Origin of the sequence: Paraburkholderia sp. EB58 (assembly GCF_050436665.1) — a bacterium.
Classification (GTDB): Bacteria; Pseudomonadota; Gammaproteobacteria; order Burkholderiales; family Burkholderiaceae; genus Paraburkholderia.
Window position 1 is genome coordinate 115,344 of the sequence record NZ_JBNDMQ010000013.1, and the last position, 109,093, is coordinate 224,436.

Sequence of the window (109,093 nt, forward strand, 5' to 3'; positions counted from 1 at the left end):
TTCAGGAAATCACTCACGCATCGATTGTCTTTCACGGTAGTGACGATATTGCCATTAGCCCGATGTGTGGTGAATCGCTCGCGGCCGGCCTGCCGAACTGCAAGGGCTTCGTCCTCATCGACAAGGCTGGCCACACACCGAATATGACGCACGCTGAGCTTGTCAACCCGGCGCTGCGGGATTTCCTCATGCGCTACGCGCGGTAACTCGGCTTTGGCGGTCCGGCACGCGGAAGTGCCGGTCTACATTCCAGGGTACTTTTGTGGGCTACTCTGAGCGAGCGAGTGATGCAATCCATGGTGAAAATAAAATAATTAGCATGACGAATTATATGCCAATGAATCTATGGGATTTAGTAAAAACGGAGACTAGGGATGTACAAGAAAATCATCGCTGTTTTAGCCATTTCCATCGCAATGAGCGAAGCTCAGGCGCAATCCAGTGTCACGCTGAGCGGGATCATCGATGGTGGACTCAGTTTCACGAACGGCGTCGGTGCACCCGATAAGAACCAGTGGGCCTACGGTCAGGCGAATCTGATTGTCAGCCGGCTGATCTTTTCGGGGGTGGAGGACCTGGGAGGAGGGGCACAGGCGCTGTTCAGACTCGAGTCAGGTTTTCTGTCCGGTAGTGGAAAAATGACGAACTCGGGCGCGCCCACGTCGCAGGGAAGCTACTTGTTCGATCGTGGCGCGTGGGCGGGACTGAAGAAGGACAACCTCGGCACACTGTCGTTTGGTCGACACTACACCCCGTTTATCGAAGTGCTGTATCACACAGATGCCAGTGGTTTCGAGAATTTCGGCTCAGTGGCAAACACGGTTTTTCAGACCCGTACCGGCTTTAATGGATTCCAATACACATGGGCCAACAACTCGGTCAAATATCAGACGCCAACCGTCTACGGCCTTAGCGGCAGCGTACTGAATAGCTTTGGCGGAACCGCGGGTGATTTCCAGAACGAGCGGGAGGTATCTGCTGCGCTGTACTACACGTTAGGACCTGTATCCCTGAACGCGGGCTATATCGACGGTAATGATCCGACCGGCGTGACCAATGGTACGGTGGCACGGGCGTACACCGTTTTTCTCGCCTATACCGGCGACCGCTTCAAGGCCAGTCTGAATCTTCAGAACTTCAAGGATCCCGCCACCGGAAGCAATCAGTTTTACTATTCGGCAGGCGGACGATACGACATTACTCCGGCGTTCAGGCTTGTTTCGGACTACACATATCTCTCCGACAGAGTGAACAACGAGCGCAATGGCTGCTTCTTCAAGCTTGGCGTTCATTATCTGCTTTCGAAATCTACGGACGTGTACACCGAGGCGGGTTTGTCGAGAAATAACGCGAAAGGTACGCTGGGCATCTCAAGCACGTCGCCAACCAGCCCAGGCGTCAACCAGCGCTCGATCGTTACGGGTGTCATTCACTTCTTCTAGACGGAGTGCAAAGCGGAAATGCCGGGTTGGTCGGCCCGGGCGGTGGACGATGCCTGGTGCTATAGGCGAGCGCGCTGAGCGGTAGGCGCGACATTAAACCAAACTCCGCCACGAGGCCGGCTAGTGCCGCGTTTATATATTGTCCGGAATGCTGCAACGTCTCTGCAAATACAGCGCCCAGAAGTGCCGGGCACAGTCCGGCGGAAGCCTGCTGCACTGTGCTCGGCATGGCGCTGCCTACGCGACTGACGGTGTTTGTCACAGCATGTCCCTTTAGCCGCGGCCGAGGTTGCACTCTTAAAAGTAATGTTGGATGCCAACCGAGACGCCGGTAACAGAACGGCCGGATGCCACGCCTGCGCCCGTGAGCGACGCGACACTATGGGCGCCGGATGCGTGTTGGTAAGTCACCTGCTGGTAGACAGTAGTTCTCTTCGAGAATAGGTAAGAGTTCGAGAAGGTAAAGGTCTTCCAGTTTCCGCCGTCGAGATTTTCCACCCATCCGCCAATTGCGAGGACATCATCGGGCTTGATGGTCCAGTTCGCACCCGCGTCAACTGTGTTGGCGTTGCCCTGGCCAGTCGCCAGTGTGATGCGCGATTGCGTAAACGTGGTGTGCAGAAGCAGATTTTTGAATTGATACGATGCCCCGAGCCCCCAGTTGACGAGCTTATTGGCAACAACGCCTTCGGCCTGAGGAAGTGCGGTGCCGAACAGCGACGGAAGGCCAATAAAGCTGGAGAGTTCCAGAAAACGGTTGTTCTCGTTCGCATACGTGGCGGCTAGACTCAGAGGTCCTCCCTTGTACTGGACAAAGAAAGAGTAATCTCTGCTTTCGCCGAAATTGCCGGCCACATTTCCGAATGCAAATTCTGCCCCCGAGGAGAAGCCGCCAATGGTCGGGCTGACATATTTCACCGCATTGTTGAACTGGTAGAAGTTCGCAACCTCATCCAGGTTGCCCTCGTGAAGCGAGAGAATGTTGCCGAGGACGAACGGCGTTTGATAATTGGACAGAACGTCGTACATGAAGCTGGGTTGGTGACCAAGCGTCAACGTGCCATAGGTATCCGACTGCAGTCCGACATACGACTTTCTGTTGAATAGGGTGCCCGGAACAAGTGCCTGACCATTGTTTAGCAAGTATTCGTTCTGAAGGTCGAAGACGGTGCGTAGCCCACCACCGAGATCCTCAACGCCCTTGATGCCGAAGATGTCAGGTGCGTGCGTGTTTCCCTCCTGGAATAGGGCGTGTCCTCCGACATTGCTAACGTACTGTATTGCGGTGTCCGCAATGCCGTACAAGGTGACGCTGGATTGCGCGTAGGCGGCACTGGTCACGGAAAGTGCCACGATCGCGCTTGCCACCGTACGTCTAAAAATTGCCATGCCCTGTCTCCAATCCGGTTGTGACTCTTCCGAAGAAGTTTTATGAGTAAAAGGAAAGACAAAAAATGTTTGTAGTACTAATGATATGGAACGCTAGAGATTCAGACTTTTGTTCCGGTTGTTCGCTTGTCCCCGATCTCCTCCAGGCTTGCTGGTGTTGCATTCAACAATAATGAATGACATAATGTATGTTGAACACTATAGGGGCCGCCCCTAGAGGTGTCAACATGGGGACCGTCCGTGGAAACCCGCGGCGGCGATTTTTTGTGACTTCCATATGGCCCAAAAATGAACGATGTGACTACGAGGCGTGGCATTCAGTCTGTTGAGATTGCATTCCGAATCCTTTCGTCGTTGCAGACGAGCGTGCGAGCACTGCCTCTCAAGGAGATTGCTGCGTTGTCCGAACTGTCTCCGAGCGCGACAAGTAACTACATGATCAGTCTGGTGCGGACCGGGCTTGTGTCTCCGGACGAAAAGCCGGGGTGCTACAAGCTCGGGCCGGCGTCGCTTGCTTTGGGTATGAGCGCAATCAACCAGCTGGACGGGTTCGATATCGTTCGTCGCGAGGTGATCGCGTTGCGGGAAGCAACCCTGAGTGGCGCAGCCGTAACCGCATGGACCGAAGATGGACCGGTCAGTCTCTTCAAGCAGGAGGGGCAGACGCGCAGTATTCTCGAGCTGAGAACAGGCCTGATTCCGCTGGTCACCACTGCTGCGGGAAAGCTGTTCATTGCTTGCCTTCAACCCGCGCGCACTGACGCTCTCATCAGCCGCGAACTGTCTGCGGGAGAGGAGTGGAGTCCGGCGTCCTTGCGGGAAGAGGCGATCACTGAACTGCGCAACTGTGGCTTCACAACGGTTCATCGTGGGGACATGGGTTACGTGTCTATCGCAGCCCCTATCTGGGACAGAGACGGAGATCTCCGCTTTGCGATCAGTCTCATCGGATCGCCTGCAACACTGAACACGGAGATTGAAGGTAACGCGGTCAAGGCGCTGCTCGATAGCGCGGTTCGGGCTACGGTTGCACTGGGCGGAAAGGTCCCCCTCAAAATCGGCTAGAAACCGGGCTCTGATGTCAGTCTGTCCCGGCTGCGGCAGCTGCCAGCACGATGGAATTGAACGCCTCCGGCGCCTCAAGCTTCGGCATGTGGCCGATTTCCTCGAGCACGCTGAGTGTCGAATGGCGAGCAGCCTCGTGAATGGGCCGAGCATGGTCCTCAACTGGAGCGAGCCGGTCCAGGGTGCCGACAATGACGGAGATCGGCACCTGGATCGAAGCGACGACGGATGGCGTGTGCGTGGAGAAGAGCATGTCCACGGCGTGTTCCCAGCCTGTCGGGGTCACCGCGTCTCTCAGCCGGGATACGAGCGTGCGAACCTGGGCACTAGCGCTCGGAGCGAGCAGAGCGTTGACCACGGCGGCGCGCGCCTCAGGCGATTGCGCCGCTGCGTTTCGCATCAGGGCTTCTCGCGCCGCGTCGCGCTCCGCGCCGGATAGATGCCCTCGTGCGACATTGGGCGCGCTCAATACGAGAGCGCGCGTAGCCAGCGGGTACCGTGCCGCAAACGTTGTGGCGATGACACTACCCCATGAACTGCCTACGACGGTTGCACGCGCTATGCCGAGCGCAGACATCAGGTCCGCGAGCGCGTCTGCATAATCCGTGGCAGCCGGAGCGTTGATGGCAAAGGGACTGCTTTGCCCGTAGCCGGGGGCGTCCCAGGCAATCACTCGATGGTTCTTGCTCAGTGCGGCGAGCTGCGCGCGATATCCCGCCGAGCTCGAACCCATGCCATGCAACAGTACGATGGCAGGCGCGTGTTTGTCGCCGGACGCCCGATAGGCGATGACCCGTTCGTCTCCGAATGTGGGGAGACGCGATTGCACGTGTTCGATCACGGGTAACGAGGATTCAAGGAGTTGGCTATCTGTTTCAGTCATGATTGGACCTTGGCCGATATATCAGTCGCTTTAAGGTAGCTAAATGCCAATTCACGCTTCTCTCAATGCAGCGGAGATTTCATGCGCGGCGGCCTTCAAGGCTTCCGCACAAGGGCCGTCCGGCGCGGCATCGAAATTCTCTGCAGGGCCGATGGCCGTCAGGGCCAGCACGGCCAGTCCGCTGGGGGAAAGAATGGGCACGCTGATGGCGTTGGCGAGCACCCGGTCGTCATAAAACGGCCCGGGGCGCCTCGTTGCGACATGAGAAGTCCTTACGGAGTCGAGTACGCTTGCGAGTGATTTCGCGGTGAGGGGCGCTTCGCCAGACGCTTGTCGGCCGTTGTCACGCAGCTCCGCCGTCACGAATCGATCGACGGCTTCGGGCGGAAGAAACGCCGCGAGAGCCAACCCTGACGCGGAGGATGTCACCGGTAGCACAAGCCCCAGCGGCAGATCGGCGACCACGGGCGTGGTTGCGGCTTGCCACGCGATCACCGTGGGACCGTGATTGCCCCACGCCACCAGCGCGAGTGTCTTGTCCAGTGTGCGTGCGAGCCGCAACATCGCGCGGCTGGCCAGCCGGACAGCATGGGGCTGCGATTTCATCGCACCCTCCGTTCCGACTGGCGCAATGCCGAGGTCGTGCGGGTCGGCGACCAGATACTGTCCACCACCAAATACCAACGGACGTCGTGTGTTCTGGCGAATGCAATCCACCGACCCGACATAAATCACATGGTCTCCGCCTGGATAGCGGGAGACCACTTTGCACTCCAGCCATGCGCTGCAATCGCGCAATAGCGGCAGGCCGTCGACACCAAGGTCATAGTCGATGCCGGAGAATTTGTCCGGCGAACGGGTCGCAAAGTGGTTGGCGAGGGCGTGCTGGTGCTCAGCCAGGATGTTGATGGTGAATCTCCCAGCATCCTTGAACGCCGAATGGCTTCCCGCGGATGTTGCCTGGCTCCATAAAACGAGAGGCGGGTCCAGTGATACTGAGGAAAACGAATTGGCGGTGAGGCCGTGCATTTTTCCCTCGGCATCGAGCGTGGTGATCACGGTGACACCGGTCACGAAGGACCCCAGTACATCTCTCAGCTGACGTTTGTCGAACGTCCTGATTGCAGAACGTTCTTCGTCTAACGAAGTACTTCCGCTCATGACAGAACCTTTTGCGACTCGCTGAACGCCGGCATGACGGACTCGTGAAACAGGCCGATAGACGTCTTTGCCTCGGAGACGGACATGTCCCCGAACATGAACGTTCCGATGAGATAGTTGAAAGCGCCATCGTGCGCCTGCTGCAGCAGCTTCTCACGAACGGTTTCCGGCCGGCCCACTACGGCGAGGCCCGATTCCACGAGCGGCTCAATCGTCGGCGGAAGCTTTTGGTTGACCGGTTGCGTTCCGTGCTTCTTCCAGAGCTTGAAAAAGTTCGGATAGAAGACCGACCATGCGCGCGAGGCAATTTCCATGGCCTCCTGGTCCGTTTCCGCAACAACGATATAGCGATTCACGCCGATGAGCGGCTCAGTGGTGGCTGGATGCCGTTTTGCGAATTCTTCGCGATATCGATCGGTGATTGCTCTAACTCGCTGTACCGGGCCGCCGCACACGATGTTCATTTTCTCTTGCGCGGGCCATACCGTTGACTCGGGCGACGCCAGCGCGTACCAGGTCGGAGGCGGCGTCTGCAGCGGCTTGAGCTCGATCGGCATGTCGTTGAATTGCCAGAACGTCCCCTGATAGTTGAGGGTTTTCGAGCTCAAATACCGCTTGATGATTTCATACGACTCGACGTATCTGGCCTGAGCCGTGGACGGATCGATACCGAGCGCCTCGATTTCGTGGGGCGACGCGCCTCGGCCCACGCCATACTCCAGACGGCCGCCGCTCAGATTGTCGAGCATGCAGATTTCTTCAGCAAGACGCACGGGGTGGTGGATCGGGAGAATGTAGACCAGCGGCGACAAGCGCAGTTGTTTGGTGCGCTGCGCGGCAGCGGCAAGAAACACGCTTTGCGACGGGCAAGCGCTCAGCGTGGTCGCATGGTGTTCCGACATGTGATAGCAATGGAAGCCGAGCCTGTCGTAAAGCTCGATGATCTGCATTCTATCTTCGTACTGCTTATGAATAGGCAGGCCATTGCGATCATTTTGGTCAAATATACCGAATTTCATCGACTTTCCAGTAAGGTGCGAAATGAGTGAGCTTCTGACTTAGCGAGCCGAAGATTTGCTGAATACCTGGAAGATGTTCTTTTCCGGATCCTTGTATGTGGCGACAACGCCGTGCGTGCCCATGTCTCGCTGCGCGAGGAGCTGGCCGCCTGCGGACACGATTTTCTGCCGGACCTCGTCCCGAGCTTCCCCGGCAACCTGGAAGACGGGGACGGCCCCGACGGCTCCTTGTGCCGCTTCCTCTGCCGAGCTCAGTGCAAATGCGCTACGCTGCAGGCGGAATTGAGTCCACTTGTTGTCGTCGCGGAACTGGACGGGCATCCCCAGCGCCGATGCATAGAAATCTTCCAACCTGGCCATATCCTTCGCGACGAAATAGACGGTCTGTATGTCAACTTCTGCCATGTCAGCACTCCGTTGAGTTGTGGCAATGCAATTGGTTTGGGGTCCTAAACGCGAGGTATCACGCTGTGTGTTGTTCGTTCAGTCCAAGCTCGTCGCTCATGATCTTGCGGATCAGGTACTTCTGGATTTTTCCCGTCACGGTGGTCGGAAACGAGTCGACAAAGCGGATGTATTTGGGGACTTTGTAATGGGCTATTCGGCCCTTGCAATAGTCGCGGACTGCAGCGTCATCCAGAGCCGTTCCCTCCCTGGCGACGATCCATGCGCAAAGTTCTTCGCCGAAATGCTTGTCCGGCACACCGACCACCTGTACGTCGAGAACCCCCGGGCAGGTGTACAGAAACTCTTCGATCTCACGCGGATAGAGGTTTTCACCGCCGCGAATGACCATATCCTTGATGCGCCCGACGATATTGATGTAGCCGTCCGAACCCATCGTGGCGAGATCGCCCGAGTGCATCCAGCCTTCCGCGTCGATTGCGTCGCGCGTCCGGTCAGGCTGTTTCCAGTAGCCGAGCATGACCGAGTAGCCGCGGGTACAGAGTTCACCGGGCTGACCACGCTCTACGGTCTGGCCGCTCAGCGGGTCGACAATCTTGATCTCGAGGTGAGGCAACACCTGACCGACCGTGGATACCCGCTTCTCGACCGGGGTGTCCGTCACGCTTTGACAGCTTACCGGACTCGTTTCCGTCATGCCGTAAGCGATCGTGATCTCGGACAGATGCATTTCGCCGACAACCCGCTTCATGATCTCGATCGGGCAAGGCGAACCGGCCATGATGCCGGTGCGCAGGCTGCTCATATTGAACTCCGCAAAGCGCGGGTGATTGAGTGCAGCGATGAACATGGTTGGCACCCCGTATAGCGCCGTGCATTTTTCCGCCTGTACGGTTTCCAGAACGGCTTCGGCATCAAAGCGCTCCGCGGGGTAGACAATTGTCGAACCGTGGGTCAGGCAGGCCAGATTGCCCATCACCATGCCGAAGCAGTGGTACATCGGGACCGGGACGCATACGCGATCCACGTGGGTGAGCTTCATGCACTCGCCCACGAAGAAACCGTTGTTGAGGATGTTGCGATGACTCAGCGTAGCGGCCTTGGGAAGCCCGGTCGTCCCACTGGTGAACTGGATGTTGACGGCGTCGTCAGGGCGCACGGTACGGCGTGCGTCCTGAAGCGATGCACTGTCTGCAGCGCCAAAGCGCAGCAACTCGGAGAAGCGTTGCGCGCCAGCTTCGTCCGGGCAGTCGGCCTCATCTATCCACCAGATCGCCTGGAGGGTCGGCAGGCGGGTCTTTCCCAGCTCCCGCAACATGTTCAGATACTCGCTCGACTTGTATCGGACCATTGTCACGATGGCCTTGCACTCTACCAGGTTGAGTGCATGCTCCAGCTCCGAGGTCCGATAAGCCGGGTTGATGTTGACGAGTATCAAGCCGGCCTTTGCAGTAGCTAACTGCGACAGCAGCCAGGCAATGTTCGTGTGGGACCAGATTCCGATCCGGTCGCCCGGCTTGAGCCCTGAGTCGAGCAACGCAGCCGCGAGCCGGTCCGACTTTTCGCGAAGTTCGTTGTAGCTTAGCCGGACGCCTTCATGGCGGCTGACTACCGCGACGTGGTCGCCCATTTTGCTGGCGACTTCGTCGAATGCATCGCCAATGGTTTTGTCGATCAGCTCTGGGGAACGTGTTCCGCGTTCATGGGAAAGCGTCTTCATCAATATCTTCCGTGCAATGGGCTTGCCTGTGGGCTCACTTGCCGAGAAAAACGACCGGAGCCGGTTCCTCGCCGCGAATGACGGCTTCTGCACGGGCCGTTCGACCTTTCCTGGCGTCTTCCGTAGTGTGCAGCCCCATGGTGAGGTCGAGGATCAGCGCGTCGGCGCCGGCCACGCCTCCGCTCGACCATGCCTTGAGGAGGGCGCGAATGGCGCCATACGAGCGCGTAGGGCCGCTGGCAAGCTTGATGGCGAGATCTTCAGCGACCTTTTCGACCTGGTCTTCGCTGACGACGAAGGCGGCAACACCGAGTTGGCCGGCGGTCGTGCCGGACATGGGCTCGCTTAGCATCACGTAACGTGCTGCATACGCACGCCCTGCTTTTTCCGCGAGACGCTGCACGCCGCCCGCGACGGGCGCCGTGCCAACGGAGGCTTCAATGCACCGGAAGGTGGCGTTCTCCGCTGCGACGATGAAGTCGCAAGCGAGTGCCAGCTCGAATGCGCCACCGAACGCCGCGCCGCGCACCGCGGTAATCGTCGGGATCTGGAGGGCTTCGATTGAGCGATAGGTGTAGTGCATCTGCGATATGAATGTCCGCCAATCATCGAGACCTTTGTCGATGAAATCGAGGATGTCGCCGCCGCGGCTGAAATTAGGGCCCTCCGCACGGATCAGGAGCGAGCGGATATCGGCACTGCTGGCTTCCCGGACGGCCGTCTCGAGGCTGTCAGCGAAATCAGCCGCGATGAGATTCGCGGGAGGATTGGCCAATACGATGTGGCCTACGTTCTGACGACGTTCAAAGTAGATGCTTTTCATTGAAAGGAATCCTTAATAAATGATGGCGATCCTGAAAGCCTTGATGTCTCCTGCCAGGCTCTTGCGTCTGCATTCAACAATAATGAATGCGTACAGCATAGTTGTATATTAGGATGTCGGCAGCGGCGTGTCAACCAGTTTGCCGCGGCCAGGAAATACCCTGAAAACGATCAAGGCGGTCCCAACGTGGCGAATGAATTCCTGGGCTGTGCCGACGGATGAGGCGCCTGCCTACGGTTGCGGACCGGAAGGGTTCATCGAGTTCGTGACAGGCCCAGCAAAGCGTCTGGGATGGGCGGACAGCGACATGCTTCATGAGCACGGGATTGAAATTCCGCGCTCATGGGCACAGGGGGAGTGGTAAGTGTGTGACGCGCGTCGTGGCGAGGACGCGTGAGCACCGCGACCTTTACCTTACGGACGAGAAGAAGGTACCGAACGATCGGTATATGCCCTGCTGTTCGAGGTCGCTGAGTCAGGCGCCAGGTGTTTGCTGCGGGACCTTTGATCCGCCGGCAGTGTGATGTGATTAACGACTGTCGCGGGATGGCCGACGCGTCGCTTTGGCTCGAGGCTTCGAGTCAATGCTTTCGGTGTCTTCGATTGCCGGGACGTTCAATTCTTCTATCAGGGCCAAGGTACGCAAACAGAACTCTGTACCACTGGACCGCTCGGCTTCCGTAAAGTGCGTCATCGCAGGTGCGATCGAAGACTCTTCAGCAAGCTTCACAATGGCCTTTTCGACCACGTCGAGGCCCTTCCTCGTCAGAAGAACGATCGAGCCGCCGCCGTGACTGGGATCGGACTGGCGTTCGACCATGCCAAGGCTAGCAAGCCGATCGATCTTTTTGGTGATTGCGCCCGAAGTAACGAGTAGAGAGCGATACAGATCGGTCGGTCGCTTTGCATACGGGTGGCCGCTGCGACGCAGCGCCAACAGGACGCGCATGTCCGATCCGCTGATGCCCCAAAGTTCCTGGCACATCTTGTCAAACGCGAGTTCGACGAGCGTACCGAGTCGCATAAAATAGATTGCCAGCAAGAAGTTCGACAGATCCAGACTGCTGTATTCGCGCTGCCATTGCAGGTTGATGAATTCGACGAGGCTGCTACCCGGAGTAGGTGTCTTCGCTGCAGCTTCGGCGTGGCGAGCCTCGGCCCGGTTCGATACGGTCTTCTTGCGGCTTCGGGCGGACGTGGCTTGCTTGGTGGCGGCTGGGCTCATCTTTGCGGCTTCCTGGGAAGATCGTACAGTCGCGACCGATTGTAACTCAGCGACAGAAATCGTCCGCGGTGACGAGGGGATCCGTTCTTGAGATGAAGGCATTCCGGTCTCACGGTGTCGGCGTTGCCGAAGGGGCGAAGCTTACGTGAGGAATGGCGGCGAGGACGTGAGTGCCACCATCGACAGCGACGATTTCGCCCGTCATATGGGCGCTTAGGTCCGAGACCAGAAATAAGAGGTGGCCAGCAATCTCTGCCGGCGTGGCCGCTCGTCCGATTGGAATGGCTTCGCCGATGGCGGCCCAGGTTGCTGCGTCCAGGCGCTGGTTCAGGCGAGGCGTGCGGACAAAGCCCGGCGCCACGGCATTGATACGCACGTTGTCCTGAGCGTATTCGGCCGCTGCGCAGCGTACGAGGTGGTGCAATGCCGCCTTTGACGAAGCGTAGGCCACCTCGTTTGGCACTGCCCGATCTCCGGCTAGTGAGCCAACAAACGCCATAGTCCCACCGCCATCTGCCTTCATCACTTCGCCGCCTATCTGGATTGCCAGATAGGCGTGGCGCAACACAATGTCGAATTGCCTCGCCCAGGAGGCGTCATCTACCGCGGCAAGCGGCTTGATTCCTGCCACGCCGATAATGTCGACAATTCCATGCGCGCGGCCGAACTCGTGGCGTGCCTTGCCGAACACACGCTCCATGTCTGGGCGTGATGCCGCATCTGCCGCGCAAGGGATGCCGCCTGCCTGGTCAGCTATGTCGCGAGCAAGCCTTTCGTCCTGGTCCACGCACAGGACTCGTGCCCCGGCCTGAGCAAGTGCGTGGACGGTCTGCGCGCCAATGCCCTGGCCGGCACCGAGTACCACGAAGCCTCGACCATCGAGTCGCAGGAGCGATAAGTAGTCCGGAACGTTGCTGTTAGTGCTATCGGCGGGCATGCGTACCTCCTAGGCTTCGACGGTTTGGCGATGGGACGGTAGCAGGTCTTGCCATGCCGCTCCGTCTTCGAGTTGCGCGTCACAGGCGCTCACACCGCGCAGATCGAGCCCGAGCGCAGCAGGCTGCTTGTTTTCCATCACGCGTTTAACAGACTCCATCAGCACGCGGCGAACGCGCACGACAGCCTGGTCGGCAGGCACAAGATGCTCGCGGGATCGGTCATAAAGCGGTCCCTGGGAAAGCCCGATCGTTGCGTCTTCCACCTCGACCCCGCGTAAGCCGGTCCAATTCTCTTTCATCAGCTCGCGGTTCTGGCCGAATACGTCCGCCCAGCTAGCCGTGAAGGCGCAGTTTTTGCGGTCGTAGTAGCGAGGATCATTCAGTCCCAGCAGTTCAATGATTTTCTCTTCTGTTATGGCGGTCTCTCCGTGGACGACGATATAGGTACTCGTGTGCGTGTCATCCTCGGGAACCTCGAGGACGGTGAACAGGAACGCCGGGGCTGGGATGATTCGGCCATACGGCACGATGAACGGTACGACACGTGCGTTGCGCACGCCCGGCTGTTGGGTCTTACGTAGTGCGACGTACTGGAATCCGAACGAGGTTTCTTCGATTTTCAGTGCCGGCTCCAGGTCATTGGAGGCGAGTGCCGCAGGGTTGACCACGTCCGGATTGGGTGTGAAATCGTTGTCTTTCCAGCCAGGCCGTGCCATGTTGGTATGCAGTACGCCTACGTGCGAGCTGTCCTCCCCGCCCTCCACCAACTGCAGGTAGTTGCAGGCAACATTGATACGCAGGACTACTCGGTGGCTGGGTGCTGCGTCCATGAATGCGTAGCGCGAAAACGCCGGAAGGAGGTCGGGCGGGCCCACATAGGCCCAAACGATGCCGCCTGCTTCCCGCACAGGAAACGCCGGCGCCTTCATACGTGTTGCGTACTTGGGGTCTGCGTTGTTGGGTGTCTCGAGTACGGAACCTGACGCACTGAATTTCCACCCGTGGTAGAGGCAGCGGATTCCGCCTTCCTCGACTCTTCCGAGCGCTAGCGACGCCCCCCGGTGCATACAAAGTTCTTCGAGGAATCCTACCTGACCTGCCGTGTCGCGAAACGCAACGTAGTTTTCGCCGAGCAGACGCACGCGTAGGGGGGCGCAGTCGGGCTGTGGTAGCTGCGCGGACGTGCAAACGGGGTGCCAGAAACGTCGCATCAGAGTGCCTCCCGGCGTACCGGGGCCGACGCGGCAAAGGACGTCGTTATCTTCGCGGCTCAACATATTCGAACTCCTATCGTAGCTGTGTTATTCACTGCGCTCGACGCGCGCTGCTGCAGATGAAAGGATCCGGTGATGGGGCACCAGGATGCGCCAGTCGTCTTCAAGGCCGATTTCACCGGACACACCGATCGCACTGCCGGCGTCCGCTCGCAGTGCGGCTATCTCCTTCTGGTCGCGGGCGGCTCGGGCGTAGGTGAGCAGGCAGCGTTGAAGGCGACTGATAGCGATGTCCGCTGTTGACAGCAGCTCCTGCGAGCGGTCGCGGATTGCGCCGCTCGATACGCTGCAGGCCGCGTCCTCTTGCGTGATGCTGTCGAAGCCGGTGAAGTGACCGCTTCGCTGCCGAGGCCGGTCCTGGCGATAGCCGTTCGCGACAGACATCGCTGAGGGGGAGTCGCAGGTGTCGGCCGTCATTCCGTATTTGCGAAGCGTTGGGTCGTCCAACCCAACAAATGTAAGCTGCTCGCTGCGCAAAGGTTCCACGCCAATGCGCTTTTCGGCATCCCACCAGACGTGATAAAGGTTGCAGCGCTCGTCGTTGACAGGCACGATCGCAAGCCAGACATCCCCGTTCGCGTTGGCGATGAAGCAAGGGGCGATGAACGACGTGACTCGCGCGATACGCTTTCCGTCGGTCTGACGAATTGCCACGTAATGGAAACCAAAGTCGGTCTCGTCCGCCTCGATCCTGGGGGCGGCGTCGAATTGCATGTGAGACGTCTTTTTCGCGTAGTCGAGGTCCGAGTCGTTAGTCCTCGCCAGCGCAGAACTATGGAGCACCGTCAGGTGTGATGAGTCGACGAGACCCTCCATGACCTGAACATAGTTGGCGTTGACAACCGCGCAGGCATTGATGCGGTGGAGCTCCGGCTGGTCCATGAATGCCCAGTGTGGGAGCGGCGGCTCTTCACCTTGCGGCCCCAGGTAACCCCAGAGGATACCGCCTGCTTCCCGCACGAGATAGGTTCGCCCCTTGATGCGCTGTTTGAATCTTGGATCCTCGACGTTGGGCGTCTCCAGCACAGTTCCGTCCACCGCAAACTTCCAGCCGTGGTAAATGCAGCGCAAGCCGTCGCCCTCGGCGCGTGCCAATTGCATTGAAGCGCCCCGATGCAGACAGCCCTCCGCATAGAGACCCGGACGCCCCTGTTGATCACGCCACACCACAAACCGCTCGCCCAGCAGCTCAATCGTCTTCGGTTCACCATTCGGCGCCGGCATGCCCGACGATTGAATCACCGGGATCCAAAAGCGACGCATCGCGTTGCCCATCGCGGTACCAGCGTTGGTACGGCACATCAATTCGTTATCCTGCCTGGTCAACATGTCGATTCCCTCGGATCAGTTCTGGGTAGAGAGTGAGTGCCGCCCTCAAAGATCGAGGACCAGCCTTGAGGTCTTTGCGCGCGAACAGCACGGCATGAAGCAATCGTTGCGGGTCTGCTCTTCATCGGTTAGGTAGAGGTCGCGATGATCTGGCAGGCCAGCCAGTACATCAGTCCTGCAGGTGCCGCACACCCCCTGCTCGCAGGAGAGCGGAAGACTGAACCCGGCATCGAGCAATGCATGCGCCGCGCTTTGGTCTGCGGCGACCACAATGACTTCGCCACTGCGGTGGATCTCAATCTCAAATGGTCCGTCCCCGGCGGTTTCGATCGGTGCTGCACCGAAATACTCGCGATGCAGGTGTCCTTCGTCCCACCCCAGTTCCCGCGCAGTCTGCAGGATGTGACTCAGGAAGCCGTTGGGGCCGCACACATAGAGATGTTTATCGGAGGACGGCGCGCCAATTGCTGAACGGGCATCGAGTTGCTGCTCAGGGACACCGTCGTCCGCATGCACATGTACTTGCGACTCTTCCCCGAAGTGGGCGGTCTGCAGGCGCTCGACGAAGGCCATGCGCGATAGCGAGCGGCCGCAATAGTGCAACTCGAAAGCGCTTCCCGCACGGGCCAACTGTTGCGCCATGCAAAGGATGGGCGTGATGCCAATACCACCTGCGAACAGGATCGACTGGTCACTTTGACCGCTGTGCAGCGCAAAGTGGTTGCGAGGGGTGCTTATGGTGAGTACGTCGCCGGCGTGCACGCTATCAACGAGCTTCACAGATCCCCCACGGGACTGGGGATCGCGCAGCACACCAATTCTGTACGACGATTGCAGACCGGCTGGATCGTACAGGGAGTACTGACGCACCAGATCGCCGGGCACGTGCACGTCGATATGTGCGCCCGCTTCGAACGTAGGTAGCTCGTCACCCGACAACGGCACAAGCTCGAAGCCGGCGATGTCATCGGCCAACCATGTCTTGGCTGCGATTTGGACCTGCAGCAATGCGTTCGTTGATATCGGATTGTTTTCCATGGCATAGGGGGTAATGAGAGAACGATCAAGCGGCAATTTGACGACGCCAAATGACCACGGGGGCGGCGCCAAGCTGCCGTTGAATTAACCAACGCGCGAGTCCTTGGTCCATCACGCGTACGTGCTCGGCGAACCAATCCGCCAATGCACGCGCAAAAGAGCGAACGACTTCGGTTTGTCCCTGTGTCAACAGGGCGCGTACCTCGTCGAGTGATCGGAGCACGGCTGCGTGCTCGTCGATATGGCAACCCGCAGACTCGTATGCCGTTTCGCGCATCGCGGCGTCCTCTTCGCTGAAGTGGCGATATGCATGGTCAGCAAAGGCTTCGAGCGCGTTTGCGAGGTGGTGGTCTTCCGTGGTCAGCAGCGTCTGTACGCATTTCACAAACTCATGGTGCGTCTCATCCATGGTCTGATGACCAAGCGCGTAGTCATCGCGCCAGGTGAAGCTATGCGAAAGGCTAACTTGATCTTTTGTCTCATCCATCGTTCACCCGAACCGTGAAATTTGCGACCGTGCCGTACCGGAAAAGGGAGATGCCCGGCGGCCATATAGGGTTGTCATCTTTCAACGTGCTCCTGGCTAGTCACACATGTGAATAAAAACATCTTCCATGGAAGATAATATCGGGCGATAGAGTTGTCGAGGTAGGGCAAACGCGGATAGCGATGGGTTGGCATTCGTCGACACGCTATCCAGGGTAACTACCGGTGGCAAATCAGGTTGACGTCCGCGGCGGGTGAAATGTATCTTCCATGGAAGATGATTTAAAACGCGTACTCCGTGACCCATTGAACGCGACTTGGCGGATCTCTCACGGAAAGTCGTGGTCGTTGAATGTGCGGTGTTTTTTCTTTAAGTGTTCACCAAATACTTTGGAATGCGAAATGTAATAGAAGGTTGTCTGAAAATACGTCAAAGCCGAGCTATCGGAGGAGATTGCAGATGGTTGAGAAAAGGCGCTTCGCCCCCCGGAAAATGTTGCCTGGGGTCATCACGATGCTATTCGTAAGCTCAGCACACTCGCAGAGTGGTGTGACGTTGTACGGCATAGTCGACGCGGGTTTGCTATATACCAGTAAAACCTTGAATAGCGCGAATGGACAGAATTCTGGCAAGCAATTCTCTCTTATCGATTCCGGATTCACGCCGTCGAATTTTGGCTTGAAGGGCGTCGAGGACCTCGGGGGCGGACTGAAGGCAGAGTTCAGGCTCGAGAGCGGTATTAGCGTCGCCAACGGGGGCGTGGGCATTTCAAACGGGAACCTGTTTGGTCGCCAGGCGTGGGTTGGCATCAAGAGCGACAATTTGGGCGAAGTTAAGGCAGGTCTGCAGTTTTCACCTTTCTTTTTCGCGTTGACCAGACTTGATCCACGCGGTACTGCAACCTTCGCGAGCGGTGCCCTTCCTTACGTTGATGCCGTGTCCGCGACAGGCGTATTCGCGTCTAACGCGGTGTCCTATACAAGTCCGGTCATTGGCGGGTTTCAGGGCAGTGTGCTTTATGCGCTCGGTGGCGAGGCCGGCGATTTTGCAGCCGGACGGCAGTATTCTGCGGACCTGAAATACGACAACGGAAGCCTGTTGGTTGAAGCCGCTTTCTACAACGGAAACCCAGGTGGAAACGGACAGACACCGATACCCACCACTATCGAATTCTTTGGTCGCACGCTGGGCGTTTCCTATAAGTTTTCCTCATTGACGGTCAAGGCATCTTTCTCCAGCTACAAGGTGGCAGGGTCGTTCAGTAACGATGTGTATGGTGGGGGATTTGACTACTACGTGTTGCCGTCGCTAGATGTTAACAGTGGAGTTTGGTTCACAACAGACCGGAACAACACGTCGAATCACTCAATTCTGGGCGCGGTTGGGATAGAGTATTTCCTGTCGAAAAGAACGTCGCTGTACGGGCAGGTAGGCGTGGTGAATAATCACGGCGCGATGAATACCGGTTTGTCAATTGATGGCGCGCTGTTCGGGGTCGCTGGAACCACTGTAGGCACGGTGGTGGGGATCAGGCATCTGTTTTAGCCGGAGGCAAGACCAAAGCACCTTTGTTTGCTCACGGCGCGATTCATGGGATCGCGCCGTTTAAGACCGCCCCCGTGGCATTGAAAGCGGATGTCGCTTTATCAACGGGGGGCTTTCGGCGGTCAGGCAATGTGAACTTTTGAGGGCGAAGAGGAAGGGACACTCACCTCGCCGCCGACCTTCGTCTGCCCACTTCCAGCAATGGCCATGGCGGTCAGATATCCGAACGTCAACGCGGGTCCGAGGGTAATGCCGGCACCAATGTAGTGTCCGCCCACCGGCGAGTTCATATCGTTGCCGCAGGCGTAGAGTCCAGAAATTGGTCGGTTTTCGTGATCAAGAACTTCGCCGCGACTTCCGGTCACGAGACCGCGGCTGGTACCGAAATCGCCCGGCATCAGCTTGACAGCGTAAAACGGCCCCCGCTCGATGGGCCCAAGGCAGGGGTTGGGTGAGTGTGTCGGGTCGCCCTTGTAAATGTTGTACGCGGACGATCCCTTGCCGAAATCCGCGTCCACGCCGGTGACTGCAAACTGGTTGTTGCGCGCGACGCTGCGTTCCAGTCCGCTCGGGTCGACGCCGATCTTGCCGGCAAGTTCAGCCAGCGTTCGGCCGCTGAAGAGGTATCCCGCCTTCTCATAGCGCCGCAGCGACAGACTGCCGGGAAGGATGACACCAATGCCGTACTTTTTGACCGCCGCCGCGTCGGCGATGAGATAGGCGGGGATGGCGCCGGCATCGAACATTCCGAGCGTGAACGCGTGGTACGAGGCCGCCTCGTTGGTGAAGCGGTTGCCGTCCTTGCCCACTGCAATGAACCCGGGCTTGGGACGGTCAAGCATGAAGTGCCCCCACAACACCTTGTCGCCCGTCTCGCTCGAAAGCACTGAGGTAGGCACATAGAACCCCGTGTCCTCGGCGTTGTGGTCAAGCCGCCCTCCGGCCGATACACCGAGACGAATCCCCTCGCCAACATTGTCAGGCAGTCCGAGCGTCAGCTCGACTGTGGGCTTGCGTGAGTTTTCCTGGCGCATTTCCCGGCTGCCGGGATACCCGCCAGTCGCAATGACCACGCCTCGACGAGCGCGGACGCGAATGGTGCGGCTGTCCCGAACCACTTCTGCGCCTATGACGGTACCGTCATCGACGATTAGCCTGGTGGCCGACGACCTCAGCCAGATTTCGATTTGCCGATCGAGGATGGTTTTGTACAGGCGAGCAATGAGAGCGTTTCCGCCCACGAGCCGGGTGCCACGGTGATAGCTCAGCCGATCCACGCCATAGCGCAAAAAGCGTTTCATTACGTGGACGAACGACCGGGCTGATTTCGTGAAGGAGAGGAAATGGAGCAAGTCGACAAGGTCAAGCATCATTCCACCGAACGGTGCAAACGCCGGCAGCGGAGCACGTAAAGTCTTGAAGTGCGGGCCGAGCTTGCGAGCGTCGAATTCCAGCGGAGCATGAGCGCGACCGAACATGCCTCCCTCCAACTCGGGGTGATAGTCCGGGTAATCGACCGCCACGACCTCCAGCTCGGAGTTGCGCAACATATAGTTGAGGGCTTCTCGGCCTTCGCGGATGTAGGCTTCCTGCAGTGAGGCGTCGACACTCGTACCAACGGTCCCGGCAAAGTATTTCCGCGCCTTGTCAAAGGAATCTTTGAAGCCAGCGGCCTGCATGGGCGCACTGTCGACGAACCACATCATGCCCACCGACCACGCGGAAGTGCCGCCGACCTGGTCGGTCTTCTCGAGAACGAGCGGTACGAGCCCCTCGTTCTTCGACACGATCGCCGCGGTCATGCCAGCGGCGCCTGCACCCATGATGATGACGTCGACCTCGCGGTCCCAGTTCTCCGTCGCTGCGGTGCTCATGGCGTTTGTCCTGTGTTTAAGCGTTGCTGACAGATCTATCCGAAAATCGGTGTGCACGCACGGCCTGGCAAGCGGTCGCACCACACTAGCTTAGTACTCGTCGTGCTCCAGTCAAATCGTTCGACATAGCATCATACGCATCGTAATCGATTTATATCGAATGATGCGTTTCGGGGTGAACGATGTCAAGAATTCCAGGGAATCCCCTGGCAAATCTGCCTGGTTTCTCTTGCTGCAACTGCACATGAGTCCCGCCGGAGGGTTGCCAGATTTTCTTGACATAGATTCTTCCATGAAGGATCATTCGATATAAATCTATATTGCAGATTGAAGGTCGACAGAGGAGGAACAATGAGCAAGCTTCAGTTGTCCATCGCCGTAGGCAACTACGACCGGATCAGGCCGTTGGTCGACGGTGAGGTTCAAATCGAGGGTGTGGATCCGGTCTTCATGCTGCAGGATCCCGAGGAGATCTTCTTTCGCGCTTTCAGGCACGCGGACTTTGATATCTGCGAACTCTCACTCAGCAGCTACTCAGTGAAGACGGCTGCAGGGACCTCACCCTACGTCGCGGTGCCGGTCTTTCCGTCGAGAGCCTTTCGACACACGTCGATTTATGTGCGCGCGGATAGGGGCATCAACAGCCCGGAAGATCTGAAGGGCAAGCGCATCGGGGTGCCGGAATATCAGCTAACGGCAAACGTCTGGGTACGTCTTCTTCTCGAGGAGGAGTACGGTGTAAAGCCTTCGGATGTGACGTGGGTGCGCGGTGGATATGAAGATCCGACAAGGGTCGAGAAAATCACGCTGAACTTGCCTGCGGATGTGAAGCTGGAGAACGCGCCCGAAGGCAAGACGATCTCGAACCTGCTGGCGGACGGTGAAATCGATGCCGTCATTGGACCGCGAGCGCCTTCATGCTTTGACCGTGGGCATCCTCAGGTCAAGTATTTATTCGACGATCCGCACAAGGCCGCAGCGGACTGGTACACGCGTACGAAGCTGTTTCCGATCATGCACACGCTTGGCGTCAGGAGGACGCTGGCAGAGAGCCATCCCTGGCTACCGGGTGCGTTGCTCAAGGCATTTGAGAAGTCTAAAGCCCTCGCATTGACACGTTTGAGCGATACGGCGGCCACGAAAGTGACCCTGCCGTTCGTCGAAGACCAACTGCGTGCCGCTCGCAAACTGATGGGAACGGACTTCTGGTCATACGGCTTTTCGGCCAATGAGCATGCCATTGAGCGCTTTCTCGCGCGTCACTATGCAGAAGGGCTGTCAAGCCGACGGCTTGAACCGCGCGAGCTGTTCCATCCGGCAAGCCTTGAGAGCTTTGCGATCTGAAGGAGTGCCGCAAGGATATACGGCGGCAAATGGAGCCCTTAAGCGGGCTGCTGGCCGAAAGTACGGCCCACGGCCTGCTCTTGATTCACCCGTGGAGGATCAAATGCGATACGCGGGTGCGCCCTGTGGGGCACGAGACGCGCCACCATCGATAACGATTTCCGCCGCCTGCATGGCACTTGAATGGTCCGAAGCGAGGAAAAGCGCGGCTTGAGCCACCTCCTCGGCATCATTGAGACGGCCAATCGGAATACTTCTGATCAGGCTTTTCTCTTGCTCGCGGCATATGCCCCGAATCCCGCAATTCCCATTGTTGCTACAACGGATCCGATCAGGATAACTGATGATCCAGTGCGTAAATATGGCAGCGCCGCCTGCACCGTATAGAAGCTCCCCGCGACGTTGATCCTCAGTATGCGTTCGAAGAGCTCACTGGATGCGCCTTCCAAAGGCGTGGGAGATACAACGCCGGCACTTGCGAACAGAACATCGATACGACCGAACTGGCGCCCAACTTCTGCGAAGGCGGCGCCAAGGGCTTTGGTATCCGTGACATCAGCCTCAATCGTCACAACCTTGGCGCCCAGCTGACTGCGAGCGATGCCAAGCGTTTCCGGATTGTTGCTCATGAGGACGACATCTGCGCCCGCTTCGAGAAACAGTCGCGCCGAAGCGAATCCGATTCCACTGTCTCCACCAGTGATAACCGCCACCTTGTCTTTCAGCTCCATGTGTGTGTTCCCTTCGAGTGTCAGAATGTGGACAGGACATCAACACAACAGCGTGCCAAGATTGACGCTCCCGATGCGCTCTCTTGTGGCGATGATTTTTTCATTGCCGTCTTTGCGGACCCGCAGTTCGATTGTCGAGGTTTGCTCAGTCAAACCCGAGAACCGGAAATCCCCGAAATGGTCCGTCGTTGTCGTGCGTTCATCCCCGCCGGCGGAGTCGTGCAGCACAACTTCAACACCCTCCAGGTTTTGCAGGCGACCGTCGCCAGTGGCTTCGCAGACGTTACCTGCTACCAGATGGCTTAGCGCGTCATCCAGATTGCGGTAGAAGACACGAGGCCTTGTGCCAAACTCCGGGTGAATGACGGCCAGGTGTTCCGTCCTTACCATTTCTTGCAGTTCACTGTCCGGCACATTTAGCGCACGTAGCGCCTTGGTCGGGCATGCTTGTGCGCAACGCGGTTCTTTCCATCCGGCGTCAAGCAGGTGCGCGTCAAAATTCCAGTTCTGCGGCACCTGTTCCTGTTCGTTCCATTCAATCATGCCGTAGGGGCACGTCTTTACCAGATCCCGTCTGCCGCGTGACTTCTCGGGGTCAATGACCACGACGCCGTCGGGGCGTTTATAGATTGCCCCATCGGCCGCTGCCTTAACGCATGGAGCGTTGTCGCAGTGATTGCACATCTTCGGAATATAAGTCACGTCCACCAGCGACCCCTCTCCTCGGACGTGGCGTTCGACACGAATCGTTTCGAGCCCCTCCGGAGGATGCGGTGCGGAATAGCCGGGGAACGCGTTTCCGGTGTACTCGTCTTTTGTCGAGAGCACGCAGTTTCTGCAGTTGATGCAGAGGGAAACGTCCACTACCAGCGCCCAGCTGTTCATGCTGCCTTCTCCAGTGTTGTGTCCCATTTCTCTACCTCCACCCAGCAACTATTGGGAATAATCCCGTCTGCGGTCGTGCTCATCTTTCGCCCTGGCGTCAGCAGGTTGAGACAACCGCCGCGATCAACCGTACCTACCGAGGTCTGGATCAGATCGAGTTCGCCGCAGGATTCGTTGCCGCGTGCAACGCCATCCTTGACGAGTTGCGAAACGTCTATTGCGCAGATGACCGATGCCTGGGCGTTGTAGACCCGGACCAGATCGCCCGCGCGCAGGCCGCGCGCCAAGGCATCTTTCAGGCCGATTCGCAGGACCCAGTATCGATAGCCTCCCACGTTCATCCGGTGCTCATTGATCGTGCTGATGTGGCTATTCTTCCCATCGGCCTGGGTATGGAAACTGTAGACCGGGTGATTGGTCACGAGTTGTAGCGGGAACCGTTGCTTCACGCCGCTCTGACTGTTGATATATCGGTTGACCGCCGGTCGCGCGGGATCGATCTGCTCGATACGACGCAGGCTGGACGGAACAAACTCGAACTTGCCCGATTGCGTGGGAAGTCCCTGGCTGAATCCAGTCGAATACACGCCGGGAAGGGGATTCGCCTCGGGTAAGTCTTTGGTGCGACCCTCTGCGAACCAGCGCATGTCCACCGGCTGCTTGTCGTCGTCCTTGGGAGGCGGCACGACGTGATAGCCCTTTTGCAGGAATTTCTTCCAGCTGGTCTGCTTGGGCAGGTCGGTGGAGTTGAATATCCGCTCGCACCAGCTCAGTTCCGATCCACCGCCTTCCGAGTACATGCCGCCATAGCCGAGTCGCGTCAGGATATCGAGGAAAATCTGATAGTCCGATTTGGATTCGCCGAGAGGTTCGATGCATTTGTGCTGCATGATCATCATGCGGTGATTGAGTTGGCTCTGGGCATGTTGAATGTAGCCGCCGCAGTTTGCCCACTCGGATATATCGTCACGCTCGAGGGCAGTGCACGCTGGCAGGATGATGTCCGCAAACTGCGCTTCGTTCTCCATCCATACCGATTGATTGACGACGAACTCGAGGGATGAATGGCGATACGCTTCGACAAGTCTGTTCGATCCCGGGACCGTGCCGAAAGAAGATGATCCGTAGCGGTACAGCATGTGAACCCGCGAATGACCTAGCTTGGGATACGAGTATTGGCCAAATTGTCCTTCAGCGGAGAAGCCGTCCCAGAAGTAGCCTTCCGCGGTTCCTTGCGTGATCGCCTCGGCAAACCGTTGGCGCGGGATAGACTGCTTCACCGGATTGATCGTGATGATGTGAGGCATGCGGCAATAATTATTGGCCGCGCTCGCGGTGTAATTCAGGTCACCGGAGATTCCGCCCTCGGCGTAGCCAGGAAAGTAAAAGTTCAGGTCCTGAGGGGCGCCGATCTGTAAATTGCCAAAGTTGATCCCGGGCTTCCCCCATCCCTGCATGGCCATCATCATGACTAGACTGCGCGTCCATTGGGCGCCTGCCTCGGTGCGGCATGCTCCGCCAAAGCCTGCGCCGAGGCCTCCTGCAGCGAGGTAGGTTTTCTTTGACGACCACAGGGTCGCGAGACTGCGGACGTCTTTCGCGGGAATGCCGGTTTCAGCTTCCTGCCACTCCGGCGTCTTCGGCGTGCCGTCCTCTTCGCCGAGAACATAGGCACGCCATTCGTCGAAGCCCGTTGTTTTAGACGATATGTATTCCTTATCGTAACTGCCGCTGATCATCCACTCGTGCATGATGGCGATTGCGAGTGCTGAATCGGTGCCGGGCTTGATCGGTAGCCATTTTCCTCCGAGGAACTGGGCGGACTGAGTCAGATAGGGGTCGATGTGAACGAACTGTATACCGAGCTGCTTGGCCCACAAGCGGCGCTCAGTGCCCTCGAATCCGGCGTATACGCCATTGGTCGATTCGGGATCGCTCGACCAGAAGACGATCACCTCTGCGTGTTCGAGACAGTCCTGCGTCGTGCCGTAAAAGCTCGGCGTGCCCAGACGCAAGCTGTTGCCGTAGTGATGCATGGCACCCCAGTACCAGCCTTCCCAGCTAATCGGGCTCATTTCCACGCGGGTGTACCCAATCAGGTTACCGAAGCGTTGCATGGCGCTCAGGTAGTAATTGACGTTGCCCCACTGATGGTGCGCACCCGTGGCCATCGCGATAGCCCCGGGACCATGCTCCTGCTTCATGCGGCGAATTTCGCCGGCGACAATGTCGAGCGCTTCGTTCCAACTGATCCGCTCGTAGCCCGAGATGCCCCGGTTCTGAAGATTGCGTTCTCCGTTAGGGTCAAAATCGACCCGCTTCATCGGATAAAGAAGCCGCTTGTCGGAATAGACGAGGGATTTGAGTGAGAGCGCGTGCGGGCTGACGGTTGCACGTCGTGCAGGCGAAAACTGGTGGCCTCGTGCGGCGATGGTCCAGCTGGGTCCGTCCTCCTCCGCCAGATCAATGGGCGTTGTCCGGATGATCTTTCCGTCCTTGACGAAGACAAAGACCGGTCCGCCATTGGTGAGCGTGACATAACGGGTGGTCCCATCCTTCATCCGGGTGCCCGTGCGCCAGGAGGCCGTCTTCATCGTGTTCACCAGTTGGCCGAACCAGACGAGGGCCTCGTCACTGCCGCCCTGCGTGATCTTGAAGTTCTTGAGCGCATCGATCAGAAACGCATGATCGGTGGTGGGCGCCAGCATCTTGCGTGCTGTGGCTACATCCATGAAGACTAGCTCGGCGTCGGGCTTGGTGTTGACGCCCCAGCGCGCGGTGACGGTGCCGTTTCCGAAATGAAGCTGCCTCGCGAGACTGTTGTCTCGTAGCCGAAGCTGGATGACCCAGTGTCCTGCCCCGAGATGTTCACGCACGGATGGAAACTTCCGCGCCGCCATCCGTAGAGCGAACGGCATCAGCCAAAGTATGAGAACGAGAATGTTTCTTTGCATGGGAGTCTCTCCTGAGCTCACATGCGCCCGTGCAGGGCGCGATAACGGATCCGGGACGTTGATGCTGACGGGATGATGTTTACCAACCCGCCGAACTGCTGATCCCGGCTCATGGCTCGTGTTTGCTGTACCGCACCATAAAGAGACTCCGCAGATTCAGACGAACACATCGACACCTGTTGTATGATCTTTCTCGCGACGGATTATCTGCACAAAGACGATTCCATCCCAGATCGATTTATATCGAATGATGTGATTTGGAACGAACAAAGTCAAGGGCCCCAGGGAATCTCCTGGCAAGTTGGCCGTATTAGTCATATTTTTTGTCAATCGGCTCCGCGCCCGACTGGCCACCCTTATGCGAAGGAATGAGCGAATGCCCAAGTCAAACTCCAGTGCGGCCAAAGCAACTGTGAAGGTTGCTGCGCGACCGGGTCCGGAACCGGAAGCAAAAGAATCTTCTGACGTATTTGATGACCGCGGCAGGACTGTGCCGTGGATGGCGCGAACGGTGCACCGGCTCTACGACGCACAAGCGCAGAAGATTCTTGACAGGGAGAACCTCGCAATCGCGTACTGGTACTACCTTCGTGTCCTGGCAGCGCGCGGTGAACTGAACCAGTTGGAGCTCAGCAAGCGTGTTGGTATTGCCTCCACCACCGCGGTACCTGCGCTGGATAACCTCGAAAAGCGCGGCCTTGTCCAACGAACCCGGGACCCAAACGACAGACGAAAGTACTTTGTCAGTCTGAAGCCTGAGGGCCAACGGCTGGTAGATGAAATGCTGCCCGAGCTGACCGAGATGATTTCGGCCTCACTCGAGGGGATCTCTCAGAAGGATATGCGTACTTTCTGGAAAGTGATGCATCAGATCGAAACAAACCTGAACCAGGCGTCCCAAAGCGACACGGTCGTGGATTGAACTGGCCTTAGCGTTTGAGGTTTTAAGCGGTGTGCCATTCTTTCATGTGCGGGTCTGCGAAAGCGCGCAGACTTTCCAATGCCATGGCCACCGCCGCGCGATTGACGTTCTCGGCGTGCCAGTAGGCCGAGACTGAGCCGAAGCCTTCGAGTTGAATCGGCAGAATGCCCAGCGCCTTCAGTTGCTCGAAGCGAAGCGCGGCCCGATGCGAGGCAACGCCTACCAGATCGGTGTTGTTCAGCAGCGTGAGATTGAGAATCGACGAGTTCGATTCGACACAGTGATCGGGCAGCGTGCGTCCCGCGGCCGCGAGCGCGGTCTCTAGCGCGTTGCGCACCGGCGTGCCCTGCGGCCAGACGATCCACGAATACGCGAGCACATCGTCCCAGCCGAGTTTGGCCTTTTCCGTAAGCGGATGATCAGGCCGTGCAACGAAATTGATCGGCTCCGTATACAGCGGCTCGGTCTGCAACTGCGGATCGTCGTACTGCTGACCCGAACGGCCGACGACGATATCCAGCTCCGCTCGCGCAAGCTGCGGCATCAACAGGTTCATCGTGCCTTCGACGAGCCGCACCTGCGCGCGCGGCATACGGTCGAGAAGCCGCGCCACGGCGAGCGGCACCGTGTCCGCCGCCGATACACCCGACGTCCCGATACTAACCAGACCGCTGCCGCCCGCGCGCAGCGCCTGCATGTCATCACGCGCAATGTCGAGATGCGCTTCGATCCGGCGCGCGTGCTCGATCAGCGCCTCGCCATATGACGTGGGCCGCAGACCGCGCGCGTGCCGCTCGAAGAGGGGCAGGCCGACGTCTTCCTCAAGTTCCTTAAGCCATTTCGATAGCGCCGGCTGCGTCGAGTTGAGCACCGCTGCCGACTGGCTGAGGTTGCCCGTGCTCGCGAGGCTCAACAACACCTGCAGATGCCTCAGGCGCAAGCGGTAAGTCCAGTCCATGGCGCGGCCCTCTAGTCACGATTCTCGTAAATCCCGCGCTACGGGTATATCCGAAACCGTATGGGTTAGATGATTTCACCATTTTGCTGGGCATGGCACTGTCGCATATAAATGATTGTGCGGGATCCATCAAGGCGACGCGATCAGCTAGTTAGCGCGTCTGACCCGCGAGACACCACACAGGAGACTCGAATGTCCAATAACCATCCGGGCGGATCGCGCGCGGCTTATTACGAGCAGATTGCCCAGCAGCGTATGGCTCCGCTTTGGGAATCGCTACACAACCTCGTGCCGAAAGCGCCGCAACCGAAAGCACAGCCCGCAATCTGGAAGTACGCGCAGGTGCGCGACCTGGTGATGCAGGCCGGTTCCGTGATCAGCGCGGAAGAAGCTGTGCGCCGCGTGCTGGTGCTCGAAAACCCCGGCCTGCCCGGCAAGTCGAGCATGACGCCGAATCTGTATGCCGGGCTCCAACTCATCCTTCCCGGTGAAATCGCACCGAGCCACCGTCATACGCAATCGGCGCTGCGCTTCATTGTCGAAGGCAAGGGCGCGTGGACGGCCGTCAACGGCGAACGCACGACAATGCATCCGGGCGACTTCATCATCACGCCGTCGTGGACATGGCATGACCACGGCAATCCTGCCGTGGAAGAGGGTGGAGAGCCTGTCGTGTGGCTCGATGGCCTTGATATTCCGCTCGTCGCGCAGATGGACGCCGGTTTCGCCGAGAACTACCCCGAGCAGACGCAGCCGGTGGCGCGCCCCGAGGGCGACAGCTTCGCGCGTTTCGGCCACAACATGGTGCCCGTGCGGCATCGCGTGTCCGATCCCACTTCGCCGATTTTCAGCTATCCGTACGAACGCAGCCGCGAAGCGCTCGACGCGCTGTACCGCAATGGCGAACTCGACGAATGGGACGGCGTGAAGCTGCGCTACGTGAATCCGGCCACGGGCGGCTGGCCGATGCCGACCATTGCGACCTTCATGCAATACCTGCCCGCGGGCTTCAAGGGCCGCACGTATCGCAGCACCGATTCAACGGTGTACTGCGTCGTCGAAGGCAAGGGCACGGTCAAGATCGGCAACGACGAATTCACATTCGAGCCGCACGACGTGTTCGTCGCACCGTCGTGGGCGCCCGTGCAACTGGCGGCATCGGCGCAAAGCGTGTTGTTCAGCTATTCGGATCGTCCCGTGCTATCCGCGCTCAATCTGCTGCGTGAAGAGCGCAGCTAGACGTATCCCTCCTGTTCCATGCGCCGCATCGGCGGCGCGTGACTAGACCTTTATCTGTCGAGTCGAACTCATCATGACTTTTGTTTTCCCGCCTGAAGCGCCCGTCACTGTGCCCGTCGCCGGTAGCGACGCTCAATTCGCGGTGCGCCGCGTCTATTGCGTGGGCCGCAACTACGCGGCGCATGCGCGCGAAATGGGCTTCGATCCCGATCGCGAGCCGCCTTTCTTTTTCTGCAAACCCGCCGATGCCGTCGTGCCCGTCGCCTACGGTGAAACGCTCGAACTGGCTTACCCGTCGCAGACGACCAACTACCACTATGAAGCCGAGCTCGTTGCGGTAATCGGCAAGGGCGGCTCGGATATCGCCGTCGAACAGGCGCTCGATCACGTATGGGGCTACGCGGTCGGCCTCGACATGACGCGCCGCGATCTGCAGATGAAGATGCGCGAGATGGGCCGTCCGTGGGAGATTGGCAAGTCGTTTGACCGATCGGCGCCGATCGGGCCGATTCATCCGGCCAACGAGATCGGTCACTTCGAGAATGCCGGCCTGTGGCTCACGGTCAACGGCGAGACCAAACAGAAGAGTGACGTGTCGCATCTGATCTGGTCGGTCGCAGAGACGGTTGCGTATCTGTCGCAATTCTTCCGCCTCGAACCGGGTGACGTGATTTTCACGGGCACGCCCGAAGGCGTCGGACCGGTGAAGAAGGGCGACACGATGAAGGTCGGCGTCGAGCGTCTTGGCGAAGTCACGGTGTGCGTGGCTTGAGATACGTCACCTGCATGGTTCGGAGGTCTACTCATGCAACTCTATAGCTTCTTCAACAGCTCGACGTCGTACCGCGTACGCATTGCGCTCGCGCTCAAGGGACTCGCGTATGAGACGCTGCCCGTCAACATCCGTGTCGGCGAACATCGCGCAGTGGACTATGTGGCGAACGTAAATCCGTCCGCGACGGTGCCCGCGCTAGTCGATGGCGATTTCAAACTCGGCCAGTCGCTCGCGATCATCGATTACCTCGACGGTAAGCACCCCGAGCCGCGTTTGATTCCGCTCGAACCGGTACTGCGTGCGCGCGTGCTCGAATTCGCTTCGCTGATTTCTTGCGACATCCATCCCGTCAATAACCTGCGGGTATTGCGCTATCTGGAAACGCAATTGAAGGTCACGCCGCAGCAGAAGAGCGCGTGGTATCGGCACTGGATCGCAGAGGGCATGGCCGGCGTCGAACGCATGCTCGAACGCAGCAACGCAGGTCCGTGGTGCTTTGGTGCGCAACCGACGCTCGCCGACCTGTGTCTGGTGCCGCAGGTCGCAAACGCGCTGCGCATGGACTGCGATCTGAGTCCGTATCCGCGCAGTCTCGCTGTCTATGAATACGCATCGAAACACCCGGCATTCGACGTTGCACAGCCGCAGCGCCAGCCCGATTACATTGCCTGATTGCAGTATTGGAGATTGGAGACAGCCATGAGTGAGACAAACAACAAAGGCCGGTGCGTGCTCGTGATCGGCGGCGGCATTGGCGGCCTCGCCACCGCGCTGGCGCTCGCGCGTCAAGGCATTCGCGTGCAACTGCTCGAGCAGGCGCCTGAGATCCAGGAAATCGGCGCGGGAATCCAGTTGGCCGCAAACGCGTTTAACGCACTCGATGCGCTGGGCGTTGGTGAGGCAGCGCGCAGCCGCGCCGTATTCACGGACTACCTGAAACTGATGGATGCGCTTGACGCAAAGGAAGTGATGCGGATCGACGTCGGCGCCCCGTATCGTGCGCGCTTTGGCAATCCGTATGCGGTGATTCATCGTGCCGACATTCATCTGTCGATTCTCGAAGCCGTGAAGGATCATCCGTTGATCCAGTTCCGCACCAATACGCAGGTCTGCGAACTCGAGCAGAATGCCGACGGCGTGACTGTCATTGATCAGAACGGCGAGCGGTACCACGCGGATGCCGTGATCGGCTGCGATGGGGTGAAGTCGGCGATACGCAAGGCGTTGATCGGCGACGAGCATCGCGTGACAGGGCATGTCGTGTATCGCGCCGTCGTTGACGTCGAAAACATGCCGGAGGATTTGCAGATCAATGCGCCTGTGGTGTGGGCCGGTCCACATTGCCACCTCGTGCACTATCCGCTGCGCGGTGGTCGCCAATACAACCTGGTCGTTACGTTCCACAGTCGCGAGAAAGAGGAATGGGGTGTGCGTGAAGGCAGCAAGCAGGAAGTGCTGTCCTACTTCGAAGGCATTCATCCGTTGCCGCATCAGATGCTCGACCGGCCGACTTCATGGAAGCGCTGGGCCACGGCGGACCGGGACCCCGTTGAGCACTGGAGCTTTGGACGCGCGACGGTGCTCGGTGATGCCGCGCATCCGATGACGCAATACCTGGCGCAAGGCGCCTGCCAGGCGCTCGAAGATGCCGTCACGCTGGGCGCCGCCGTCGCTGCGACGGATGGCGATTTCGAAGCGGCGTTCAAGCTGTACGAGACCGCACGTATTCCACGCACGGCGCGCGTGCTGTATTCGGCGCGTGAGATGGGCAGGATCTATCACGCGAAGGGCGTCGAGCGACAGGTTCGGAATTCCCTTTGGATCGGCCGCACGCAGGAGCAGTTCTATGACGCACTGCAATGGATGCATGGCTGGCGCGCGGAAGAGTGCCTGAAGGGCGTTATCTGAGGCGCAACGGCCTTCCGTTCGGAGCGATACGTTCAGAAGGCTGGTTTAACGAAGGACGCGTCCTCTAAGGCGGTATTTACACCGCCCCGAGGACGCCCGGACTAAAGTACCTGTACTCCGTCAGGCCATCGGTTAGAACATATGCATGATGCCAAAGTAGCCGCCTTGCTGATTGTGGCCAGGCAGCGGTTGGGAATCGGCCGTCTCAACAGGGAAAGCGGAGTTTTTGCCGTTGAACATCGCTCCGACGGTCAGGTAGACGAATGTCCGTTTTGACAAGTTGTAGGTCGTGGCGAGGGCGGCGAGATTTCCCTCTCCGCCACCATGATTCACGTTACCGTGATACCAGGCGGCCTGGACCGCAAGGGCAGCGGTAACCTGATACGAGGTGCCTACCCATTCCTGCTGGCTGCGAGTGGCGGCGAAGGGATTAAACGCAGTGGCGACTGTGTCCTGCCCGGATGAAACCAGTTGTTGATAACCAGTGTAGAACTTGAGTCCACCAAACTGGTAGGTGGCGCCGGCCATGTACTCGCGTGAGGCCGCGTACAGGTCTGAAAACTTTCCATTGGCGTCGTGGATCTCTTCATAAACTCCGTACGCGGCGAAGCTGGTCAGCGTGTACTGTGCGCTCACACTGAACTGGCGTCCGCCACGGAAGTTGCCAGCCTCGTTGCCAAAACCGTCTTGCACCCGGAAGGAGAAGCCAGCCCAGGTGGGCGAATTGTAGGTGACGACATTCGATCGGGGACCCCAGGCTCGCCCGAAGGCGAAGTTACCCACGCCTATGCCTACCTGTTCCGCCAGCGGGTCAATGTACCAACCGGTTTCATCCGTCAGGCTCATGGCCTCCCCGAACCAGATGCTTCCGTATTTATCGGCGGCCAAACCCACATACGCGTCGCGGGTGAAGATCGTGTTGGGTGGAATCTGGCCGTTTCCGGAAGTAAACAGGCTTTCCAGTTTGAAGACAGCGTGCAGGCCTCCTCCGAGGTCTTCAGTGCCTTGCAGACCAAACCAGCTGTATCCGTACTGGTCGCTGCCGAACCTGTAGTTGTTTTTCGACTGACCGCTGGGCGTAGCGACGTTTGTGACGAAATCCAGACCCGATGCAACGCGGCCGTACAGGGTCACAGAGCTCTGCGCGTAGGTGTTGCAGACGCCACACGCCATCAACGCTGCACATAAGATTATCTTTCTCATTTCGTTATCCTCAATATAGAAAAGAATCTCCGGAAATTGCTTTATGACCTCTTGCGGGTCTATGCAATCAGTCTTCCAAGTCGCGTTTGCCCGGAAGAGACCCGCGCAAACCCTAGCTACTACTTTCCACTACGAGCTTTTGCGAAGCGTCCTTAGCGCCGTTGGCAGGTGGCGAACGGTGGTTGCGAGCAGAATCGCGCACGCCTGCACTAACAACTGAACGGCGGGCCCCGCACCCAATGCCAGCACGAGTTGACCAAGCTGCGCCATGAACAGCGCCGCGACCGCGCTGGCGATCACGCTACCTTTGCCGCCGGTGAATGGCGTGCCGCCAACAACGACAGCTGCGATCGCGGGAAGCAGATAGTCGTCGCCCGACGTCTGCGACGCGCTACCAATGAATCCGGCGAGCAGCATTCCAGCGGCAGAGAAGCACACCGCCGATGCGACATAAGCGCCAATCCTGTACTTGAGGACCCTCACTCCGGCAGTTTCCGCCGCGCGCGGATTGACACCCACAGCGACAAACCGGCGTCCTATCGCAGTTTTACGGGTGATGAACCACGCCGTGACCACGAAAGCGAAGGCGAACAGCACATTGGCGGGCAATCCAATGAGCTGGGCGTGTGAGATTGTCTGCATGATGGTCGGGACGTTGACTGGAACATTGCCGGTCAACGAGCGCACGCCCCCAATGAGAAGCGCATTGACAGCCAACGTCGCGACCAAGGGGGTAATGGCGAACTTCGAAACCAGGGTTCCATTGACGATTCCAACCATCGCGCCCACGCACACGGTGACGATCACCCCAAGGACAATGGAATCAAGACCGAATCCGCTGCGGGCCATCACCACGCCGGCAAGCGAGACCATGCCAATGGCAGACATGTCGAGCCCCCGCTGCTGGATGACCAGGGTCTGTCCGGTGGCTACGATTGCGAGGATGCCTGCGAACGGAAGCATGGCCAGAATCGAACCGCGGGTGATAGTGCCTGGCGCGACGACTGAGCTGACGGAGAAAAGAACTATCAATCCGACCCAGATCCACGAGAACTCACTGAATGCTGGTATCCGAACTGACTTCGACCTCGCGGAAAGTGACCGTGCCAGATCTGAAACTACGTCTGCGTGATTGCTCATGACCTTTCTCATTTCGCCACCGCCATTTCTCTGCTCTTGGAATAAAGGGCGACAGATGCCAGGATCATCCCGCCCAACAGATAGGACTGCCATGAATCTCCGATGTCCAAAAATGACGTGACCACATTGACCTGGATGATGAGAAGGGCACCAAGCAGGGAGCCGACAAAGGACCCGCGTCCACCAAACAGGCTTGCCCCGCCGATGACAACGGCTGCGATACTGGCCAGCGTGTAGTTAATGCCTGCGCTCGGGTCGCCGGAGCCTACCTGGGCCATCATCGGCACGGCGGCGATGCCAGCCAGGAGCGAGCAGCCCACATACCCAGCTAGCAGCGTGAGCTGTGGCCGTAGGCCCGCCATACGGGCGGCTTCGGTCCGTGAGCCCACGCCACGAAACACGAGACCAGGCCTGGTTTTGAATAGGGCAAACTCAAGCACGACGGCGAGAATGACAGCAACAATCGCGATGATCGGTATGAATCCGGCCTGCATACCAATTGTCTCGACCACTGAATCAGCTATCAGGCCGCCCGGAACCGGGCGCAAAAGGAGGGAAATCGCCTGCAAAGCCATGTAAGTCGCCAGCGTCGCAACCATGGGATGCAGCCGGAAGGGGCCGACCAGTACCCAGTTCACCAGCCCGACTGCGATAGCGACGAGAAACACGATGACCCACCCCGACAACTGATGCCCCAAGGGGGATCCGTCGTTCAGGAAGAAGGACTGTATAACGACCATCAAGCCCATCAAGGGACCGACAGATAGGTCGATACCGCCAACCAGCATGAGTGCCTGTTGCCCATATGCGACGATGGCCAGCGTCGCCACCAGAGCCAGCATCCCGCTCAGGTTCCGCGTGGACAGATACGTTTCGTTCATGTGCGCTGCATAGAGACCCAGAGCGCAGACTGCCAGTGCAAGCATGACAAGAGGGGCCCAGTCTCCGGCAGCCCACTTCCAGAATCCGCCAATGCTTGACGAACCCCTCTCACGCTCGGTGGTTGCGGTAAGCACGGCAGACGTGATGTTGTTCTCGCTGACCGCCGCGTCGCGCAGTTCCTTTACGATGTGCCCGCGCGAGAAAATCAACACACGGTCGCACAAACCCGCCACTTCCATCGCGTCGGAGGAGACCACGATCACCGCGGTGCCGGCTGCAGCGGCCTGACGAAGCACCTTGTAGATTTCCATCCGGGCGCCCACGTCGACGCCTTGCGTCGGTTCATCCACGAGGAGGACCTCGGGTTTGCTTGCGAGGACGCTCGCGAGGACCAGCTTTTGCTGATTGCCGCCCGACAGGGAGCGGATTGGCGTCTCAACGGACGGCGTCTTGACTGCGAAACCTGTCACGGCCAGTTTGGTGCGCCTGGCTTCACTTCGCTGGTTGACCCACCCTTTGATGGAGTCGAACGGCAGACTGCGGATCGAGAAGTTCTCGCGCACAGAGAGTTCACCGAAGATCCCTTCCCGGTGCCGGTCGCCAGGGAGGCAGCGAATGCCGGAAGCAGCGGCCGCCTGGGAGTTCTGAAGTCTTGCCGGTTTCCCGTTCACGTTGACGCTTCCACGGCTTCGGGCGAGACCAGCAAGGGCACGCACGAATTCGCGCTGTCCATTGCCGTCTATGCCAGCCAGGCCCACGATTTCTCCCTCGCGGACCTGAAGCGATACGTCGGTGAAGCCTGCACCGCGTAGCGACACCACATCGAGGACTTTGCCGATGCGGCCATCGCCCGCTTTGGCGGGAAATTCACGGTCGAGCGTGCCGCCGACGATGAGTTCGACGATCTGCTGCTCACTGAGACCAGCCGCGTCGTAGGTCCCTTGCCCTTGTCCATCGCGGAGCACGGTCAGGCGATTGGCGATTTTTTGTACTTCGCGAATGCGGTGCGAGATATAGACGACTGCACAGCCTGACGCGGTGACTTTGCGGATGCGTTCAAAGAGACGATCGACGTCTTCTGTCAGCAGATGTTCGGTCGGCTCATCCAGAACCAGAACCTTTGGCTTGGCGGCGAGCGCCTTGACGATCTCGACAATGAAGCGTTGTTCGGGGTTCAAGCTCAAAACGCGTTCGCTCGCGTCAATCGCGACATTGTCACTCCATTGCCGAAGGAGTTGATGCGCCCATTCGCCTGTTCGCATGAGAGACGGACGTTGCTCGGCTGGTACGCCGAGGTAGAGATTCTCTGCGACGGTCAGATCGGGCATGAGAGCCGGTTCCTGTCGCACGATCGCCAATCCGAGTCGCCGCGCCTCGTCGGTGTCGCCTTTGGTTTCTACTCCGTTGATCACGACACGCCCCTTTTCGGGGACGAGCGCTCCGGACGCAACAGCCATAAGCGTGGACTTACCCGCACCGTTCTCACCGACGAGACCGTGTACTTCTCCCGCGAACACTGAGAACGTGACGTTATCGAGTGCCCGCACGCCGGGGAAGACTTTGGTGACGCCGTCAATCTGAAGCAATGTGTTCTGATCGTTCATGATTTATCCCGGGCTGTTACTGCTCAAACACGGCCTTGAGTTTTTCTGGAGGGAGTGCTGAGGAAAGGTCAGCATCGGGCGGCGCGCTCGGATCGCACTTGGGATCGAGGCCCTTGGCGCTGTCGGCATAGGCGAAAGGAAGGACGGCGGGCGACTCGTTGTCTACCGCGCCCTGATAGGCCGCTACCCCATGCCGCACTGCAAAGCGCACATAGGTCGTTGTGCCGTCGAGCGTGTAGTAAGGAAAGGCGGTTCCCGACTTCTTGGCCGACAGGAAATGGCAATTCAGTTCGTTGTCGCTTGCGATCGTTACGATGGCCGGCACCGGAAGGTCTGCCTGTTCGAACGCTTTGGCAGCGGCGAGCGCCGTCACGCCGTAGTCCGTGACGATGGCGTCAATGTGCGGGTACTGCGCAATGAGCCCCGCCGTGGCCTTTTGCGCGTCCACGGGGTTCCAGTTCGTCACAACGAACTGGTCGTTTAACAGCTTCAGGTTCGGGTATTTCTTGAGACCGCCCTTCAGTCCGTCCATGAAATTCTGGGACCCCGCGGCGCCAGGCGACCCGCCCAGGAACACGACGTTACCTTTTTTGAGGGTCGTTCCGAGCCAATCAGCCCAAAGAACGCCAATCTGCCTGGTGTCCCCAGTGACATTGACGACATAGTCGCGCCCAACGACTCCCGCTATCTGTGCTGAATACGGTACAACCGCCACGCCGGCTTTCATGGCCGCTCGCATGGCCGGGAGTTGGACGGCGCCGAAATCCGGCAGCATGATCAGGACGTTGACCCCTTGTGCGACCATGCTGTTGATGTCCGAGTTGGCCTTCTGCGGGTCACCGTTGGCATTGCTGTAGATGACACGCTTGACGTTCTTGCAACGGCTGAGTTCGTCCTTGACCTCGGCAAGGCCCGTTTTGCGCCAGGTATTGCCACCGTACCCATCAGACACGCCAACAATCATCGGTTTCGTACCGCAGAGCGGGGTGATGTCACCCTGGCGGTTCGTGAGGGAATCGTCTGCCGCATGGGCTGCAGTGCAGATCAGACCTGCTGAAACAAGCAGTCCGAGTTTGTGAAGAGAGCGCTGCATCTGCATTTTTGGCGCCGCAGCTTGCCAGACCTTGAACATATCGAACATGACGATCCTCGAATTGGGTAATGAACCTGGGTTCAGTGTTGGTTGAGGCGGATATCGGAGCAGAAGATCGCGACCGGCGCTTCGCCTGTCGTCCTCCCTGCCGGCATCAATTACGTAGTCCTTTGTTATTTGTGTGATGTGATCCAATCGTTGGACTCGTCTAACTCGTCGGGCTGGGACAGGTCAGGTAGCCGCGATCATCGCTTCCATCATTCGTTTGACGTAAAATCATGCTATGACAGATCGATTTATATCGAATAATGTGTTTCGGGACGACCAAAGTCAAGAATCCTGGGGAATCTCCCTAGCGATGGGGGCGCGCATGTGATTTCGAGCCGGCAAGGCCACGTGTTGGCCTATTGTTGACGCACCTGCAACGGAGCGTTGGCGGGGCTGGTGCTTACCCTGGTGGGAATTACCCTTTAGACTTCGTGCTGCCGTGGCAGACAAGCTTAGAGAAGCTTATTTGTAGCGCCACTAACAAAAATCGTTGAGGTAGGTCACCATGAAGTCTTCCACCAGGATCGTCCTGATTGCTGCCCTTGTTGCAGCACCGGTTGCGTCGTTCGCACAATCCAGTGAGCCGGTAACTCGTGCGCAGGTGCAAGCTGAACTGGCGCAGGTCGAGCAAGCAGGCTATGACCCGCGCGACTGGGTTCACTACCCCGAGAACATCCGGGCCGCAGAAGCAAAAGTCGCGGCACAGAACGCCACGGCCCAGTCCCAGGCCGCCGTTGCAGGGTACGGCGGTGCTGCTGACGGAGCGTCACGCTCGGGCACAGCCAGCGGTCTGTAGTATTGAGTGTTGCGGCGTCATTTTCGAAAATGGCGCGCTTCGCGGCCGAGTCTTTCCCGCCTATCGGTAGGAAATCTCGGCCGCTTTGTTTTGTGTGCGCTCCGCTCAAAACGCTGATGCGTCCAGCACCGAGGTCAGCCGGTTAATCGACGACCGGGTCTTCGTCGGACTTCGCCGAGAGGTTTTGCGCGATCTGGTGCAGAACCTTCCAGAAGACGAGCATCTCGTCAGGATCCACTCCGCCAAAAGAGCCGGAGATCATGTGCATGATCTCCGGCATCAAATCATCGACCAGACGTTTGCCATCGCCAGTGAGGCTCACGTAGTACTTGCGCCGGTCCTTCGGATCGCGAGTTCTCTTCACCAGGCCGCGCTTTTCCATGCTGTCCAAGGCGGGCACAGCGGTTGTCGAGGCGATGCCAACGCGCTTGCTCAATTCCAGTTGGTTCAATTCGCCGCGTTGAGCCAGCACGCGCAGGTAGTACCAGTGCGCGATGGATACCTTTTCCCGGTCGAGAACCTTCTGCGCTTGCACGTCGTAGAGCCGATGCAACGTTCGGGTCATCCATGGAACTGTTCTGCCCCGCTCGTCGAAGATCTCGGGCGGTTCTTTTCCCACTGAGCCACAAAATGGTTCGATGGCATCGAGGGTCGTATCGATTGCGGTGGAGTAGGACTTAACCATTCGTCATACCTCGACATGTAAATGCGACCCGGCGGTTAGCCGGGTCGCCCAGACAAGGGCTGCAGTCAATGCGTTTTCCCAGGGAATTCCCTACTGCACTTGACTTTGTTCATTCTAAAACACATCATTCGATATAAATCGAGTTTGCATGGAATCATCTTAGCACAAATGATCGGGTTGCAAGAGCGGTAGACCGGTCGTGTGTTATGACCCTGCTCCAAGGTTGGGGCATCGTCCGCATCGATTTGAGTGGGAATAGGAGTGCTAACAAATGGCTGGTTTGCGAAGTGATATGCCAGCCCTGTCGGACCCCTTATTGCCAGTGTGATTGCCGTTGGTTCGGAACAGTTCGAACCTTTACTTCACTGTCGAGGATTATCATGATTGAAAAACTGCCACTTTGGGAAGCCGCCAAGCGCGAAATGGAGGAGTATCAGTTCCTCGCTGGACCCGAACTGCAACCCAAATGGGACGTGTCACCCAAGATCGCCATCAACGCGGCTGTGTCTGGCCGCTTTGAGACGACCACGTCGCTCGAGGAATACGTGGATGCAGCGTCCAGCGTGATCGAGGCCGGTGCATGTGGCGTTCATATCGATTTTTCATGGATGACCGACAAACAGGGGCGACGCCTTGACCGGGACATTCCGCCGGTCGAAGCCTACACCGCTGTTCTGGAACCGCTCAGGGCGCGCTTTGGCAATGACTTCGTCCCGAACCTGAACGTGCTGCACGGCACCACCTTCGATATGTGCATGAGTCCCGCGCGTGCGGGATTGACCGAGGTAGCGCCGTGCGCTCCGGGTCACCCTGAAGCCTTCATGGTGCCGGCGATCGAGGCGCTCGAGGAGGCGGGTGTCAAGCCGGAACTCGCCGTCCATAGCTCCGGAGAGATCGAGCTCGCGAAGCGAAAGCTCATTGACACTGGCATTCTCAAGAAGCCGTACAACTGGCTGCTTCTGTACGGCCTGCCGTTCAACGTAGGTCGCACGCTGGTTTCCGGCACCTACGTCAGCGATGCCCAGGACATGACCCAACACATGTTCCTGATGGTCGACCAGATTCGCAAGATTGACCCAACCTCAGTCATCAGTGTTTGTGCGGCGGGACGCGCGACGCTGTACATGACGACGCTTGCCACGATGATGGGGTTACACATCCGCATCGGCACGGAAGACACGCCGTGGAAGTACCCGAACAGCGACGAGCATCTCAAGAGCAACCTGGAAATGTTCAATATGGCGCGTGACATCGCTGGCTTGCTCGGACGCACTCCGGCGACCGCGAACGAGTATCGGGCGCTGATCGGCAAGCCGACCCGCTGATCACAGCTGGCGGTGGTGGCGCCGCTTTCGCGGCGCCACTTGCACACGAGGCTATTCGTCCGGCTTTTGCATAAGATAGATCGCAGGAAAGGCAAAACTCGTTTGCGGGCAGGATGTGCAGTACCTCGGGTGCGGTGACTATGCATGCCTGGATGGTGCGACGAGGCACGCCTGTTGTGTGCGTTTGATAACGAAGGAGATTGACAAATGAGTGATCAGACAAATGGCGGACAGCCTCCTGTGCAACTGTGGACCCGGGATGGGTTCATGGGCGCAATTTCTGTCGTGACCCGCTCGACATACGCGCCAGACTACCTTTCTGTGGAAGGTCCGCATGCGCCGCGACGGGCCGTTCTCGATCGATTGATTCCTGACGATCAGGACGATGCGCAAGCCCTTCCGACAACGGTGGCTACCTCCAGGCAGGGTGTCAAGTTGCTCGTGTCGGGTCGCCGCAAGCCGATGCCCTATGTAGTTCGAAATGTCGAAGCCGACGAAATCCATTTCATTCAGTCAGGCAATGTCAAATTCGAAACCGACGTTGGCAGTCTCACGGCCGAGGAAGGCGATTTTGTGTGTATTCCGCGTGCGATAGCGTATCGATACGCACCGACCGGCGACGCCATGCGCAGCGTCATCGTCGAAAGCCCGGCAGCCTTGAAGCTCTCGCCTCCGGCGCCTACAGGAATGCTCAACGTCGCGCGGGACCTGAAGTACGCCAAGGTTGATCCCGAGATTCCCGCGGGCGGACCGACCAAGCTGATATTGAAGACCTTCGACGGCGAGAACACGGTGTTCACCATGCCGCACGACCCGCTTTCTCTGGGTCTGCAACTATCGGAGTCGGTTCCCGTGTGGAAGCTGAATTTGAACAAGATTCAGGTTCTCACCTATTTGCCTGAGGGCGGCCCGCCGAGTCCGTTTCTGTCGTCCAGCGCGGGAGACGTCCTGATGTTCAACCTCAGTTCGCGCATCTCGAGTCGACCACCTGTTCATATCAATGCGGACTTTGATGAGGTGATCTGCTATGTGCGAGGACCTGGTGTCTGGGGAGGATGCTCGGAGCCTGGCACGTTGACCTGCGTGCCGAAGGGTGTCATCCACCACGGACCTGCCGAGAACGGACCTGAGCCCTATCAGGCGTGGTTGCTGGAAACGCGTGCGACGCTTCGCTGGACGCCTAGGGCCCTTGCAGTCTCGCAGTTGATGGAGACAGGCGAGTACGGAGCGCATCCGAGCGTGAGCAAATGACGTTGGCACTTGTGCGGAGCGCCATCACCGTTCGCAAAACATAACTGGAGACTACCGTGGAATCGCGACTTCAACAGTTTCTCGACGAGGCAGAGATCAAGCGCGTTCATATCCGCTACTGCCGGAGTATTGACCGGATGGACTGGGATCTCCTGCGCTCGTGTTATCACCCGGATGCGATTGATCATCACGGGGCCTATGACGGCGGCGTGGAAGGTTTCATTGAATGGGCTGCGGAGTTGTTGCCCGCCTTTGAATGCACACAACACTTTACCGGCAACCAGTACGTGGAAGTGGATGGCGATGTGGCGCGCGCGGAGCACTATGCGCAGGCATTCCACCGCACGAGGCCTGACGACGACAAGCCCGCCACGGATTGGGTCGTGAACATCCGGTACGTCGACCGGATGGAACGGCGCAATGGTGAATGGCGCATCGCCGACCGCGTGGTGGTGCTTGATTCGCAGCGCTCGGACCCGGTCCCCACCGACCTGGCGCCACTCGAGAACTCCAACGTTGGGCGGCGCGATAAAGACGATCCGTCGTACAGGTACGGGTTCGTCTGAAAGTACTTAATGGTTTCGAGGAAGCAATGGAAAAGCGTTTTCGTGTAGGTATTGTCGGTCTGAGCGCCGAGCGAGGTTGGGCCACGATGGCTCATATTCCGGCACTGCGGGCACTGTCGGATGTGTTTGAAATCGCCGGCGTGGCCAACACCAGTCTGGCGAGCGCGCAAGCCGCCGCCGCTGCGTTTGATATTCCACGCGCCTTTGAGAACGTGGTGGAACTCGTCGCGTCTCCAGACATTGATGTCGTGGTTGTAACGGTAAAGGTCCCATACCATAAGGAAGTGGTCGCCGCGGCGCTTGAGGCTGGAAAAAACGTCTATTGCGAATGGCCGCTTGGAAACGGACTTGCCGAAGCCACTGAGCTCGCTCGTCTCGCGAATGAAACGAAGGCGCTAGCCGTCATTGGAACGCAAGCCATTGCGTCGCCTGAAGTGCAATTCATCCGTAAGCTCGTTGCCGATGGGTACGTGGGAGAGGTGTTGTCGTCGACCTATATCAGCGCCGGGGTCAGTTGGGGCGCGTCGATACCGAGCGGTGACGTTTATGCCATGGACTCCAAAAACGGCGCGACCCTGCTGTCGGTCATTGGTGGACATGCCATTGCGGCAGTGCAAAGTGTCCTGGGGCCGATCCGCGAAGTTGATGCCGTGTTGTCGCGGCGTCGGCAAAGCGTGAGCACTATCGAAACGGGGGAGAGCATCCCGTTGAAGACGCCCGATCATGTGATGATCAACGCGGTGCTTCAGTCTGGCGCGCCGCTGTCTTTGGAGCTTCGTGGAGGTTTGCCGCGCGGAACCCGGTTTCTATGGGAGATCAATGGAACCGAAGGGGATCTGCGCATCACCGCAGCGATCGAACAGGCGCCTGTGGCGAACATCTCGCCGCTGCGCGTGGAAGCGGGTCGTAAGGGCGAGGACGGCTACACCGAACTTGAGATTCCGAAATCGTATTACTTTGGTCTTGAGGATGCCGTAGCTGCCCGAAACGTGGCAGGCATATACCGGTTGATGGCTGACGATCTGCGCCTCGGAACCGAGGAGGCTCCTGGTTTTGATGACGCGCTCGTACTTCACAAAGTTCTATCCGCGATTGAACAGTCTGATCAGACAGGTCAGCGGGTACGAGTTGGCTGATCAGTAACTGCTTCCATGCGTCACCGCGTCGCACACCGCATTTTGCCGTGCGGCGCGGGAGTCGTGCATCGGTTCTGGTCGTCAGGCAGCGTGATAGACGCGGCCAGTGCGCCACATTGGCAGGAGACAAACGATGAAACGTGCTTCGGTCGTCGACGTCCAGAGGTTCATCGACGAGCACCCGTTCGGCCGCTTTCAACGACTGATTTTTTTCATGTGCTTCGTGATTGTCCTGCTGGATGGTTTCGACACTGCGGCAATCGGTTTCATCGCCCCGTCGTTGCTGACTGAATGGCATCTCGCCAAGCCCGACCTCGCACCCGTCCTGAGTGCCGCGCTGTTCGGCCTTGCGTTCGGTGCGCTCGTGTCCGGTCCTTTGTCCGATCGCGTTGGACGACGGTCCCTGATGGTCGGCTCCGTGTTCCTCTTCGGTGTCGCCTGTGTCGCGTCCGCGTTCTCGACGAACATCGGTCAACTGACTGTGCTGCGTTTCACGACGGGCATCGGCCTCGGCGCCGCGATGGCCAACGCGGTGACCATGATGGACGAGTTCTGCCCGACCGGACGCCGCGCCACGGTGACCAGCCTGATGTGCTGCGGATTCCCGCTCGGCGCGGCTTTGGGCGGATTGCTTGCGGCATGGCTGGTTCCCCATGCCGGCTGGCCAAGCGTTCTGATGCTGGGCGGCGTAACACCAATACTTCACGGTGTGCTGCTATGGCTCAAGATGCCAGAATCGGTACGCTTCATGGTCGCAAATGGCAGGCCCATCGCGCGTATTCGCGCCATTCTGCTGCGCATTTCCGATGAAGCGGTCAATGTGCGCGCTTTCGCACTGACCGAGAGCGCGCCGGCCACGGGCGACAGCGGGCTCGGCCTTGTGCTGTCGCGTTCATACATCGTCGGTTCATTGATGCTCTGGCTCGCGGCCTTCATGGGCCTCGTGATCATCTACGCATTGATCAACTGGATGCCAATTCTGCTGAGGGATGCCGGCCTGAGTCTGAAGAGCGCCACGCTGATCTCGGCACTGTTCCCGCTGGGTGGTGTCGGCGCGGTGCTGTGCGGCGCGCTGATGGACCGCTTCAATGCAAATCTGGTGATTGCCGCGTGCTACGCGCTCGCTGCGATCAGCCTCTTTTGTATCGGGCAGACAGCCGGAAACATGGGCCTGCTCGTGCCCATCGTTCTGGTGGCCGGCGTACTGATGAACACCGCGCAAGCATCAATGAATGCGCTTGCGGCCACCTTTTATCCGACTGAAGGGCGTGGCACCGGTGTCGCGTGGATGCTCGGCATGGCCCGCTTTGGCGGCATCGCAGGCTCGTTTCTGGTAGCTGAACTCGTACGCTGGCATTTCACCTTTGTAGGTGTCTTCGCGACGATCGCCGTTGCCGGAGCCCTTTCGTGTATTGCTCTGCTAGTCAAGCAGCTTGCACCGCCACGCGTCTTCAGCACCGCGCCCGACGCAGTCAGATCGCTGAGTCATTGACCCGCCGGCAGGCGATCTACAACATCGTATTTGTCAACTATGTGAATAGGAAAACTAATCATGCCAACTGTGGCGCCCACAGCAGCATTCGACTATGCATCAGAAGTGTACAAGGCGGTTGATTCGAAGGACGAGCAGCAGATGGCTCGCTTCCTGACCGAAAACTGCACGTTTGTTTACGCCAATAGCGAGCCCGTCGTCGGACGCGCAAATATTGCCGAGGCTTCGAAGAACTTCATGGCATTGATTGCCGACATCAAGCACCAACTGCTCGATGTCTGGGCGGTCGACGACGTCATCGTTTCGCGGCTCGAAGTGACCTACACGCGCAAGGACGGATCGACACTGACCGTGCCGGCCGTGACGATCTGGCGGGTGCGCAATAAGCAAATCGACGACTACCGTATCTACATCGACGTTGCGCCGCTGTTCGCGCATTGATTGAAAAGGGGGTATCAACCCATGGACCGGGCTCTTGAAGGGAATACGATCATCGTCACGGGCGGTGGATCGGGTATCGGGCGGGCGGCGGCTATCGCGTGCGCTGCAGCATTGCTGCGGCTGCGGTATGACTTTATCGGACAAGGCTTCCTTCGTGACAGGCGCTGAACTGGCCGTGGACGGCGGCTTCCTCGTTACGTGACAAGTCTGAATATTTTTTTTTGACGTCTACGGAATGGCAGACCGGGATTTGCATGTAAATTGACAGGCCAAGGCAACACGATCATGTCCGGCCCGTTAATGCGGGCTGGATAGCCAGTCACCACAAAACTGGCTAATTTCCCCCCGCGGTATAACCGCAGATATAGGAAGGAGGTCGAGAATGTCCAAAGTTCTGGTTCTGTACTATTCCTCGTATGGCCATATCGAAACGATGGCGGAAGCCGTCGCCGAAGGTGCGCGCTCCACGGGCGCCACGGTCGACATCAAGCGGATCCCGGAAACGGTGCCACAAGATGTCGCCGAGGCCGCTCACTTCAAGCTGGACCAGAACGCGCCGGTTGCCGCGATCGCCGAACTCGCCGACTACGACGCCATTATTGTCGGTACGCCGACCCGATTCGGGCGCATCGCGTCGCAGACGGCGGCATTCCTGGATCAGGCCGGCGGCTTGTGGATGAGGGGTGCGCTGGTCGGCAAGGTAGGCGGAGCCTTCACTTCTACCGGCACCCAGCATGGCGGCCAGGAAGTGACGTTGTTTTCGGTTATCACCAACCTTCTGCACTTTGGCATGGTCATTGTCGGCCTGCCGTACAGTTTCGCGGGGCAGATGACTTTGGACGAAGTGGTCGGCGGTTCTCCGTACGGCGCTACGACGATCGCCGGTACACAAGGGCAGCGGCAGCCGAGCGCCATTGATCTCGACGGCGCGCGCCACCAGGGCGAACTGGTCGCCCAGACGGCGAACAAGCTGTTTGGCTGATCGTCAGGCAAATTCGCACCGTCGACGCGCGAACGAGTCGGCCAGACGGACCCGTCTGGCCGACATCAAGATCGAAATGCGGGCGCACCACACCGGCCGCCGCTCTAGCGCTGCCGGTTCAGATCTTCGAAGCCTGCAACGAGTGCATCAAGGAGATGACGGACGGCCGGAACCATGCCTCGGCGCGTGGGGAAGATCGCATGGACAAGGCCCGGCGTGCTAGCCAGACCTGGCAGCAGGTGCTGCAGGCGGCCGGCCTGAATATCGGCCTCAACCAGCTCCCTGGGGACCATTGCCACTCCGACGCCAGATAGCGCCGCAACCCGAAGGCTGGCCAGGTCGTCGGTCGCGAGGCGTGGCTGGTGCACCCACGATGTCACATGCCCTTCAGCATCGACCAGATCCCAGACAAATCTCTCGCTGTTGCTGGCCATGGAGAGGGTGGGCCATTCCTTCACGGACTCGATCGAACTGGGCACCGCGTGACGCGCGGCCAATGCAGGACTGGCAACCAGAATGCGGATCGACAAGCCCAACTGGCGGACCGCAAGATCCGTATTCTCCAACGGCGGAAGCCTGACCCGGATCGCAAAGTCCAGGCCTTCCTCGACAACATCTACGCGGCGGTTGGTTGCATCCAGCAGAATCTGGACATCAGGGTTGTCGTGGATGTACCGCGCGATCATCGTGGAGATACCAGACTCCAGTAAGGCCACGGCGCAGGCGATGCGAACGGTGCCCTGCGGCTTGGAGCGCGTGCGGTCCACGATATCTTTGGCGGCCTTTGCTTCTGCCACCAGCGCAAGGCAATGCTGGTGGAACTGGCGCCCGGTTTCCGTCAAAGACAGGCTCCGGCTGGTGCGATTGAGCAGGCGCACGCCCAGTTCTTCTTCCAAAGCGCGAATGCGCCGGCTGAGTTTCGACGTCTGCAGGCCGAGGCTGCGCGCGGCCGCCGTATAGCTCCCGTGCTCGACCACCTCTGCGAAGAGCCGAAGATCATTGAGGTCAGTGATTGCGTTCATGGGCAGAGTCAACTCCTTCTGATCGTTCTATCCACGGCAATGATGCGTTCCACTCTGGGAGATATGCGCGAGTTCGTTGCAAATATAGCATTCGTCTCATTGCTTGCACCAGCGCCGAATCCGGCGAGTGGCACGGGCGGCGAACGTCGTCGTAGTTGCGGTGGCGGGAAACGGAGGCGGACATGCTCACACACAGGCGTTGGGAATCATTGGACAGGGCGGATCTCGGGTGGCTGCGCGCGAAACATCATTTCGTGGTCAGCGCCGACGGCAATCCCGCGCACGCTGCCCTGGGTCCCCTGATTGTCTGGAACGATGACGAGATCGCCGTGGGCGGCGGGTTCCCCATGCACGGGCACCGTGACATGGAGATCATCACCTATGTGCGCCAGGGCTTACTCGGGCATCGAGACACATTGGGATCCGAGGGCGCGATCCACGCAGGCGATGTCCAGGTCATGAGCGCCGGCACGGGCATACGTCACGCCGAGTTCAACCGCGGCGAGGTGCCGCTCAAGCTTTACCAGATCTGGCTTCTACCTCGTGAAGCCGGTGCTCGACCCGCATGGGATACCAAGCCGTTTCCAAAAAGCGACCGGTCCGGCTGCTTCGTAGTCCTTGCCAGTGGGTTCGACGGCGATGAAGGTGCGCTGCCTATTCGCGCCGATGCGCGCGTGCTTGGCGCGATGCTCAAGGCAGGCGAAAGCGTTCGGCACGAGTTGAGCCCGGCACGTCGTGCCTATCTCGTCGTGGCCTCAGGACGCATCGAAGTGAATGGCGAGCCCGTTGGGCCGCTAGACGGCGTGGCGATCACGAAGGTCGCTGCGGCGCAGATTTCCGCTCTTGAAGATTCTGAGCTGGTGATGGTGGACGCCGGCTGATTCCCTTTTTCGTTATCCACCTACGCAAATTCATTTCTGGAGATCGTAATGGAACGTTTTAAATTTCTTCCGCTGTTAGGTCGTATCTTGATCGGTGGGCCGTTCGTCATGAGCGGGCTCGGCAAACTCGCAGCGTACGGTGCGACGGTTGGCTATATCGCGGCCATGGGTCTGCCCGTGCCGCCACTCGCGTTCGTTGTTTCCGTGCTGATCGAACTGGGCGGTGGCCTGCTGCTGATTTCGGGCTACAGGGCTCGCGCCGTGGCGCTGGCGATGGCGCTGTTCTGTGTGGTCACTGCGATTTTCTTTCACCACAACTTCGCGGATCAAAACCAGATGATTCACTTCCTCAAGAACGTGATGATGGCTGGTGGCCTCCTGCAGATCACCTACTTCGGCGCTGGCGCATTCAGCCTGGACGCGCGCACCCGCCGGGTCGCTTCGGGTGTTTCGGCTCTGAACGCGAGCTGAGAAGACGACTTGTCGAGGCGATCGCTTGCCCGATCCGGTGTGCGATCGTCGCGTCGCCAGGTTTCGTCGCCAAAGTTATGCAGAAGATGGAGTATTGCTCGATATGAAAACTACTGCCCTTACCTCTGATCCACTGCGGACCCGCAATGCAATAGTCACGCGGACCGCAGGCCGGCAATACGGTCCCGTCAAACGGCTGGTCAGCCCGTCCGACCTTGGCGGGGTGCTGAAACCCTTTGTCTTTCTCGACTATTTCGATAGCTCGGTGGAAAGCGAAATGCGGTTTTCCATGCATCCCCATTCCGGCCTCGCCACGACGACCGTGCTGCTGGAAGGTGAAGTTGAGTATGAAGACACGACAGGCGCATCAGGGATCATGCCGTCCGGCGGTGTGGAGTGGATGAACGCGGGCAAGGGCGTGTGGCACGATGGTCGTGCAAGAGGCGATGGGCCGGTGCGCGGTTATCAGCTGTGGGTTGCGTTGCCGCCTGAGCTCGAATTAGGCGCGCCACGTAGCCAGTATTTATCTGCGAGCGAGGTCCCTCACACCGGTCCGGCCCGCGTCATCCTGGGTTGTTATGGAGACGTCGAAAGTCCGGTACCCGCACCCGCGGGCATCAACTACCTGCTCGTAAGGCTTTCGGCCGGCGAGCGGTGGCAGTACACGCCACCGGCTGGCCACGAGGTCGCCTGGCTATGTGTTCAGCGCGGCGCACTACGCGTCGCCGGCGAACCGATCTCCAACGAGCTTGTCGTGTTTGGCGAGTCCGAAGACGGTCTGGCATTCACTGCCGACAAAGATTCGGAGTTCGTCCTCGGCTCCGCGGTCCTACATCCGCACAATCTCGTGCTGGGCTATTACTCGGTTCATACGTCAGCGGAGGCGTTGCGTGCGGGTGAAGCCAGGATCAGAGAGATTGGAGCACAACTGCATCGCGACGGCCGCATCGGGTAATTTCCCAAAAGCGGTTTCGGCAGGATGCGAACACTCTATCGAGGATGCCTCATGCAAAACGTCCATGGTGGTAACGCGGACATTCCAGCTATCGGCTTTGGCACTTATGGAATGAGTGCCGACGACGTCTACCGAATCATTCCCGCAGCCCTTCGGGCCGGCTTCCGTCATATCGACACCGCGCAAATCTATCGCAACGAGGGCGAGATTGGCGACTGCGTCGCCGCATCCGGCATTCCAAGAAGCGAAATCTTTCTGACGACCAAGGTCTGGGTCAGCAACTACTCAGAGCGATTTTTCGAAGCCTCTGTCGACGAGAGTCTCCGCAAGCTCAGGACAGACCATATCGATCTGCTCCTGCTGCACTGGCCCGGATCGGACGTGCCGCTGGCCGAACAGATCGCGGGACTCAACGCAGTCGTACGCGCGGGCAAGGTCCGGTACATCGGCGTCAGCAATTTCAACCGCGCACTGATGACGGAATCTATCCGGCTCTCCGCGGCACCTCTTGTGACGAATCAATTTGAATATCACCCGTATCTGAACCAGTCCTTGCTCGTCGAAAGCACGCTGCAAGCGGGGCTTGCCGTGACAGGGTACTGCGGCATGGCGGTTGGTCATGTCTTCTCGGACCCGACGCTCAAGGAGATCGCGGCCTGCCATGACAGAACCATCGCGCAGATCGTCTTGCGGTGGCTGGTTCAACAGCGCAGCGTTATTGCGCTTTCGAGGACTACCCGGATCGATAGACTGGAGCAGAACCTGGCGGTATTCGACTTTGAGCTGCATGGCGCGGAGATGGCGGCAATACATGCGTTGGCGACGGCAAACAGCCGAATTGTCGATCCGCCCGGACTCGCCCCGCTGTGGGACAGTACGAGCGTTTGAGCACATCGTTGTGGATTTTCACCGCGAATGGCCGAGCCTCGAAACTTCGGCGTAGACGGAATCGGAGAATGTGATGAAGGCGATTGGTTATGCAGCAAAGGGTGGCGTCGAGGTCTTGACCGAGCTTGAACTCCCGATGCCGGAACCCGGTCCACGCGATCTGCGGGTCGCCGTGAGGGCCGTGTCGGTGAATCCCGTCGATGTGAAGCGCCGTCGCTGGGAAGATCCTTCGGAGAGCCCGCATCCGCGAGTGTTGGGCTATGACGCAGCCGGCGTTGTCGAAGCGGTGGGAAGCGCGGTCACGCTCTTCAAGCCGGGTGACGAAGTCTTCTATGCGGGCGCGATGGACCGGCCCGGGACGAACTCGGAGTTTCACCTCGTCGACGAGCGGATCGTCGGACCCAAGCCCACCTCATTGTCGTTCGCCGAGGCGGCGGCTTTGCCGCTCACCTCGATCACCGCGTGGGAAATGCTCTTCGACCGCATGAAGGTACCGGACGGTGTGCGCAAACCCCCCGGTACGCTGCTTGTTCTGAACGGAGCAGGGGGCGTCGGCTCCATGCTGATCCAGTTGGCGAACCGTTTGACGAGCCTCACGGTCATCGCAACGGCATCCCGGCCCGAAAGTGTGGAGTGGGTACGCAAGCTCGGCGCAAAACACGTTGCCGACCACAGCAAGCCGATTGACGAAGCACTCCATGCGATCGGCTTCAGTGGCGTGGACTATATCGCGGCGATCACTACGACGTCCGGCAGTGCACCCAGCCTCGCCCGCGCGATGAATCCTCAGGGGCATATCACGCTGATCGATAACTTCGACGACAGCATCGCACCGTTCAAGCCGAAGAGCATCACCGTGTCCTGGGAGATGATGTTCACCCGGTCGCTGTTCCAGACAGCCGACATGGATGCACAGCACCGCCTGCTGAAAGAAGTATCGGCAATGGTCGACGCCGGTGCGCTGCGAACGACACTCACGCACGTAGGCGGCCCTTTGACGGCGGCGAATCTTCGTCTGGCACACGAACGGGTCGAAACGGGCAGGGCGATTGGAAAAACCGTGCTGGAGGGCTTCCAGCAATGAGTACAGCCGCTGGTCGGCGTGGTCAGCGTGGCGTCCGCGCGCTTCCCGCCGCGGGGTGGTCGACGGGGAATAGAGGCCCCTTTGTGGATTGAGACGTTGGCCGTCAAGCTACAAGCGCGGCGATCTTGGCTTGCGCCTTCCTGATGGCTGCATTCTTGACGTCTGTGCCGAACGCGAGTCCCTCCGCGCGTATAACGGTGACGTCATGCAATCCCAGGAAAGAAAACACGCTTCTTAGATAGCTCTCGTGGTGCTCGAGTGCTGCTATCGGCGTGTCGGTCTGGTAGACGTTGCCACGCGTCGAAGCAATGATGACTTTTTTGCCGGTAGGAAGAAGTGTCTGGGATTCGCCGCGCTCGCTGTATTTGAAGGTCTCTCCGGCCACAACGACCCGGTCGATCCAGACCTTCAGTTGCGACGGAATCGTGAAGTTATACATGGGCGCGCCGATCACGACGATGTCGGCCTCGAACAGTTCAGTTAGATACTCCTCACCAAGTTCGAGATCGCAGCAGAGCGCCGCGCCTTCAAGTGCTTTACCCGACCACGCTGCTATGTGCGCAGCTGACAAATGCAGCGCGGCGTCGCTTGCAAGGTCCCGATACACCACGGTGAGGTCGGGATGAATCGTCTTTTCGCGTTCGACGATTTGCGCGGAGAGCGCCCGGCTAACCGAACGGATTCCGAGAATGCTGGAATCGATGTGCAACAGCTTCATTGCGGAAGTCTCCGATTGGTGAGATGTCTCACGTCGATGCGTCAGTCGCATGACTGAAGATCAACGATGAAGACGTGCCACCCATCTTGCACAGTCGCGTCACATTCGAATAGCCATTATTTCTCGATGTTTTCCATCGGCACGATCGATAGATCAGGAGGGCGTAATGTTGGACGGTGTATCGCTGGATCAGTTACGGACCTTCGTTGCGGCCGTCGACGAAGGCAGTTTTTCCAGAGCAGCGCGGAAGCTACGCCGGGCGCAATCGATGGTAAGCGATTTGGTAGCCAATCTGGAAGGGCAGATCGGGGTAACGTTGTTCGACCGAAGGGGCCGATATCCAGCGCTCACAGCAGAAGTGCGGGTTCTATTGGCGGATGCGCGCAATATCCTTTCTGGCGTGGACTGGATGAAGGCGCGCGCCAAAGGCATGGCGTCTGGCCTGGAACCCGAATTGTCCGTGGTCCTGGATGTCTTTTTCCCGTTTCAGGTAGTCGTCGAGGCGGCGAAGGCGTTCCGCGAACGTTTTCCAGCAATACCATTGCGGCTTTACGCGGAGGCACTCGGAGGCGCTTATCAACCCGTCATCGACGGACGTTCCGCGCTGGGTATTGTGGGTTCCTTGCCTTTTGTACCACCGGGTCTGGTCTCCGAACGGCTTGCGGGAGTTGGGTTGACGATGGTCGCCGCAAGGACGCATCCGTTGGCCGCGATCCGGGGGCCCATCTCTAAGGATGAACTGGCGCGCCACATGCAAATCGTACTTACCGACCGGACTGAGTTGTCTGCCGGACGTGAGTTCGGCGTCATGTCCAGTTCAATCTGGCGGGTCGCGGATCTGTTCGCCAAACACGCCTTTCTGCTGCATGGACTCGGATGGGGCGGAATGCCAGTGCACACCATCGAAGACGATCTATCCGCCGGCCGGCTGGTCGAACTTCAGATCGAAGATGTGCCGCCCGGAGGCTCATTCTTCCCATGTTGGCTGTTTATCCTTCTGCTGCGCCGCCTGGTCCGGCTGGGAGATGGCTGATCGAGCGGCTGCGCGAAAGGTCATCGAATGTGCCGGGCGAGAGCGCGGAGGCGTATCTCTCTTGAGACGGACAGGCAGGCATCCGACTGTCCAGTACGGCCCGGCGGTGTCTGGCTAAGCTTCTTCGGCTTGCCGACTGATTTGGTTTTGAATCGCGTTCACAATTTTTCCCCTGTTAGCAGCTACGCGACAAGGCCCTTCAGGACATCCTCGAGAGGAATATTGCCTTTGCGGTGCTCAATGCCAGTACCACCCTCGAACTCAATCCACCCCTCGTTAAAGCCGTCGATCATCCGAATGCGGGGCATCGGATATTGCATGCCTTGGGACCGAAACAGTGTTTCCCATGTATCGCGCGGCACCGGGACCATGCGCACAGGAAGACCCAGGGCGGCGCTGAACCCGGACGCGATATCGTTTGCGGAGTAGCGCGCAGGCCCCTCCAGTTCGACAATTCGTACTCCGGTCCATTCGTCACGAAGGAGTTCGGCTGCGTTGCGTCCTATGTCATCAGCGGCCACCATGGGTATTGAATGGTCTTGCGGTTGCAGAAAGCAAGGAATTGCGCCGGTGCGCGCCGCGTCTACATCCCACGCCGCGTTCTCCATGAACCACGCTGCACGGAGCATGCACACCGGGAGGTCCAGCGTGCGAAGCATCTCCTCGGTCATCTTCGAGTTATTGAGCAGGTTCGGCTCGGCGACATGCGCACCAACCGTCGAAAGAAACACGACCCGTTTTGGCCGCGCGGTCTCCAGCGCTTTCTTGATTGCGACAGCATTGGCCTGCGTTGCCGGGAAGCCTGGTTGGGGATCATAGTTCGGAGGTGTCATCAGGAACACTCCATCTGTACCCTCAAAAGCCTTCGCAAGCGCCTCGGCGTCGCCGATTTCCGCAATAGCGATCTCGCAACCGAGCTCTGCCCACGGCTCACCCTTCGCGATGTCTCGCACAATGGCACGAACAGGCAGTCCTGCCTTCAAAAGCGAGCGGGCGACGGTACCGCCGACTTTTCCTGTAATTCCTGTAATTGCGTACATTTGACTGAGTCCTTTAAACGGTATTAAACCTGTCGGGGTGGCAGATATAACGCGTCGCTGCCTTCCGATGAAGCTTAGGTTGAACGACCTGGTAAATGAATGCCCGGCACGTCAGAAGTGATATGACAAACTGTCATCAAAGGTCGCCAGTCCGGCCTGGAAGCGGCCGTCCGGCGAGGCAGAGTGCAGATATTTTCGCGCCGGACGGCATGTGGTTCAGTGATGCGCAAAGAGCGAATTGAGCCCTTTAGTGGCAGCGCGGCTGCCCGATTCCGAGGGGCTCTCCTGTACGCCGCCGAAGCTGCTTTCTACGTTGGCGTCGGTATTGCTCTCTGCGCTGATCTTGGCCTCGGCAGCCTGAATGTCGTCTGGGTAGTGGGGATCGTTGGCGCGGCCAGGCATGTAGCCGACCTTTTCGAGCTGCACGAGTTCGGCGCGCACCTGGGCGCGGGTTACTGTGGAAGTGGCTTCTTGGGCATGGCTGGCGATCGGAAAAGCAAGGGCAGTGGCGACGGCCAGGATGAGTTGGCGAAAGTTCATGGCAAATCTCCTTCGGGATGGGTTAAGAGAACAACGTATGGTTCGGAATGAATTCTGGACAAAAGGAGATGAAACTTAAATAGCATCGCAGTCATCTGATTGATGACACATAGTCATGAAAAGAATCGCCAGGCAGCTGATGGGATGAAGTGGAGCGCGCTACCGAAACGCGTCGCCGCTAAATCCTGCGGTTGCGCTGCTGACAAAATGTTCGGGAGATATCCGCGTCGTTGGGAGACGGGGTGGGGTTATGACGTCTGTGGCGACGCAGGCGGCCAATAACGTGGGCCTGCGTCGCGCGGGTGAACCGCTCATCCAGGCGGAAAAACCTTTTAAGCGCAAAGACGGAGAGCGATTTGACAGTTAAGGACTGCTAGTCCTGGTTCGCTTCTCGAGCGTCTTTTCCGGGATCGCACTGAGCGACGTAATGAAGTCGAGAAACATGCGCACTTTCGCCGGAACATGATGCCGGGACGGATAGAATGCATAAAGCGGGAAGCGGTCGTCGGGCCAGTCGGGGAACAACTCCACGAGTCGGCCGTCCACAAGTAGTTGCTCTACACCAAGTTCCATTACCTGAGCAATTGCGTGCCCCGCCAAGCAGACGCTATGCATGGTGCCGACATCGTTGACAGTGAGTCGGCCAGCCACCTCAATGGTAATTTTCTTGCGTCCGCGGTGAAATTCCCAGTCGAACGGTCGCCCTGTTTCTGGATCTCGAAACCTTATGCATTGGTGAGTGTCGCTTTCAAGGTCGAGGGGTTGTTCCGGGCGCCCCTTGCGCTTGAGATAGGCCGGTGCTGCCACGGTCAGGATGCGCGTATCGAGGAGCTTACGTGCCACAAGACTGGAAGATCGAGGGTCACCAAATCTGACCGCAAGATCAAATCCGTCGGCGATCATATCCCCAAGCTGGTCTCTTGTGACCAATTCCAGTCGGAGCTCTGGATACTGATCGAGAAATGACCCAAGCTTCGGAGCTAGGAGCAGGCGGGAAAAAAATGGATCTACATTCACCCTTAGGCGACCGCGTACGGCTGTCGCTCCTTCGGTGGCAGACGTCGCGGCCTCTTCAAGTGCCGCGAGTAGTGGCATCACCTGCTCGTAAAGACGCCGGCCTTCATCCGTCAGCGTGACCGAGCGCGTCGTGCGGTCCAGAAGACGGACCCCGAGGCGCGCCTCAAGCCTCGCTATGCAGCGGCTGACACCCGACTGGGACATATCGAGCATGTCACCCGCACCAGCGAAACTGCCGGTGTCGACTATCGCGGATAGAACACCCATTCCATTCAGGATTCGCTCGTCGAAGCCGGTCATTAATGCCTCCGCGGCATATATCAAATGACACTGATGTTATCGCGAAAAGGCGTGTTGGCGCACAAAATTGCCCTGTCGAACGATGCGAATCAAGGGGATGCAGATGTTTGCAGTTACCGGAATTACCGGGCAAGTAGGAGGGGTTGTTGCACGTGTTCTGCTTGCGGCAGGCCTGGACGTGCGTGGAGTCGTTCGGGATCCTGTCAAAGGAGAGCACTGGGAAAACCAGGGATGCGAGGTGGCAATAGCCGAAATGAACGACGCGGTCGCCTTGGCACGTGCCTTTGACGGGGCGGAAGCGGTTTTCATTTTGCTACCCCCGAATTTCGATCCGGCGCCCGGGTTTCCTGAATCGAAGGCCGCAATCGCCGCGTTGAGCGACGCCCTGACCGTATCAATGCCCAAGCGTGTAGTTTGCCTGTCCACAATCGGCGCCCACGTAACGCAGCCCAACCTGCTGCAGCAATCAGGAATGATGGAGCGAGCATTCGGCTTGCTGCCTATGCCCGTCGCCTGCCTCCGCGCGGGATGGTTCATGGAAAACGCCGCCTTGGACCTGGAACCCGCGCTCGCATCCGGTGTAATTTCAAGCTTCCTTTATCCGTTAGACAAACCCGTTCCTATGGTAGCAACTGCCGACGTAGGTCGAGTGGCGGCGAGCCTGCTCCGCCAGGACTGGACCGATCACCAGATCATAGAACTCGAGGGACCGCGTCGGACGACCCCGAACGAGATCGCTGAAGTGTTTTCTCGATTATTGGGTAAGGAAATAAGGAGGGTGCCTGTAGCTCGAGATACGTGGGAAAGTGAATTTGCATCGCAAGGGATGCAAAATCCGTTGCCGCGTATTCAGATGTTAGAGGGCTTCAACGAAGGGTGGATTGAATTCGAATTCCCGACAAGTACGGTCAAGGGCAGTGTTCCACTGGAAACCGTATTGCGTGGTCTTGTCCAGCGTATGTGTCAAACCGTGTGAGGCGGAGACCTCCGATCGTACCGTCGGTCCAGCCCTGTTGATGACAAAACGTCATTTGAAAAATGACTTGGTTGCCATCGAAACTTCGATGTCGTACGCGCAGAATAAAGCAGACCTGTACTTCGGAAGCTCGGCGGGTTCTTGACCGGTGGTCTTCCATGAAAGCGAAGCGGGGCCTGTGTTCGTGATGTGATGTAGCTATTTTGGAGTCCATATGAACAATGCTCGAGAAGCAAAAGCAGACTCGGCGGATGGAGATGAGCATCAGGGAGTGGCCGGCGTTACGATGACCCGCCGCGGTCTATTCCGGTCAACTCTTGCCGCCGCGACGTCAGTTGCGCTAAATGGTGTCCAGGCCGCACCTATCCCTGCGTCGGCGGAGAGCAAGTCTCGCGTCCTGCGTGCAAACAATCTGGTTCGCGTATCCGTCACCATCAATGGAGTTGCGCATCGTGTCGAAGTACGCTCCGACGTGACTTTGCTTGATCTACTGCGGGAGCAGTTGCACCTCACGGGTGCCAAGAAAGGGTGCAACCGCGGAGAGTGCGGTGCCTGTACGGTTATGCTGGACGGAAGGCGAGTCAACTCGTGTTTCGTTCTCGCGGCCACCCTGGAGGGCCGTCGCGTGACGACAGTCGAGGGACTCGCGACTGGCGATTCGTTGCATCCGGTGCAGCGTGCCTTTATAAAATGCGACGCCTTTCAGTGTGGGTTCTGCACGTCGGGGCAGATCATGTCTGCGCTCGGCTGCATTGAAGAGGGGCACACGGGATCGAACGTAGAGATCCGGGAATGGATGAGCGGAAATCTCTGCCGCTGTTCGGCCTATCCTCAAATCGCCGAAGCAGTCGAGACGGCTTCGGTCCAAATGCACGGAGGCGACCATGGAGCCGTTTGAATACGCACGGGTGTCGTCGACAGGCGACGCACTCACACTTGCTGGTTCCAGCGGGTCAGCGTTCCTAGCCGGTGGTACCGAGCTATTGAACTGGATGCGCATTGGGATCGAGAGGCCAACCAGGATCATTGATATCGGTCGGATTGGGGGCATGTCGGAGATCCGTCAAACACCGTCTGGCGGGCTGACCATCGGTGCGTTGAGCAAGCTGAACGATATTGCGCAGCACCCACATGTCGTGAGTGACTATCCTGTCCTCTCGCAAGCGATATTGAAGGCCGCATCGGCGCAAATCCGGAATCTGGCGACGATAGGTGGAAATCCGCTACAACGTGTGCGATGTCCATATTTCCGTGCGGATGAGCCGACCCCGTGCAATAAACGCGTTGCGGGGTCGGGCTGTGCTGCGCTGCACGGGTTCAACGAGAAGCACGCTATTTTCGGCTGGACCGAGGACTGTGTGGCTGTGCAGCCATCTGACCCGGCGGTCGCGCTTGCGGCCCTCGATGCGGTGTTCGTAACCGACCGTCCCCGAGGAGGCCGGCGGATTCCAGCCCGTGACTTCCACGTGCTGCCGGGGGAAAACCCGGCGGCGCATCACCGACTCGCGGCCGGGGAGTTGATTACCGCGGTCGAACTGCCGAGAGCGTGGCCAAAGTCCGCCTACCTGAAGATTCGCGAGCGCGAAAGCTACGAGTACGCGACTGTGTCGACAGCCGTGGCGCTCGAACTTGACGGGGACGTCATCACTAACGCACGGATCGCGCTGGGTTCGGTGGCGATGCGGCCATGGAGGTTGGACGAAACCGAGCGCAGACTGGTCGATCAGCGGCTAGGCTCCGCAGGTATCAATGCAGCCGTCGACGCAGGTCTGGTCGACGCGCGCCCACTTTCGCGCAACGGCTATAAGGTTGTTATCGCACGCAACGCGGTATTGCGCACCATCGATACGGCAGCGAGGACATGATGAGCAATCTGGGTCAATCCATTCCCCGGCATGACGGCCCCATCAAGGTAACAGGTGCCGTGCTCTATTCGGGCGATCGGAACCTCCGGTCTCAACTCTATGCGGTGTTCGTCAATGCGACGATTCCGGCAGGACGTGTCGTCTCGATAGAGACGACCGCCGCCTTGGCACGAGTCGGAGTGGTGAGAGTGTTGAAGGCGTCCGACATGCCGCGAGCGCATCGAAAGCTGGACGAAATCAGTGTGCCGCCGCTTGCGACGCGATTCATTCCCATGCAATCGGACGACATCGTCTACGAGGGACAGCCGGTCGCCATGGTGTTGGCCGAGAGTCTGCAGGCAGCCGAAGCGGGCGCTGCTGTCGTACGCGTGCGCTATGAAAGGCGCCCGTTCGTCGTACCTGACACCGCGCCTGCCGCAGACGTTGCTCCAGGGAAGGGTAATTATTCGAAAGCGAATGCACTCGAATTCCACAAGGGTGACGCAGCCGGTGCGATTGCGGGTGCGGCTTTCCGCGCGGGCGGCGAATATACGCAACCGTCTCGTCATGGCAACCCGATGGAGCCTTGCGCCATTCTCGCAGTTTGGGAGGGGCAGAGGCTGACCGTGTACGACGCCGTGCAGCATCTTCCGGCCGTGCAGAACACCTTGGCGGCAGCGTTCGGAATCGACAATTCTAACGTTCGCGTGGTTGCCCCGCACACGGGCGGAGGGTTCGGTACCAAGGCTTTTGTATGGCCTCATGAAATCCTGGTCAGCATGGCTGCCCGTGTCGCGGGTCGGCCTGTCAAGATGGTTCTGACCCGCCAGCAGCAATACAGCATGGTCGGCTACCAACCTCAGATGAGCCATGAAGTACAGCTTGGCTCGGATGCGCAGGGTAGGCTTCTCGGTGTTAGCCATCAGGCCGTGAATGTGACAGGCATGACCGACGACTATGTGGAATTTGGCGCGGTACCGGCAAAGTCCTTCTACGCCTGCGATAACATTTCTGCTACTCACCAGATCCGCCGTGGTCACGTAGTACTGCCGACCTTTATGCGTTCACCTTGGGATGGTCCGGGGTCCTGGGCACTTGGCTCGGCCATGGACGAACTCGCAAGATCGCTAAACGTCGATCCTCTCGACCTGCGCTTGACTAACTACACGGAGATTGACCCAGAGAGCGGCAAACCGTGGTCGTCAAAAAAGCTTCGGGAGGCATACGATGAAGGTGCAAGACGCTTCGGGTGGCGCGAACGTCCGAAAGGAGGAACACTCGACGGTCACTGGCGGATCGGATGCGGGATGGCGGACTGCGGCCAGGGGCAGGCACGGTTTCACTCAACCGCAAAGGTGAGGCTACGTGCGAACGGGACGGCTCAACTTGAGTCAAGCTTCTGCGACATTGGCACCGGGCCGGCCACCGTGTTTCCACAGATCGTCGCCGCCGTGCTCGGGTTGGACCCGTCGCAGGTGACGGCGCTATCGGGCGACACGAACCTGCCGTATGCCGGGCCCACCTACGGCTCAAGCACCACGATAAGCACGGGTGCCGCAGTGCAAAAAGCCGCACAGGATGTCCGGTCCAAACTGGCGAGGCTCGCCGGCTGGCCGGCGGATCAGGTTTCGCTAGAGGGCGGACGTATCGCTTACGGTGGTACGTCGCGCACCATTCAGGACGTACTGGGCGAAGCTGGTGTAGCTGAGCTCGCATCGGACGGAGCATTTGATTTACCCGGTAACGCGCCGGTAGATATGGGCTCTCCTGGCTTTCCCACGCGATCTTTCGGGGTCATCTTCGTGGAAGTCGCCGTTGATCCTGAACTGGGACTACTGCGACTTCGTCGGGCGACAGGCGTCTATAGCGCGGGGCGAATCATCAACTCCATGACGTCCCGGTCACAAATGATTGGTGGCATCGTCTGGGGATGGGGTATGGCCGCCATGGAGGCCAGCCACTACGAGCCGACACTCGGGCGCTGGCTCGCAAAAGATCTCGCGGGCGTCCCCATTCCGGTAAACGCGGATATTCCACCTGACATAGACGTGGCGTTTGTCGACGAGTTTGATGCGAACTCCGGTCCGCTCGGTGCTAAAGGGATTGGTGAACTCGGCGCGACAGGCGTCGCGGCGGCTGTGGCGAATGCTGTATTCGACGCCATCGGAGTACGTGTACGTGATCTACCCATCACGCCTGACAAACTGATCCAAATATAAAGCAGTGTAACGTCTCAGTCAGTTGTGTCGGCAATGCTGAAGTGATCAGTTCGACGTGACCATAGCAATCGGGACGCGGTCGCGATAATCTCCAGCGTGCGCGCCGGACGGACCGTCGCTGCAGAACAAGTTCATGAATAAAACCAGCGGGGTCGTCTCACGATGTATGACCAAAGGGGTAATCAATCCGCATTGCGTCAAGTTGCAGCTTCGAGGTTTTTTCTCGGCGCAACGATTGCGATGTTTCTGTCGGGTCTCGGCACGTCGGCGGCTGCACCACAGATCGTACTGTTCCTGGTGAAGGAACTCGGCGCCTCGCTGCCGTTGGCGGGATTCTATTACTTGACCAGCCTTGCAGCTCCGGTCGCGGGGTATTTCGTCGGCCGTTACTCCGACCACACCGGGAATCGACTCGGTCTGTTTCGCATGTCTGCTGTGGCGGGCTTTCTGGGCTGGGCGGGGTTGGCCCTCTCTACTTCGGTCTGGATGCCCTTCATCATCGCCGTCGCTTTGCTGGCCGTTTCCGGTGCCACCGCTTCGCAAATATTTGCGGCTGTCCACGATGAACTCACCGACAAGCCCGGCGACGCCAATGAAAATGTTGTTGCCATCATCCGTATGGCGCTTACCGGCGGATGGATCGTCGGGCCTGTCTTAGGAGCGTGGCTGGCCGCTGCCTATGGCCTGCGCCCCATGCTTTGGATGACCGCCATCTGCATGCTTCTGCAGATCGCACCTCTCGGAACGCTGAACCCAACCGTCAAGCCCAAGCCGGAGTTGGAGTCGGCGAGTGAGCCCGCGCGTCACTCCAGCCTACGCGCCATGCTTCCACTGCTGACCTTCACAGGACTTTTCGTCCTGGTCTACGCAGGGGAGCCGGTTAAGTACGGATTCCTGCTGATCTACATGGAAGAACAGCTCAAGCTCAGTCCGGCGGTACGGGGAGCGGTCATCGGAATACAGCCCTTCATCGAGCTACTCATCATGCCCTTCAGCATTGGCCTCGGCCGCAAGCTTGGCAACGTGTGGTTGATGTGTATCGCGGCCGCCATGGGGGTGTTTGCCAATCTTTGCTTTGCGCTCTGGTCGTCCGTAGCGGGCATGTTCGCCGGACAGATCCTCATGGGCGGTGTGTGGGGCATATTTATGGTTCTGGGCATCATCGTCGCTCAACGCCTTCTTCCCAATGCGGTAGCGACGGCGTCGGCCATCTTCATGAGCTCGACGGCGCTCGCCTCGGCGTTAGGAGGCATCGCGGGCGGCTTCGGGGTCGCATTCCTGGGCATTCCCAATGTCTTCCTGCTGCCAGCGCTCTTCGCGGGCATTGCCGTTGTCGGACTGGCATTGATGGCACACACTGAAAGGTTCAAGGTGTATTGATCTCGGCGAGTCGCCTGTTTGGCAGTCAACTTATGCCGATACACTGCTATGTTCAGTGTTCTTGATCGCGCCAGTCTCAGCTAGACATAGTTCGGACCCGCCGTGATGCCGCGCGCATTCGTCGGCACTTCTGTTTTTCCAGCCACTGCAGTGATTCCTGCACGACCTCCGCTGGAACCTCGTTGAATGACGCGCTGCGAATCAGAGTCTCGCTGGCAGCAATGTCGTTGAACTGCCCCAGCTTGTTCTGCACGGACGTCAACTCCTTGATGGTGCGATCGTGTCCACCCTTGAGGACGGGCTGAAAAAACTCGAGCAGGTACCTCAGCTTCTTGCCCGCCTTTCGGACGTCGTGGAGGTCTTCCTCGTGTGCGGTCTCGCGACCTGCTGCACGCCTGCTTCGCTTTTGAAGCATGCGCTGCGCCAGACGAACGCGCTTTTTGGCGAACGCCCGGATGGGAAGATCGCTGCAACGCGACTGCAGCGTGATTTGCGCGCGAAGCAGGACATCGCTCAAGAACGCCTCAACATCGTCGCTTTTGATCATCGTCTGGCTATCCACCACTGCCTGTGCACGCTTCTCGCGCGCAGCGGCCACGAGCAGTTCGATCGAGGCGCCTGACTCCTGGGCTGTTTTCAGGAGATCGCCTGCGATGTCCCAATCACGCGTTCCGCCTGCCACCGCAGCAAGACGCTTGAATTCTTCTGTGGCATTTGCAGCAGTTTCCTCCCCGAGAAAGGGGGAGTACGCCCAGTACAGAGCGCGAAGCTTTCGGAAGGCGATTCGAAGTTGATGAAACCCCTCAGCATCGCTCTTTGTGGATAGTTCTTTCGCCCTTTGCACTGCCTCCGCTACTACCGGAGTCGCCAATGATGAAAAGGTACTGGCGATGGAGCTTGTCTTCGAGAGTGTCGAACCGGCCGCCCGCCGATCGAATTTGATGCGAGTGTTTGGCCGCGGTAAAGGCCAGTCACCATCCAGATTCATTTCAGCCTCAGGTCGGACAAAAATATGTTGTGGCTAGAACTTACCATACTGGTCTTCGCCCCACGCGCTCTTTGTGACGGTTTGATGAAACGATTCGCAAGGTGTGGCGCGTGTAGCGCCCTCAGTTCGCGGCGTCGCCGGGCGCCTGCTGTTCTGTATTAGGATGCTTACCTACGTCAGTCACCGTTCGACACGCTGACGCATCGAGCGCGCCTCGAAAATGCCTGGAACCTAAGTGGGAGTTCGGTTTGAAAAAACGCGCCACCGTGATCTGTCGCAGAGGTAAGCGAATCCTCCTGGTCACACGTACTCGGTCGAAGTGGACTTTGCCGGGCGGGATCCTGAAGCGTGGAGAACATCTCTCGGACGCTGCGCTTCGAGAACTCAAGGAAGAAACGCGGCTTTCCGGGAAATCAGCCAGGTACCTCTTCGACGTCCGTGGAAAGCAGAAACATCATCACGTGTTCGCCTGCGAAATCTCAAACCGCGCCAAAGCTCGCCCGAGCAACGAAATATCCAGATGCCGCTGGGTTCACCTCGACGACCTCCCAAGCCTTATGACCAGTGGACCGACGACCGACATCGTAAAGCTCATGGGTCAACGTCGCAGGAAGTAGCACAGTCGTCTGCGTGGCTACCCGTCATCCTGCGAAAATCCCGCCGTTCTGTGGCCTTCGGCTGTCCGAACGCCCGTTGCGATTGGCTCAGCTCGACTGACAGCCAATTTGCTGTCGAAACTAATCTAGAGAACGTGCAAATCGCCGTTGATACTCGCGCGGTGACAGTTCAGTTTTATGCTTGAACAATTGGCGGAACGTGCTGGGATCGCCGTAACCGACTCGTTCGCTGATGGCGTCGAGGTCGACGTCGCCGGACTCCAGCAACCGCTTGGCGACTTCCACACGCAAGGTCTGAAGATAACCTACCGGTGTATCGCCCACCGCCTGCTTAAAACGCCTGTGGAGCGTGCGTTCGCTGACCGCCAGATGGGCCGCAAGGTCGGACATTCGAAATCGCTGTTGCAGCGTGGCCTCCATCTGTCGCTGTGCGCGTACGACAAGCTGGTCCGTGTGCCCCTGCTCGTCGAGCAACGTGGCATACGAGGCCTGCGAGGCACGATTGACGTCGATCAACAAGGTCTTGGCGACGAGCATCGCCAGCTTTGAGTCGGTCAGTCGTTCGACCAATCGCACAGCAAGATTCAGATAGGACGTCACCGCGCCACCGCATAGGATGCCTGATTGCTCAGTCAACACTTCGCGTGAGCGAAGCTCAACCTTAGGATAGCGTCGCGAGAAATCGGCCGCTCTGGACCAATGCGTTGTAGCAATCCGATGGTCCAGCAATCCCGCTTCAGCTAGCAGATAGCTGCCCGTGCAATAGGACGCAAGCAGCGTCCCCGCCTTGTGCTGAAGCCGCAATGCGGACGACAGGTCGCGCACCTGATCGTGGCGAGCGAGAAAAGCGTCCATGTCTGCGACGAATGGCGCGGTTACCAGAATCGCATCGGAACGCTTGCGGGCGTCGATACAACCATCCACTGCGATGCTTTGGCCTGACGCGGCGCGCACCGGTTGCCCATCCAGGGATTCCACACGCCAGACAAATTTCGGAGATGTCGCACGGGAGCCGGCCGTTCTCTTGCTCGCCAGCGAATTGGCGGCATGCAAAACATCAATGGGACCAGCGACACCCGACGCCAGAATCCCGTCGAAGACCCAGAAACGAACAGTAGGCATGATGTCTGAATTTCCATGAAAAATGGCGATACTGCCACTGGTCGAAGCGTTTAGCAAGGCTGATGATTGCCACTGTCAAACGACAGCTATAGGACTATCGCCATGCCAATGATCGACGCACTGATTCCTGAAAACGCACTGACGCCAGAAGCCGAGGCACGCCTGCTCAAGGAGATGACCGACATCCTGATCCGGGCCGAAGGGTACGAACCCGATAACGAAGTCGCACGACGCGTATCGTTCCTCTTTCTCCACCGGCCCGCTGCAATATTTGTGGGTGGTGTGCCGTCTGCGTCGCCCCGATACCGGGTCATTCCTTCGGTACCCGAAGGGCAATACACCGATGCGGCGCGCGAGACGCTCGTCAGGGAGATAACCGCAGCCATTGCTCGAGCTGAAGGCGTAACGTTCGAGGAGATAGCGCCACGGGTGTGGGTGTTCCCGACTGAAATTCCCGATGGCCAATGGGGCGGTGCAGGCGGAATTCGCAGGCTTTCCGATATCCATGCCCTTATTGCCGGTGAGCACGACCGGAAAACGGGAGAGGAGCGCCTTGCGCGGCGGCGTCGCGAGAAGGCGCAGGAGACGCTGGCAGGTGCGGTCGACGCTATCTCCAGGCTCTCCTGACGGCGGGTAGTTTCGCTGGCTGTACTGCGCGCGTCGCACGGCTCGACTTTGTATCTCAACGTATCTGCTGCCTGCGCTGACATGCGCGCTTACAAAAGCCGTCGTTCCCGACACATACCAGATACGTCTGTCCGCTCAAATACGTCCATCGAATGCTGGACCTGCACTGCAATGTTCTCCTTAGCGAATTGCTAGCGCGGGACTTGCATATGCAACATGAGGGTGATCATGACTTTAGACGTTCAACGCAAGGCGGGTGATGAGGTGAGCAGCGAGATCGCGCGCAACTGTCTGCTTACGCGTACGAGACAGATTTCAAGAGTGTTGACTGCGATCTACGACGAGGAACTGCGGCCATTCGGTATCGCCTCCCCACAGTTCACCCTGCTCGTGCTCATCATGGAGCTTGGACCACTTAGCCGCTCAGATTTGGGGCGCAGAAACCATCACGACCGGTCGACGTTGAGTAGGAATCTGCAACCACTCATCTCGCAGGGATGGGTTTTCGAGGGCGTTCCTGGCGACGATGGTCGCAGTCGGCCCCTTTCGCTGACGGAGCAAGGCAAAGAATTGCTGCACCGCGCTGCGTTCGCGTGGTCGGTCGCGCAAACAAAAGCCAAGGCCCTGCTGGGAGAGGTTGGCGCCAATGCGCTCATGGGCATAGCAGGCGAGTTGCCGCGCCGCATGAGCTAAGTTTTTACATTGAATGTTGCATATGCAATACCACCAGAGGGCTTCGTGCCCATCCCTATCAGTCAAGGAGTTCGCAATGAAAGTCGTCAAAGCCGCCGCAGTTCAGATCAGCCCTGTGCTCTACAGCCGTGAGGCAACCGTCGCAAAGGTTGTGCAGAAGATCCTCGAACTCGGTGAGAAGGGCGTGCAGTTCGCTACGTTCCCGGAGACCGTGGTGCCTTACTACCCGTACTTTGCTGCAGTCCAGACAGGCATTCAGCTTCTGTCCGGAACCGAGCATCTGAGATTGCTCGAACAGTCCGTGACGGTACCGTCACCCGCGACTGACGCGATTGGAGAGGCCGCCCGCAAGGCGGGCATGGTGGTGTCAATCGGCGTCAACGAGCGCGACGGCGGAACCATCTACAACACGCAGTTGCTGTTCGACGCCGACGGCACCCTGATCCAGCGCCGCCGCAAGATCACGCCTACGCATTTCGAACGCATGATCTGGGGGCAGGGCGACGGGTCGGGCCTACGCGCTGTCGACAGCAAGGTCGGTCGCATTGGCCAGCTCGCATGCTTTGAACACAACAACCCGCTGGCACGCTACGCGATGATTGCCGACGGCGAGCAGATCCATTCGGCCATGTATCCGGGTTCTGCGTTCGGCGATGGGTTTGCCCAAAGAATGGAAATCAATATCCGTCAGCATGCTCTCGAGTCTGGAGCGTTCGTCGTGAACGCCACGGCCTGGCTGGACGCCGATCAGCAGGCGCAGATCATGAAGGACACGGGTTGCGCGATTGGTCCGATCTCGGGCGGTTGCTTCACCACCATCGTCGCACCCGACGGCATGCTGGTGGGCGAGCCTCTCCGTTCAGGCGAGGGCGAGGTCATCGCCGACCTCGATTTCACGCAGATCGACCGGCGCAAGATGTTGATGGACGCGGCCGGCCACTACAACCGTCCCGAACTGCTTAGTCTCCTGGTCGACCGTACGCCGACCGCGCACATTCACGAGCGCACTGCGCACCGCATGACGAATGTTCAACAAGACCCGGACGATCAGGGTGTCACGGCTGCCTGAGCATAGAGAACCAGCCGCGCTGCGGCCGCGGGATTAACCCTGCACATGTATGGAGATTTGCTTTGAAAGTCATTACCAGGATCGGAGCCGTGAGCGCGGCGCTTGCCGGACTTTTGGTGGCGGCCGCCCCAAGCCATGCACGAGAGGACGCCAAAGTGCACCCGGATGCGGTGACCGTGCAAAAACTCGCAGCGGCGAGGGTAGCCGGCGTGTCGGACGCAGCGCTGGTGAGGTCTTTGCCTGGATTCAGGAACGGCTTCGCCGAGGTCAACGGTGTGCGTCTGCACTATGTCGTGGGCGGCAAAGGTGAGCCGCTAGTATTGTTGCCAGGTTGGCCCGAGACCTGGTGGACATTTCACAAGATCATGCCGGCGCTGGCCGCGCACTACACCGTCATCGCCGTGGATCTGCGTGGCATGGGCGCATCGTCCCGCCCCGCAGACGGCTACGACAAGAAGACCATGGCCGGCGACATCCACGAACTGATCAAGTCGTTGGGCTATGACAAGGTCAACGTCGCGGGGCACGACATTGGCTCGGCGGTGGCGTTCGCGTATGCGGAGAACTACCCGCAGGCCACCGGCAAGCTGGTGATGGTGGAACTGCCTCACCCGGACGACAGCCTGTTGTCGTTTCCACTGCTGCCCGCACAAGGCAGCTTTGGCGACAAGCTGGGCTCGTCACGCCCGTACCTGTGGTGGTTCGCTTTCAACCAGGTCAACGGGCTGCCCGAGAAGCTGCTGGTCGGTCACATTCGCGTGGAGCAGGACTGGCTCTTCAAGTACTTTCTGGTGGACGAGAACGCGGTGGATGCGCGAGACCGCGCCGTGTACGAGCGTGCCTACAACAGCGCTGACGCGATACGCGCCAGCAACGCCTGGTATCAGACCCTCACGCAGGACGTGAGCGACAACAGGAGCTACGGCACGCTGGAGATGCCGGTGCTGGCGATGGGTGGCCCGGCCTACGGATGGATGAAGAAGGTTGTTGCACAGAAGACGGCGAACCTGACCGCCGTCAAGGTGGAAGGCAGCGGCCACTTCGTTCAGGAAGAACAGCCCGAGTTTGTCACCAGGACGATGGTTGATTTTCTGCAGGATGACCACCAGTGAACGTTAAGCGAGCGGCCTGAAAGGCAGCAACAGTTGGACGCAGTCTGTAGTGATGTGTGCATATACATACACAAAAAATAACTGAAGTGAAATAAGCCGGTGTGAAGCAAACGAAGCCCAGAAAGCTACCTAATCTCAACCTGTCTGAACGCAACAAACGAGGTACTCGATATGACTATGAAATCTACACATGAAAGCCCGATTCTCGTAACCGGCGCAGCCGGCGAAATCGGTTCCATAGGCCGCCATCTGACTGAGATGCTGCTTGCCAGGGGCCACAAAGTGCGCGCTATGGTGCGTCGCGAAGACGGACGCGCCGACAGCCTGCGCCAGCTCGGCGCCGAGGTCGTGGTCGGCGACCTGACCGACCTGCAGTCGGTCCACCGCGCCATTGAAGGTTGCAAGCGCATTTACTTCAGCATGTCCGTGTCGGCGGCCTATCTGGAAGCCACGGTGAACTTCGCCGCGGTGGCGCGTCATCACGGTGTCGAAGCCATCGTGAACATGTCGCAGATGACGGTAACGGGGATGAGCATCACCGAAACCACCAACAGTCCGCAGCACAAATTGCATTGGCTCGCGGAGCAGGCGTTGGCCTGGTCAGGCCTGCCGGTCGTGACGGTGCGGCCCACTGCGTTCATGGAAGGCTTCTTCCTGCGCCTTGCCGTCAACGGCGTGCGCGAAACCGACGAGCTGGTGCTGCCGCTGGGCAAATCCAGGACCTCGCCCATCGCAGCTGTCGACGTGGCTCGCGTCGTGGCCGCAATCTTCGATGACCCTACATCGCACATCCGCCAGATCTACAACCTCACCGGTCCCGAGTCGGCCGATCTGGATCACTATGCGCGCGCTTTCTCCGAAGCGCTCGGCCGCACGATCCGTTACCGCAACGTACCGGTCGAGGCATGGTCGCAAAAGCTTCGTGAGCTGGGTGTGCCCGAATACCTGATCAGCCACCTTGCTGTGTTGGCCGAACTTCACGGACAAGGCCGGTTCGACCGCATGACCGACGACGTATTCAAGCTCACAGGCCAGCAGCCAATGAGCATGAGCGAGTTCGTGAAGGAACACACCGCTGAGTTCACTCGGGGCTAAGCCACGGTTAGCGTCCAACATCACTGATTGGAGTTCTTATGTCAGACAACAACTCTCCCCAAGTCCCTTCACGCCGCCGTTTCATTGGCGTCGCAGCGGCGGCCGTTGCTGCGGGCTCGCTGAGTCAGCTTGCCTTTGCAGAAACGAACCAGGCCATCACGGAAGTCTCGCCGCCGGCCGGTGGCGACAAGACCGCCATTCGTCCCCTTCGCGTGCATGTGCCCGAATCGCAGTTGATCGACTTGCGGCGACGTATCAAGGCAACGCGATGGCCTGATCGCGAGACGGTCACGGATGACTCGCAAGGCGTGCCGCTCGCGATGATTCAGGAACTCGCGCGCCATTGGTCCACGGATTACGACTGGCGCAAGTGCGAGGCAAAACTGAACTCGTATCCAAATTTCGTGACCGAGATCGACGGGCTGGATATGCACTTCATCCACGTTCGTTCGAAACACGAAAACGCGATGCCGCTAATTGTCACGCACGGGTGGCCTGGTTCGGTTATCGAGCAGCTCAAGATCATCGAGCCGCTGACCAATCCCACGGCATATGGTGCGAGCGCGTCGGACGCTTTCCATCTGGTCATTCCGTCCTTGCCGGGCTACGGATTTTCAGGCAAGCCGACCACGACCGGCTGGGGCCCGGAGCGCACAGCGCGCGCCTGGGTTGTATTGATGAAGCGGCTTGGGTATGAGAAATTTGCTGCACAAGGCGGCGATCTGGGCGGTGTTGTCTGCAACGTCATGGCCAAACAGGCGCCACCGGAATTGCTGGGCATTCACACCAACTTCCCCGCAACGATTCCCCCGGAGATTGTAAAGGCGCTTCAAATTGGCAGTCCGGCGCCGGCCAGTCTCTCAGACGACGAAAGGCACGCTTACGAGCAATTGAGCAATTTATCCAAGCGACGCGCCTACGCATTGGAGCAGGGCACGCGTCCGCAAACGCTCTACGGTCTGTCGGACTCGCCAACTGCGCTGGCAAGCTGGCTGCTTGATCACCCTGACGGTTATGGCCAGCCAGCGGCAGCACTCACGTCGGCCGTGCTCGGGCGAACGATCAACGGATACTCTGCGGGCGAACTGACACGAGACGATGTTCTCGACGATATCACGCTCTACTGGGTGACGAACACCGGGGTGTCCGCGGCTCGCTTCTATTGGGAATCTCACTTCAACTTTTACGCCGCCGCCGACGTTTCCGTCCCGGCTGCCATGAGTGCCTTTCCTGGCGAGAATTATCAGGCCCCGCGCAGCTGGTCGGAGCGGGCGTATCAGAACCTTATCTACTACAACAAGCCCGAAAAGGGTGGGCACTTTGCGGCGTGGGAACAGCCGAAAATATTCGCCGCAGAGGTCCGCGAAGGTTTGCGATCCCTGCGCACGTAACTGATATCAGGAGGCTCAGGCGGTTGCCCTCGACCACTCTCACACGCGTGGGCTTGCTGACACGGCCGATCTTGCCCAACTGGCCAGAATCTCCGCCGACATGTCGGTGCTGGACGTTGGATAAAACGCCTTCTTCTTAATTTGACAACAGCCTCTGTGCTGGTCGCTTCTGCTGGAGTTTCCATGTCGCAAACCACTCCGATGCCAACCACGCCAACCACGAAGATATTGGCGATTGGCACCTTTCCGCCGGGCACGGACATGCAACTTGTCCAACACATTCTTCCGACCGAAGTTCGCGAGACGGCGCAGCTTTACCTCGAGGGCAAGATTGACCAGTGGTATTCACTGCAAGACCGGGCTGGGGTGGCGTTCATCCTGAACGTTATGGACGTAAATCAAGCGCATGAAATGCTTGAGGCACTTCCTTTGGGGAAAGCGCATTTGATGACATTAGAGGTGGCCGCGCAAATTCGGACAGTCGGATAAGTGGAACGCACGGGGCCTGAGCCGGCGATAATGCCGACAAAGGAACCAGGAAGATGACGAAGAGAACCCGACGGACGCACTCAGCCGCGTTCAAAGCGAAAGTGGCGATGGCGGCGGTCAAGGGTGAGCGCACGCTAGCCGAATTGGCGCAGCAGTTTGATGTGCACCCGAACCAGATCACCGAATGGAAGCGGCAGTTGCAGGAACGTGCGGCCGACGTGTTTGGCGCAGGCGGCACGGCGTCGAGCGAGCCGCAAGTCGATTTGAAGGAGCTACATGCGAAGATCGGCCAGCTCACGCTGGAGAACGATTTTTTAAGCGGCGCGCTCAACAAGGCGGGATTGCTGAGCGCAAAGCGATGATCGATCGTACGCACGCATTGCCGGTCTCGCAGCAGGCGCGACTCATTGGTATCGCAAGATCGAGCGTGTACTACCGGGCGCAACCGGTGAGCGAGGCAGACCAGTTGCTGATGCGCCGGATCGATGAACTGCACATGGAGTTTCCGTTTGCGGGAGCGCGGATGCTGGCGCGCCTGCTGCGTCGCGAGGGACACGAGATTGGCCGCAGGCGCGTACGCACGCTGATGAAGCGCATGGGTATTGAGGCGCTGTACTGCAAGCCGAACACGAGCCGACGTAATGCGCAGCACAAGATCTGGCCGTATCTGCTGCGGGGCATGACGATCAATCGGGCAAACCAGGTCTGGGCACTGGATACGACTTATATCCCGATGGCACGCGGCTTTGTGTATCTGACCGCCGTGGTGGACTGGGCCAGCCGGAAGGTACTGGCCCACCGCGTAGCGATCACGATGGAGGCGATGCACGCTGTCGAGGCGTTGGAAGAAGCGTTCGCGAAGTACGGGCAACCTGAGATCGTCAATACCGACCAGGGGAGCCAGTTCACCGCGACAGTGTTCACCGAGGCCGTGCTCAGCCGGGGCATCCGCTTGTCGATGGACGGCAAAGGTGCCTGGCGAGACAACGTGTTCGTGGAGCGCGTGTGGCGAAGCCTGAAATATGAAGAGGTGTATCTGAAAGCCTATGAATCGGTCGGCCACGCCCGGCGCTCAATCGGCGATTACATCAATCTGTACAACCAGAGACGACCTCATTCGAGTCTGGAAGACCGCACGCCGGATGAGGCATACTTCGCGACGCTGCCTGCGATCAAATTGGCAGCATGACTGCCCCGGACGTTCCACTTAAAAATCTCAGGTGCGACACGTGTCGCCGTCCGCCGGACGTAAACCGGCAAAGAAGTGGATGGCAAAGCTCGTTTATGCCTTGTCACGCACGGATTTCCCGTGTCGTGACCTGCTGCACGACCAGCAGTTGCCTACCGGGACGTGCGTGACTGGCAACGGTCGGGTACGAAGCTTCCGGGACAAAGTACCCCTCGTAAGACGTCACAGCCGGCGACGGTATGACGACGCTGCGAGCCGCAGTGTGGCGTGGGGGCTAGGCAAGTTCCGCATGCGCAACGGATGTGAATCGTCGATAAACCTCGTGATTTAAAGCGGGCCAAAGCGGCTGGTAGGCCCGAACCAAAATGGTACGCAGCAGGTTACTCCTTTCTGAGATGGGGGTGCGTCGTCGCAACGCTGCCGGGGAATAGACGGGCGCTAAACGGATAGGCCCGGAGGCATTCGGGTCGGCAAAAGCGGGAACGTGGTAAATCCAATTGTCCGCCCACGCCAGTGGTTTGGCTAAGGCAGGTGACCCGCGAGGGGATCTGTTGGACAAGTGGATAGGAGAACGCGGAAAAAGCGAATGGCGGGCGGTAATAGCTCGCATAGGGGTTCGAGATTTGCCCCGACCTGAAAGGGTGCAGACTTCCGCGTGGTGCAGTTGTCGCAGGTCCACGTTTGAGATTCATCGAGGGGAAGCTTGTGAGAAACCGGTATCACTACGGTTCAGCGCCCTTCGTCTCAGCGATGAGACGAGTCAACAACGTGATGCTTGCTTGCGAAGGGCTCGTGCAATTGGCGAGACCGGCGTCAGCGCGACGCTTAAGGCTGTGCTCGAGCGCAGTGCAGTGAAAGTTGCATGCTGCGTTCTTCGGGGGCCCCGTTGCCGTGAGGCAGTGGGGCTACCCACTAAGACTGTCCGAACAAGCGAGGCCACCTCTATTCTCGCTCCTCCCAATAGGCCCACTGAAGCCGTTGAGTAAGCTGTTGAATCCGCCTTCACCGCAGTAGAAAGCGCTAGAGCGCGATGACGGGCCTCGGTAGGGCCGCCTGTGCGAGTCCACCACGATTTGTGTCTGATAGTCCTCGAATGATGGCAGTACTGCCACTTCCAGGTTCTCCCGTAAAGCGCGATGATCGGCAAAACGAAACACATGACCCGACGCCGTAGTGATGGGGAGGATGGAGAAGGTTGCCTATATCAAGGATGCGTTCAACCTTGCATCCCATCGCCACTGGGGCAGCAGCAACTGGTGACAGTCGCAGTGTCTCATCTGGCAGCTAGACTTAGTACGCGGATATGGGTGCGCTCGTTCTGGGTACACAAACTGACGCTTGAGTGCCCGCATGACCCCTCAGGTGCCGGTAGCGGCATCGACCTTTTGTGGATCCCAAACATGACTGGAAACGCCTTCTTCTCGACAAACCTGCTGCTTGCCTATGCAGCGTATTTCGTTGGCACCGCGAGTCCCGGGCCGAGCAACCTCGCAATTATGTCCATAGCAGCCAATCATGGCCGGAAAGCGGCGTTGATGTTCGCACTCGGTGTCATCTCGGGGTCGATGTTTTGGGCGACGGTGGCAACGCTAGGCGTGTCGGCTGCCCTGATCGCCTATTCTCAATTCATCATTGCCGTCAAGATTTTTGGTGGTCTATATCTCTTGTGGCTAGCCTTCAAATCCGGACGCAATGCCCTTGCGACAGCAGCTACATCCGCAATGCAGCTGGAACGAACACAGACATTGACGGGCGTCTACGCCCGCGGAGCGATGCTCCATCTCACCAATCCGAAAGCCATCCTCGTTTGGGTTTCAATTGTTGCTCTATCGTCGAACAGCACGGGATCAGCCCATAGTGCTGTAATTGCAGGCTGTGCGGCCATTGGATGTTTGGTGTTCGGCGGTTACGCCGTACTCTTTTCGACGGACTCGGCTCGCAGGATGTACGTGCGGACCCGTCGTTCACTGGAAGGATGCCTGGCCGTAGTATTCGGGATTGCCGGGATCAGGCTCCTGGCGTCGCGTGTCTAGCTAGTTTCTTTGCAAAGGCGCTCGATGCCTTTGTCGGCGCGGTCACGGCTTCCAGTTGTTTCGTTTTCCGTACCAAGTTGAGACAAACTACCAGGCCGTCGAACATCGAACTGCCGCAGCCGACATAAAGCAGCGATTCGTCAGGGGGCGGCACTCCAATCACAGGAGATGGCCCGCCGAAGAGACATTTTCATGTCGAGCCGATCGCCACGCGTGCGTTACGACGGAATGCTTGCGGCGGTTGCCCGAACACCCTCAGGAACGCCTCGCGCATCCTTCGAGTATCGGAGAACCCGGTATCGCTGGCGATCCGATCGATCGTGTGCCGGCTTTCCTCAAGCATCAGTCGCGCTGTTTCAAGACGCAGTCGCTCGACGGCCTTTGCCGGAGTCTGCCCCGTCTCCGCACGAAACGCCCGACTGAACTGACGCGGGCTCAAGCGCGCGACCTCCGCCAATTGCTCGACCGAGAGCGGCTCGCTGAGATTCTTCTTTGCATACGTTAGCGCGGACTGAATGCGATCCGACTTCGGCTCGAGCTCGAGCAGCGCGGAGTGTTGCGATTGACCACCTGCCCGCCGATGATAGACCACGAGGTTTCGCGCAACCGCCCGCGCCACTTTGGCGCCGAGATCATTTTCTACCAGCGCGAGTGCCAGGTCGATACCGGCAGTCATGCCCGCCGAGGTCCAGATCGGCCCGTCCGAGATAAAGATCCGATCGTCGTCAACCGTGACAGATGGAAAGCGGGTGCGCAAATCGTGCGCATAGTACCAGTGGGTGGTCGCCCGGCGGCCATCAAGCAACCCAGCCTCCGCCAGCACAAATGCACCCGTACAGATCGAGGCAGTACGCCGCGCGGTCCCGGCGCTGCGACGCACATACGCCAGCACACCCGGCGGTGGTTCAGCGGCGGCCGGATTGCTTCCCGGGAAAATGACCGTGTCAAACACGCGGTCGTCAATAGCTTCGGTCAATACGGTGAGACCGCTTGAAGCTCGTACCGGGCCTCCCCCTTCTGAAACATTGAGCATTTCATAGAAAGGCTCAGCGAGTTCTACATTTGTGAACTCGAACACGGATTGCGCGGCGAGAGCCATCGAATAGAAGCCATCGAACACCACAAACGCAACTGTCGGCATGGTCGTCTCCTGGATCGAGCGCGTCCCTAAAACGTACTTTATACGTCCTTTGAGACATCGACAATTGACCGTATAAATATCGGTGAGGAACACGGTTGGCGGCACGTTGTGCAGCGTGCGCGCCGGAGCCGCCGCGCGTGAGAGAAGCTCCCGCTTGTCTCCGAACAACTGTGGACCGCGTTCAAAACCTTGTGCCGAATCGCGCAAACAACGTCGCGCAAGAAACGGACTTACATCGAGAGCAATTCATGAAGACGACTGGCAACACCATTTTTATTACCGGCGGCGGCTCGGGCATCGGTCGCGGACTCGCCGAAGCGTTTCACCGACTCGGCAATCAGGTCATCGTCGCGGGACGCCGCCGCGCGAGTCTCGACGAGACTATCGCAGCCAACCCCGGCATGCAGGCAATAGAACTGGACATTACGGATCCGCAAAGCATCACCTGGGTCGCCGACGAACTCATCGCAAGATGGCCGTCGCTGAACGTGCTGATCAACAACGCGGGCGTGATGCATATCGACGACCTTGCCGAAGCCGTCGACGAGACGCTGCTGGTATCGACGCTGAGCACCAATCTGATGGGTCCAATTCGTATGACGGGCGCGCTTGTCAAACATCTGAAGCATCAGCAAGACGCAACGATCATCAATGTCTCTTCAGTGCTTGCGTTTGTACCAATGGCAATGGCTGGCGTCTACTCGTCGACCAAAGCGGCGATTCATTCGTATACGCAATCGCTACGGTACAAGCTGAAAGATTCGTCTGTACGCGTAGTCGAAATCGCCCCTCCTTGGGTTCAGACCGACCTGCTAAATAGCAAGAACGAACCGCGCGCCATGCCGCTTGCCCCGTATATCGAGCAGACCATGCGCGAACTCGGCACCGACGCGATCGAGGCGCTGGTAGAGATCGCCCGGCCTATGCGCAACAACGTTGGCCAAAACGAGGCCGCGTTCGTCACGCAGTTCAACGACAAATTCGCAGCCTGACGCTCTCATATCAAATCGATCTAACTAAACATTGAATGTTATTAGGAATACATATTTATGTCTTTCATATCATCACCGCGGCGATACTCATTCGGCTCGTTAGGCGCACGTGCGTTCAGCCTGGTCCTGCTTGCCGCGCCCGTGTTTGCGCCATCCGCTTTCGCTACCGATAGCCCCGCCGTCTCCACAACGACCGACGAAACGTCGATCCACCCAGCGAAGGTTGCTATGGAGCAGCGCGTCGGCGTCGATGAAAGCATCCGTCCGTTCAGAGTGCACGTGTCGCAGGCGCGACTTGACGACCTGCGGCGACGCATCGCGGCCACGCGTTGGCCCGACAAGGAAACCGTCAACGATGATTCGCAAGGCATTCAGTCGTCGCAACTACAAGAACTCGTTCGGTATTGGGATACCCAATACGACTGGCGCAAGGCAGAGGCGCAACTCAATGCGCTACCGCAGTTTGTTACGACGATCGATGGCGTGGATATCCAGTTCATCCATGTTCGCTCGCGCCATCCCAATGCGTTGCCGGTCATTCTCACTCACGGCTGGCCGGGTTCGATCTTCGAATTCATCAAGACAATTGGTCCGCTCACCGACCCAACTGCCTACGGCGGTCGCGCGGAGGACGCGTTCGATGTCGTCATTCCGTCGATCCCCGGCTATGGCTTCTCCGGCAAGCCAAAGGATCTGGGCTGGGGTCCGGACAGGACGGCGCGCGCATGGGATGTCCTGATGAAGCGGCTCGGCTACACGCACTACGTTTCCCAAGGCGGCGACCACGGCTCGGTCATTTCCGACGCGCTCGCGCGTCAGGCACCGAATGGCCTGCTGGCCATCCATCTCAACATGCCTGCCACCGTACCGGGCGATCTCATGAAATCGATCCTCGCCGGTGACCCGGTGCCTGCCGATCTGTCGGTGCCCGAGCGCGACGCCTATCAGTCTTTGAGTTCCTTTTTCGGCCGCAATGCCGCCTACGGCGCGATGATGGTCACGCGCCCGCAGACCATTGGCTACTCGCTGTCGGATTCTCCTGCGGGCCTGGCCGCCTGGACTTACGAAAAGATTGCGCAGTGGAGCGACAGTAACGGCGTGCCCGAGCGGGTGCTGTCGAGAGACGCAATCCTGAACGACATCACCCTCTACTGGCTCACGAACACGGGTGCATCGTCTTCGCGCTTCTATTGGGAAAACAACAACAATAACTTCAGCGCCGAAGCGCAGAAGACGCGCGAAATCAAGGTGCCGGTGGCCATCAGCGTATTTCCACATGAGATTTACCGTGCGCCGGAAAGCTGGAGCAAGCAGGCGTATCCGTCGTTGTACTACTACCATGATGTCGGCAAAGGCGGGCATTTCGCGGCGTGGGAACAACCGCAACTCTTTGCCGAGGAACTCCGTGCAGCATTCAAGTCCGTACGACAACCGTTTTGAGGAGATTGTCTCGCCCAGCCTCGCGGCTGGGCGGAGTCATCCATAGGACAGCCGCGCCAGATGACGTTTCTTTTGCGTCTGTTGGAACGTTGTTCGGACTGCGCATCGCTTGTGTCTTCCGGCGTGACAGGGCGCCCGGCGGGCGCGGGCGTGGCTGCTGGTCAGTAGGTTCGTATGAAGCTCGTCAATCCCTGCCGCGGCCATCATCCCGTCTTCAAAGACCCGTACGCGGCTCGTATGGGCGCGCCGGATGGTGTGAGACGTCCTCGAAGTGTACCCAGAACGAGCGTCGTAACGGCAATCATCAAGGGCCGGGATGGTTTGCTGAACATTTCTTCACTCCTTGGAGAATAGATAGCGGGTTAACCGGCTTCGAACCTGACTCATCGCAACTCCATGCTCCATGGAACCTTGGAGCTCTCGGTATCTGTGCGTCCGCCGGCGGGTACAGACGGCACAAAGAAATCACCAGGGGCGTCGCGAGGCGTGCCGTTAGTCTCCCTAAGAACGAGAGCCGGACTCAGCGGGCGGATGCGAGCTCGGCGGCGAGTTCCCTTGCAACACCGTCGATGTTCATCTCGACGAGCATCTGAAGCGGATAGTCCGGATATCGATGAAGTACAGCGTGTGACGGATGCGGGAAAGATGGTCTACGAACAGGCGCGACTGATGGTGCAGTTCCGACGACATCCTGCGAGAGCGATTGATGGGAGATAACACGCAGGTTGAAGGGCATATTCGGATTGCCGCCCCTTCGGGGTTCGGCGCCTTCGTGATCGCGCCGTTCTGTGGGCGCTTCGTCGAACGATATCCGAGAGCAACACTGGAGCTTTGTCTGTCCGACAGTCAGAGCGATCTGATCAGCGAGGGAATCGACGTTGCCATTTGTATTGGCAAATTGGCCGACTCGTCCCTGTTCGCGCGACCGCTAGCCATGCTGGAAGAAGTTCTGGTCTGTCATCCAGGTCGTCTGGACAGTCCACTTGTACGGCCGGCCGACTTGCAAACCGTGCCATGGATTGCGTTCTCGGGACTACTGGATGGTGACGACGTACATCTTGAACGCCGCGGGCGCAGGCAGAAAGTGAGGGTGACGCCCCGACTCCGGATCGACCAGATCGTCGGACATCGGGAGGCGCTACTTGCAGGCGCAGGTGCTGGGTTGATTCACCGATACGCCGTTGATGCTGACATCCGCGACGGTCGACTCGTCCAGCTTCTATCCGACTGGCGGCTGCCCGAGTGGCCCGTGCACGCTGTGTTTCCTGTGAGGGCACAGACGTATCGCTTGCAGACGTGGTGTGCTGAACTCACGCAGGAACTGGGAAGGATTCCGGGAGTCGCCTGATATTCAGGCTGACGTGAACTGTGGCAATCGCCTGATCGGCCGACGCACGGACAAATACCATCATGGAACTGCGCGTCGACTGAGTGAGGTCCGTCAGGATATTGCTCCAATGCCATGTCTAAGCCCATCGAGCTGTGTTTGAATGGCTAGCTCGATCGCACGCTGAACCGGAACGTTTTTACCCGTGAGGTTATCGATGATCAGCATCGTCAGTCCGTGTACGGCGGACCATGCGATAAATGTCGCTATAGCCACATGCCGCTCGTCCTCAACGGACATAGCGAAGTCACCCGAGCGCGCGCCCTCCCGGATGATCTGCGCCAGGATTGCTTTGGCCTCGTTGCCGGCGACTTGCATCTGAGGGGGTCTTTCGGCTCCCTTGGATGCAGTGAGTTCTGGTCCGAACATAAGCCGATAGAGGGCAGGGTTTTCCATTCCGAGGCGCACATAGGTGCTGACACAGGCGACAAAGGCCTCTGGTGCCGCGTGCAGGTCGGCGACAGCCGAGGCTAAGCCGTCCCGGAGCCGATGAAACCCGGCGACTGCGACCTCAGCCAGAAGATCCCTTTTTTCGGTGAAGTGGTTGTACGGCGCACTTGGGCTGACGCCTGCGCTGCGCGCGACCTCCCTCAGCGAAAACGTCCAGTCCTGTTCTTCAGTTACCAGAGCGAGTGCTGCCGCGATCAAGGCGCGGCGAAGATCGCCGTGGTGGTAGGGGGCAGGCTCGGCGGTTCGGCGTCTCACGAAAAGATCCCCTCGGTTATCGCGTTTCGATATAGACAGTGTTCATTTAATTCAATATGAGCACTGTTCACATAAAAAATTGATGTGTACAGTGCTCATATTAATGGCAAACGGAGGCACCAGCGATGAAAATTCAGCAATCAGTGACTAGCGTTCGTGACCAGGTCGCACCCGGAGAGTGGCAGCAGCGCGTGACGTTAGCTGCCGCCTATCGGCTGGTCGCGCGTTTCGGCTGGGACGATCTCGTGTTCACGCATCTGTCAGCGCGCGTTCCCGGACGTGATCACCATTTCCTGATCAACCCTTACGGCATGACCTTCGACGAGATCACGGCCTCCAGCCTGGTGAAGGTGGATCTCGACGGCAAAAAGGTCATGGACTCGCCGTATGAGATCAATCCGGCGGGGTTCACCATTCACAGCGCCATCCATGCTTCACGCGAGGACGCGAACTGCGTGCTCCACGTGCACAGTGTGAACGGCACTGCAGTGTCAGCACAAAAGGACGGCGTCCTGCCAATCTCGCAGCAATCGATTTTCGTGCTGTCGTCGCTGGCCTACCACGACTATGAAGGCGTGGCGCTGCGCGAAGACGAGAAGCCCCGGCTTGTGCGACACCTTGGCGACAAGAATTTCTTCATGCTGCGCAACCATGGATTGATCACCGTGGCGGACAACGTACCCGACGCTTTTCTGTTCATGTACGTATTTGAAGCCGCCTGCATGATTCAGGTGCGCGCACAAGCTGGCGGCGGGGAACTCATTCCCATTGATCCGCACATTATCGCGACCGCTCAACAACAGGCCGCAGCGGTAACGGAATCCGCAGGCGGAGGACTCGCGTGGCCGGCACTGCTTCGCAAGCTCGACAGGATCGATCCTTCGTACCGCGACTGAACCGGAGCAAAGCTCGGTGCCAAGGCGGCGCGGTAGTGCTGGCGCCGATCTTCGAACGTTAGGAAGGACCAACCAATGCAGGCCTCTGTTCAACATAATCCGCTGCTCAGCGGTGCAATACTGTCGACGCTCTTGCGACTGTCCTTGCCGAACATGGCCGCCATGATCGCGACGTCGCTCGTCGCCATGGCGGAAATGTCTTATGTTGGCCTGCTCGGCACCACTGCACTCGCCGGCCTCACGCTCGTTTTTCCGTTGGCCATGCTGCAACAGATGATGTCCGGCGGAGCGATGGGCGGTGCTGTCTCGTCGTCTATTGCGCGGGCGCTCGGTGCGGCTGACGAAATGCGCACCAATGCGCTTGGCGCCCATGCACTCATCATCGGATCTGTGGGCGGCGTTGCGATGGCGTTGATCATGCTCATCTTCGGTCCTTCGCTGTTCGAGTTGTTGGGCGGGCGAGATGCCGCGCTTGCGGAGGCTGTGGCGTATGCACGGGTCTTCTCCTTTGCCATTGCCGGCATCTGGATCACCAATATCCTCGCGGCGGCCATTCGCGGATCCGGCAATATGCGCGTGCCATCGTTCACCATTTTCCTCGTGGCCGTAGCACAGATTGTCGTTGGCGGTACGTTGGGCTTGGGGCTCGGGCCGTTCCCGAAGTTAGGAATGACTGGTGTCGCAATGGGGCAACTGGTGAGCTATTCGGCTGCGGCACTTTTCCTTCTCTGGTTCCTATTGTTCTCGGGCCGCGCGCGACTAACATTGCGCTTGAGGCACTTCAGGCCGAACGGCGCGCTGTTTAGCGACATATTGCGAGTCGGCGGCCTCGCCTGCATATCGTCACTGCAAACCGTCGCCACCGTGCTCGTTCTCACACGCCTCGTTGCGTTTTTCGGAACGATCGCCCTGGCGGGTTATGGCATTGGCTCGAGGCTCGAGTTCCTGTTGATTCCGCTCGCTTTTGCGCTCGGCACAGCCTGCTTGCCCATGGTCGGCACTGCGATCGGTGCGAACGATATTTCGCGCGCAAGACGTGTCGCCTGGGTCAGCGGCCTGACGGCAGCCACGATGCTCGGCGTCGTCGGTGTGCTCTTCGCCGTGTTCCCAAATCTGTGGTCGAAGCTGTTCACGAGCGATGCGGCCGTCCTTGAATCCGCACGGATCTATCTGGTCTGGTCCGGTCCCGCCTACTTTTTCTACGGGCTTGGCTTATGCCTCTATTTTGCCTCGCAAGGAGCGGGGAAAGTCCTCGGTCCTGTGCTCGCCGGCACGATCAGGCTGGTAATCGTGCTCGCCGGTGGCCTTTGGCTCGCTTCCCGTGACGCACCGCAGTGGACAATGTTCGTCGTCGTCGCGCTGTCAATGGCCGCCTATGGTGTTTCAACCGCGGCTTTCATCTGGATCACGCCGTGGGGACGGCAGCAAGCCGCCCGGCGTCCGATAATTGCACGATGACCTGCGTCGTCCGGGTCGGGCGCTTTCGCCGCATGGAGAGCGATGATGAGATCAGATGATTCTTCGATAGTGGCCGCGATCTACGAAGCGGCGACCGGCGGCCTCGGCTGGACCGAATTAGGAGGAAGACTGCGAAATTATGTCAAGGCTGGAAGCGTCGCACTGCGAATTGACGAAGAAAGCGCAAATGCCTTGATGCCGTTCGATGCTACCTGGAAGACCTACCACGAGCACTTCTATGCGATCGATCCGCTCCGCATTCGTGGCCACAATATGTTTTTGAACTCGCTAGCGACGGAGTCAGTGGCCTTTGACGAGCGAGCTGTCATCTCTCGCAACGCACTGGTCCGCACCGAATACTATAACGATTTTGCACGCCACAACGGACAACACCATGCGTTCGGAGGCGTGCTCGCGGTCGACGAAGGCGCCCCTATTGCCTTCTACCGCGACTTGCATGCCGGGCCTTTTGACGAAGAAAGCCGTGAGCGGATTACGACGTTGCTGAGACACCTCGAGCGAGGTCTTCGCGTTTACAAGGACCTTAAAATCAAAGCCAGCACGGCAGACTCAGGCTTTGCCGCTCTATCCGCCTTACCCCTCTTTGTGGCTATTGTCGACGCCGATCTGCGCGTTAAATTCGCTAACGCAGCCGGCGTTCCTATGACGAAAGCGTCGAATGCCGGATTGTTTTTTGCATTTTCGGGGATGCCCGAGAGCCGAGAGTCACGCTTGCGCGCATCCCGAAGCGAAGACGACGCAGTACTTAAGAAACTGGTGTCATCAGCGGTAGCCGGTGGAGCGGGCGGCACCATGCGTGTTCGCGCGCACAACGTCCATTCATTTGCGAACGATGCTTCAATGGCATTGGTCGTTTCCCCAATTCCAGCACGCATCGTTGCGGAGAATAACTCGCGCGATGGATTGGCATCAGGAACGGCTATGGTCCTGGCGAGACCATTGACTACCCCGGTGGCGCCTCGGGGCGAAATGTTGTGCGATTTATTTGGCTTAACGTTTGCCGAAGCCGCTGTCGTGGTAGCGCTTTTGGGAGGCGCGACAGCAGAAGATGTCGCCTGCGCCCGCGGGGTTTCGTTAGGAACCATCCGCACGCAAATCCGAGTGGTACTGGACAAAATGAATGCCCGCAATCTGCGCCACGTTGAGCAGATTGTAGCCGGATTGAGCGTCTTGTTCCCGTCGAGTCCTCACCACGCCGAGTTCTCTGAAACCTGTTGAAGGAGCGGCACTGATAAGCATGCGCCGGGCCTCGACGTCGTTGCAGTGGAGGCGCGGGGGTGGGGTCGTCAACCACGGATATCGGTTTAAGCGGGCTATTCGCCAACGTTTGCTCGCAACCAGCACTTCATCTCCAGAACTGAAGATGAAATCTTCTCTCTCCCATGCAACCATGAATCTCGACGCCGCTTCCAGTTGAGTATGGATGGCGGTTCTTATTCGCCCAGGCGACATGCAGACCGCGTGAGGCAGCCCTGTTGCAGGCCGTGTAGGAGAGACATTTGGCACGCCTCGCGCGCTGGCCACCTGTTCTTACCCCGTGTTGCTACGAGAACCCGGATCACCGCGAAGATGAATCCGCGATGTGGCGGACTGTGCGCCGGACGGATTACTCGAAAACTCGCCAGGTAACGGGTAACCAAGGCCGCCCCGGCATTTTTAAATTAATTTTGGATTACTGAAATGGTGCAATTCAAATTCGATCCCGAAAGCGTTCCTGCGTCGAGCTGCCTTGCTCGAAGAAAATTCATCCAGCGTGCTGTTGCGTTGACGTTTGTGCCAACGGTGTTTTCGCTTGCAGCGTGCCATGGAGGCGGAGACGAAGGGGGCCAGGACGGTCAAGGAGGCGAAGGAAGTGCGGCACCTGCAACCTCCATGAAATCTCAGTCCGTAGTGCTGCAGTGTCCGGGTCAGGCCTGGAATACGGTTGCGATGGTGGCGGTGACGACTGCGCTCTCGATGGGAAGTCCGTTGGGGGGACTCGTAGCCGGCGTGCTAGGGGCCTTCTGGCCAGCAGTAGATTGCGGGGAGGATAGCGCCATCGAAGATATCTCCAGGCAGATCAGGGATATTGTTTCGGAAACCGTCTTGGCACAGGCGACCGATCACTTGAACTACGTCAGGTCGGAGATAAGTCTTTACATCGATATCGTGACAGGCGACGCATCCCCTGGCGAAAAACTTGAAGCCTGGCGAGACTGTCAGCAGAACATCCGCAACAAGGATTCATTTTTTCAAACCTCTGGATATGAGGAACCGCTGTTACCTCTTTATGCTCTGTATGGAACCGCGTATCTTGGATTTTTAAGGGATGCCCAGACTAATGCGAATGACTGGGGCTTGAATGATACCTCTCGAGAGGTTAAGGAGGTTGAAACATTCCTTTCCTTCGCGCTTCCGTATACGAACAAGGTATATCGCTTTTCGTATGCTCGACGACTGAATAACGTATGCCATTATGCATCATGCCAGCCATTCGCTTCGGCGAACGAGTACAGGACAAATGCACGGAACAAGGCGATGGATATTATCGAACAATGGCCTTATTACGACTACGTGAAACACCCAATAAATGATGCCAAAACTATTGCGCCTACCGCAGAGATATACTACGGCCCGTATGGAAACGCCAGCAATAGCGGTGCAATTCAGCTTCCACGGCAACCGATATCATTTCCGAAGTCCATGACCATCTATTCGGGTGCACGCCTCGATTCCGCGCAACTGACCTACGCGGCGGGAGAGGGACCGGACGGAATGACGACAACTCCGCGTATGGGGGGAGGCGGCGGCGGGGCGACTACGGTTCACTTCGCCGATACAATTGTTGGCACAGAAGTCTGGAGCGGCTCAGTCGTTGACGCTATTCAGTTTAGCTACTCGAATAATAGCCTGACATCCAAATTAGGCGGCTCAGGTGGAAACAGTCACTTCATCAAGCCCGGGTTGGCAAAATTATCAAGTCTTTACATCTCTGGTGTAGATAAAGGCTACAACTCCGCAGACTGCATAATCGTCGGATTTAAACCGGATGCAGAGTTATATCTCGATCTGGGCTTGCTTAACCAGGTGGGTGCCATGGAAATTCAGAGGGCAAAAAAAACCGTCGTTCGATGCCATGATGCTGGGCAATAGAAGGATAAAACTGGCCGACCCATCGCTTGAAAGAGTGTGTCGGATGTTTAATATGTTATTCGGCAAATATTAAATCGAAGATGACTTATCCTAACTCAACTCAATACCTTCGATCCGGTGAATTCCTTTCGCCGGATTTTGAGTTCTACGCAACTGGATACCTTAAGCCCAAGCAACCGGAAATGGTGGGAATGTCCCTGGTGTCCAGCAATGGATCGCATGGTTTTTTTATTGATGTGGATGGAGCCATGGTGGTTTTCACTGGCAACCTTCCTGATGCGTATGTACCGCTGTTTCGAAGCAAGAGCGGACCGGCGCTCCAACTAGCGGGAAAGGGATGGGTTTTGCCGATCACCTACAAGCTTGTATTGGAAAATGACGGCGCGCTGAGGGTGAAGGGAGACGGGCAAACGTTTTGGGAATCGGGCAAGCCATCATCGCACCCGGCTACTGGATTTTTCGCTCAGGTGACGGATGACGGGAACCTGGTTGCTCGATTCGGAACGCCGGAAAATCCGGGGGAAGTCTATTGGGAACTTGGAGTCAAATGTCGTGCCTGGGTGAGGATCACAACCGCCATCGATTCACACTGGTACCGTAAGTTGAGCGTGATATGGGACGGGGGGCAGGCCGAAATCCCTATGGCTCGACGTTCCGGTGAAGACCAGGACCTCTACATCGAATGGCCGACACATCACCAGGGGCGTCCGATACGCAATGCAAGGCTGTACTGTTTGGCCGACGCTCCGAGCCAGGGCGGCAACCATTTGATATTTTCCGCCGAACTGGGTCTTTGGCGCGCTGTGAGGTTCGACAACGGGCAGTTACTCGGATTTATGCCGTGAACGGTGGGGGCGGCATTGTCACGTTGATTTTCGACGGCCGTCTTTCGTTCGCGGCAAGCCCGTGTATGGCAGCCGCAAACGTAAGGGTTGGTCAATGCGCCAGTTGCCTGGCATCTTCGAACTGCTTGCCGCGCGCCGCGTCGGCGATGCGGTGAACGGATGGATGACTGATGTTTCTTTCGATCGAGATCGCGTAGAACTCGTCGAAGACATTAGCGAGGTGTCCGAGCGGACGCACGCCGTGTTCACGCAGCAGTTGCGTTTCGAGAACGGCCGGAGCCGCGAATACGCCGTTACCTTCACGCCCGAATGTCATCATGAGCGCCCAGTCGTCAAACTCCCCAACCACGCGCGGACTAAGACTCGTCTCGCCGATCCAGCCGTCGAGCTTGCGCCTCAATGCGCTACCGCTGCCCGGCATCAGCATCGGCAGTCCGTCGAGGCAGGCGGGGAACGGTGCTTTGCTTCCGCTATGAAAACAATCGGCGCCAAAGATCGCGAGGCTGGATCGGCCGAGTCGATGACTGATGGCCTTGACATTGGATTCGGCCGGCATCGGTGAGTCCGACAGGACAAGATCGAGCCGTTGGACGGCAAGGTCGCCAAGCAGCGCCGGAAGACCGCCTTCCCGGCAGATGATCCGTGCCGGTGGCCCGTCGACGACGGCTGGTTGCAGAAGGTGAAACGCAATCGACTTGGGAATCGAGTCGGCGATACCCACCTTGAATGCGGTGGCCCCGCCTGTGCTGGCACGTCCTTTGAGTGCGCCCTCGAGTTGTGAACCGAGCAGAAAGATATCTTCGGCGTATCCAACCGCGATTTGGCCCGCGTCGGTCAGCCGAATGTTGCGTCCCTGTCGCTCGAATAACCGGCAGCCCAGCCGCTCTTCGAGCAGTTTGATCTGCCCGCTTAGCGTCTGCGGTGTCAGATGCAGGCGCTGTCCGGCGCGAATGACGCCACCTGTGCGGGCGGTCATCCAGAAGTAGTAAAGGTGTTTGAAATTCATTTAAGCGTTCCATAACTGGATCACGAGCCGCGAGGAAGGCGGGCACCGAAGCGGATGTGCAGATGACCGTGCGTCGATCCACACGATCTAAACCGGATATCCGTTTCTTTCCAGGGCGTACGTGCGTCGCTCGAGTTCGGCGAGGTCGGAGGATGTCGCGAGATAGTCGTGAAGGCGGCGCTGCTCGGCGCGGTCAAACCAGTTGCGAAGCTTTTCCAGAAGGTATGCAAACATGAAGTTTCTCCAGTGACTCGTGAGTGTGGCGCTGCGCGCGAGGAAGGGTGTCGCAAGGGCAGCGTCGACGGGCACCGGGAAGTCGGCTTCAGGCTGTCAGTTACGTTCTGAAGAAACGTGGCTCGTCGATGGAGTGAATCGTAAAGGTCGAGAATGAGCCAGAAATGAGGACTGGAAATCCATTCGCGCACGTCGACGCACGAGCCGTTGTCTGCTTCCCGAGCAATGTGGGCCCGTGCGCAGCGGACGGAATCGCGCCTCTGGTGCACTGCCTTTGGAGAACCAATCGTTGGTGATGCTGAGCATCGTTCCGCACGGGCCGCATGAACCAGAAAGAAAAATCGAATATTCGGATTGGGCGCCGCGCTTTAGATTCGGTCCTGTCAGTCGACACATTTGAACAGGAGTTCCTTGTGGAAATCAGCATCGAGACATCGGGTCTTTGTCTGTCCAGAGCCGAGATGGAGAACTTTCGCGGGCATATTCGCCAGCGTGTGGACGAGACGTTTTCACGTATCAAACGGCGCATTACACGCGTCTCGGTTCACCTCGCCGACGTGAACGGCCCGCGCGGCGGTTACGACAAGCACTGCATGGTCAAGGTAAGCCTTGGCGGGGCCACGGCCGCGCTCGCTCAGGGGTCTGATCGCAATCTGTTTGCGCTGGTCAATCGGGTATCGGTCTGCGCCGCGCAGGTCACACTAAAGCGCCTGAAGCGCCGCCTTGGGAACGCGACAGTCAGAACCATGAGCGACACGTCGGCTGACACGCATCGCGACGCTTGAATCGACACCCATGCGAGGCGCGAGGTTCGCGACCTGAAGTGCATTCTCAACTATCGAACAGGTAATCCAGATGAAGACCAATGGCAAGAAACACGTAGTGATCGTCGATGGCTACTCGACGGGCCGCGAACTCGTGCGTGAACTCTCCGGCAGGGGAGTGACGTGTCTCCACCTCAGGTCGACCCCACAGATCCCATCCGTGGTGTCGAAGTGTTTTGATGTGAGTGTCTATGACAAAGACCTGGGGTATCTTGGCACGGTCGACGCCGCCATCGACCGACTCTGTGTCTTGTGTCCTGACGCCGTAGTCGCCGGCTCCGAATGGGGCGTCACGTTTGCGGAGTTTGTCGCCGACGGCCTGGGACTGCCGACCAACCGCATTGAGACCATCAGCGCCCGGCGCAACAGGTTTGACATGATCGAGGCGGTGCGGGTCCATGGACTGCGTACGGCCGATCAGGCGCCGGTCCATACGGCAGAGGAGGCGCACGTCTGGGCAAAGCGGCACCGAAAATGGCCGGTCGTGGTCAAACCGATGTTGAGCGCAGGATCGGACGGCGTGGTTATCTGCAACCATCACGCTGATATTGACCATGCATTTGCGCAGGCGCTGTATCGAGAGAATCTTCTTGGCAGCTTCAACGATCGTCTGATGATTCAGTCGTATCTTTCGGGACCGCAGTTCATCGTCAATACGGTCAGTCGCGGCGGCCGGCACTTCGTGAGCGATGTCTGGCAGGTCGCTTACCGCGTGGTACCGGGCGGGTCGAGCGCGCCAGGCTCGATGACGCTGCTCGATCCGTCGCGGCCCGTGAGCCGCGACCTGGTCGCCTACACGCTGGCTGCGCTACGGGCGCTGGGTATCGAAAACGGCGCGGCACATTCCGAACTGCGGATGACCCCGCAGGGACCGGCGCTGATCGAAACGGGCGCCAGCCTGATGGGCGAAGCGATGGACGCAGCGCCGTATCAGGCAGCGGGCTTGCCGACCCAGGCTAGCCGTTACGCAGACGCGTTGACGGCGGGTAACGCCGTCAACTGCAGCGCTCAGGGAGAAAACACGTATGTGTTCAAACGCAATCTCGTGAAGGTGTTCTTCGAGTTTGACCAGCGAGCCACTGTGCGTGACACGGATGGACTGTCGAAACTGAAGGCTCTGCCGTCGTTTCATGGCCATTACCGCAGTCTGGGGAAGGGCGCTCAGGTTTGGCGAGGCTCCGACTCGCTCTTTTTTGGCGGTGTGGTCTACCTCGTCCACGACGACCCGAAGCAGATCGAGGCGGACCTCAGGCAGTTTCGCGAGTGGGAGTCGGCGGGGGAGCTATATGCCCTTGACCCCGTTACAACCGAAGAGAGTCTGGTCTCGTGATTTCACGGTAAGGTCTCATCTTCCTGGCCGTCGCGCTGCAATCGGTGGGCAAGGTCCTGTATGGCACGTTCCCGTCGGGAATTTTAACGGCGGTCTTTCTGCTGCTCAGCTTTTACTTGACTGCGGGGACATTTCTGACTGCCTCGGGGTTGCAGTTTCCGGGCCGTCGGTCCGACCGTATCGTGCCGGTGAACGTCTGGACCGCAATCACGTTCGTCGGTTTCTTCGTCGCGCTCACGATGAGTAGAGCGCGCGTAAGCACGGCAGAGTTGGAGTTGGTCGAAAATTGCAAGGAGAACGCCGATGTCGATATCGCGCCGTCTATTCCTGGCTCGATCCGCAGCCGTTGTAGCAACGACACTGGCGAGCGACCTCGTCCGCGGCCTTGGGGACGGAAGCACGCCGCCCGGGTTACGATAATCTGTCGGATGTTCGTCGCGCTTTCAAAGGGTGGACCAGCACAGCGTCCGACGATTAACGGGGCTGAAGACGGAGCACACTGCGGGGTACGTATGGCGCCACCATGCGGTGGCGGGGTCGGCGCGACGGCATCCTGTATCCGGCAGTCCCACCGCCGGCTCTCCCTTCCTGGAAGCCTGCTATGCCGCGTGATCACGTGCTCAACGGTTTTTTTTTCGCACTTTGGATCGCTGTTTGCGCAGCGTCCCCCGAGTTTCTCTGGCAGGGTTTCGTCTCACTGTCTCACCATTTCACGTGGGCAAGCGCAGCGGCCGCGTTGCTGATCGGCGTCATACTTGCATTCTTTGTCGAGCCCGTTGTGGAACGTCTGAGAGGCTTGAAGTCACCTGATCTACACGAGCACAAGAGCCCTGCGCTTGCGGCCTGTACGTCACTGAGTTTCGCTGTGGTGGCTGTCTGTGTCCACGAGGCGATCACTGTGTATGTCGACGCTAGTCACACAAACGAACAGGCTGACCAAAACGTCGTCTATGCGCTCTCCCAGGCACTTCAATGGGCGGGGATCCCGTTTGCGATCACGGTGGCGTGGCTCGCCGCGCGCTCGAAATTATGGATCAAGTTGCCGCTGACGGCCATTGCCGTGCTGGTCATCTTTCTGACTGGGCGCTGTTTTGAATGGTCGACTCGCGACCTCGTGACGACTGCAATACCTTGCGCGTTGATACTCGCGGGCGGGTACGTCAGCGTTCGGCGGCGCTGGGACCCCCTTACCTTTAGACGCTGCGCCCGCGTCACAGCTTTCATTGCGCTTGGATGGCTTGCCGTTTCTGGTTTGCTGCAAGTGGGACTGTCGCTTGGACATGTCGAGGCTCTTAAGGTATACAAATGGACCGAATTCTGCATCGACTTCCGCTTTTATTTCGGCTGGGTGCTTGGTTTGATCGTTGCTCCCAGCCTTGTACGCCAGGGAGAAAGCACGCGCACGGCCCCGACGCATCGTGCAGAATAATGGTCTGTGCCGAACGTTGCACGCGACCGGCGCCGCAGCGCCTATCGCCGGTTCTGGAGCAAATGAGGGTTCTGATGTGCAAATAGGTAAGCGGGTTGAGAAGTATCCTATTGGAAGGACACGTTCGTTCTGGATTTGATTTGGCGATGATCCTGCTCGATCAGGTTGTTCTGGTACTTCGATGACCGGACCTTCGTGTCTGTGGGCAGCAGACCATCGGCCTTTACGACTACGCGCCCCGCTAGTCCAACCCTCGTTTTCAAGGAGAGTCGAATGCCAACTTATATCGTCGCGGCTGCAGCGGGCCGTTTGCATTCAGATATGAAACGCGCGATTGCTTCGGGCATCACGAAATCGCATAGCGACTCGACCGGCGCGCAATCGTTTTTTGCCCAAGTCATCTTTCAGGACATCGCCGACGGCAACCACTATCTAGGAGGGAGTCCGTTGAGGTCGGATCAGATTTTCGTGCACGGACATATTCGTGCGGGCCGAACTCTGCAGCAAAAGCAACTATTGCTGGAACGCATCGTCGCTGTCGTCGTTGACGCTGCCAAGACGTCAAGCCGTCACGTCTGGGTTTATCTTTCGGATTTGTCTCCGTCGCAGATGGTTGAATTTGGAAAAGTACTCCCGGAACCGGGAAGCGAAGCGCAATGGCTTCAGGCCATGTCAGAGGAAGAGAGACAGTTCCTCTATGGGTTGGGTTTAGAAGGCGCCAAGTCGCCGTGACAGATTTGTGGCTCCGAAAGGAGGTGCAATGATGTCCAAAGGGACACTAGCCTGAGGCGCCCGCCCGATACCGCCACCGTCGAGGACCTGCGAGGCTACCAGCTGCATCTCGCTGATCATGGCACGTTACCCGTTTCGTTGAACGCCGCGATCACCGGACTGAAGTTCTTCTTCGAGATCACGCTCCATGAGCCCGACCTGATGGCGCGGATGCAGCCGGTGCGTGTACCCCGCACGCTACCAGTCGTGCTCAGCCCGGACGAAGTGGGTCGCCTGATCGCGGCCACCGGCAACCTGAAGCACCAGACTGCCCTGTCGGTCGCCTACGGCGCCGGTCTGCGTGCCGGTGAAGTGGTTGCACTGAAGGTCGGCGACGTCGACAGTCAGCGAATGACGCTGCGCATCGAGCAGGGCAATGGTCGCAAGGACCACTATGCGATGCTCTCGCCGGTGCTGCTCGAACGCCTGCGTGTCTGGTGGCGCGCCAGGCTGACCTGCTGCCGGTGGAGTATTACCACGTGGTCTTCACCGTAGTCTTCACATTACCCGCTGCGATCAGCTTGATCGCCTGGTACAACAAGGCGGTTATTTACGGGCTGCTGTTCGATGTTGCCGCCGAGACCCTGCGTACCATCGCCGTCGATCCGAAGCATCTGGGCGCGCAGATTGGCGCGGCGCTTGTGCTGCATACGTGGGGCTCTGGGGCTCGGCACTGACGCATCATCCGCACTTATGCTTTATTCGTCACCCCGCACACACCGAAACCCCGCATACACATACTGATAATGCGGCTGAAACCAGTTGCGAAACTCCGGTCTCAACATGCATTGTGCGGTTCTTGCCGACCCGCCCTTCAGCACGTAATGCTGCCCATCGAAGAAGTTCGCCGAATACCCCAGATAGAACGGAAACGGCTCGAACCCTGGCAACGCGTCGAATAACGTGGACGTCCATTCCCAGCCATTGCCGAACTGGCCTTCCACGCCGAACGTGCTGACGTTGTCGGGATGCGCGTCAACGGCCTGCGGATCCCATCCACGAAAATCGAAATTACCTGACGCCGCGTGTGGCGCGCCGTGGGTCGCGCGTTGCCACTGCGCTTCGGTCGGCAAGGCTTTACCGGCCCAGCGGGCATAGGCGCTCGCTTCGGCATGGCTGACATAGACGGGCCAATCGAGCGGCAACGGGATTTCTTCGAACATGGTCCGTAGCAGCCATTCGCCGTCGTCGGCGCGTTGCGACCAGCCGGCCGGGTGCGTGATCTGCTCGTTCTCCTTCCAGACCCAGTCCTTGTCTTTCCACCACGCCCGCTGGCGGTAGCCGCCGGCCATCACGAATTCGAGGTACGCACCGTTGGTCACCATGTAGCGATCAATTTCGAAAGCCGGCACGTCGACGCGCAATTCACCGAACTCGTTGTCCCAGCCGAACCGGCCGCTTTCGCGCGTCATGCCGAGCGTCGTCGAACCTGCCGGCACCGCGACCATCGGCGCGTGATCAGGCGCGCTGACTCGATCGGTACGCGCTGCTTCGTGGTAGCTGGAGCGCTGATCCTGGCCCGCACCGCGTCCAGCAATCTTCTGCACGAGCGGCAACTGGTGCAACATGTAAGCTAGGGTTTCGGCGTGCATCAGCCGATGTTCAATGGCGACGTTCAGCAGTTGCTCGGTCGAGCCGGTCTGCGCGCCATTCCCTTGAGGTTGCCCTTCGACGTTCAATGCCGCAAGCTCACGGTCGATCTGCGCTCGCGCTTGCTGGCCATACGCCCGTATGGCTTCCAGTGATGGCCAATCGCCTGGCACGTCGGTCGGCAGTCCGCCGTCGACCGGATCGATGCCGAACGCGAACAGGGTGTCGAGCGACGCATCGAAGGCGGGCAGCGAGCACAACCGCTCGTCGAACAGGTTGCGGTCGAACGCTTCGAGATGCCCGATATAAAACACGATCCGATGGCGCTCGCGGATCGGCCGTTCGTACAGGTACTCGGGTTTGACGATGGAGAAGAGGGCGTCAGTAATGTGACGCGCGTCGATCAGGCGCTGGACTAGCGGATGATGCGGGGCGGGGTCGCGATTCATATCGCCGGGTCTCCTGGATGGGGGACAGTTTGAAGACTGTACCTGAGTCGCAGAAGACGTGCCAGGCAGACGCACCGCCAGACGGGCGCGGCAGCCTTGGCCGCGCCATCTGTTAAGCCCGCAGCGGCAGGCGACTACACCTGCCGCAGGCCTTCGATATCGACGATACGGATGAACTTGCCTTGCGTGTCGATCAGGCCGCGCTTTTGAAATCTTGACAGCGTGCGGCTGACCGTTTCGAGCGTCATGCCCAGATAGCTGCCCATGTCTTCACGCGTCATGCGCAGGTTGAATTCCGCCGACGAATAGCCGCGTTGCGCGTTGCGCTCCGACACGTCGAGCAGGAACGCGGCGACCCGTTCGTCCGCGGACAGCGAGCCGAGCACCATCATCTGCGCCGCCTCGCGGACGATCTGCTCGCCCATCAACTTGTGCAGACGCTCCTGCATGGAGCCGACTTCGCGGCACAGATGCTTGAGCGCGACATACGGGACGATGCAGACGGTGCTGTCCTCGAGCGCCGTCGCGCTGCAGGCGTGCTTGTCGTCGCTAATGCCGTCGAGGCCGAGCGCCTCGCCCGCGAGGCGCAGGCCGGTCACCTGTTCGCGGCCGTCGCGGTGCGCCATGGTGGTCTTCAGGGAGCCGGAACGCACGGCATACAGATTGTCGAACGCGTCCCCGGAGCGGTAAAGCGACTCGCCGCGCTGCACCGGACGCGCGCTACAGATCAGCGCTTCGAGCTTTGGCAGCTCTTCAGAGGAGAGGCCTTGAGGCATACACAGTTGCCGCATCGCGCAGCTGGAACAGCGCGCGGCGCTGCGGGCGGCAGGGCGGGGAGAAACGCGGCGGGAGGAAGGGCGGGCTACCGGGGTGGGCGTAAGCATGGTGTACGGCCGTCTGTAAGGAAACAAACCCATTGTCCCACCATGGGTATGCGCTGTTTCGCGACAAAATGACGCGTGAAAAGGGTTTCCCCTGTTTGAGCGAGATCACGCGGCCGTGATGTTACGTCGCGCCCAGGGAACGCCGGGCGCCAGGTCACACTATGGCGCCTGGTTTACCTCGCTTAGGCGGCAGCGTCCGCCCGAGCGTCGGGCTCCTGTCCGGCAGCCGATGGAATCAGCAGTACCGGCAACGCTGCTTGCCGCACGCAGCGCTCCGCGACGCTGCCAAGAAAGAGCCGCTGGACGCCGCGGCGTCCGTGTGTGCCCATCACGAGCAGATCGGCGTTGAACGCGGTGGCGGCTTTCAATACGACGGTGGAGATATCGTCGATCGAGGATGCTTCGCCGACCGTCACTTCACCGGTGACGCCGCGCTCACGCATGGCCTGGTTGAACTCGGCGCCCAGTTCCTTGCCCTGCTCGATCATCCGGTTGCGCAGGATGGACGGGTCATAGCCCGGCGCCTCGAAGTACATCGGGGCGTTATCCACGACATAGAAAGGTTGGAGCACCGCGCCCATCGAACGGGCCAGGTTCAGGGCCGATTCAAATGCGCGGCGGGAGGTATTGCTGCCGTCGACCGCTACGAGGATACGTTTGTACATGTTGGACTCCGCGTTGGAAGGGTTCGTGGCCGGCTGCGCCTGATGCTGTTCTCCAATGGCGGCTTATTGCCGATTCCAGCTTAAATGATGGCCGAAGTATGTGCAGTTTTGTCAGGATGTAAATCAAACACTTGTCAAATTTCTGCGAGTAGGGTCATATAGTCTCCGCGCCGCCCAGCAGGCTTTTGCGGGCGTCGTTCGGGCCATTTGGCTAATTTTTGAGCAGGCAGCACGCACTGTTTGCCTTACAATCGTGGTCTATTCTGACAAGCAAACCCTTTCATCAATGATGAACGAGCGCAAATCGACGGGCTTGCCCGACAAGATCTACGGCGACATCCTGAACCGCATACTCGAAGGCGAGTACAAGGAAGGTGAGCGCCTGCCTACCGAGCACGCGCTCGCTGAACGTTTCGAAACCTCGCGGCCTACCGTGCGTGAAGCGCTGGCCCGGCTGCGCGCGGACGGCATCATCGTCACGCGTCACGGTTCGGGCACCACGGTCGCTCGCCGGCCCGATCCGGATGTGCGCCGCTTCGCGCCGCTCGAGACACTCTCCGATATCCGCCGCTGCTACGAATTCCGCATCGTCACCGAAGCCGGGGCGGCCGAGCTTGCTGCGGAGAAGGCCGAGGCGGAAGACATCGCCGCGATCCAGCACGCGTGGGACGAACTGGAGCGCATCGTCGAAACCCAGGGGATCGGCGCGAAGGACGACTTCTCGTTTCACCTCGCGGTCGCGCGGGCGTCGAAGAACCCGTTTTTCATTACCGTGATGTCCTTCATCGAAGAGCAGATCGTGTTCAGCATGAATCTGTCTCGCAACCTGTCGCTGGTGAAGACGGTCGAGCGGCAGCGGCTGGTGCAGGCCGAGCATCTGGCCGTACTCGAAGCGATCCGCCGCAAGGATGGTCCCGCGGCCGGCGATGCGATGCGGGCGCACCTCGAAAACGCGCTCGAACGGATGTTCGGTTCCTGAGTTCTCCCCGTCTTGCCGGGCCGCGTCGAACGCGGCCCGTTTTGTTTCAATCAGCCCGGCCTCGTGTCTGGCTTTTTCACGCCCTCTTGCACGCGTTAAGCCGCGTTGTCCCGAAGTGACTTCTCCCCGCCCTCTGCCTTTCCGTGATGCGCTGCTGGCGATGCTCGGCATCGCCCTTGTCAACATGCTGGTCGCGCTCGATCAGACCGTGGTCAGCACCGCCTTGCCGTCGATCGTTTCCGAGTTGCGCGGTTTCGAGTACTACGCGTGGATCGCGAGTGCGTACCTGCTGGCGTCGGTGGTGACGGTGCCGGTGTTTGGCCGGCTGGGCGACTATTTCGGACGCAAGCGTTTCGTGATTGCCGCGGTGATCGTCTTCACGGTCGCCTCGGTTCTGTGCGGCGTGGCGCCCAGCATGCCGTTTCTGGTGGTGGCGCGCGGTCTGCAAGGCGTTGGCGGCGGAATGATGGTGGGCACCGCCTTCGCCGCGATTCCCGATCTGTTCCCCGATGCCCGCGCCCGGGTGCGCTGGCAGGTGATCATGGCGGCGGCTTACGGGATCGGCACAGCGGCGGGGCCGTCGCTCGGCGGCTGGCTGAGCCAGCAGTTCGGCTGGCGCTCCACCTTCCTCGTCAACCTGCCGGTTGGTGTGTTTGCGCTGTATTTCATCTGGGCGCATCTGCCCAATTACCGGCGTGCGGTCAGCGGCCAGGTGCGCATCGACTGGACCGGCGCGGTGCTGGTCGCGCTGGTGCTTGGCGGCTTGCAGACGTTTATCGAAGCGGTGCCGAAGTCGGGCCTCACCACGGGCAATCTGGTGCTGGCGGCACTGGTCGTGCTCGGCGCCGCTGCGCTGCTAATCTGCGAGCGCAGCGCCTCGCATCCAATCATCCCGCTCGATCTGTTCAGGGATCCCCAACTCGTCACGCTGTTCACGCTGTCGCTGCTGTCCGGCTTTGTCATGTTTTCGCTGATTTTCTTCGCGCCGCTGCTGTTGCAGGGCGGTTTTGGCCTGACTCCGCAGCAGGCGGGTCTGCTCGCCACGCCTATCGCCGCCTGCATCGCGCTAGGCAGCGTGATCAACACGCGGATTGTGATTCACATGCCGAAGCCGACGCTGATCCTGTCAATCGGCTTCATGCTGCTGGTGATCGCCTCGGCCGGCATTGCGCTGGCGACGCCGGCCACGCCGCATCTTTACCTTGAACTGGCCATGGGCGCGGTCGGGATCGGGCTTGGCTTCATTCTCAACAACCTGAACGTCTTCGGCCAGGAGATTTCGGGCCGCGAGCGCTTCGGCATTACCACCGCGCTGTTGCAGTCCACGCGAATGGTGGGCGGCATGCTGGGCACCAGTATCGTCGCCACGATTATCAACCGGCGCTACGAGGCAGGTGTCGCCGAGTCGTTGCAGGTGCTCGGCGAACCGATCGCCTCCACGTGGCTGCCCAAACTGGCTGACCCGCGGATCCTGATCGACCCGAGCCTGCGCGGTACCTTACTGGGCGAGCTGGCGCACGCGGGGTTGGCTGGACCTGCGCTCGTGGAAGCGGCGCGCCGGGTGCTGGTTCAGTCCATCCATATCGGAGTGGTGCTCACCGGCGCCGCCGCGCTGATGGCGGCTTTCGTGGTGCGCCGGATCTCGCATATCACCTTTAAGCGCAGCAGCGGCAGCAACAGCGGCACGCCAGCAGCGCATTAATCGCTTTTCAGGGTGCGCCGTACGGCGCTCCTGAATCTTTTTCGCCTCTGCCGAACGAATCGCAGGCAATAAAAAACGCGTAAAGAGCCCTATGCACGTTGGGTCGGTTTTGCACCTACCTACCTGGATAGGTGTGTGGTCTTTCAGGGTCCCGCAAAATTCATACAAATAACGGCCAATCCACCTGAGAAACTCGCCATGGAATTACTCGAAAATCATTGGAAAGCACCTGTCACGATTCAAAACCGTACGGTCGACACCGCTGAAGAGACGCCATCCACGGTTGACCGCCATCTGATCATTGCTTACCGCAAAATGAAAAAGGAAAGCCAGCGGCGTTTCTGGGCACGCTTTGGCGTGACGCAATCGCGCGGCAGTCGCTTCGAATCCGGCGCAGAAATTCCGCCGCCGGTTTCAATCCTGCTGGGGCTCTACTTCCTGAAGACGGTTTCTGACGGCGATTTGGGCCGTGCTGAACGGGTGATTTATAGCCGCGACGCTGCCGCCTTGCTTAACCCGGGTCAATAAGGCCGAGCTGCGCGGCAATCACGGCTGCCGCGCGCCTTGAGTTCACTCCGAATTTCGCTCTGATATTCTTCACGTGGAAGTTCACTGCGGCTTCCGAGCAACTGAGAATATGTGAAATCTCCCAGGTGGATTTGCCGCGCGCGGTCCAGTTCAGGCATTCACGCTCGCGCGGCGTCAACTGCGGCATCACCGTCTTCGCATGCGTATGGACATGGCGGCTGCTGGTGTCGATCACCACATCGCGCAGCAGGGCGAGATTGGGCAGCACGCCGTCGATATGTGTCCAGAACGCGTCGTTCGTATTGAAGTTATTGGCGAAACACAGCATGCCGGCTTCCTGATTCGGGCCGTGGATCGGCAATGACAGGCCCGAGCGCAGCCCCGTCGCGCAGGCAAGCTCGTAGAGCGCCCGCTGTTGCCGGGTGGCAAACAGTTCCGGCGACCAGATCAGTGGCGCCGAGCGGGTCAGGCAATGAGTGACGACAGGATCGATATGTACGAAACCCTGCTCTTCATAACTGCGCTGCCACGCTTGCGAATACGTGCTGCGAACATAAGCATCTTCAAGGCGCATGCCCGGCCGCGGCAGCATCGCAATTAGAACCCGATCAAACCCCCAGGTGCCGGCGATCGCGGTGAGCGCGTTGAACCACGTCGTTTCGTCTGGGGCGTCCACCAGTGGCGACATTTGCTCGATAAAATGTAGCGACACTTCGTTCTCTCAATCGCAGCAGCCCGGCCGCGGGTTTCGTCGGCGCGAACTCGCGACCGGCATGGGTATTGGGCAGCAATTTATCACCGTTTATTACTCAACGGTTCAAAACGCAAAGTCAATCTCTTCTAATCCGGCTACTCGGATTCTCATCGCGCAGTCTATAGAAATCTAAAGATCTCTGGTCGACAAAAAATTTGCCTGGGCCGGTGGCCAGTTGTAAGACCTTACGGCCCGCGGCGCGCAGCGCCTCACAATTGTTAAATCAAATCCATCTGAAAACGATTTCCCCAACCGATTTAACAATTTTGGCGACGGATATTTGAACCGATCGGTATCATAGTTTCAAAGATCGACTGACGGCAATAAAAGTCCCGACGTTTTTCTAACAATAAAAACCGAATGTTTTGGCTCAAATGTACAGCGCGGTTCAAATCGTTCGCTGAACCAATTGCGTGATCCCGATAGAAACAGGGTTTGGGGAAATAGAGCGCCGTTCAATGCGGTCAAATTGACCGTTAATATACGATTAGGAATGTTTTACCTGGGCCGTTTTATTTGTCGCACTTTGACGACGGAGTGTCCGTATCATCGGATAGGGCGCCTCCGCTCCCGAACGACCTCCTGCGGCTACATGCCCCTCCGGCAAAAATGTTGTCATACGAAATTTCGAGGCCTGTGCGGTCCGGAAAAATCTCCCGCATCGGTCGTGCAACGCCCAAGCTGTAAGGAACTATAAGATTTCTTTTGCCTGACGAGTCACCGTCTGCGGAAGATGTGATCCGAATGCTTTTCAAATGTTGTTTGACAACATTGCGGGCTGGATGCTACCTTGGCATCAATTCTTCAATACTGTCTTGAGGTGCCATGAAAACTTCTCCCATCCTCGATAGCGAGTTCGCCGCCACCGTCATGGCTGTGCCGCCGCTGGCCCGCCGCGCCGATTACTCGCTCGACGCCGCCGAAAACCGCAAGCTGATCCAGCACATCGAGGCAGGCGGCGTGCGCACCTTGCTGTACGGCGGCAATGCCAACCTGTATCACGTTGCCGTCAGCGAATACCGCGAGCTGCTCGATCTGCTCGCAGAGAGCGCAGGCCCGGACACGCGGGTGATTCCGGCCATCGGCCCGGACTACGGCAAGATGCTCGATCAGGCGCGCATCCTCGCGCAGACCTCCTACCGCACAGCCATGGTGCTGCCGCTCGCCGGATTTACCACGTCCGAAGGCGTGGAAGCAGGCCTGACCCGCATCGTCGACGCAGCGGGCATCCCGCTCACGCTCTACATCAAGAGCGAAAACTATGTGGACGTCGACACGCTGGCACGTCTGGTGGAGCGCGGCACACTCATTGCCGTGAAATACGCTATCGTGCGCGACAACCCTGCCAAGGACGACTATCTGCGCCGCCTGCTGCAAAGCGTGCCGGCTGCGAAGGTGGTGTCCGGCATGGGTGAGCGTCCGGCACTGGTGCACGTGCGCGATTTCGGCCTCGCTGCCTGGACGACGGGCTCGGGCTGCATCGCCTCGCACGCGGTGACGGCGTTGTTGCATGCTGTCAAGGCCGGCCGCATGGAAGAGGCGCAAGGCATTTACGACGCTTTCATGCCGCTCGAAACCTTGCGGGACGAGATTTCGCTGATTCGCGTGCTGCACGATGCAGTCACGTTCTCGAAGATCGCCGACATGGGTCCGATGCTGCCGCTGCTGAGCTCGAGCCCACAGGAGGATCATGCGGGTATCGATCAGGCGACGCAGGCGCTGCTGGCATTCGAAGGCCAGTTTGCGCAGGCTTCCGCGGCGCGCTAAAGATCCAGCGGTTCAAAAGCTAAAAGGCTAAAAGGAATACATGATGCAGATCACCGGAGACATGTTGCTCGGAGCTTCCGCAGTGCGCGGAACTCAGGGCACGCTGCGCGCGTTTGACCCGGCGCGTAACACGGAAATCGAACCCGCATTTGGCGCGGGCGGCGCAGCGGACGTCGAGCGCGCCTGCGAACTCGCGGCCCAGGCCTTCGACGCCTACCGTCACGTCTCGCTCGAGACGCGGGCGCGTTTTCTCGAAGCGATTGCCGAGAATATCCTCGCACTCGGCGATGCGCTGATCGAGCGCGCGCACATTGAATCGGCGCTGCCGAAGGCGCGTCTCGAAGGCGAGCGCGGCCGCACGGTCGGTCAGCTCAAGCTGTTTGCATCGCTGGTTCGCGAAGGCCGCTGGCTGACCGCCACGCTCGATTCCGCGTTGCCGGAACGCAAGCCTTTGCCGCGTTCGGATCTGCGTCTGCAGAAGATTCCGGTTGGACCGGTCGCGGTGTTCGGCGCCAGTAATTTCCCGCTGGCGTTTTCCGTCGCGGGCGGCGATACGGCCTCCGCACTGGCGGCGGGCTGCCCGGTGGTCGTCAAGGCGCATCCGGCGCATCTCGGCACGTCCGAGCTGGTGGGCCGGGCGATCCAGAAGGCAGTCGCCGACAGCGGTCTGCCCGAAGGCGTGTTCTCGCTCGTGGTCGGTGCGGGTAACGAAATCGGCGAAGCGCTGGTCAAGCATCCTGCTATCAAGTCGGTGGGCTTTACCGGCTCGCGCCGCGGTGGCCTCGCGCTGGTCGAGATCGCCTCGAAGCGTCGCGAACCGATTCCCGTGTTCGCCGAAATGAGCAGCGTCAATCCGTTCTTCGTGTTCCCGGGTGCATTGGCAAAGCGCGCTGAAGCGCTGGCGAGCGCTCTGATCGACTCGGTCACGCTCGGCGTTGGCCAGTTCTGTACGAATCCGGGTCTGGTGCTGGTACTTGAGGGCCCGCATACGCGCGGCTTTATCGACGCGGCAGCGAAGGCACTCGCCAGCAAGGGCGAGCAGACGATGCTGACGGCAGGTATCGCTGCAGCCTACAAGGACGGCGTTGCACGACGCGTCGCGAACAACGGTGTGCAAAGCGTGGCGCAAGGCGCGTCCACGGACGCGACGTGTGCAGCATTGCCGGTGTTGTTCGAGACCTCGGCAGCGCAATTCCTTGCCTCGGCGCAGCTTGAGGACGAAATCTTCGGGCCGAGTTCGCTGATCGTCACCTGCGCGGACATCGGCGAAATGCTTAAGGTGGCCGAGCATCTCGAAGGCCAACTGACCGCGACGCTGCAGCTCGAAGCGGACGACTATGCGCTGGCGCGGCAACTGCTGCCGACACTCGAGCGCAAGGTGGGCCGAATTCTCGCGAACGGTTTCCCGACCGGCGTCGAAGTGTCGTACGCAATGGTGCACGGCGGGCCGTTCCCGGCCACTTCCGATGGACGCGCCACGTCGGTGGGCGCAACCGCGATCGAGCGCTTCCTGCGTCCGGTCTGCTATCAGGATCTGCCGGCCGAGTTGTTGCCCGAAGCGCTGCACGACGGCAATCCGCTCAACCTTTGGCGTTTGCGCGACGGTAAGCTGATGCAGGGTTAAAACCGTAACCTGACCACGCGCAGGCAACCAGAGGACATGGCATGACCGAGACGAACCGACGCTATCCCGACCCCGCTGTCCGCATCCTCGATCCACGGTTCAAGGATTTACGGCTGGCGTCGGCTTCGGTCGAATGCCTGTATCAGGGCGCGCGTTGGTCGGAAGGTCCCGTGTGGTTCGGCGATGGGCGCTATCTGCTGTGGAGCGACATCCCGAACAACCGCATCCTGCGTTGGGATGAGCAAAGCGGCGTGGTGACGCCGTTTCGCCAGCCTTCGAACAACGCGAACGGTCACACGCGCGATCGTGAAGGGCGGCTCGTCAGTTGCGAACATCTGACGCGTCGCGTGACGCGCACCGAATACGACGGATCGATCACCGTGCTGGCCGACCGTTATCGCGGCAAGCGCTTCAATTCACCGAACGACGTGGTCGTGAAATCGGATGGCTCGATCTGGTTCAGCGACCCGACCTTCGGTATCGACGGCTTCTACGAGGGCGAGCAGCAGGAGTCGGAGTTGCCGGCCTGCGTGTATCGGGTGGACGGACAGACCGGCGAGGTGACGGTCGTGATCGATGATGTGCTCGGACCAAACGGCCTCGCCTTCTCGCCGGACGAATCGATCCTGTACGTGGTCGAATCGCGCGGCGAGCCGCGCAAGATCCGTGCGTTCGACGTCGACGGCAACGCGCTCTCGAACAACCGCGTGCTGATCGACGCGGGTCCCGGCACGCCGGATGGCTTTCGGGTCGATGTCCACGGCAATCTCTGGTGCGGCTGGGGCATGGGCACCGACGAACTCGACGGCGTGCGCGTCTTCACGCCACAAGGCGAGGCGATCGGACACATTGCGTTGCCCGAGCGTTGCGCGAACGTCTGCTTTGGCGGGCGGCATCGCAACCGCCTGTTCATGGCGGCGAGCCATGGGCTGTACTCGCTGTATGTGAACACGCAGGGTGTGAAGGGCGGGTAAGGTGGCTGAGCGGGTGTCTAAAGGTAGCTGAGCCGCGAACCTGCGCCGATACCCGCGCTTGCAGTACCGAACCTGAAACGCACCAACTTGCCTAACAAGTGACGCGATAAATCCGCTTGGCACGCTTCGGTCTGCCTTTAGAGAATTTCCATCAAGACTATGTATAAAAAGGGTTTTGGCGTAATTTGAAGTGACACTCGCCTCGTGCCCTAACCGTGAATTGGCTTGACATCAACAGCAGGCCTTCGCTATGTTCCATTGAGAGACACGTACCGCCCGCACCGCGATTCGACCGGCGGACTTCCATACCAAGAAGCGAGGAGACGTAATGACTTTTTCTGGCAGTTTGTCGGTCAGGTTAGCGGGCTTATGGGTGGCGGTGGGAACGGCTTTCGGTGCGACCTTTGCGACGCCGGCCTACGCGGAACCGGTCACACTCAATATCGTCGACGTGGCGGGCGATCTTCAGTTGACGCAAAAGGGCTTCGAGGCGTTCAAGGCCAAGTACCCGAATCTCGTAGCGAACATCACGTACACGAACGCACCGGCGCCGCAGTTGCCGGGCAAGATCAAGGCGATGCAGGCGGCCGGCCGCTCCGATATCGATCTTGTGCTGACCGGCACTGACGCGCTCGCCGCCGGTATCCAGCAGAACCTGTGGATCAAGCTCCTGCCGGATCAGGCGGCCACCTTCCCGGGCGTGCTCGACAAATACGCGCCCGGTCCAAGCAAGATGCAGGGCCTGGCGCAGGGCTATGGGCTTGAAGTGGCCTACATGCCGGCTGGACCGCTGCTCGAATACAACCCGGCGAAGGTCAGCGATCCGCCGAAGACCCCCGATCAATTGCTGCAATGGTGCAAGGCGCATCCCAACAAGCTCATCTATGCACGGCCCGCGAACTCCGGTCCGGGGCGCACGTTCCTGATGGGCTTGCCGTATGTGCTGGGCGACAAGGACCCACGCGATCCGATTCACGGCTGGGACAAGACCTGGGCATTCCTCAAGCAACTGAACGACTGCGTGCCGTATTACCCCGGTGGGACGTCGGCGGTCATGAAGGAACTGGGCGAGGGCACCCGCGACATGACGGTCACCGTGACCGGCTGGGATATCAACCCGCGTGCGCTGGGCATCGTGCCGGCTGAATTCCGCGTGCAGGGTTTCGACAACATGACGTGGGTCGACGACGCTCACTACATGGTGGTCCCGAAGGGCGTGCCGAAAGAGAAGCTCGACGTGCTCTACAAGCTGATGAATTTCATGCTGGAACCGGCGCAGCAGGCGCTGACCTATGACGACGGCTATTTCTATCCGGGACCGGCCATCAAGGGAGTCACCGTCGATCAGGCGCCCGCGCATAGCCAGGACGTATTGAAGAAGTACGGCCGTCCGGAATATACGCAGATGTTGGCTGCGCATCCGCACGTTCTGCCGCTGGATGCCGCGGCGATGGTGGCTGCGTTCCAGAAATGGGACCGTGATATCGGTGCGCAGAAAACCCAATAGCTGTGAGCGGGCGGATGGTCGCCCGCAGCTTAGGAACCGCCATGAAGCCTCGTTTTGAGCAGTTGCGTCTCGACTCGGTGAGCCGCAGTTTCACGAATGCTGAAGGCCACCCCGTAGCCGCGCTGCAGGGCCTCGATCTGGACATCCAGCGCGGTGAGTTCATCGCGCTACTGGGACCTTCGGGATGCGGCAAGTCCACGGCGCTCAATTGCATTGCCGGTCTGCAACCGCTCTCGGGCGGCGGTATCTGGCTCGACGACACGCGTATCGACGTCCTGCCGCCCGAGAAGCGCGGCTTCGGCATGGTGTTCCAGAACTACGCGCTGTTTCCGCACATGTCCGTGCTCGATAACGTCGGCTTTGGCCTGAAGATGCGCGGCGTTGCGAAGAGCGAAGCGGTGCGCCGCGCGCGCGAGGCGTTGCAGCTCGTGCAACTGGTCGGACATGAACGCAAGTTGCCGGGGCAGTTGTCAGGCGGTCAACAGCAGCGCGTCGCCATTGCGCGAGCTATCGTGATCGAGCCGCCGCTCGTGCTGATGGATGAGCCGTTGTCGAATCTGGATACGAAGCTGCGCATCGAGATGCGCGCGGAGATTCGCCGCATCCATAGCCAGCTCGAACGCGCGACGATCTATGTCACGCACGATCAGGACGAAGCGCTTTCGATGGCCGATCGCATCGTCGTGATGAAAGAGGGCGTCGTGCAGCAGGTGGCGACGCCGAAGGAAGTCTATGGGCGGCCGAGCAACCTGCACGTCGCACGCTTTATGGGCTATCGCAACGTAATCGAGTTCGCGCTCGAAGGGATGCAAGGCGAAGCCGTTGCGGTGAGCAACAACGGTGTGCGTATCCTCGGCATACCGATGCACGGGTTCAACAGCAAACGCGTGAGCCTGGCCCTGCGTCCGGAAGATATGGAACGCAGCACGCCAGGTGTCGAGAACGCGTTCGACGCGCAAGTGCTGACCGTCGAATACGGCGGCCGCGATTCGCTGATTCGCGTGAAGTCGGCGTTCGGCGATCTGTGGGCCCGCGTCGCCGGCGACTTCGTAGAAGGCGAGCGCATCACGCTGCGCGTGCCACCTGCGCGCACGCTGGTCTACGACGGCGAAGCGCCATGAACGCATCCGCACTTTCGCCACCGCTCGCCGCGCACGACACCAAGGGCTGGCTGGTTGCGCCTGCGCTGCTCTTCATCGTCGCGCTATTCATCTATCCATTCGCGTACGGGCTGGTGTTGTCGTTTCAGCCGATGAATGGCGGCGGCGTATGGGCGAACTACGTGGCGTTCTTTACCGATACGTCGATGTGGCCCACCATCCTCGTCACGTTGAAGCTCGCGGTGCCCGCGACGTTGATCAACGTAGGCGTGTCGATTCCCGTAGCGTTCGCGCTGCGCCGCAATTCGCCTTACCAGAAGCTCGTCACTACGTTGCTGGTGATTCCGGTCACGCTCGGCACGGTGCTGATTGCCGACGGCATGCTCACGTACTTCGGACCGAACGGCTGGTTTCCGCAGGCCTTGCAAGGGCTGCATCTGTATACCGACGAAGTACGGCTGACCCACAATTATTGGGGTGTCCTGATTTCGTTGATCGTGTCGGGTTTTCCGTTTGCGTTTCTGTTGACGCTGTCGTACGTCACGGGTATCGACCCAACCCTCGCTAGCGCCGCCGCTACGCTCGGTGCAAGTCCGTGGCAGCAGTTCCGGCGCATTTATCTGCCGCTGCTGGTCCCCGGTCTGACGATGGCCGCGTGTCTGTCGTTCGTGCAGGCGTTCTCGGTGTTCCCTTCGGCGGTGCTGCTGGGCGCGCCGGCGGGGCCGACGCGGGTGATGTCGATTGCCGCCGCTGAGGCTGCATTCGAAAACTACGACTACTCGCTCGCCTCGGCTATCGCAATGGTGATGGGCTTCGTGCAACTGCTGGTGGTGGCCGGCATGCTGGGTGCGCGCCGCTTCTTCTATAGCGGACCGGTGACGGGAGGGAAGGGCTGATGACAACCGATCATCACGCCACGCATCCGTGGCCTGCCTCCGCGTCGCAAGAGGCGTCAAGCGGTGACGGCGAGGGCAATAGCACGGGCAGCACCGGCCGCAACCAGGGCGCTCAACCCGGTAAAGCGGTCAAGCAGCGCACTCCGCTTCCCGAGCGCGTCTGGAAAGTATTGGTGTGGGGCGCGATGGTGTTTTTCCTCATCAACGTCCTGCTGCTGATCGCGACGGTGGCAGTCAATTCGGTCGCGACACGCTGGTTCGGCACGCTGTTGCCGCAAGGCTTCACGCTGCACTGGTATGCGCAGGCATGGAGCGACTTCCAGTTGGCGAGCGTGCTGTGGGTCACGGTTGAAGTCGTCGGCGCGGTGGTGATTCTATCGGTGCTGCTTGGCGTGCCGGCTGCTTATGCGCTGGCTCGCGTGCAGTTTCCTGGCAAGCGCTTTGTGGTGCTGGTGTTCCTCTTGCCTTTGATGGTGCCGCCGGTCACTTACGGCATTCCGATGGCCACCGTGATGTACAAGGTAGGGCTCGCCGGCACCCTGCCTGGCGTGATCCTCGCGAACCTCGTGCCCGCGTTGCCGTTCGTGATTCTGGTGATGACGCCGTTCATCGAGCAGATCGATCCGAATCTCGAAGCCGCCGCGCGCATCTTCGGTGCGAACACGTTTCGCTATTTCCGTTATGTGCTGTTGCCGCTGCTGGTACCCGGCATGCTTGCCGCGGGTTTGCTGGTTCTGGTGCGCACAATCGGCATGTTCGAGCTGACCTTCTTTACGGCGGGGCCGGGTACGCAAACGCTGGTCGTCGCGCTGTACTACGCGGTGTTTTCAACCGGCGTGCGTGCACCGCAATCCATCGACGCGATGGCAATGATCTATATGGCGATCACGCTGGTGTGGGTGCTGATCGCGCTGCAATTCGTGAGCCCGACACAGATCGTCTCACGTGTGAAGGAACAGAAGCGTTGACCTGAAAGAGCGGTCGCGCGAGGCAGCGCGGCGGTTCGATCAACAACGGTCAGCGTGTTTGATTAACGAGTTTTGTAGCCAAGATATTTGCTGGAGAAACTGCTGTGACCAAGAGAAAGACCCCTGAAGAATTGCGCAGCCACCGCTGGTATGGCGTGAATGACCTGCGTTCGTTCGGCCACCGTTCGCGCACGGCGCAGATGGGCTACAGCCGCGAGGAGTACGCAGGTAAGCCGGTGATCGCGATCCTGAACACGTGGAGCGAGATGAACCCGTGCCACACGCACTTCAAGCAGCGCGTGGAGGAAGTCAAACGGGGCATCTG

99 protein-coding genes and 4 pseudogenes (1 of these 103 running past the window's edge) are annotated in these 109,093 nt (G+C 59.1%); 64 read left to right on the forward strand and 39 right to left on the reverse strand.

Annotated features, from left to right (window positions below):
• A protein-coding gene (locus tag P3T40_RS20405; protein WP_429269539.1) for an alpha/beta fold hydrolase crosses the window boundary here: on the forward strand, positions 1-206 show its 3' portion. 586 nt of this gene lie to the left of the window's left edge; only the last 206 of its 792 coding nucleotides appear in the window; the start codon falls outside the window, past its left edge; the stop codon is at positions 204-206.
• Between the two features lie 168 nt (positions 207-374).
• Positions 375-1,442, forward strand: a complete 1,068-nt coding sequence (locus tag P3T40_RS20410) for a porin (RefSeq protein ID WP_429269540.1) — start codon at positions 375-377, stop codon at positions 1,440-1,442.
• A 297-nt stretch (positions 1,443-1,739) separates the two neighbouring features.
• Here the strand turns inward: P3T40_RS20410 and P3T40_RS20415 are convergent, their stop codons facing one another.
• Entirely contained in the window at positions 1,740-2,831 is a 1,092-nt protein-coding gene (locus P3T40_RS20415) for a porin (protein ID WP_429269541.1), read from the reverse strand.
• Positions 2,832-3,119: 288 nt separating this feature from the next.
• Between P3T40_RS20415 and P3T40_RS20420 the strand changes: the two genes are divergently transcribed.
• Positions 3,120-3,896, forward strand: a complete 777-nt coding sequence (locus P3T40_RS20420; protein ID WP_429269542.1) for an IclR family transcriptional regulator — start codon at positions 3,120-3,122, stop codon at positions 3,894-3,896.
• 16 nt (positions 3,897-3,912) lie between these two features.
• On the opposite strand, the gene P3T40_RS20425 is transcribed toward P3T40_RS20420, so the two are convergent.
• The 12 genes from P3T40_RS20425 to P3T40_RS20480 all read right to left on the reverse strand — a co-directional run bounded on the left by P3T40_RS20425 (position 3,913) and on the right by P3T40_RS20480 (position 16,198).
• Positions 3,913-4,779 carry an alpha/beta fold hydrolase gene (locus P3T40_RS20425; protein ID WP_429269543.1) on the reverse strand — a complete coding sequence of 289 codons (867 nt, stop codon included), beginning with the start codon at positions 4,777-4,779 and terminating at the stop codon, positions 3,913-3,915.
• A 51-nt stretch (positions 4,780-4,830) separates the two neighbouring features.
• Entirely contained in the window at positions 4,831-5,940 is a 1,110-nt protein-coding gene (locus P3T40_RS20430; RefSeq protein WP_429269544.1) for a flavin reductase, read from the reverse strand.
• Positions 5,937-6,959 (reverse strand): LLM class flavin-dependent oxidoreductase, encoded by a 1,023-nt coding sequence (locus P3T40_RS20435; RefSeq protein WP_429269545.1) that lies wholly within the window; start codon positions 6,957-6,959, stop codon positions 5,937-5,939. The genes P3T40_RS20430 and P3T40_RS20435 overlap by 4 nt, the downstream gene beginning before the upstream one ends.
• Before the next feature lie 39 nt (positions 6,960-6,998).
• A complete protein-coding gene (locus P3T40_RS20440) occupies positions 6,999-7,364 on the reverse strand; it encodes a VOC family protein (RefSeq protein ID WP_429269546.1) in 366 nt (121 codons plus the stop codon).
• A 58-nt stretch (positions 7,365-7,422) separates the two neighbouring features.
• Entirely contained in the window at positions 7,423-9,084 is a 1,662-nt protein-coding gene (locus P3T40_RS20445; RefSeq protein ID WP_429269547.1) for an AMP-binding protein, read from the reverse strand.
• A gap of 34 nt (positions 9,085-9,118) precedes the next feature.
• Positions 9,119-9,907, reverse strand: a complete 789-nt coding sequence (locus P3T40_RS20450; RefSeq protein ID WP_429269548.1) for an enoyl-CoA hydratase/isomerase family protein — start codon at positions 9,905-9,907, stop codon at positions 9,119-9,121.
• A gap of 529 nt (positions 9,908-10,436) precedes the next feature.
• Positions 10,437-11,132: a MarR family winged helix-turn-helix transcriptional regulator gene (locus P3T40_RS20455; protein ID WP_429269549.1), complete on the reverse strand. Its 696-nt coding sequence runs from the start codon at positions 11,130-11,132 to the stop codon at positions 10,437-10,439.
• Positions 11,133-11,241: 109 nt separating this feature from the next.
• Positions 11,242-12,069, reverse strand: a complete 828-nt coding sequence (locus P3T40_RS20460; protein ID WP_429269550.1) for an SDR family NAD(P)-dependent oxidoreductase — start codon at positions 12,067-12,069, stop codon at positions 11,242-11,244.
• Between the two features lie 9 nt (positions 12,070-12,078).
• The gene (locus P3T40_RS20465) at positions 12,079-13,347 is read right to left on the reverse strand and encodes a Rieske 2Fe-2S domain-containing protein (RefSeq protein WP_429269551.1); all 1,269 of its coding nucleotides are present in this window, start codon (positions 13,345-13,347) and stop codon (positions 12,079-12,081) included.
• Between the two features lie 24 nt (positions 13,348-13,371).
• Positions 13,372-14,619 (reverse strand): Rieske 2Fe-2S domain-containing protein, encoded by a 1,248-nt coding sequence (locus P3T40_RS20470; protein WP_429269552.1) that lies wholly within the window; start codon positions 14,617-14,619, stop codon positions 13,372-13,374.
• 99 nt (positions 14,620-14,718) lie between these two features.
• A complete protein-coding gene (locus P3T40_RS20475; RefSeq protein ID WP_429269635.1) occupies positions 14,719-15,711 on the reverse strand; it encodes a PDR/VanB family oxidoreductase in 993 nt (330 codons plus the stop codon).
• Between the two features lie 25 nt (positions 15,712-15,736).
• Positions 15,737-16,198, reverse strand: coding sequence for a bacteriohemerythrin (locus tag P3T40_RS20480; RefSeq protein WP_429269553.1), 462 nt, complete (start codon positions 16,196-16,198; stop codon positions 15,737-15,739).
• Positions 16,199-16,711: 513 nt separating this feature from the next.
• On the opposite strand from P3T40_RS20480, the gene P3T40_RS20485 reads away from it, so the two are divergent.
• Positions 16,712-17,743, forward strand: a complete 1,032-nt coding sequence (locus P3T40_RS20485) for a porin (protein WP_429269636.1) — start codon at positions 16,712-16,714, stop codon at positions 17,741-17,743.
• A gap of 122 nt (positions 17,744-17,865) precedes the next feature.
• On the opposite strand, the gene P3T40_RS20490 is transcribed toward P3T40_RS20485, so the two are convergent.
• A complete protein-coding gene (locus tag P3T40_RS20490; protein WP_429269554.1) occupies positions 17,866-19,617 on the reverse strand; it encodes an FAD-binding protein in 1,752 nt (583 codons plus the stop codon).
• 351 nt (positions 19,618-19,968) lie between these two features.
• Between P3T40_RS20490 and P3T40_RS20495 the strand changes: the two genes are divergently transcribed.
• Positions 19,969-20,961 (forward strand): ABC transporter substrate-binding protein, encoded by a 993-nt coding sequence (locus P3T40_RS20495; RefSeq protein WP_429269555.1) that lies wholly within the window; start codon positions 19,969-19,971, stop codon positions 20,959-20,961.
• Between the two features lie 99 nt (positions 20,962-21,060).
• Here P3T40_RS20495 and P3T40_RS20500 read toward each other — a convergent pair.
• From P3T40_RS20500 to P3T40_RS20510, 3 genes and pseudogenes are all read right to left on the reverse strand, one after another.
• Positions 21,061-21,692: pseudogene (locus P3T40_RS20500) on the reverse strand (SDR family NAD(P)-dependent oxidoreductase).
• A gap of 39 nt (positions 21,693-21,731) precedes the next feature.
• Positions 21,732-22,577 carry a 4Fe-4S dicluster domain-containing protein gene (locus P3T40_RS20505; RefSeq protein WP_429269556.1) on the reverse strand — a complete coding sequence of 282 codons (846 nt, stop codon included), beginning with the start codon at positions 22,575-22,577 and terminating at the stop codon, positions 21,732-21,734.
• A complete protein-coding gene (locus tag P3T40_RS20510; protein WP_429269557.1) occupies positions 22,574-25,531 on the reverse strand; it encodes a molybdopterin-dependent oxidoreductase in 2,958 nt (985 codons plus the stop codon). Before P3T40_RS20510 ends, P3T40_RS20505 begins: the two co-directional genes overlap by 4 nt.
• 376 nt (positions 25,532-25,907) lie before the next feature.
• Between P3T40_RS20510 and P3T40_RS20515 the strand changes: the two genes are divergently transcribed.
• Positions 25,908-26,453 (forward strand): MarR family winged helix-turn-helix transcriptional regulator, encoded by a 546-nt coding sequence (locus tag P3T40_RS20515; RefSeq protein WP_429269558.1) that lies wholly within the window; start codon positions 25,908-25,910, stop codon positions 26,451-26,453.
• 22 nt (positions 26,454-26,475) lie between these two features.
• Here the strand turns inward: P3T40_RS20515 and P3T40_RS20520 are convergent, their stop codons facing one another.
• The gene (locus P3T40_RS20520) at positions 26,476-27,411 is read right to left on the reverse strand and encodes a LysR substrate-binding domain-containing protein (RefSeq protein ID WP_429269559.1); all 936 of its coding nucleotides are present in this window, start codon (positions 27,409-27,411) and stop codon (positions 26,476-26,478) included.
• Positions 27,412-27,603: 192 nt separating this feature from the next.
• On the opposite strand from P3T40_RS20520, the gene gtdA reads away from it, so the two are divergent.
• The 4 genes from gtdA (at position 27,604) to P3T40_RS20540 (ending at position 31,333) form a co-directional block, all read left to right on the forward strand.
• Positions 27,604-28,650: a gentisate 1,2-dioxygenase gene (gene gtdA / locus P3T40_RS20525; protein WP_429269560.1), complete on the forward strand. Its 1,047-nt coding sequence runs from the start codon at positions 27,604-27,606 to the stop codon at positions 28,648-28,650.
• Positions 28,651-28,723: 73 nt separating this feature from the next.
• On the forward strand, positions 28,724-29,422 hold the full coding sequence (locus P3T40_RS20530; protein WP_429269561.1) for a fumarylacetoacetate hydrolase family protein: 699 nt from the start codon (positions 28,724-28,726) through the stop codon (positions 29,420-29,422).
• 33 nt (positions 29,423-29,455) lie between these two features.
• Positions 29,456-30,097 carry a maleylacetoacetate isomerase gene (gene maiA / locus P3T40_RS20535; protein ID WP_429269562.1) on the forward strand — a complete coding sequence of 214 codons (642 nt, stop codon included), beginning with the start codon at positions 29,456-29,458 and terminating at the stop codon, positions 30,095-30,097.
• Between the two features lie 27 nt (positions 30,098-30,124).
• The gene (locus tag P3T40_RS20540; RefSeq protein WP_429269563.1) at positions 30,125-31,333 is read left to right on the forward strand and encodes a 3-hydroxybenzoate 6-monooxygenase; all 1,209 of its coding nucleotides are present in this window, start codon (positions 30,125-30,127) and stop codon (positions 31,331-31,333) included.
• 132 nt (positions 31,334-31,465) lie between these two features.
• Here the strand turns inward: P3T40_RS20540 and P3T40_RS20545 are convergent, their stop codons facing one another.
• The 4 genes from P3T40_RS20545 to P3T40_RS20560 all read right to left on the reverse strand — a co-directional run bounded on the left by P3T40_RS20545 (position 31,466) and on the right by P3T40_RS20560 (position 37,450).
• A complete protein-coding gene (locus P3T40_RS20545) occupies positions 31,466-32,536 on the reverse strand; it encodes a porin (RefSeq protein ID WP_429269564.1) in 1,071 nt (356 codons plus the stop codon).
• A 129-nt stretch (positions 32,537-32,665) separates the two neighbouring features.
• Positions 32,666-33,499, reverse strand: coding sequence for an ABC transporter permease (locus tag P3T40_RS20550; protein ID WP_429269565.1), 834 nt, complete (start codon positions 33,497-33,499; stop codon positions 32,666-32,668).
• A 185-nt stretch (positions 33,500-33,684) separates the two neighbouring features.
• On the reverse strand, positions 33,685-36,162 hold the full coding sequence (locus P3T40_RS20555; protein WP_429269566.1) for an ATP-binding cassette domain-containing protein: 2,478 nt from the start codon (positions 36,160-36,162) through the stop codon (positions 33,685-33,687).
• A 16-nt stretch (positions 36,163-36,178) separates the two neighbouring features.
• On the reverse strand, positions 36,179-37,450 hold the full coding sequence (locus tag P3T40_RS20560; protein WP_429269567.1) for a substrate-binding domain-containing protein: 1,272 nt from the start codon (positions 37,448-37,450) through the stop codon (positions 36,179-36,181).
• A 358-nt stretch (positions 37,451-37,808) separates the two neighbouring features.
• Here P3T40_RS20560 and P3T40_RS20565 point away from each other — a divergent pair, with 358 nt between their 5' ends.
• Positions 37,809-38,099, forward strand: a complete 291-nt coding sequence (locus P3T40_RS20565) for a DUF4148 domain-containing protein (RefSeq protein WP_429269568.1) — start codon at positions 37,809-37,811, stop codon at positions 38,097-38,099.
• 142 nt (positions 38,100-38,241) lie between these two features.
• On the opposite strand, the gene P3T40_RS20570 is transcribed toward P3T40_RS20565, so the two are convergent.
• Complete coding sequence (locus tag P3T40_RS20570) at positions 38,242-38,784, reverse strand: MarR family winged helix-turn-helix transcriptional regulator (protein WP_429269569.1); 543 nt, start codon at positions 38,782-38,784, stop codon at positions 38,242-38,244.
• A gap of 380 nt (positions 38,785-39,164) precedes the next feature.
• On the opposite strand from P3T40_RS20570, the gene P3T40_RS20575 reads away from it, so the two are divergent.
• From P3T40_RS20575 to wrbA, 7 genes are all read left to right on the forward strand, one after another.
• Positions 39,165-40,109, forward strand: coding sequence for a 3-keto-5-aminohexanoate cleavage protein (locus tag P3T40_RS20575; RefSeq protein WP_429269570.1), 945 nt, complete (start codon positions 39,165-39,167; stop codon positions 40,107-40,109).
• A gap of 207 nt (positions 40,110-40,316) precedes the next feature.
• Positions 40,317-41,360 (forward strand): homogentisate 1,2-dioxygenase, encoded by a 1,044-nt coding sequence (locus tag P3T40_RS20580; RefSeq protein WP_429269571.1) that lies wholly within the window; start codon positions 40,317-40,319, stop codon positions 41,358-41,360.
• A gap of 56 nt (positions 41,361-41,416) precedes the next feature.
• The gene (locus P3T40_RS20585) at positions 41,417-41,926 is read left to right on the forward strand and encodes a nuclear transport factor 2 family protein (protein ID WP_429269572.1); all 510 of its coding nucleotides are present in this window, start codon (positions 41,417-41,419) and stop codon (positions 41,924-41,926) included.
• Positions 41,927-41,952: 26 nt separating this feature from the next.
• Entirely contained in the window at positions 41,953-43,062 is a 1,110-nt protein-coding gene (locus tag P3T40_RS20590) for a Gfo/Idh/MocA family protein (protein ID WP_429269573.1), read from the forward strand.
• Positions 43,063-43,195: 133 nt separating this feature from the next.
• Complete coding sequence (locus tag P3T40_RS20595) at positions 43,196-44,554, forward strand: MFS transporter (protein WP_429269574.1); 1,359 nt, start codon at positions 43,196-43,198, stop codon at positions 44,552-44,554.
• A gap of 60 nt (positions 44,555-44,614) precedes the next feature.
• A complete protein-coding gene (locus P3T40_RS20600; RefSeq protein ID WP_429269575.1) occupies positions 44,615-44,995 on the forward strand; it encodes a nuclear transport factor 2 family protein in 381 nt (126 codons plus the stop codon).
• A gap of 382 nt (positions 44,996-45,377) precedes the next feature.
• On the forward strand, positions 45,378-45,977 hold the full coding sequence (gene wrbA / locus P3T40_RS20605; protein WP_429269576.1) for an NAD(P)H:quinone oxidoreductase: 600 nt from the start codon (positions 45,378-45,380) through the stop codon (positions 45,975-45,977).
• Between the two features lie 104 nt (positions 45,978-46,081).
• Here the strand turns inward: wrbA and P3T40_RS20610 are convergent, their stop codons facing one another.
• Positions 46,082-46,999 carry a LysR substrate-binding domain-containing protein gene (locus P3T40_RS20610; RefSeq protein WP_429269577.1) on the reverse strand — a complete coding sequence of 306 codons (918 nt, stop codon included), beginning with the start codon at positions 46,997-46,999 and terminating at the stop codon, positions 46,082-46,084.
• A gap of 182 nt (positions 47,000-47,181) precedes the next feature.
• Here P3T40_RS20610 and P3T40_RS20615 point away from each other — a divergent pair, with 182 nt between their 5' ends.
• The 5 genes from P3T40_RS20615 to P3T40_RS20635 all read left to right on the forward strand — a co-directional run bounded on the left by P3T40_RS20615 (position 47,182) and on the right by P3T40_RS20635 (position 51,278).
• Complete coding sequence (locus tag P3T40_RS20615; RefSeq protein WP_429269578.1) at positions 47,182-47,880, forward strand: pirin family protein; 699 nt, start codon at positions 47,182-47,184, stop codon at positions 47,878-47,880.
• Between the two features lie 48 nt (positions 47,881-47,928).
• Positions 47,929-48,351, forward strand: a complete 423-nt coding sequence (locus P3T40_RS20620) for a DoxX family protein (protein ID WP_429269579.1) — start codon at positions 47,929-47,931, stop codon at positions 48,349-48,351.
• 103 nt (positions 48,352-48,454) lie between these two features.
• Positions 48,455-49,306, forward strand: coding sequence for a pirin family protein (locus P3T40_RS20625; RefSeq protein ID WP_429269580.1), 852 nt, complete (start codon positions 48,455-48,457; stop codon positions 49,304-49,306).
• Positions 49,307-49,357: 51 nt separating this feature from the next.
• Entirely contained in the window at positions 49,358-50,194 is an 837-nt protein-coding gene (locus P3T40_RS20630; RefSeq protein WP_429269581.1) for an aldo/keto reductase, read from the forward strand.
• A gap of 73 nt (positions 50,195-50,267) precedes the next feature.
• Positions 50,268-51,278, forward strand: a complete 1,011-nt coding sequence (locus P3T40_RS20635; protein ID WP_429269582.1) for a zinc-binding alcohol dehydrogenase family protein — start codon at positions 50,268-50,270, stop codon at positions 51,276-51,278.
• Positions 51,279-51,381: 103 nt separating this feature from the next.
• Here the strand turns inward: P3T40_RS20635 and P3T40_RS20640 are convergent, their stop codons facing one another.
• Positions 51,382-51,996, reverse strand: a complete 615-nt coding sequence (locus P3T40_RS20640; protein ID WP_429269583.1) for an FMN-dependent NADH-azoreductase — start codon at positions 51,994-51,996, stop codon at positions 51,382-51,384.
• 166 nt (positions 51,997-52,162) lie between these two features.
• Here P3T40_RS20640 and P3T40_RS20645 point away from each other — a divergent pair, with 166 nt between their 5' ends.
• A complete protein-coding gene (locus P3T40_RS20645) occupies positions 52,163-53,029 on the forward strand; it encodes a LysR family transcriptional regulator (protein ID WP_429269584.1) in 867 nt (288 codons plus the stop codon).
• A 182-nt stretch (positions 53,030-53,211) separates the two neighbouring features.
• On the opposite strand, the gene P3T40_RS20650 is transcribed toward P3T40_RS20645, so the two are convergent.
• The 3 genes from P3T40_RS20650 to P3T40_RS20660 form a co-directional block, all read right to left on the reverse strand.
• Positions 53,212-54,069 (reverse strand): NmrA family NAD(P)-binding protein, encoded by an 858-nt coding sequence (locus P3T40_RS20650; RefSeq protein ID WP_429269585.1) that lies wholly within the window; start codon positions 54,067-54,069, stop codon positions 53,212-53,214.
• Positions 54,070-54,285: 216 nt separating this feature from the next.
• The gene (locus P3T40_RS20655) at positions 54,286-54,609 is read right to left on the reverse strand and encodes a DUF4148 domain-containing protein (protein WP_429269586.1); all 324 of its coding nucleotides are present in this window, start codon (positions 54,607-54,609) and stop codon (positions 54,286-54,288) included.
• 363 nt (positions 54,610-54,972) lie between these two features.
• Positions 54,973-55,926, reverse strand: a complete 954-nt coding sequence (locus tag P3T40_RS20660; RefSeq protein ID WP_429269587.1) for a LysR family transcriptional regulator — start codon at positions 55,924-55,926, stop codon at positions 54,973-54,975.
• A 103-nt stretch (positions 55,927-56,029) separates the two neighbouring features.
• Between P3T40_RS20660 and P3T40_RS20665 the strand changes: the two genes are divergently transcribed.
• From P3T40_RS20665 to P3T40_RS20685, 5 genes are all read left to right on the forward strand, one after another.
• Complete coding sequence (locus P3T40_RS20665) at positions 56,030-56,902, forward strand: NmrA family NAD(P)-binding protein (protein ID WP_429269588.1); 873 nt, start codon at positions 56,030-56,032, stop codon at positions 56,900-56,902.
• 214 nt (positions 56,903-57,116) lie between these two features.
• The gene (locus P3T40_RS20670; protein WP_429269589.1) at positions 57,117-57,800 is read left to right on the forward strand and encodes a (2Fe-2S)-binding protein; all 684 of its coding nucleotides are present in this window, start codon (positions 57,117-57,119) and stop codon (positions 57,798-57,800) included.
• Positions 57,787-58,767 (forward strand): FAD binding domain-containing protein, encoded by a 981-nt coding sequence (locus P3T40_RS20675; RefSeq protein ID WP_429269590.1) that lies wholly within the window; start codon positions 57,787-57,789, stop codon positions 58,765-58,767. Before P3T40_RS20670 ends, P3T40_RS20675 begins: the two co-directional genes overlap by 14 nt.
• The gene (locus P3T40_RS20680; RefSeq protein ID WP_429269591.1) at positions 58,764-60,965 is read left to right on the forward strand and encodes a xanthine dehydrogenase family protein molybdopterin-binding subunit; all 2,202 of its coding nucleotides are present in this window, start codon (positions 58,764-58,766) and stop codon (positions 60,963-60,965) included. The genes P3T40_RS20675 and P3T40_RS20680 overlap by 4 nt, the downstream gene beginning before the upstream one ends.
• Positions 60,966-61,127: 162 nt before the next feature.
• Complete coding sequence (locus tag P3T40_RS20685) at positions 61,128-62,345, forward strand: MFS transporter (RefSeq protein ID WP_429269592.1); 1,218 nt, start codon at positions 61,128-61,130, stop codon at positions 62,343-62,345.
• Between the two features lie 76 nt (positions 62,346-62,421).
• On the opposite strand, the gene P3T40_RS20690 is transcribed toward P3T40_RS20685, so the two are convergent.
• Positions 62,422-63,333: a CHAD domain-containing protein gene (locus P3T40_RS20690; RefSeq protein WP_429269593.1), complete on the reverse strand. Its 912-nt coding sequence runs from the start codon at positions 63,331-63,333 to the stop codon at positions 62,422-62,424.
• 248 nt (positions 63,334-63,581) lie between these two features.
• Between P3T40_RS20690 and P3T40_RS20695 the strand changes: the two genes are divergently transcribed.
• Entirely contained in the window at positions 63,582-63,950 is a 369-nt protein-coding gene (locus P3T40_RS20695) for an NUDIX hydrolase (protein WP_429269594.1), read from the forward strand.
• Between the two features lie 120 nt (positions 63,951-64,070).
• On the opposite strand, the gene P3T40_RS20700 is transcribed toward P3T40_RS20695, so the two are convergent.
• The gene (locus tag P3T40_RS20700) at positions 64,071-65,072 is read right to left on the reverse strand and encodes a GlxA family transcriptional regulator (RefSeq protein ID WP_429269595.1); all 1,002 of its coding nucleotides are present in this window, start codon (positions 65,070-65,072) and stop codon (positions 64,071-64,073) included.
• 102 nt (positions 65,073-65,174) lie between these two features.
• Between P3T40_RS20700 and P3T40_RS20705 the strand changes: the two genes are divergently transcribed.
• From P3T40_RS20705 to P3T40_RS20745, 9 genes are all read left to right on the forward strand, one after another.
• Positions 65,175-65,699 (forward strand): tautomerase family protein, encoded by a 525-nt coding sequence (locus P3T40_RS20705; RefSeq protein WP_429269596.1) that lies wholly within the window; start codon positions 65,175-65,177, stop codon positions 65,697-65,699.
• Positions 65,700-65,915: 216 nt separating this feature from the next.
• Complete coding sequence (locus P3T40_RS20710) at positions 65,916-66,392, forward strand: MarR family winged helix-turn-helix transcriptional regulator (protein WP_429269597.1); 477 nt, start codon at positions 65,916-65,918, stop codon at positions 66,390-66,392.
• 76 nt (positions 66,393-66,468) lie between these two features.
• On the forward strand, positions 66,469-67,461 hold the full coding sequence (locus P3T40_RS20715; protein WP_429269598.1) for a carbon-nitrogen hydrolase family protein: 993 nt from the start codon (positions 66,469-66,471) through the stop codon (positions 67,459-67,461).
• A 62-nt stretch (positions 67,462-67,523) separates the two neighbouring features.
• On the forward strand, positions 67,524-68,573 hold the full coding sequence (locus tag P3T40_RS20720; RefSeq protein WP_429269599.1) for an alpha/beta fold hydrolase: 1,050 nt from the start codon (positions 67,524-67,526) through the stop codon (positions 68,571-68,573).
• Between the two features lie 177 nt (positions 68,574-68,750).
• Positions 68,751-69,668 (forward strand): NAD(P)H-binding protein, encoded by a 918-nt coding sequence (locus P3T40_RS20725; protein WP_429269600.1) that lies wholly within the window; start codon positions 68,751-68,753, stop codon positions 69,666-69,668.
• Positions 69,669-69,706: 38 nt separating this feature from the next.
• Positions 69,707-71,059, forward strand: a complete 1,353-nt coding sequence (locus P3T40_RS20730) for an epoxide hydrolase family protein (RefSeq protein WP_429269601.1) — start codon at positions 69,707-69,709, stop codon at positions 71,057-71,059.
• A 183-nt stretch (positions 71,060-71,242) separates the two neighbouring features.
• Complete coding sequence (locus P3T40_RS20735) at positions 71,243-71,548, forward strand: hypothetical protein (RefSeq protein ID WP_429269602.1); 306 nt, start codon at positions 71,243-71,245, stop codon at positions 71,546-71,548.
• Between the two features lie 53 nt (positions 71,549-71,601).
• A protein-coding gene (locus tag P3T40_RS20740; RefSeq protein WP_429269603.1) for an IS3 family transposase occupies positions 71,602-72,737 on the forward strand; the annotation gives its coding sequence in 2 pieces (ribosomal slippage) (positions 71,602-71,866 and positions 71,866-72,737; 1,137 coding nt in all).
• Positions 72,738-74,137: 1,400 nt separating this feature from the next.
• Positions 74,138-74,770, forward strand: a complete 633-nt coding sequence (locus P3T40_RS20745) for a LysE family translocator (protein ID WP_429269604.1) — start codon at positions 74,138-74,140, stop codon at positions 74,768-74,770.
• 190 nt (positions 74,771-74,960) lie between these two features.
• Here the strand turns inward: P3T40_RS20745 and P3T40_RS20750 are convergent, their stop codons facing one another.
• On the reverse strand, positions 74,961-75,911 hold the full coding sequence (locus P3T40_RS20750) for a GlxA family transcriptional regulator (RefSeq protein WP_429269605.1): 951 nt from the start codon (positions 75,909-75,911) through the stop codon (positions 74,961-74,963).
• A 248-nt stretch (positions 75,912-76,159) separates the two neighbouring features.
• On the opposite strand from P3T40_RS20750, the gene P3T40_RS20755 reads away from it, so the two are divergent.
• From P3T40_RS20755 to P3T40_RS20765, 3 genes are all read left to right on the forward strand, one after another.
• Positions 76,160-76,903 carry an SDR family oxidoreductase gene (locus P3T40_RS20755; protein WP_429269606.1) on the forward strand — a complete coding sequence of 248 codons (744 nt, stop codon included), beginning with the start codon at positions 76,160-76,162 and terminating at the stop codon, positions 76,901-76,903.
• Between the two features lie 228 nt (positions 76,904-77,131).
• Positions 77,132-78,343 (forward strand): epoxide hydrolase family protein, encoded by a 1,212-nt coding sequence (locus P3T40_RS20760; protein ID WP_429269637.1) that lies wholly within the window; start codon positions 77,132-77,134, stop codon positions 78,341-78,343.
• 706 nt (positions 78,344-79,049) lie between these two features.
• Positions 79,050-79,691: a substrate binding domain-containing protein gene (locus P3T40_RS20765; protein ID WP_429269607.1), complete on the forward strand. Its 642-nt coding sequence runs from the start codon at positions 79,050-79,052 to the stop codon at positions 79,689-79,691.
• Positions 79,692-79,784: 93 nt separating this feature from the next.
• On the opposite strand, the gene P3T40_RS20770 is transcribed toward P3T40_RS20765, so the two are convergent.
• A complete protein-coding gene (locus P3T40_RS20770; protein WP_429269608.1) occupies positions 79,785-80,435 on the reverse strand; it encodes a TetR/AcrR family transcriptional regulator in 651 nt (216 codons plus the stop codon).
• Positions 80,436-80,560: 125 nt separating this feature from the next.
• On the opposite strand from P3T40_RS20770, the gene P3T40_RS20775 reads away from it, so the two are divergent.
• The 5 genes from P3T40_RS20775 to P3T40_RS20795 all read left to right on the forward strand — a co-directional run bounded on the left by P3T40_RS20775 (position 80,561) and on the right by P3T40_RS20795 (position 86,787).
• Complete coding sequence (locus tag P3T40_RS20775) at positions 80,561-81,331, forward strand: class II aldolase/adducin family protein (protein WP_429269609.1); 771 nt, start codon at positions 80,561-80,563, stop codon at positions 81,329-81,331.
• A gap of 75 nt (positions 81,332-81,406) precedes the next feature.
• The gene (locus P3T40_RS20780; protein WP_429269610.1) at positions 81,407-82,789 is read left to right on the forward strand and encodes an MATE family efflux transporter; all 1,383 of its coding nucleotides are present in this window, start codon (positions 81,407-81,409) and stop codon (positions 82,787-82,789) included.
• 45 nt (positions 82,790-82,834) lie between these two features.
• The gene (locus P3T40_RS20785) at positions 82,835-84,028 is read left to right on the forward strand and encodes a helix-turn-helix transcriptional regulator (protein WP_429269611.1); all 1,194 of its coding nucleotides are present in this window, start codon (positions 82,835-82,837) and stop codon (positions 84,026-84,028) included.
• Positions 84,029-84,490: 462 nt separating this feature from the next.
• Positions 84,491-85,942 (forward strand): insecticidal delta-endotoxin Cry8Ea1 family protein, encoded by a 1,452-nt coding sequence (locus tag P3T40_RS20790; protein ID WP_429269612.1) that lies wholly within the window; start codon positions 84,491-84,493, stop codon positions 85,940-85,942.
• A gap of 80 nt (positions 85,943-86,022) precedes the next feature.
• Positions 86,023-86,787 (forward strand): hypothetical protein, encoded by a 765-nt coding sequence (locus tag P3T40_RS20795; protein ID WP_429269613.1) that lies wholly within the window; start codon positions 86,023-86,025, stop codon positions 86,785-86,787.
• A 91-nt stretch (positions 86,788-86,878) separates the two neighbouring features.
• Here the strand turns inward: P3T40_RS20795 and nhaR are convergent, their stop codons facing one another.
• Together nhaR and P3T40_RS20805 are read right to left on the reverse strand one after the other, a co-directional pair.
• Entirely contained in the window at positions 86,879-87,793 is a 915-nt protein-coding gene (gene nhaR, locus P3T40_RS20800) for a transcriptional activator NhaR (RefSeq protein ID WP_429269614.1), read from the reverse strand.
• 87 nt (positions 87,794-87,880) lie between these two features.
• On the reverse strand, positions 87,881-88,027 hold the full coding sequence (locus P3T40_RS20805; protein ID WP_429269615.1) for a DUF3563 family protein: 147 nt from the start codon (positions 88,025-88,027) through the stop codon (positions 87,881-87,883).
• A 413-nt stretch (positions 88,028-88,440) separates the two neighbouring features.
• Here P3T40_RS20805 and P3T40_RS20810 point away from each other — a divergent pair, with 413 nt between their 5' ends.
• From P3T40_RS20810 to P3T40_RS20820, 3 genes are all read left to right on the forward strand, one after another.
• Positions 88,441-88,812: a hypothetical protein gene (locus P3T40_RS20810; RefSeq protein WP_429269616.1), complete on the forward strand. Its 372-nt coding sequence runs from the start codon at positions 88,441-88,443 to the stop codon at positions 88,810-88,812.
• Between the two features lie 70 nt (positions 88,813-88,882).
• Positions 88,883-90,181, forward strand: a complete 1,299-nt coding sequence (locus tag P3T40_RS20815) for a hypothetical protein (protein ID WP_429269617.1) — start codon at positions 88,883-88,885, stop codon at positions 90,179-90,181.
• A 736-nt stretch (positions 90,182-90,917) separates the two neighbouring features.
• Positions 90,918-91,610, forward strand: coding sequence for a hypothetical protein (locus P3T40_RS20820; protein WP_429269618.1), 693 nt, complete (start codon positions 90,918-90,920; stop codon positions 91,608-91,610).
• A 119-nt stretch (positions 91,611-91,729) separates the two neighbouring features.
• Here P3T40_RS20820 and P3T40_RS20825 read toward each other — a convergent pair.
• Positions 91,730-91,837 (reverse strand): annotated as a pseudogene (locus P3T40_RS20825) (IS6 family transposase); the annotation flags it as partial.
• Positions 91,838-91,883: 46 nt separating this feature from the next.
• On the opposite strand from P3T40_RS20825, the gene P3T40_RS20830 reads away from it, so the two are divergent.
• From P3T40_RS20830 to P3T40_RS20840, 3 genes and pseudogenes are all read left to right on the forward strand, one after another.
• Positions 91,884-92,342 carry a tautomerase family protein gene (locus P3T40_RS20830; protein WP_429269619.1) on the forward strand — a complete coding sequence of 153 codons (459 nt, stop codon included), beginning with the start codon at positions 91,884-91,886 and terminating at the stop codon, positions 92,340-92,342.
• A 51-nt stretch (positions 92,343-92,393) separates the two neighbouring features.
• Positions 92,394-92,825, forward strand: a pseudogene (locus P3T40_RS20835) (tyrosine-type recombinase/integrase); the annotation flags it as partial.
• Positions 92,810-93,075 (forward strand): annotated as a pseudogene (locus tag P3T40_RS20840) (IS91 family transposase); the annotation flags it as partial. The pseudogenes P3T40_RS20835 and P3T40_RS20840, both read left to right, overlap by 16 nt.
• A 4-nt stretch (positions 93,076-93,079) precedes the next feature.
• Here the strand turns inward: P3T40_RS20840 and P3T40_RS20845 are convergent.
• From P3T40_RS20845 to P3T40_RS20855, 3 genes are all read right to left on the reverse strand, one after another.
• Positions 93,080-94,420 (reverse strand): SUMF1/EgtB/PvdO family nonheme iron enzyme, encoded by a 1,341-nt coding sequence (locus P3T40_RS20845; RefSeq protein ID WP_429269620.1) that lies wholly within the window; start codon positions 94,418-94,420, stop codon positions 93,080-93,082.
• 134 nt (positions 94,421-94,554) lie between these two features.
• Positions 94,555-95,304 (reverse strand): fumarate/nitrate reduction transcriptional regulator Fnr, encoded by a 750-nt coding sequence (fnr, locus tag P3T40_RS20850; protein WP_429269621.1) that lies wholly within the window; start codon positions 95,302-95,304, stop codon positions 94,555-94,557.
• A 182-nt stretch (positions 95,305-95,486) separates the two neighbouring features.
• Positions 95,487-95,969 carry a universal stress protein gene (locus P3T40_RS20855; RefSeq protein ID WP_429269622.1) on the reverse strand — a complete coding sequence of 161 codons (483 nt, stop codon included), beginning with the start codon at positions 95,967-95,969 and terminating at the stop codon, positions 95,487-95,489.
• Positions 95,970-96,258: 289 nt separating this feature from the next.
• Between P3T40_RS20855 and P3T40_RS20860 the strand changes: the two genes are divergently transcribed.
• The 3 genes from P3T40_RS20860 to P3T40_RS20870 all read left to right on the forward strand — a co-directional run bounded on the left by P3T40_RS20860 (position 96,259) and on the right by P3T40_RS20870 (position 99,178).
• On the forward strand, positions 96,259-96,948 hold the full coding sequence (locus tag P3T40_RS20860) for a FadR/GntR family transcriptional regulator (protein WP_429269623.1): 690 nt from the start codon (positions 96,259-96,261) through the stop codon (positions 96,946-96,948).
• 160 nt (positions 96,949-97,108) lie between these two features.
• A complete protein-coding gene (locus P3T40_RS20865; RefSeq protein WP_429269638.1) occupies positions 97,109-98,650 on the forward strand; it encodes an MFS transporter in 1,542 nt (513 codons plus the stop codon).
• A gap of 198 nt (positions 98,651-98,848) precedes the next feature.
• A complete protein-coding gene (locus P3T40_RS20870) occupies positions 98,849-99,178 on the forward strand; it encodes an XRE family transcriptional regulator (protein WP_429269624.1) in 330 nt (109 codons plus the stop codon).
• On the opposite strand, the gene P3T40_RS20875 is transcribed toward P3T40_RS20870, so the two are convergent.
• Entirely contained in the window at positions 99,162-99,866 is a 705-nt protein-coding gene (locus tag P3T40_RS20875; RefSeq protein ID WP_429269639.1) for a helix-turn-helix transcriptional regulator, read from the reverse strand. The genes P3T40_RS20870 and P3T40_RS20875 overlap by 17 nt on opposite strands.
• Before the next feature lie 891 nt (positions 99,867-100,757).
• On the opposite strand from P3T40_RS20875, the gene P3T40_RS20880 reads away from it, so the two are divergent.
• The 8 genes from P3T40_RS20880 to P3T40_RS20915 all read left to right on the forward strand — a co-directional run.
• A complete protein-coding gene (locus P3T40_RS20880; protein WP_429269625.1) occupies positions 100,758-101,699 on the forward strand; it encodes a dihydrodipicolinate synthase family protein in 942 nt (313 codons plus the stop codon).
• Between the two features lie 43 nt (positions 101,700-101,742).
• The gene (locus tag P3T40_RS20885) at positions 101,743-103,323 is read left to right on the forward strand and encodes an aldehyde dehydrogenase (NADP(+)) (RefSeq protein WP_429269626.1); all 1,581 of its coding nucleotides are present in this window, start codon (positions 101,743-101,745) and stop codon (positions 103,321-103,323) included.
• Positions 103,324-103,364: 41 nt separating this feature from the next.
• A complete protein-coding gene (locus P3T40_RS20890; protein ID WP_429269627.1) occupies positions 103,365-104,297 on the forward strand; it encodes an SMP-30/gluconolactonase/LRE family protein in 933 nt (310 codons plus the stop codon).
• Positions 104,298-104,625: 328 nt separating this feature from the next.
• On the forward strand, positions 104,626-105,804 hold the full coding sequence (locus tag P3T40_RS20895; protein ID WP_429269628.1) for an extracellular solute-binding protein: 1,179 nt from the start codon (positions 104,626-104,628) through the stop codon (positions 105,802-105,804).
• A gap of 41 nt (positions 105,805-105,845) precedes the next feature.
• Entirely contained in the window at positions 105,846-106,925 is a 1,080-nt protein-coding gene (locus tag P3T40_RS20900; RefSeq protein ID WP_429269629.1) for an ABC transporter ATP-binding protein, read from the forward strand.
• A complete protein-coding gene (locus P3T40_RS20905) occupies positions 106,922-107,800 on the forward strand; it encodes an ABC transporter permease (RefSeq protein WP_429269630.1) in 879 nt (292 codons plus the stop codon). The genes P3T40_RS20900 and P3T40_RS20905 overlap by 4 nt, the downstream gene beginning before the upstream one ends.
• The gene (locus P3T40_RS20910; protein WP_429269631.1) at positions 107,800-108,768 is read left to right on the forward strand and encodes an ABC transporter permease; all 969 of its coding nucleotides are present in this window, start codon (positions 107,800-107,802) and stop codon (positions 108,766-108,768) included. The genes P3T40_RS20905 and P3T40_RS20910 overlap by 1 nt, the downstream gene beginning before the upstream one ends.
• A 104-nt stretch (positions 108,769-108,872) precedes the next feature.
• Positions 108,873-109,093, forward strand: a 221-nt coding sequence (locus P3T40_RS20915) for a dihydroxy-acid dehydratase (RefSeq protein ID WP_429269632.1), incomplete at its 3' end; no start/stop codon positions are given.

What these genes read in the sequence shown, in the direction of transcription:
- P3T40_RS20655 (WP_429269586.1), bottom strand. Translation starts at nt 54,609, where the DNA reads ATGAACTTTCGCCAACTCATCCTGGCCGTCGCCACTGCCCTTGCTTTT.
- P3T40_RS20775 (WP_429269609.1), top strand. Translation starts at nt 80,561, where the DNA reads ATGAAAATTCAGCAATCAGTGACTAGCGTTCGTGACCAGGTCGCACCC.
- P3T40_RS20445 (WP_429269547.1), bottom strand. Translation starts at nt 9,084, where the DNA reads ATGAAGACGCTTTCCCATGAACGCGGAACACGTTCCCCAGAGCTGATC.
- P3T40_RS20595 (WP_429269574.1), top strand. Translation starts at nt 43,196, where the DNA reads ATGAAACGTGCTTCGGTCGTCGACGTCCAGAGGTTCATCGACGAGCAC.
- P3T40_RS20515 (WP_429269558.1), top strand. Translation starts at nt 25,908, where the DNA reads ATGCCCAAGTCAAACTCCAGTGCGGCCAAAGCAACTGTGAAGGTTGCT.
- P3T40_RS20630 (WP_429269581.1), top strand. Translation starts at nt 49,358, where the DNA reads ATGCAAAACGTCCATGGTGGTAACGCGGACATTCCAGCTATCGGCTTT.
- P3T40_RS20565 (WP_429269568.1), top strand. Translation starts at nt 37,809, where the DNA reads ATGAAGTCTTCCACCAGGATCGTCCTGATTGCTGCCCTTGTTGCAGCA.
- P3T40_RS20730 (WP_429269601.1), top strand. Translation starts at nt 69,707, where the DNA reads ATGTCAGACAACAACTCTCCCCAAGTCCCTTCACGCCGCCGTTTCATT.
- P3T40_RS20450 (WP_429269548.1), bottom strand. Translation starts at nt 9,907, where the DNA reads ATGAAAAGCATCTACTTTGAACGTCGTCAGAACGTAGGCCACATCGTA.
- P3T40_RS20480 (WP_429269553.1), bottom strand. Translation starts at nt 16,198, where the DNA reads ATGGATGAGACAAAAGATCAAGTTAGCCTTTCGCATAGCTTCACCTGG.
- fnr (WP_429269621.1), bottom strand. Translation starts at nt 95,304, where the DNA reads ATGCTTACGCCCACCCCGGTAGCCCGCCCTTCCTCCCGCCGCGTTTCT.
- P3T40_RS20690 (WP_429269593.1), bottom strand. Translation starts at nt 63,333, where the DNA reads ATGAATCTGGATGGTGACTGGCCTTTACCGCGGCCAAACACTCGCATC.
- P3T40_RS20440 (WP_429269546.1), bottom strand. Translation starts at nt 7,364, where the DNA reads ATGGCAGAAGTTGACATACAGACCGTCTATTTCGTCGCGAAGGATATG.
- P3T40_RS20580 (WP_429269571.1), top strand. Translation starts at nt 40,317, where the DNA reads ATGAGTGATCAGACAAATGGCGGACAGCCTCCTGTGCAACTGTGGACC.
- P3T40_RS20785 (WP_429269611.1), top strand. Translation starts at nt 82,835, where the DNA reads ATGAGATCAGATGATTCTTCGATAGTGGCCGCGATCTACGAAGCGGCG.
- P3T40_RS20495 (WP_429269555.1), top strand. Translation starts at nt 19,969, where the DNA reads ATGAGCAAGCTTCAGTTGTCCATCGCCGTAGGCAACTACGACCGGATC.
- P3T40_RS20895 (WP_429269628.1), top strand. Translation starts at nt 104,626, where the DNA reads ATGACTTTTTCTGGCAGTTTGTCGGTCAGGTTAGCGGGCTTATGGGTG.
- maiA (WP_429269562.1), top strand. Translation starts at nt 29,456, where the DNA reads ATGCAACTCTATAGCTTCTTCAACAGCTCGACGTCGTACCGCGTACGC.
- P3T40_RS20765 (WP_429269607.1), top strand. Translation starts at nt 79,050, where the DNA reads ATGGGAGATAACACGCAGGTTGAAGGGCATATTCGGATTGCCGCCCCT.
- P3T40_RS20815 (WP_429269617.1), top strand. Translation starts at nt 88,883, where the DNA reads ATGAAGACCAATGGCAAGAAACACGTAGTGATCGTCGATGGCTACTCG.
- P3T40_RS20530 (WP_429269561.1), top strand. Translation starts at nt 28,724, where the DNA reads ATGACTTTTGTTTTCCCGCCTGAAGCGCCCGTCACTGTGCCCGTCGCC.
- P3T40_RS20425 (WP_429269543.1), bottom strand. Translation starts at nt 4,779, where the DNA reads ATGACTGAAACAGATAGCCAACTCCTTGAATCCTCGTTACCCGTGATC.
- P3T40_RS20455 (WP_429269549.1), bottom strand. Translation starts at nt 11,132, where the DNA reads ATGAGCCCAGCCGCCACCAAGCAAGCCACGTCCGCCCGAAGCCGCAAG.
- P3T40_RS20520 (WP_429269559.1), bottom strand. Translation starts at nt 27,411, where the DNA reads ATGGACTGGACTTACCGCTTGCGCCTGAGGCATCTGCAGGTGTTGTTG.
- P3T40_RS20545 (WP_429269564.1), bottom strand. Translation starts at nt 32,536, where the DNA reads ATGAGAAAGATAATCTTATGTGCAGCGTTGATGGCGTGTGGCGTCTGC.
- wrbA (WP_429269576.1), top strand. Translation starts at nt 45,378, where the DNA reads ATGTCCAAAGTTCTGGTTCTGTACTATTCCTCGTATGGCCATATCGAA.
- P3T40_RS20755 (WP_429269606.1), top strand. Translation starts at nt 76,160, where the DNA reads ATGAAGACGACTGGCAACACCATTTTTATTACCGGCGGCGGCTCGGGC.
- P3T40_RS20460 (WP_429269550.1), bottom strand. Translation starts at nt 12,069, where the DNA reads ATGCCCGCCGATAGCACTAACAGCAACGTTCCGGACTACTTATCGCTC.
- P3T40_RS20420 (WP_429269542.1), top strand. Translation starts at nt 3,120, where the DNA reads ATGAACGATGTGACTACGAGGCGTGGCATTCAGTCTGTTGAGATTGCA.
- P3T40_RS20485 (WP_429269636.1), top strand. Translation starts at nt 16,712, where the DNA reads ATGCTATTCGTAAGCTCAGCACACTCGCAGAGTGGTGTGACGTTGTAC.
- P3T40_RS20870 (WP_429269624.1), top strand. Translation starts at nt 98,849, where the DNA reads ATGGAATTACTCGAAAATCATTGGAAAGCACCTGTCACGATTCAAAAC.
- P3T40_RS20735 (WP_429269602.1), top strand. Translation starts at nt 71,243, where the DNA reads ATGTCGCAAACCACTCCGATGCCAACCACGCCAACCACGAAGATATTG.
- P3T40_RS20555 (WP_429269566.1), bottom strand. Translation starts at nt 36,162, where the DNA reads ATGAACGATCAGAACACATTGCTTCAGATTGACGGCGTCACCAAAGTC.
- P3T40_RS20625 (WP_429269580.1), top strand. Translation starts at nt 48,455, where the DNA reads ATGAAAACTACTGCCCTTACCTCTGATCCACTGCGGACCCGCAATGCA.
- P3T40_RS20710 (WP_429269597.1), top strand. Translation starts at nt 65,916, where the DNA reads ATGAGGGTGATCATGACTTTAGACGTTCAACGCAAGGCGGGTGATGAG.
- P3T40_RS20610 (WP_429269577.1), bottom strand. Translation starts at nt 46,999, where the DNA reads ATGAACGCAATCACTGACCTCAATGATCTTCGGCTCTTCGCAGAGGTG.
- P3T40_RS20615 (WP_429269578.1), top strand. Translation starts at nt 47,182, where the DNA reads ATGCTCACACACAGGCGTTGGGAATCATTGGACAGGGCGGATCTCGGG.
- P3T40_RS20795 (WP_429269613.1), top strand. Translation starts at nt 86,023, where the DNA reads ATGACTTATCCTAACTCAACTCAATACCTTCGATCCGGTGAATTCCTT.
- P3T40_RS20415 (WP_429269541.1), bottom strand. Translation starts at nt 2,831, where the DNA reads ATGGCAATTTTTAGACGTACGGTGGCAAGCGCGATCGTGGCACTTTCC.
- P3T40_RS20505 (WP_429269556.1), bottom strand. Translation starts at nt 22,577, where the DNA reads ATGAACAGCTGGGCGCTGGTAGTGGACGTTTCCCTCTGCATCAACTGC.
- P3T40_RS20905 (WP_429269630.1), top strand. Translation starts at nt 106,922, where the DNA reads ATGAACGCATCCGCACTTTCGCCACCGCTCGCCGCGCACGACACCAAG.
- P3T40_RS20790 (WP_429269612.1), top strand. Translation starts at nt 84,491, where the DNA reads ATGGTGCAATTCAAATTCGATCCCGAAAGCGTTCCTGCGTCGAGCTGC.
- P3T40_RS20570 (WP_429269569.1), bottom strand. Translation starts at nt 38,784, where the DNA reads ATGGTTAAGTCCTACTCCACCGCAATCGATACGACCCTCGATGCCATC.
- P3T40_RS20430 (WP_429269544.1), bottom strand. Translation starts at nt 5,940, where the DNA reads ATGAGCGGAAGTACTTCGTTAGACGAAGAACGTTCTGCAATCAGGACG.
- P3T40_RS20760 (WP_429269637.1), top strand. Translation starts at nt 77,132, where the DNA reads ATGGAGCAGCGCGTCGGCGTCGATGAAAGCATCCGTCCGTTCAGAGTG.
- P3T40_RS20540 (WP_429269563.1), top strand. Translation starts at nt 30,125, where the DNA reads ATGAGTGAGACAAACAACAAAGGCCGGTGCGTGCTCGTGATCGGCGGC.
- P3T40_RS20670 (WP_429269589.1), top strand. Translation starts at nt 57,117, where the DNA reads ATGAACAATGCTCGAGAAGCAAAAGCAGACTCGGCGGATGGAGATGAG.
- P3T40_RS20845 (WP_429269620.1), bottom strand. Translation starts at nt 94,420, where the DNA reads ATGAATCGCGACCCCGCCCCGCATCATCCGCTAGTCCAGCGCCTGATC.
- P3T40_RS20640 (WP_429269583.1), bottom strand. Translation starts at nt 51,996, where the DNA reads ATGAAGCTGTTGCACATCGATTCCAGCATTCTCGGAATCCGTTCGGTT.
- P3T40_RS20665 (WP_429269588.1), top strand. Translation starts at nt 56,030, where the DNA reads ATGTTTGCAGTTACCGGAATTACCGGGCAAGTAGGAGGGGTTGTTGCA.
- P3T40_RS20600 (WP_429269575.1), top strand. Translation starts at nt 44,615, where the DNA reads ATGCCAACTGTGGCGCCCACAGCAGCATTCGACTATGCATCAGAAGTG.
- P3T40_RS20910 (WP_429269631.1), top strand. Translation starts at nt 107,800, where the DNA reads ATGACAACCGATCATCACGCCACGCATCCGTGGCCTGCCTCCGCGTCG.
- P3T40_RS20470 (WP_429269552.1), bottom strand. Translation starts at nt 14,619, where the DNA reads ATGGGCAACGCGATGCGTCGCTTTTGGATCCCGGTGATTCAATCGTCG.
- P3T40_RS20685 (WP_429269592.1), top strand. Translation starts at nt 61,128, where the DNA reads ATGTATGACCAAAGGGGTAATCAATCCGCATTGCGTCAAGTTGCAGCT.
- P3T40_RS20550 (WP_429269565.1), bottom strand. Translation starts at nt 33,499, where the DNA reads ATGCTTCCGTTCGCAGGCATCCTCGCAATCGTAGCCACCGGACAGACC.
- nhaR (WP_429269614.1), bottom strand. Translation starts at nt 87,793, where the DNA reads ATGAATTTCAAACACCTTTACTACTTCTGGATGACCGCCCGCACAGGT.
- P3T40_RS20885 (WP_429269626.1), top strand. Translation starts at nt 101,743, where the DNA reads ATGCAGATCACCGGAGACATGTTGCTCGGAGCTTCCGCAGTGCGCGGA.
- P3T40_RS20745 (WP_429269604.1), top strand. Translation starts at nt 74,138, where the DNA reads ATGACTGGAAACGCCTTCTTCTCGACAAACCTGCTGCTTGCCTATGCA.
- P3T40_RS20880 (WP_429269625.1), top strand. Translation starts at nt 100,758, where the DNA reads ATGAAAACTTCTCCCATCCTCGATAGCGAGTTCGCCGCCACCGTCATG.
- P3T40_RS20490 (WP_429269554.1), bottom strand. Translation starts at nt 19,617, where the DNA reads ATGAGCACCGCAGCGACGGAGAACTGGGACCGCGAGGTCGACGTCATC.
- P3T40_RS20645 (WP_429269584.1), top strand. Translation starts at nt 52,163, where the DNA reads ATGTTGGACGGTGTATCGCTGGATCAGTTACGGACCTTCGTTGCGGCC.
- P3T40_RS20590 (WP_429269573.1), top strand. Translation starts at nt 41,953, where the DNA reads ATGGAAAAGCGTTTTCGTGTAGGTATTGTCGGTCTGAGCGCCGAGCGA.
- P3T40_RS20680 (WP_429269591.1), top strand. Translation starts at nt 58,764, where the DNA reads ATGATGAGCAATCTGGGTCAATCCATTCCCCGGCATGACGGCCCCATC.
- P3T40_RS20620 (WP_429269579.1), top strand. Translation starts at nt 47,929, where the DNA reads ATGGAACGTTTTAAATTTCTTCCGCTGTTAGGTCGTATCTTGATCGGT.
- P3T40_RS20750 (WP_429269605.1), bottom strand. Translation starts at nt 75,911, where the DNA reads ATGCCGACAGTTGCGTTTGTGGTGTTCGATGGCTTCTATTCGATGGCT.
- P3T40_RS20435 (WP_429269545.1), bottom strand. Translation starts at nt 6,959, where the DNA reads ATGAAATTCGGTATATTTGACCAAAATGATCGCAATGGCCTGCCTATT.
- P3T40_RS20780 (WP_429269610.1), top strand. Translation starts at nt 81,407, where the DNA reads ATGCAGGCCTCTGTTCAACATAATCCGCTGCTCAGCGGTGCAATACTG.
- P3T40_RS20660 (WP_429269587.1), bottom strand. Translation starts at nt 55,926, where the DNA reads ATGACCGGCTTCGACGAGCGAATCCTGAATGGAATGGGTGTTCTATCC.
- P3T40_RS20890 (WP_429269627.1), top strand. Translation starts at nt 103,365, where the DNA reads ATGACCGAGACGAACCGACGCTATCCCGACCCCGCTGTCCGCATCCTC.
- P3T40_RS20465 (WP_429269551.1), bottom strand. Translation starts at nt 13,347, where the DNA reads ATGTTGAGCCGCGAAGATAACGACGTCCTTTGCCGCGTCGGCCCCGGT.
- P3T40_RS20875 (WP_429269639.1), bottom strand. Translation starts at nt 99,866, where the DNA reads ATGTCGCCACTGGTGGACGCCCCAGACGAAACGACGTGGTTCAACGCG.
- gtdA (WP_429269560.1), top strand. Translation starts at nt 27,604, where the DNA reads ATGTCCAATAACCATCCGGGCGGATCGCGCGCGGCTTATTACGAGCAG.
- P3T40_RS20865 (WP_429269638.1), top strand. Translation starts at nt 97,109, where the DNA reads ATGCTCGGCATCGCCCTTGTCAACATGCTGGTCGCGCTCGATCAGACC.
- P3T40_RS20635 (WP_429269582.1), top strand. Translation starts at nt 50,268, where the DNA reads ATGAAGGCGATTGGTTATGCAGCAAAGGGTGGCGTCGAGGTCTTGACC.
- P3T40_RS20715 (WP_429269598.1), top strand. Translation starts at nt 66,469, where the DNA reads ATGAAAGTCGTCAAAGCCGCCGCAGTTCAGATCAGCCCTGTGCTCTAC.
- P3T40_RS20475 (WP_429269635.1), bottom strand. Translation starts at nt 15,711, where the DNA reads ATGGAAAACAATCCGATATCAACGAACGCATTGCTGCAGGTCCAAATC.
- P3T40_RS20830 (WP_429269619.1), top strand. Translation starts at nt 91,884, where the DNA reads ATGCCAACTTATATCGTCGCGGCTGCAGCGGGCCGTTTGCATTCAGAT.
- P3T40_RS20650 (WP_429269585.1), bottom strand. Translation starts at nt 54,069, where the DNA reads ATGTACGCAATTACAGGAATTACAGGAAAAGTCGGCGGTACCGTCGCC.
- P3T40_RS20675 (WP_429269590.1), top strand. Translation starts at nt 57,787, where the DNA reads ATGGAGCCGTTTGAATACGCACGGGTGTCGTCGACAGGCGACGCACTC.
- P3T40_RS20410 (WP_429269540.1), top strand. Translation starts at nt 375, where the DNA reads ATGTACAAGAAAATCATCGCTGTTTTAGCCATTTCCATCGCAATGAGC.
- P3T40_RS20575 (WP_429269570.1), top strand. Translation starts at nt 39,165, where the DNA reads ATGATTGAAAAACTGCCACTTTGGGAAGCCGCCAAGCGCGAAATGGAG.
- P3T40_RS20805 (WP_429269615.1), bottom strand. Translation starts at nt 88,027, where the DNA reads ATGTTTGCATACCTTCTGGAAAAGCTTCGCAACTGGTTTGACCGCGCC.
- P3T40_RS20855 (WP_429269622.1), bottom strand. Translation starts at nt 95,969, where the DNA reads ATGTACAAACGTATCCTCGTAGCGGTCGACGGCAGCAATACCTCCCGC.
- P3T40_RS20860 (WP_429269623.1), top strand. Translation starts at nt 96,259, where the DNA reads ATGAACGAGCGCAAATCGACGGGCTTGCCCGACAAGATCTACGGCGAC.
- P3T40_RS20510 (WP_429269557.1), bottom strand. Translation starts at nt 25,531, where the DNA reads ATGCAAAGAAACATTCTCGTTCTCATACTTTGGCTGATGCCGTTCGCT.
- P3T40_RS20705 (WP_429269596.1), top strand. Translation starts at nt 65,175, where the DNA reads ATGCCAATGATCGACGCACTGATTCCTGAAAACGCACTGACGCCAGAA.
- P3T40_RS20700 (WP_429269595.1), bottom strand. Translation starts at nt 65,072, where the DNA reads ATGCCTACTGTTCGTTTCTGGGTCTTCGACGGGATTCTGGCGTCGGGT.
- P3T40_RS20725 (WP_429269600.1), top strand. Translation starts at nt 68,751, where the DNA reads ATGAAATCTACACATGAAAGCCCGATTCTCGTAACCGGCGCAGCCGGC.
- P3T40_RS20900 (WP_429269629.1), top strand. Translation starts at nt 105,846, where the DNA reads ATGAAGCCTCGTTTTGAGCAGTTGCGTCTCGACTCGGTGAGCCGCAGT.